Annotated in this window: 94 protein-coding genes and 1 pseudogene (2 of these 95 only partly in view); 44 read left to right on the forward strand and 51 right to left on the reverse strand. The window is 66.3% G+C overall.

Annotation, left to right across the window (positions count from 1 at the left end):
• From AC0Z35_RS02375 to AC0Z35_RS02385, 3 genes are all read left to right on the forward strand, one after another.
• Window positions 1-119, forward strand: partial view of a Bug family tripartite tricarboxylate transporter substrate binding protein gene (locus AC0Z35_RS02375; protein WP_485131459.1) — the final stretch only. It extends 850 nt beyond the left edge of the window; only the last 119 of its 969 coding nucleotides appear in the window; the start codon falls outside the window, past its left edge; it ends in the stop codon at window positions 117-119.
• A 144-nt stretch (window positions 120-263) separates the two neighbouring features.
• Complete coding sequence (locus AC0Z35_RS02380; RefSeq protein ID WP_120156875.1) at window positions 264-908, forward strand: hypothetical protein; 645 nt, start codon at window positions 264-266, stop codon at window positions 906-908.
• A gap of 129 nt (window positions 909-1,037) precedes the next feature.
• Window positions 1,038-2,246: a benzoate/H(+) symporter BenE family transporter gene (locus AC0Z35_RS02385; protein WP_104142150.1), complete on the forward strand. Its 1,209-nt coding sequence runs from the start codon at window positions 1,038-1,040 to the stop codon at window positions 2,244-2,246.
• A gap of 112 nt (window positions 2,247-2,358) precedes the next feature.
• Here the strand turns inward: AC0Z35_RS02385 and pdxR are convergent, their stop codons facing one another.
• The 4 genes from pdxR to AC0Z35_RS02405 all read right to left on the reverse strand — a co-directional run bounded on the left by pdxR (window position 2,359) and on the right by AC0Z35_RS02405 (window position 8,125).
• Window positions 2,359-3,924, reverse strand: a complete 1,566-nt coding sequence (pdxR, locus tag AC0Z35_RS02390; RefSeq protein ID WP_485131458.1) for a MocR-like pyridoxine biosynthesis transcription factor PdxR — start codon at window positions 3,922-3,924, stop codon at window positions 2,359-2,361.
• A 167-nt stretch (window positions 3,925-4,091) separates the two neighbouring features.
• Window positions 4,092-6,539 (reverse strand): TonB-dependent siderophore receptor, encoded by a 2,448-nt coding sequence (locus AC0Z35_RS02395; protein WP_485131457.1) that lies wholly within the window; start codon window positions 6,537-6,539, stop codon window positions 4,092-4,094.
• An 89-nt stretch (window positions 6,540-6,628) separates the two neighbouring features.
• Entirely contained in the window at window positions 6,629-7,591 is a 963-nt protein-coding gene (locus tag AC0Z35_RS02400; RefSeq protein ID WP_485131456.1) for a FecR domain-containing protein, read from the reverse strand.
• Between the two features lie 6 nt (window positions 7,592-7,597).
• Window positions 7,598-8,125 (reverse strand): sigma-70 family RNA polymerase sigma factor, encoded by a 528-nt coding sequence (locus tag AC0Z35_RS02405; protein WP_046803872.1) that lies wholly within the window; start codon window positions 8,123-8,125, stop codon window positions 7,598-7,600.
• Window positions 8,126-8,287: 162 nt separating this feature from the next.
• Here AC0Z35_RS02405 and AC0Z35_RS02410 point away from each other — a divergent pair, with 162 nt between their 5' ends.
• On the forward strand, window positions 8,288-8,845 hold the full coding sequence (locus AC0Z35_RS02410) for a cysteine hydrolase family protein (protein WP_485131455.1): 558 nt from the start codon (window positions 8,288-8,290) through the stop codon (window positions 8,843-8,845).
• On the opposite strand, the gene AC0Z35_RS02415 is transcribed toward AC0Z35_RS02410, so the two are convergent.
• The 5 genes from AC0Z35_RS02415 to AC0Z35_RS02435 are packed head-to-tail and all read right to left on the reverse strand — an operon-like array spanning window position 8,842 to window position 13,057.
• Window positions 8,842-9,507, reverse strand: a complete 666-nt coding sequence (locus tag AC0Z35_RS02415) for a tetratricopeptide repeat protein (protein ID WP_104142141.1) — start codon at window positions 9,505-9,507, stop codon at window positions 8,842-8,844. The two genes, AC0Z35_RS02410 and AC0Z35_RS02415, sit on opposite strands and share 4 nt — an antisense overlap.
• The gene (locus AC0Z35_RS02420; RefSeq protein ID WP_104142139.1) at window positions 9,504-10,319 is read right to left on the reverse strand and encodes an SDR family oxidoreductase; all 816 of its coding nucleotides are present in this window, start codon (window positions 10,317-10,319) and stop codon (window positions 9,504-9,506) included. The genes AC0Z35_RS02415 and AC0Z35_RS02420 overlap by 4 nt, the downstream gene beginning before the upstream one ends.
• On the reverse strand, window positions 10,316-10,987 hold the full coding sequence (locus tag AC0Z35_RS02425; RefSeq protein ID WP_120156882.1) for an iron-containing redox enzyme family protein: 672 nt from the start codon (window positions 10,985-10,987) through the stop codon (window positions 10,316-10,318). The genes AC0Z35_RS02420 and AC0Z35_RS02425 overlap by 4 nt, the downstream gene beginning before the upstream one ends.
• A gap of 7 nt (window positions 10,988-10,994) precedes the next feature.
• A complete protein-coding gene (locus AC0Z35_RS02430) occupies window positions 10,995-12,476 on the reverse strand; it encodes an AMP-binding protein (RefSeq protein ID WP_219991047.1) in 1,482 nt (493 codons plus the stop codon).
• The gene (locus AC0Z35_RS02435) at window positions 12,473-13,057 is read right to left on the reverse strand and encodes a thermostable hemolysin (protein WP_223264705.1); all 585 of its coding nucleotides are present in this window, start codon (window positions 13,055-13,057) and stop codon (window positions 12,473-12,475) included. The genes AC0Z35_RS02430 and AC0Z35_RS02435 overlap by 4 nt, the downstream gene beginning before the upstream one ends.
• A 164-nt stretch (window positions 13,058-13,221) precedes the next feature.
• On the opposite strand from AC0Z35_RS02435, the gene AC0Z35_RS02440 reads away from it, so the two are divergent.
• Both AC0Z35_RS02440 and AC0Z35_RS02445 read left to right on the forward strand, forming a co-directional pair.
• Window positions 13,222-13,893 carry a response regulator gene (locus AC0Z35_RS02440; RefSeq protein ID WP_104142133.1) on the forward strand — a complete coding sequence of 224 codons (672 nt, stop codon included), beginning with the start codon at window positions 13,222-13,224 and terminating at the stop codon, window positions 13,891-13,893.
• Window positions 13,890-15,248, forward strand: a complete 1,359-nt coding sequence (locus tag AC0Z35_RS02445) for an ATP-binding protein (protein WP_219991048.1) — start codon at window positions 13,890-13,892, stop codon at window positions 15,246-15,248. The genes AC0Z35_RS02440 and AC0Z35_RS02445 overlap by 4 nt, the downstream gene beginning before the upstream one ends.
• Before the next feature lie 17 nt (window positions 15,249-15,265).
• On the opposite strand, the gene AC0Z35_RS02450 is transcribed toward AC0Z35_RS02445, so the two are convergent.
• The 4 genes from AC0Z35_RS02450 to AC0Z35_RS02465 form a co-directional block, all read right to left on the reverse strand.
• A complete protein-coding gene (locus AC0Z35_RS02450; protein ID WP_485131454.1) occupies window positions 15,266-16,525 on the reverse strand; it encodes a putative Na+/H+ antiporter in 1,260 nt (419 codons plus the stop codon).
• Between the two features lie 53 nt (window positions 16,526-16,578).
• A complete protein-coding gene (locus tag AC0Z35_RS02455; RefSeq protein WP_485131453.1) occupies window positions 16,579-17,058 on the reverse strand; it encodes a hypothetical protein in 480 nt (159 codons plus the stop codon).
• Between the two features lie 76 nt (window positions 17,059-17,134).
• Entirely contained in the window at window positions 17,135-18,655 is a 1,521-nt protein-coding gene (locus AC0Z35_RS02460) for a tripartite tricarboxylate transporter permease (RefSeq protein ID WP_314362656.1), read from the reverse strand.
• 3 nt (window positions 18,656-18,658) lie between these two features.
• A complete protein-coding gene (locus AC0Z35_RS02465) occupies window positions 18,659-19,144 on the reverse strand; it encodes a tripartite tricarboxylate transporter TctB family protein (protein ID WP_046803867.1) in 486 nt (161 codons plus the stop codon).
• Between the two features lie 146 nt (window positions 19,145-19,290).
• Between AC0Z35_RS02465 and AC0Z35_RS02470 the strand changes: the two genes are divergently transcribed.
• Genes AC0Z35_RS02470 through AC0Z35_RS02480 form a run of 3 tightly spaced genes read left to right on the forward strand, consistent with a single transcriptional unit; the run spans window position 19,291 to window position 22,202 of the window.
• On the forward strand, window positions 19,291-19,458 hold the full coding sequence (locus AC0Z35_RS02470; protein ID WP_485131452.1) for a hypothetical protein: 168 nt from the start codon (window positions 19,291-19,293) through the stop codon (window positions 19,456-19,458).
• Window positions 19,459-19,500: 42 nt separating this feature from the next.
• A complete protein-coding gene (locus tag AC0Z35_RS02475) occupies window positions 19,501-20,904 on the forward strand; it encodes a sensor histidine kinase (protein WP_485131451.1) in 1,404 nt (467 codons plus the stop codon).
• On the forward strand, window positions 20,901-22,202 hold the full coding sequence (locus AC0Z35_RS02480) for a sigma-54-dependent transcriptional regulator (RefSeq protein WP_485131450.1): 1,302 nt from the start codon (window positions 20,901-20,903) through the stop codon (window positions 22,200-22,202). Before AC0Z35_RS02475 ends, AC0Z35_RS02480 begins: the two co-directional genes overlap by 4 nt.
• Before the next feature lie 109 nt (window positions 22,203-22,311).
• Here the strand turns inward: AC0Z35_RS02480 and AC0Z35_RS02485 are convergent, their stop codons facing one another.
• The 4 genes from AC0Z35_RS02485 to AC0Z35_RS02500 form a co-directional block, all read right to left on the reverse strand.
• The gene (locus AC0Z35_RS02485) at window positions 22,312-23,307 is read right to left on the reverse strand and encodes a Bug family tripartite tricarboxylate transporter substrate binding protein (RefSeq protein ID WP_485131449.1); all 996 of its coding nucleotides are present in this window, start codon (window positions 23,305-23,307) and stop codon (window positions 22,312-22,314) included.
• 36 nt (window positions 23,308-23,343) lie between these two features.
• Window positions 23,344-24,954 carry a GMC family oxidoreductase gene (locus AC0Z35_RS02490; protein ID WP_046803865.1) on the reverse strand — a complete coding sequence of 537 codons (1,611 nt, stop codon included), beginning with the start codon at window positions 24,952-24,954 and terminating at the stop codon, window positions 23,344-23,346.
• Window positions 24,951-25,484, reverse strand: a complete 534-nt coding sequence (locus AC0Z35_RS02495) for a thiamine pyrophosphate-dependent enzyme (RefSeq protein WP_485131448.1) — start codon at window positions 25,482-25,484, stop codon at window positions 24,951-24,953. Before AC0Z35_RS02495 ends, AC0Z35_RS02490 begins: the two co-directional genes overlap by 4 nt.
• Before the next feature lie 79 nt (window positions 25,485-25,563).
• Window positions 25,564-26,097: a thiamine pyrophosphate-binding protein gene (locus AC0Z35_RS02500; protein WP_319301367.1), complete on the reverse strand. Its 534-nt coding sequence runs from the start codon at window positions 26,095-26,097 to the stop codon at window positions 25,564-25,566.
• A 184-nt stretch (window positions 26,098-26,281) separates the two neighbouring features.
• Here AC0Z35_RS02500 and AC0Z35_RS02505 point away from each other — a divergent pair, with 184 nt between their 5' ends.
• A complete protein-coding gene (locus AC0Z35_RS02505; RefSeq protein WP_485131447.1) occupies window positions 26,282-27,238 on the forward strand; it encodes a LysR family transcriptional regulator in 957 nt (318 codons plus the stop codon).
• A gap of 9 nt (window positions 27,239-27,247) precedes the next feature.
• Here AC0Z35_RS02505 and AC0Z35_RS02510 read toward each other — a convergent pair whose 3' ends face one another.
• The 3 genes from AC0Z35_RS02510 to AC0Z35_RS02520 form a co-directional block, all read right to left on the reverse strand.
• Entirely contained in the window at window positions 27,248-29,683 is a 2,436-nt protein-coding gene (locus tag AC0Z35_RS02510) for a mechanosensitive ion channel domain-containing protein (RefSeq protein ID WP_485131655.1), read from the reverse strand.
• A gap of 182 nt (window positions 29,684-29,865) precedes the next feature.
• A complete protein-coding gene (locus tag AC0Z35_RS02515; RefSeq protein ID WP_219991053.1) occupies window positions 29,866-30,303 on the reverse strand; it encodes a GNAT family N-acetyltransferase in 438 nt (145 codons plus the stop codon).
• A gap of 102 nt (window positions 30,304-30,405) precedes the next feature.
• Window positions 30,406-30,855: a hypothetical protein gene (locus tag AC0Z35_RS02520; protein ID WP_485131446.1), complete on the reverse strand. Its 450-nt coding sequence runs from the start codon at window positions 30,853-30,855 to the stop codon at window positions 30,406-30,408.
• Between the two features lie 360 nt (window positions 30,856-31,215).
• On the opposite strand from AC0Z35_RS02520, the gene AC0Z35_RS02525 reads away from it, so the two are divergent.
• The 5 genes from AC0Z35_RS02525 to AC0Z35_RS02545 all read left to right on the forward strand — a co-directional run bounded on the left by AC0Z35_RS02525 (window position 31,216) and on the right by AC0Z35_RS02545 (window position 35,415).
• Window positions 31,216-31,605, forward strand: a complete 390-nt coding sequence (locus AC0Z35_RS02525) for a helix-turn-helix transcriptional regulator (RefSeq protein WP_104142122.1) — start codon at window positions 31,216-31,218, stop codon at window positions 31,603-31,605.
• Window positions 31,606-31,847: 242 nt separating this feature from the next.
• Entirely contained in the window at window positions 31,848-32,534 is a 687-nt protein-coding gene (locus tag AC0Z35_RS02530) for a hydrolase (protein ID WP_485131445.1), read from the forward strand.
• Window positions 32,535-32,558: 24 nt separating this feature from the next.
• Window positions 32,559-33,422, forward strand: a complete 864-nt coding sequence (locus tag AC0Z35_RS02535) for an alpha/beta fold hydrolase (RefSeq protein ID WP_104142119.1) — start codon at window positions 32,559-32,561, stop codon at window positions 33,420-33,422.
• Between the two features lie 111 nt (window positions 33,423-33,533).
• Window positions 33,534-34,616, forward strand: a complete 1,083-nt coding sequence (locus AC0Z35_RS02540; protein ID WP_485131444.1) for a porin — start codon at window positions 33,534-33,536, stop codon at window positions 34,614-34,616.
• Window positions 34,617-34,770: 154 nt separating this feature from the next.
• The gene (locus AC0Z35_RS02545; protein WP_485131443.1) at window positions 34,771-35,415 is read left to right on the forward strand and encodes a response regulator transcription factor; all 645 of its coding nucleotides are present in this window, start codon (window positions 34,771-34,773) and stop codon (window positions 35,413-35,415) included.
• Between the two features lie 49 nt (window positions 35,416-35,464).
• Here AC0Z35_RS02545 and AC0Z35_RS02550 read toward each other — a convergent pair whose 3' ends face one another.
• A complete protein-coding gene (locus tag AC0Z35_RS02550; RefSeq protein ID WP_219991055.1) occupies window positions 35,465-36,154 on the reverse strand; it encodes a response regulator transcription factor in 690 nt (229 codons plus the stop codon).
• 159 nt (window positions 36,155-36,313) lie between these two features.
• On the opposite strand from AC0Z35_RS02550, the gene AC0Z35_RS02555 reads away from it, so the two are divergent.
• The 3 genes from AC0Z35_RS02555 to AC0Z35_RS02565 all read left to right on the forward strand — a co-directional run bounded on the left by AC0Z35_RS02555 (window position 36,314) and on the right by AC0Z35_RS02565 (window position 42,153).
• Window positions 36,314-36,697 (forward strand): response regulator transcription factor, encoded by a 384-nt coding sequence (locus tag AC0Z35_RS02555; RefSeq protein ID WP_104142114.1) that lies wholly within the window; start codon window positions 36,314-36,316, stop codon window positions 36,695-36,697.
• 1 nt (window position 36,698) lies between these two features.
• Window positions 36,699-40,961 (forward strand): AAA family ATPase, encoded by a 4,263-nt coding sequence (locus AC0Z35_RS02560; RefSeq protein ID WP_485131442.1) that lies wholly within the window; start codon window positions 36,699-36,701, stop codon window positions 40,959-40,961.
• 106 nt (window positions 40,962-41,067) lie between these two features.
• Window positions 41,068-42,153, forward strand: coding sequence for a calcium:cation antiporter (locus tag AC0Z35_RS02565; RefSeq protein ID WP_485131441.1), 1,086 nt, complete (start codon window positions 41,068-41,070; stop codon window positions 42,151-42,153).
• A 4-nt stretch (window positions 42,154-42,157) separates the two neighbouring features.
• Here AC0Z35_RS02565 and AC0Z35_RS02570 read toward each other — a convergent pair whose 3' ends face one another.
• Complete coding sequence (locus AC0Z35_RS02570; protein ID WP_485131440.1) at window positions 42,158-42,424, reverse strand: hypothetical protein; 267 nt, start codon at window positions 42,422-42,424, stop codon at window positions 42,158-42,160.
• A 124-nt stretch (window positions 42,425-42,548) separates the two neighbouring features.
• Here AC0Z35_RS02570 and AC0Z35_RS02575 point away from each other — a divergent pair, with 124 nt between their 5' ends.
• Both AC0Z35_RS02575 and AC0Z35_RS02580 read left to right on the forward strand, forming a co-directional pair.
• Window positions 42,549-42,941 (forward strand): phage holin family protein, encoded by a 393-nt coding sequence (locus AC0Z35_RS02575; RefSeq protein ID WP_485131438.1) that lies wholly within the window; start codon window positions 42,549-42,551, stop codon window positions 42,939-42,941.
• The gene (locus AC0Z35_RS02580) at window positions 42,916-43,407 is read left to right on the forward strand and encodes a hypothetical protein (protein WP_485131437.1); all 492 of its coding nucleotides are present in this window, start codon (window positions 42,916-42,918) and stop codon (window positions 43,405-43,407) included. The genes AC0Z35_RS02575 and AC0Z35_RS02580 overlap by 26 nt, the downstream gene beginning before the upstream one ends.
• A 10-nt stretch (window positions 43,408-43,417) precedes the next feature.
• On the opposite strand, the gene AC0Z35_RS02585 is transcribed toward AC0Z35_RS02580, so the two are convergent.
• Window positions 43,418-44,197, reverse strand: a complete 780-nt coding sequence (locus tag AC0Z35_RS02585) for an AraC family transcriptional regulator (protein WP_319301350.1) — start codon at window positions 44,195-44,197, stop codon at window positions 43,418-43,420.
• A 98-nt stretch (window positions 44,198-44,295) separates the two neighbouring features.
• On the opposite strand from AC0Z35_RS02585, the gene AC0Z35_RS02590 reads away from it, so the two are divergent.
• Together AC0Z35_RS02590 and AC0Z35_RS02595 are read left to right on the forward strand one after the other, a co-directional pair.
• Window positions 44,296-45,261, forward strand: coding sequence for a DMT family transporter (locus AC0Z35_RS02590; protein WP_485131436.1), 966 nt, complete (start codon window positions 44,296-44,298; stop codon window positions 45,259-45,261).
• 68 nt (window positions 45,262-45,329) lie between these two features.
• Window positions 45,330-46,757, forward strand: a complete 1,428-nt coding sequence (locus AC0Z35_RS02595; protein ID WP_485131435.1) for a hydroxysqualene dehydroxylase — start codon at window positions 45,330-45,332, stop codon at window positions 46,755-46,757.
• A gap of 16 nt (window positions 46,758-46,773) precedes the next feature.
• Here AC0Z35_RS02595 and AC0Z35_RS02600 read toward each other — a convergent pair whose 3' ends face one another.
• Window positions 46,774-47,433, reverse strand: coding sequence for an acetoacetate decarboxylase family protein (locus AC0Z35_RS02600; RefSeq protein ID WP_485131434.1), 660 nt, complete (start codon window positions 47,431-47,433; stop codon window positions 46,774-46,776).
• Window positions 47,434-47,517: 84 nt separating this feature from the next.
• On the opposite strand from AC0Z35_RS02600, the gene AC0Z35_RS02605 reads away from it, so the two are divergent.
• Window positions 47,518-47,805, forward strand: coding sequence for a hypothetical protein (locus tag AC0Z35_RS02605; protein WP_485131433.1), 288 nt, complete (start codon window positions 47,518-47,520; stop codon window positions 47,803-47,805).
• 175 nt (window positions 47,806-47,980) lie between these two features.
• On the opposite strand, the gene AC0Z35_RS02610 is transcribed toward AC0Z35_RS02605, so the two are convergent.
• The 8 genes from AC0Z35_RS02610 to AC0Z35_RS02645 all read right to left on the reverse strand — a co-directional run bounded on the left by AC0Z35_RS02610 (window position 47,981) and on the right by AC0Z35_RS02645 (window position 56,886).
• Window positions 47,981-48,160 (reverse strand): hypothetical protein, encoded by a 180-nt coding sequence (locus tag AC0Z35_RS02610; RefSeq protein WP_046803852.1) that lies wholly within the window; start codon window positions 48,158-48,160, stop codon window positions 47,981-47,983.
• A 250-nt stretch (window positions 48,161-48,410) separates the two neighbouring features.
• The gene (locus tag AC0Z35_RS02615) at window positions 48,411-49,826 is read right to left on the reverse strand and encodes an amidase (RefSeq protein ID WP_485131432.1); all 1,416 of its coding nucleotides are present in this window, start codon (window positions 49,824-49,826) and stop codon (window positions 48,411-48,413) included.
• Complete coding sequence (locus AC0Z35_RS02620) at window positions 49,811-50,824, reverse strand: ABC transporter ATP-binding protein (protein ID WP_046803851.1); 1,014 nt, start codon at window positions 50,822-50,824, stop codon at window positions 49,811-49,813. The genes AC0Z35_RS02615 and AC0Z35_RS02620 overlap by 16 nt, the downstream gene beginning before the upstream one ends.
• Complete coding sequence (locus tag AC0Z35_RS02625; protein ID WP_120156901.1) at window positions 50,821-51,894, reverse strand: ABC transporter ATP-binding protein; 1,074 nt, start codon at window positions 51,892-51,894, stop codon at window positions 50,821-50,823. The genes AC0Z35_RS02620 and AC0Z35_RS02625 overlap by 4 nt, the downstream gene beginning before the upstream one ends.
• A gap of 9 nt (window positions 51,895-51,903) precedes the next feature.
• A complete protein-coding gene (locus tag AC0Z35_RS02630; RefSeq protein WP_046803849.1) occupies window positions 51,904-52,815 on the reverse strand; it encodes an ABC transporter permease in 912 nt (303 codons plus the stop codon).
• A 19-nt stretch (window positions 52,816-52,834) separates the two neighbouring features.
• Complete coding sequence (locus AC0Z35_RS02635) at window positions 52,835-53,770, reverse strand: ABC transporter permease (protein WP_046803848.1); 936 nt, start codon at window positions 53,768-53,770, stop codon at window positions 52,835-52,837.
• A 35-nt stretch (window positions 53,771-53,805) separates the two neighbouring features.
• Window positions 53,806-55,389, reverse strand: a complete 1,584-nt coding sequence (locus tag AC0Z35_RS02640) for an ABC transporter substrate-binding protein (protein WP_485131431.1) — start codon at window positions 55,387-55,389, stop codon at window positions 53,806-53,808.
• A 57-nt stretch (window positions 55,390-55,446) separates the two neighbouring features.
• Entirely contained in the window at window positions 55,447-56,886 is a 1,440-nt protein-coding gene (locus AC0Z35_RS02645) for a M81 family metallopeptidase (RefSeq protein WP_485131430.1), read from the reverse strand.
• 406 nt (window positions 56,887-57,292) lie between these two features.
• Here AC0Z35_RS02645 and AC0Z35_RS02650 point away from each other — a divergent pair, with 406 nt between their 5' ends.
• Entirely contained in the window at window positions 57,293-58,540 is a 1,248-nt protein-coding gene (locus AC0Z35_RS02650; RefSeq protein WP_485131429.1) for a D-amino acid dehydrogenase, read from the forward strand.
• A gap of 29 nt (window positions 58,541-58,569) precedes the next feature.
• Complete coding sequence (locus tag AC0Z35_RS02655; protein ID WP_485131428.1) at window positions 58,570-60,012, forward strand: M81 family metallopeptidase; 1,443 nt, start codon at window positions 58,570-58,572, stop codon at window positions 60,010-60,012.
• A gap of 51 nt (window positions 60,013-60,063) precedes the next feature.
• On the opposite strand, the gene AC0Z35_RS02660 is transcribed toward AC0Z35_RS02655, so the two are convergent.
• Complete coding sequence (locus AC0Z35_RS02660; protein ID WP_082134407.1) at window positions 60,064-60,729, reverse strand: IclR family transcriptional regulator; 666 nt, start codon at window positions 60,727-60,729, stop codon at window positions 60,064-60,066.
• A 233-nt stretch (window positions 60,730-60,962) separates the two neighbouring features.
• Between AC0Z35_RS02660 and AC0Z35_RS02665 the strand changes: the two genes are divergently transcribed.
• The 4 genes from AC0Z35_RS02665 to AC0Z35_RS02680 all read left to right on the forward strand — a co-directional run bounded on the left by AC0Z35_RS02665 (window position 60,963) and on the right by AC0Z35_RS02680 (window position 64,513).
• Window positions 60,963-61,931, forward strand: coding sequence for a Bug family tripartite tricarboxylate transporter substrate binding protein (locus tag AC0Z35_RS02665; RefSeq protein ID WP_319301335.1), 969 nt, complete (start codon window positions 60,963-60,965; stop codon window positions 61,929-61,931).
• A 73-nt stretch (window positions 61,932-62,004) separates the two neighbouring features.
• A complete protein-coding gene (locus AC0Z35_RS02670; RefSeq protein WP_219991064.1) occupies window positions 62,005-62,688 on the forward strand; it encodes an RraA family protein in 684 nt (227 codons plus the stop codon).
• Between the two features lie 2 nt (window positions 62,689-62,690).
• The gene (locus AC0Z35_RS02675; protein ID WP_485131654.1) at window positions 62,691-63,632 is read left to right on the forward strand and encodes an NAD(P)-dependent oxidoreductase; all 942 of its coding nucleotides are present in this window, start codon (window positions 62,691-62,693) and stop codon (window positions 63,630-63,632) included.
• A gap of 134 nt (window positions 63,633-63,766) precedes the next feature.
• Window positions 63,767-64,513 (forward strand): hypothetical protein, encoded by a 747-nt coding sequence (locus AC0Z35_RS02680; protein WP_485131427.1) that lies wholly within the window; start codon window positions 63,767-63,769, stop codon window positions 64,511-64,513.
• A 64-nt stretch (window positions 64,514-64,577) separates the two neighbouring features.
• On the opposite strand, the gene AC0Z35_RS02685 is transcribed toward AC0Z35_RS02680, so the two are convergent.
• A complete protein-coding gene (locus AC0Z35_RS02685; protein WP_046803840.1) occupies window positions 64,578-65,501 on the reverse strand; it encodes a LysR family transcriptional regulator in 924 nt (307 codons plus the stop codon).
• A gap of 134 nt (window positions 65,502-65,635) precedes the next feature.
• On the opposite strand from AC0Z35_RS02685, the gene dsdA reads away from it, so the two are divergent.
• The 3 genes from dsdA to AC0Z35_RS02700 are packed head-to-tail and all read left to right on the forward strand — an operon-like array spanning window position 65,636 to window position 69,635.
• Window positions 65,636-67,042, forward strand: coding sequence for a D-serine ammonia-lyase (dsdA, locus tag AC0Z35_RS02690; RefSeq protein ID WP_485131426.1), 1,407 nt, complete (start codon window positions 65,636-65,638; stop codon window positions 67,040-67,042).
• A 2-nt stretch (window positions 67,043-67,044) separates the two neighbouring features.
• A complete protein-coding gene (locus AC0Z35_RS02695) occupies window positions 67,045-68,031 on the forward strand; it encodes a Bug family tripartite tricarboxylate transporter substrate binding protein (protein WP_104142085.1) in 987 nt (328 codons plus the stop codon).
• Window positions 68,032-68,042: 11 nt separating this feature from the next.
• Window positions 68,043-69,635, forward strand: coding sequence for an amidase (locus AC0Z35_RS02700; protein ID WP_485131425.1), 1,593 nt, complete (start codon window positions 68,043-68,045; stop codon window positions 69,633-69,635).
• A 58-nt stretch (window positions 69,636-69,693) separates the two neighbouring features.
• Here AC0Z35_RS02700 and AC0Z35_RS02705 read toward each other — a convergent pair whose 3' ends face one another.
• Together AC0Z35_RS02705 and AC0Z35_RS02710 are read right to left on the reverse strand one after the other, a co-directional pair.
• Window positions 69,694-72,444 (reverse strand): hybrid sensor histidine kinase/response regulator, encoded by a 2,751-nt coding sequence (locus AC0Z35_RS02705; protein WP_223264699.1) that lies wholly within the window; start codon window positions 72,442-72,444, stop codon window positions 69,694-69,696.
• Window positions 72,437-73,276, reverse strand: coding sequence for a response regulator transcription factor (locus AC0Z35_RS02710; RefSeq protein ID WP_120156908.1), 840 nt, complete (start codon window positions 73,274-73,276; stop codon window positions 72,437-72,439). The genes AC0Z35_RS02705 and AC0Z35_RS02710 overlap by 8 nt, the downstream gene beginning before the upstream one ends.
• 466 nt (window positions 73,277-73,742) lie before the next feature.
• Here AC0Z35_RS02710 and AC0Z35_RS02715 point away from each other — a divergent pair, with 466 nt between their 5' ends.
• From AC0Z35_RS02715 to AC0Z35_RS02725, 3 genes are read left to right on the forward strand one after another with little or no spacing between them, the layout of a single operon-like run.
• Window positions 73,743-75,386, forward strand: coding sequence for a ShlB/FhaC/HecB family hemolysin secretion/activation protein (locus AC0Z35_RS02715; protein WP_223264698.1), 1,644 nt, complete (start codon window positions 73,743-73,745; stop codon window positions 75,384-75,386).
• A gap of 24 nt (window positions 75,387-75,410) precedes the next feature.
• Entirely contained in the window at window positions 75,411-90,086 is a 14,676-nt protein-coding gene (locus AC0Z35_RS02720; RefSeq protein WP_485131424.1) for a filamentous hemagglutinin N-terminal domain-containing protein, read from the forward strand.
• Window positions 90,087-90,095: 9 nt separating this feature from the next.
• Window positions 90,096-90,854, forward strand: a complete 759-nt coding sequence (locus AC0Z35_RS02725; RefSeq protein WP_104142081.1) for a SapC family protein — start codon at window positions 90,096-90,098, stop codon at window positions 90,852-90,854.
• Between the two features lie 235 nt (window positions 90,855-91,089).
• Here the strand turns inward: AC0Z35_RS02725 and AC0Z35_RS02730 are convergent.
• The 7 genes and pseudogenes from AC0Z35_RS02730 to AC0Z35_RS02760 all read right to left on the reverse strand — a co-directional run.
• A pseudogene (locus tag AC0Z35_RS02730) lies at window positions 91,090-91,578 on the reverse strand (MFS transporter); the annotation flags it as partial.
• Window positions 91,551-91,892, reverse strand: coding sequence for a glutathione S-transferase N-terminal domain-containing protein (locus tag AC0Z35_RS02735; RefSeq protein ID WP_104142320.1), 342 nt, complete (start codon window positions 91,890-91,892; stop codon window positions 91,551-91,553). The gene AC0Z35_RS02735 and the pseudogene AC0Z35_RS02730, both read right to left, overlap by 28 nt.
• A 267-nt stretch (window positions 91,893-92,159) precedes the next feature.
• A complete protein-coding gene (locus tag AC0Z35_RS02740; RefSeq protein ID WP_485131423.1) occupies window positions 92,160-94,142 on the reverse strand; it encodes an alpha/beta fold hydrolase in 1,983 nt (660 codons plus the stop codon).
• The gene (locus tag AC0Z35_RS02745; protein ID WP_314362729.1) at window positions 94,117-95,073 is read right to left on the reverse strand and encodes a glycosyltransferase family 9 protein; all 957 of its coding nucleotides are present in this window, start codon (window positions 95,071-95,073) and stop codon (window positions 94,117-94,119) included. The genes AC0Z35_RS02740 and AC0Z35_RS02745 overlap by 26 nt, the downstream gene beginning before the upstream one ends.
• A gap of 169 nt (window positions 95,074-95,242) precedes the next feature.
• The gene (locus tag AC0Z35_RS02750) at window positions 95,243-96,451 is read right to left on the reverse strand and encodes a serine hydrolase domain-containing protein (protein WP_485131422.1); all 1,209 of its coding nucleotides are present in this window, start codon (window positions 96,449-96,451) and stop codon (window positions 95,243-95,245) included.
• A 208-nt stretch (window positions 96,452-96,659) separates the two neighbouring features.
• Window positions 96,660-97,967, reverse strand: a complete 1,308-nt coding sequence (locus AC0Z35_RS02755; RefSeq protein ID WP_485131421.1) for an ATP-binding protein — start codon at window positions 97,965-97,967, stop codon at window positions 96,660-96,662.
• Window positions 97,960-98,661: a response regulator gene (locus AC0Z35_RS02760; protein ID WP_046803828.1), complete on the reverse strand. Its 702-nt coding sequence runs from the start codon at window positions 98,659-98,661 to the stop codon at window positions 97,960-97,962. The genes AC0Z35_RS02755 and AC0Z35_RS02760 overlap by 8 nt, the downstream gene beginning before the upstream one ends.
• A 305-nt stretch (window positions 98,662-98,966) precedes the next feature.
• Between AC0Z35_RS02760 and AC0Z35_RS02765 the strand changes: the two genes are divergently transcribed.
• Window positions 98,967-99,785, forward strand: coding sequence for a class I SAM-dependent methyltransferase (locus tag AC0Z35_RS02765; RefSeq protein ID WP_485131420.1), 819 nt, complete (start codon window positions 98,967-98,969; stop codon window positions 99,783-99,785).
• A gap of 38 nt (window positions 99,786-99,823) precedes the next feature.
• On the opposite strand, the gene AC0Z35_RS02770 is transcribed toward AC0Z35_RS02765, so the two are convergent.
• The 7 genes from AC0Z35_RS02770 to AC0Z35_RS02800 form a co-directional block, all read right to left on the reverse strand.
• Window positions 99,824-100,789, reverse strand: a complete 966-nt coding sequence (locus AC0Z35_RS02770) for a Bug family tripartite tricarboxylate transporter substrate binding protein (RefSeq protein WP_485131419.1) — start codon at window positions 100,787-100,789, stop codon at window positions 99,824-99,826.
• Between the two features lie 29 nt (window positions 100,790-100,818).
• Window positions 100,819-101,679: an alpha/beta hydrolase gene (locus AC0Z35_RS02775; protein WP_485131418.1), complete on the reverse strand. Its 861-nt coding sequence runs from the start codon at window positions 101,677-101,679 to the stop codon at window positions 100,819-100,821.
• 68 nt (window positions 101,680-101,747) lie between these two features.
• Window positions 101,748-102,611: an alpha/beta hydrolase gene (locus tag AC0Z35_RS02780; protein WP_120156925.1), complete on the reverse strand. Its 864-nt coding sequence runs from the start codon at window positions 102,609-102,611 to the stop codon at window positions 101,748-101,750.
• 14 nt (window positions 102,612-102,625) lie between these two features.
• Window positions 102,626-103,063 carry a RidA family protein gene (locus AC0Z35_RS02785; RefSeq protein WP_485131653.1) on the reverse strand — a complete coding sequence of 146 codons (438 nt, stop codon included), beginning with the start codon at window positions 103,061-103,063 and terminating at the stop codon, window positions 102,626-102,628.
• A 7-nt stretch (window positions 103,064-103,070) separates the two neighbouring features.
• Window positions 103,071-104,549, reverse strand: a complete 1,479-nt coding sequence (locus AC0Z35_RS02790) for a 2-hydroxymuconic semialdehyde dehydrogenase (protein WP_120156927.1) — start codon at window positions 104,547-104,549, stop codon at window positions 103,071-103,073.
• Window positions 104,550-104,600: 51 nt separating this feature from the next.
• Window positions 104,601-105,413, reverse strand: coding sequence for a DODA-type extradiol aromatic ring-opening family dioxygenase (locus AC0Z35_RS02795; protein ID WP_046803822.1), 813 nt, complete (start codon window positions 105,411-105,413; stop codon window positions 104,601-104,603).
• 33 nt (window positions 105,414-105,446) lie between these two features.
• A complete protein-coding gene (locus AC0Z35_RS02800; RefSeq protein WP_314363378.1) occupies window positions 105,447-106,370 on the reverse strand; it encodes a DODA-type extradiol aromatic ring-opening family dioxygenase in 924 nt (307 codons plus the stop codon).
• A gap of 251 nt (window positions 106,371-106,621) precedes the next feature.
• Between AC0Z35_RS02800 and AC0Z35_RS02805 the strand changes: the two genes are divergently transcribed.
• Both AC0Z35_RS02805 and AC0Z35_RS02810 read left to right on the forward strand, forming a co-directional pair.
• On the forward strand, window positions 106,622-107,179 hold the full coding sequence (locus AC0Z35_RS02805; protein ID WP_120156930.1) for a MarR family winged helix-turn-helix transcriptional regulator: 558 nt from the start codon (window positions 106,622-106,624) through the stop codon (window positions 107,177-107,179).
• Between the two features lie 249 nt (window positions 107,180-107,428).
• On the forward strand, window positions 107,429-108,610 hold the full coding sequence (locus AC0Z35_RS02810; protein ID WP_485131417.1) for an MFS transporter: 1,182 nt from the start codon (window positions 107,429-107,431) through the stop codon (window positions 108,608-108,610).
• Window positions 108,611-108,659: 49 nt separating this feature from the next.
• Here AC0Z35_RS02810 and AC0Z35_RS02815 read toward each other — a convergent pair whose 3' ends face one another.
• Window positions 108,660-109,664 carry a LysR family transcriptional regulator gene (locus AC0Z35_RS02815; RefSeq protein ID WP_485131416.1) on the reverse strand — a complete coding sequence of 335 codons (1,005 nt, stop codon included), beginning with the start codon at window positions 109,662-109,664 and terminating at the stop codon, window positions 108,660-108,662.
• A 142-nt stretch (window positions 109,665-109,806) separates the two neighbouring features.
• Between AC0Z35_RS02815 and AC0Z35_RS02820 the strand changes: the two genes are divergently transcribed.
• The 6 genes from AC0Z35_RS02820 to AC0Z35_RS02845 form a co-directional block, all read left to right on the forward strand.
• Entirely contained in the window at window positions 109,807-110,208 is a 402-nt protein-coding gene (locus tag AC0Z35_RS02820; protein WP_046803819.1) for a RidA family protein, read from the forward strand.
• 152 nt (window positions 110,209-110,360) lie between these two features.
• Window positions 110,361-111,260: a helix-turn-helix domain-containing protein gene (locus tag AC0Z35_RS02825; RefSeq protein ID WP_046803818.1), complete on the forward strand. Its 900-nt coding sequence runs from the start codon at window positions 110,361-110,363 to the stop codon at window positions 111,258-111,260.
• A gap of 128 nt (window positions 111,261-111,388) precedes the next feature.
• Window positions 111,389-113,074, forward strand: coding sequence for a thiamine pyrophosphate-binding protein (locus AC0Z35_RS02830; RefSeq protein ID WP_485131415.1), 1,686 nt, complete (start codon window positions 111,389-111,391; stop codon window positions 113,072-113,074).
• Between the two features lie 84 nt (window positions 113,075-113,158).
• Window positions 113,159-114,160, forward strand: coding sequence for a Bug family tripartite tricarboxylate transporter substrate binding protein (locus AC0Z35_RS02835; protein ID WP_046803816.1), 1,002 nt, complete (start codon window positions 113,159-113,161; stop codon window positions 114,158-114,160).
• Window positions 114,161-114,267: 107 nt separating this feature from the next.
• Window positions 114,268-114,585, forward strand: a complete 318-nt coding sequence (locus AC0Z35_RS02840) for an NIPSNAP family protein (RefSeq protein ID WP_046803815.1) — start codon at window positions 114,268-114,270, stop codon at window positions 114,583-114,585.
• 173 nt (window positions 114,586-114,758) lie between these two features.
• Window positions 114,759-115,343 carry the 5' portion of a LysR substrate-binding domain-containing protein gene (locus tag AC0Z35_RS02845; RefSeq protein WP_046803884.1) on the forward strand. Its footprint extends 312 nt past the window's final position, so only the first 585 of its 897 coding nucleotides appear in the window; its start codon is at window positions 114,759-114,761; the stop codon falls past the right edge of the window.

Here is a 115,343-nt window from a genome sequence, read left to right on the forward strand (position 1 = left end):
TGCAGGAACTGGGATGGGTCGTCGTCGGCAACACCCCGAGCGAGGCCCTGGCGCGCGCACGCAAGGACTACGACCTGCTCGGCCAGGTGGCCCGGGACATCTCGTTAAAGCCCAATTGACGCCCCGGCGGGCCCCCTCGGCCCGCCCGCCCGGCCCTTTTTCCTCACACGAAACACGCCGGTTTGTGGCAGGATGCGCGTGCATCCGCCTTTTGCGAGCCCGCCACGGGCTCGCGATGCCACCAACCACGGAGTGTCATTCGAATGAAGTTCAAAGCCTTGGCCCTGGGTATCCTGCTGGTCGGCGCAAGCGCCGCACAGGCGGCGACGGTAAAGGAAGTGTTCAACGGCGCCATGTTGGGCGCGAACCAGCGTTATCTGGAATCGGTTGCCGGCGTGCCTCGGGAATCCTTCGGCAATGACCACGTCTTCGTGGTGCAACAGTGTCAGGTCAGGGCCACCATCGGCAACGGCAAGGTGACGGCGCTGCGCCTGGAGCTGGCGCCGGGCTGCGAGGCCGACTTGAAGAGCTTCATCGGCGAAGACGCGCCCAAGGCCGGCCAGCCCATCACCCCCGGCATGTTCGGCCGGGGCCTGCGCTACACCGCGGATTGCCTCTCGCAGTGCGGCAACGCGGCGGACCCGTCCGTCTACGCGCTGTGGACGGCGCCGCGTTCGTCGGGCGCCGTGGAAGTGCTGATGGAGACGGTGTTGGTCAGCGGCAAGGCAATGGACGCCGCCGACGCCTGGGAAGCCCAGATCAAGAAGGCCGCCGGCGAGGACTACGTGATGGACACCAAGTTCAATTGCGAAACGCGCTTTGACGACGCGGCCCAGGCCGCCTTCAAGGACGTGCCCGTCACCGCCATTACCGTCGGCTACGGTCTGCCCACGCAGCGTTGCCAGTAAGTGGTCTGGTGGTATTCAGGAATGTGGCCTGATTGAACAGGCCGCCACAGCCCTACACTTTTGCTTTCCGCGCCGGCCGGCCATCGTCAAGATGCCGGCCGCGTTTTCTTCAAAGTGTGGAGTGATGTCATGAATCCATTGCCGGCCAGCCTGCGCGCCGCCGACTTCTTTTCCCCGACCGTTGCGGCGCTGATCTCCGTGCTGGTCAATTACGGCGGCACCTTCGTGCTGGTGTTCCAGGCCGCCGAGTTGGCCGGGCTGACACCGGCGCAGACCGCGTCGTGGGTGTGGGCGGTGTCCGTGGGCGTGGGCATCACGGGGGCAATGCTGAGTTTTCGCTACAAAGCGCCGATCATCACCGCGTGGTCCACCCCCGGCGTCGCGTTCCTGGCTACGGTAATGCCGTTCACGCCCTATGGCGAAGTGATCGGCGCGTATGTCATTTCAGCGCTGGGCTTCGTGGTGCTGGGCATGTCGGGCGCCTTTGAAAAGCTGGTGCGGTTGATACCGGGCGGCATCGCGGCAGGCCTGCTGGCGGGCATCCTGCTTCAGTTCGGGGTCAATGCCTTTGGCGGCGCCAGCGTCGAGCCGCTGCTGGTCATCGTCCTGGTGGTGTCGTACGCGCTGCTCAAGCGATTCACGTCGCGCTTTGCCGTGGTCGGCATCCTGGTCATCGGCCTGGCGATGCTGATCGCGCAAGGCCGCATTGATTTTTCCGCCGTGCACTTGAGCCTGGCCACGCCGGTATTCGAAATGCCGCGGTTTTCGCTGAACGCCTTGCTGGGCGTGGCCTTGCCCCTGTTCATCATCACGCTGACCGGCCAGTACATGCCCGGCATGCTGGTGCTGCGCAACGACGGGTTCAAGACCAGCGCCAACCCGATTCTGGTCACGACGGGGTTGGGCTCGTTGCTGATGGCCCCATTTGGCGCGCACGCGTTCAACGTGGCGGCAATCACGGCGGCCATCTGCACCGGCCCGGACGCGCATCCCGACCCGCGCAAGCGCTACCTGGCAGGCTTGGCGTGCGGACTGTTCTACGTTTTGGTCGGCACCTTCGGCGTGACGCTGGCCACGCTGTTCATGGTGCTGCCCAAGGCCTTCATCACCACGCTGGCCGGGCTGGCGCTGCTGGGCGCCATCGGCGGCAGCCTGGCCAATGCCATGGCCGACGCCCGCACGCGCGAAACCGCGCTGATCACCTTCCTGGCCACCGCCGCGAACGTCACGCTGCTGGGCGTGGGCGGCGCGTTCTGGGGCCTGGTGGCCGGCCTGACGGCGCACCTGCTGATCCATGGCGGCCATCGCACGCTGGTTGGCAGCGCGGCCAGACCGTAGGCGCACGGGGCCGCCAGGCAGGTCCCCATACCCAGCGGTCAGGCAGGCCCCACCAATACCCCAGCCGCCAGGCACGCCACCAATCGCCAAGCCGCGATGCACGCCATGAGCGCTACCGGCGTGGCGTGCGCACCAACGCATTACGCAGCCGCAGCATCGCGGCTTCGATCTCGTGTTCGGCCAACGACGCGTAGCCCAGCAGCCACCCTTCCAGGCGATCCGCCCCCGCGTACAGGCGGCTGATGCCCGGCAGCACGATACCGGCCGCGGCCGCTTGCCGGATGGTCTGTTCTTCGGACCATCCCGCTTGCAGCAGGCAAGGCACCTGCAAGCCGCCCGGCGGCCGGATGGCGGTGACAATGCCCGACAGGTGCCGCCCGATGGCATCCAGCATGCAGGCGCGGCGCGACGCATACAGCTTGCGCATGGCCCGCACGTGCGCGTTGTAGTGGCCGTCTTCCATGAAGCGCGCCAGCGTCAGTTGCAGCACCTGCGGCGTGTGCCCGTCCATGATGCTGCGGGCGCGGGCAAAGGCGTCGACCAGCTCAGGCGGCAACGCCATGTAGCCCATTCGCAAGCCGGGGAACAGCGTCTTGCTGAAGGTGCCCAGATACAAGGTCCGATCAAACTGGTCCACGCCCTGCACGCACGCGGTAGGCGGGCCGTCGTAATGGAATTCGCTGTCGTAATCGTCTTCGATGATCCAGCGGCGGTTCTCATGCGCCCAGCGCGTCAGCATGAGGCGCCGCTCCAGCGACAGGATGGCGCCCGTGGGGTATTGATGCGACGGCGTCACATAGACGCAGTTGGCGCCGCTGGGGTCCTGCCGCAGCAGGTCCATGCGGATGCCGTCCGCGTCCACATCGATCGGCACGATACGGGCCTGCGCAGCTTCAAACGCCTTGCGCGCGCCGAAGTAACCCGGGTTCTCCATCAGGAGCGGGCCGTCGGCATCCACCAGCAGTTGCGCGCACAGCGTCAGGGCCTGCCGCGTGCTGGACAACACCAGGATCTGGTCCGCCGACACCCGGGCGCCGCGCTCCAGGTTCAGGTAGTCGGCAATTGCACGGCGCAGCGGCTCGGCCCCTTGCGGGTCGCCATGCAGCAGCACGCTGCCGCGATGCGCTTTGAGCACTTGGCGTTGCAGGCGTTCCCAGACATCCACGGGAAAGGTGCGCGTTTCGGGCAGGCCGGTGGCGAACGCCCTGACCGCTTGCTGGTCGCTCACGCCGCCGCTGTCAAAGATCGCGGTACCGCGCCGGCTTAGGCCGGGGCTTGCCTTGAGCGGCGCCGCATTGCCGCCTTGCTCCGCCCTTGCACCCTGCCCCGCCCTTGCGCCCTGCCCAGCCTGCGCGCCACGCCGAGACTTGACGCGCCCGCCCGCCGCGCCGCGCAGGACGGCGCCCACGGTATCGGACACATAGCTACCCGAGCCTTCGCGCCGCACGATGTAGCCATCACGATGCAGCTGCACGTAGGCGTTTTCCACGGTGTCGCGCGCCACGCCCAGGGACAAGGCGAGCCCTCGCGTGGCGGGCAGCTTCACGCCCGCGCCCAGCGCACCGTCCAGAATCAACGCGCGTAGCGCGCGCTGGATGCGCTGATGCAGATCCAGGCGCGCAAACTCTGCGTCGCCCAGCCGCATTTTCAGCGTGTCGAGTTCGAACGTTTTCACCATGCAGCGGGAAGCCGATGCAGGTGGCGATGGCGATGCAAATGCAGACGCGAGTGCCGCGGCGCTCGTTCAGGGTGTTGCCGGGTCATGATCAGTCCTTGATGTGGACCGGCCACGGCTCGCGCGAGGCGGGCCGTGGCGCGTGGACGCCGTAATTTAACGGATCAAGATCAATACCGGTAATTCACGCCCAGCATCGCGCTGAACGGCGCGCCGTAGTAGTTGCTGTAGACGTTGGTGCTGGCGTAGTACTTCTTGTCAAAGACGTTGTTCAGGTTCAAGGTTGCCGACCATTGGCGGTTGACCTGGTAGCGCGCCATCAGGTCGACCAACGCATAGCCGCTTTGCGACGATTCAAACTGCTGGCCGCCGGGGCCACGGCTGGAATAGTCGCTGCCGCTTTCCCAACGCACACCGCCGCCCACGGTCAGCGCGCTCAGCTCGCCCGGCAGGCGATACGTGGTGTACAGCTTGGCGATGTGGCGCGGCAGCCCGACCTGCGTGATGAAGCCTTGCGGCAGGCGGCGGTCCACGTAGGCATACGACAGCTGCACCTGCCAGCCTGGGCTCAGCGCGCCGCTGAGCTCGGCTTCTACGCCGCGCATCACCGCGCCATCGGCAGCCACATACGCGCTGTCGCCATTGGGCGCCAGATTGTCGCCGTCGACCATCGCGTAGTTGTCCTGGCGGGTACGGAACAATGCCACCGAACCATTCAGGCGGCCATCCAGCCACGTCGACTTCAGGCCGACTTCATAGGTGTTGCCCTTGATGGGTTCCAGCACGCCGCCCGACACATTCTGCGCCTGCTGCGGTTGGAAAATGCTGGTGTAGCTGGCGTACGCGGACAGGGTCGGCGTCAGGTCGTAGACCAGCCCGGCGTAAGGCGTGTAAACGCCCTGCTCGCGCATATTGTCGGGATACGAGGTGCCGTCGTTGTAGTTGTAGGACGCCTGCTGGTCCCACCACGTCACGCGCGATCCCAGCACCACGGACAGGGCATCGGTGGGACGCAGGCGCAGCGCGCCGTAGATCGACGATTGCTTTTCGGTGTAGTCGCGCTTGCCGGTTGTCTGCCAGTCGGGCTCGGGCATGTTGCCGGACCAGCCGCGTATGTCCGGAATCTTTGCGTCGTAGCCCGGCGCGGTCCACAGCGGGTACATGTCGTAGTCGCCATTGGTGTGCGAGGCGCTGGCGCCGATCACCACATCGTGCTGGCGGCCGAACGCGTTGAAGGCGCCGGTCAGGCTGGCGTCCACGGCGTTCTGCGTTTTGGGAATAGGCCATTTCGCCACCCACAGGGACGCGCCGCGCCCCGAGTTCGGGTCCGCCCAGCCATTGCTGCTGAACCAGCCATAGGTGCGGTCGTTATCGTCGCCCGTATGCGACAGGGTGACCGACCCCTTCCACAGCGGCGCAAATTCGTGGTCCAGCGTGGCGAACACGTTGTAGCGCGTGCGTGTCTGGCGGCTCCAGTCGGTGGCCGAGTTGAAGCTCTGGCGGAAATCCGTCTTGGTGCCGTCCGCGTAGGCCGCCGGAAAGCCGAAGTACGAGCACGCCGTGCAATGCTTGCGCTGGTACTCGCCGCCCAAGGTCAGCATGGTGCGTTCGCCCAGATCGGCTTCGATCACGCCGTACAGCAACTGCGAATCCTGTTTGACGCGATCGATGAACGAGCCGCCCTCCTGCCATGCGCCCACGACGCGGCCGCGCAGCTTGCCGGCTTCATCCAACGGGCTGCCCAAGTCGAACTCCGTGCGCTTGTAGTCCCATGACCCCACGGCCGCGCCCACACTGGCCTGGAAGTCCGACGTGGGCCGCTTGCGCACCAGGTTGATGGACGCCGCCGGGTTGCCCGCGCCGTTCAACAAACCCGTGGACCCGCGCACCACTTCAATGCGGTCGTACAGCGCGGTGTCCAGCCCCAGTGCGTTGAAGTCCTTGTGCGTGGGCACGCCGTCCACCTGCATATTGGTGACTTCCATGCCGCGCGCGTACAGGCCTTTTTCGTTGTCATCGGCCGACCCTTTCTTCTTGAAGGTCAGGCCGGGCGTGTTGGCGATGGCGTCTTCCAGCGTATTCAAGCCCTGGTCCGACAGGCGTTGGCGCGTCATCACCGAGACCGACTGCGGCGTCTCGCGCAAGCTCATCGGCAGCTTGGTGGCGGTGGTGGTCAGGCCCACGGTGTACGAGTCGGTGCCTTCGCTGGGGCCCGGTTCACGCGAACCCAGCACCTCGACGGGCGCCAGCGTCTGCGCCGCCGCGCGCCGCACCCCATAGTTGTTGCCGCCCTGGCTGACGGCTTCCAGCCCCGTGCCCTCCAGCATGGTCGCCAGGCCCGAGGCGATGCCGTATTCCCCTTGCAGGCCCGCGCTTTGCTTGCCTTGCGTCAGCGACGCGTCGAAGGACAGCACCACGCCGGCCTGGGCGGCGAAGCGGCTCAAGGCCAGGCCCAGCGGGCCGGCCGGCACGTCGTAGCGCCGCGCGCTGGCGGCGGTGTCGGCAGCTTGCGCCCACGCGGGCGGGGCCGACGCCAGCGTCAACAACGCAGTGAAGACGGCGCGGGCAACAGGCGCCAAGGCGCCGGGATGGCGAGGTTTGGTCAAAAGGGAAGGCATGGGATGAAGGTTTCCGTGAATCAAATCCGACGTAATCCCTGCTAAGTCGGATGAGCGCGGAAAAAGGACAATGCCCGGCAAAAATAATGTCAGCCCCGGGCGGTGATCCGGGTGTAGTAGCGGGTGAAACGGGATACGCGCACGGGTAAAGCGCGCTCCACGGCGGCCAGCGCGCGGTCGGTGTCGTCAAGGGGAAACGCGCCCGACACGCGCAACTGGGCCACGGCATCGTCGCAGCGCAGGTGGCCGGGGCGGTAGCGGTCCAGCTGGGCCACGAAGTCGCCCAGCCGCATGCCGTCCACGATCAACAGGCCACGCGTCCAGGCGTCGGGCTCGCCGATGATCTGGCCTTCATGGCGGGCGGCGACGGCTTGCAGCGTGCCCTGTTCGCCCGCCTTGAGCAGCAGCGCCGCGCCGCCGTCGGCGGGCAGCAGTTCGACCGCATGACGCAGCACGGCCACCCGCGTCAGGTCGTCCAGGCGCTGGACGGTAAAGCGCGTGCCCAGTGGCCGCACAGTGCCGTGGGGCGTGGTCACGCGTAGCGGGGGCACGCCGGGTGCGGCGTGTTCGGTGTCGATCAGGATCTCGCCCGCATGCACGGTGATGTGGCGGCCGCGCGCGTCCAGCGACACGTCGACCGCGCTGGCGCTGTCCAGCCACAGCAAGGTGCCGTCCGCCAGCGTCAGTTCGCGCCGCTGGCCCGTGCCCATGCGGTAGTCGGCCAGATAGCCGGCCACCATCTGGTCGACCGGCAAGACGCGCCAGGCCAGCATGCCGCCCGCGCCCACCAGCGCCACCGCGCCCAAGCCGCTACGCAACACGGCGCGTCGGCGCGCAAAGTGGTGGTCCGCGCGGTTCAGCGTATCGGCGGCAAGCCGCGCGGGCGCCGCGCCCAGGGTGCCGCGCAGGCGTTCCACCTGGCGCCAGATGCGCGCGTGTTCAGGGTCGGCCGCCAGCCAGCGGCCATGCGCCGCCACATCGGCCGCGCTGACTTCGTCGGCGCACAGGCGCGCGTACCATTGCGCCGCCGCGGCAATCGTCTTGTCGGCCATCGGCGTCTACTGCCTTTCCAAGGCGTACACCAGGCAATGCTCGGTAGCACGCGCCATGTATTTCTTCACCGAACTGACGGTGACGCCCAATTGCGCGGCGATGTCCGCATAGCTGGCGCCTTCCAGCTGCGACATCAGGAAGGCGCGCCGCACCTTGTGCCCCAGGCCGTGCAGCATGGCGTCGATCTCGCGGATGGTCTCCAGCAGGATGGCTTGCGTCTCGGGGGACACGGCATGCGCTTCGGGCTGCTGCGCCAGCGTTTCCAGCCAAGCGCGTTCCAGCACCTGGCGCCGGATGTGATCCACCAGCGTGCGCTGCGCCACCGTCGCCAGAAAGCTGCGCGGTTGCCGCACGCCTTGCAATTGCGCCATCGACGCCGGCGACGAAAGCAGCCGCATGAACGTGTCCTGCGTCAGGTCGGCCGCCTCGGCGGGCACGTTCAGCCGCCTCAGCAACCAACCCCGCAACCACCCGTGATGGTCGCGGTAGAGCAAGCCCAGCGCTCGGTGCTCCAGAGATTCCAAGGACGACATGGCCGTGGCGACCGCTACCCCAATTTTTAAGAATGGGAATTGTAATCATTATTGATGGCGGTCGCCAAGCGGTCTGCAAGCGGCGGTAGACTGCAAGATTCGGGTGCGCGCCAAGCTGCCTTGTCCGCCCCCGCCACCGCCTCAGCCGCCCCCTCTATCCCCATGCCCAACGCCTTGATCATCATCGACGTGCAGCGCGCCTTGTTCGACACCACCGACACGCAGCCGGCGCCCGCCGACGCCCCCGACGTACTGGACCGCATCAACGCGTTGGCCGACCGCGCCCGCCAGGCTGGCGCCCCCGTCATCTACGTGCAGCACGAGGCCCCGGGCAGCGCCTTGGCGCACGCGGAGCCCGGCTGGGAACTGGACCCGCGCCTGCGCCCCGCGCCCAACGACATGCGCGTGCGCAAGACCACGCCCGATTCCTTCCTGCGCACCACGCTGGGTCAGACGCTGTCCGACCTGGGCGTGACGGCGGTGGCGGTCTGTGGCTACGCCACGGAATTCTGCGTGGACACCACGGTACGGCGCGCGGCGGCCTTGGGCTTTGCGGTGACGATAGCCGCCGACGCGCACACCACGCACGACAAAGCGCATGCATCCGGCGCCCAGATCCGCGCGCATCACAACGCCACCCTGCCCGCCATCACCAGCTTTGGCGTGAAGATCGTTGCGCTGCCCGCTGCCGATGTCGATTTCGGGCGGGCCGGGGTTTAACGGATCGAGTCCAACAACGTCTTCGCCTCGGCGCGGCGGCCGTCGTCGGCCGTCTCGCGGCCCGGGCGCGGCGGCGCCTTCAGCGCCTTTTCCAAGTACGGCACCGCTTCAGGCTTGCGATTGCGATAGACCAGGTAGTCGGCGTAGAAGTAATTGGTGTCGATGCCGTCCGGATTGATCGCCAGCGCCTGCTGGAGCAGGGCCTCGGCCTTTTTGTTGTCGCCAAATCCGACCGGCCAGCCCGGCACCTTGTAATAGAGCACGCCCAGGCTGTTCAACGCCGATCCGCCCAGCGCCTTGCTGTCGATCTGGATAGCCGTTTCGTATTCCGCCTTGGCCTGCTTGGCCAGGCTTAACGCACCCAAGCCGCCCTTGGCCCCGGCCCATGAACTGAGGATGATGCCTTCCCAGATGTGCGGCTCGGCGCTGCCTTTGTAACGCGCGGTCAGTTCGTGCGCCTGTTGCGACAGCGCTTCGAAGCGGGCCGCGCGTTGGTCCGCGGGCGTCTGATACTGGATCGTGGCCCAACCGGATTGCAGCGCGCGGATGCCTTGGTCCAGCTCGGCGGGCGCCGCCAAGGAAATCGTTGACAGGGAAAAGGTCAGCGCCACGCCGGCAAGCAGGTTTGCACAGGCGGCGCGCAGATAGGGACGTGAGTTCATGATGAGGATCCTGTAGGAAATTTGTTGGCCGTCAACGCGCGGCGGTGTTTGGAAAATGCGCCATCCAGCCATTCCGGACACAAGCCATTGAGCCGCGCGGCAATGGCCTCGACGCCGCCCTCGAAACCCTGGCGGCTTTCACGTTGCAGCATCCGCAGGACGCGTGCGGCGATCGCCTGCGGCGTATCGCTGGCCGAACCGGTCGCCTGGTTGAACGCCTGGACTTCCGGCGTGTTGAACGGCGTGTCGATGCCCCGTGGCGCGTAGTACTGCACGCGTATTCCGGTATCGGCCAGCTCGCGGCGCAGCGCCTCGGTGTAAAGCCGAAGTGCCGCCTTGCTTGCGCCATAGACGGAAAACCCCGGCACGCCCAGGCTGCCCAGCGTGGAGCCGATATTGAGCACCTGCGCGCGCGGGTGGGATCGCAGCACCGGCAGCATGCCCGCGATCAACATCATGGGCGCGACGACGTTGGTTTCCATCACGCGATGGGCCTCGTCGGCCTGCAACCGATCGGCCGGGCCGAATGCGGCCACCGCCGCGTTATTGATCAGCACGTTCGCGCCCCGCGCCGCCGCCGCGTCCACAATCGCCGCGCGACCACTGTCGGTGGTCACGTCCACGACCAGCGCGTCCACCCGCAGGCGATCTGTTGCCCCCGCGTTCAACGACTGCGCCAGCGCCAGCAGCGGTCCCGCCGTGCGACCCACCAACAGCAGGCGCGCACCTTCGTCAACCAGCCGGCGCGCGATGGCGCTGCCCAGCCCCCCCGCCGCGCCCGTCAACACCACCGAGGCGTCGCGCGGGCTCATGCGCCCGCCCCTTGCGATGCGGCACGTGGCAACGCCTGGAAGATCGCGCCGTACAGGTGATAGAACATATTGGCGGCATGGACGACCGCGGCCTGGTCGGCGGCGCTGTCGAGCCGATTCATCAGGTCGGCAAAGTGCGCGGTGTGCTCCTGGTCCAGCGTGCCATGGGAACGCAGGTAGCTAAAGGCAGTCGCCGGCAGCGCCAGCTTGCTTTGGATCTGGTCGGCGGCATTCAAGGCCAACGCCACGCTGGTGCCTTCCAGCACGTGCACCATGCCAAAGAAACTTATCGGGTTCTTGCGTGCAATCGTGTCGTACGCGTAGGCCACCATGATCTCGGTGGCCGCGCCCGGCCCGGCGGCATGGACGGCGTCCGCACTTATTCCCAACGCACGCAGGTCGTTCAGTATCCATTCGTCGTGTCCCGTTTCCTCTTCGATGTACTCGTCGACGGCGCTCTGCATCCAGCTCAGCCGCGCGGGCAGGCGCGCGCGCAACGCATGCATCAAGGGCACGGTGTGGGTGACGTGGTGGTAGGCCTCTTGCAGGAAAGCCTTGTACGCGGGCAGGGAAACATCGCCGCGCAGGCAGTCCTGAATGATGGGAGTGGCCACCAGGGCCTGCCGGCCTTGCCGCGTCTGATCCAGCAATTGTTCGAAGAATGTCATGATCGTTTCAAGCCAAGGGTTGTGCGGAGGTCCGCGAAAAAAGATCGGCGTGCAGGGCCGCCACGGCGGCGCGGCGCGCGCGTCCGTTCGGCGTGCTAAGGCCACTGGCCGCGCTGAATTCGGCACGCGCCCGCACCCAGCGGCCGATGCGCGCATAGTCAGGCAGCGTGGTGTTGACGCGGTCGATGGCGGCCTGCAAGGTGGCGTCGTCGACGTCGCCCAGCGGCCAGATCACGGCGCCCAATTCGGGCTGGCCTTCGCCCAACACGACAGCCTGCGCAATGCACGCCTGCCCGCCCAGTGCAAGCTCGATCCACTCCGGCGACACGTTGCGTCCGAAGCCGGTGATCAGCACGTTTTTCTTGCGCCCCTGTACATGCAGAAAGCCCGCTTCGTCCAGATGCCCCAGATCGCCGGTGGCCAGCCACTCCCGTGGCGCGGTCAGCTCGCCCAGGTAGCCCAGCGCGTGCGTGCCGGCGATTTCAATTTCGCCATCGGGCGCCACGCGTACCTTCGCGTGGGGCAGCGGCCGGCCACAAGAACCGTTGCGCTCGGCCCCGGGCAGATTCAAGGTCTGCACGGAGCACGCCTCGGACAGGCCATAGCCTTCGTATGCCGGCAAGCCCAGGGCGCGTGCGGCGTCCAGCAGCCCTTTGCCCACCGCCGCGCCGCCCACCGCCATCAGCCGCAATGCGGCAGGCGCGCGCGTGGCTGTCGCGTGCAACCAGCCCGCATACGCGCGCAGCATCTGCGGCAACACGATGACGCTTTGGGCGTCCGCATCCATCAGGGCGCGGTGAAACACGGCCGGGTCGAAGCGGGACGAACCCTGCAAGCCGACCTCGTTCAAGGGCCGCACGCACACGGCGGCGCCCTCGATCAGCGGTGAATACACGCCGGCAATATTCTCCAGCAGCACCGGCAACGGCAGCGCGGACAGGTGCCGTACGACTCCCAGCGGCCGGGTGGCCTCGGCCAGGCTGGCCGCCACGGCCAGCATCTCTTGCGCGCCCAGGCACACGCCTTTGGGGCTTCCGGTCGAACCTGACGTGAAGGTGATCTTCGCGGTCCGCGCGGGCAGCGCCACCGCCGCCACGGCACGCCGGAACAACACCGACGTGTCCGGCAGCGATTCCAAGGCCTCGAACCCGAAGGCCTGCAACAAGGGCTGAATGGACGCGGGACCCACGACGACGTTGACGCCCGCCGCGTTCAAGGTGTCGCGCCACTGACCGGGCGTGAAGAACAGCGGCAAAGGCACGTGGACCACGCCCGCCTTCAGGCAGGCCAGGTCATGCACGATCCAGTCGGCGCCGTTATCCATCAACGACGCGACGACTCGCGCGCCATGTGCCGCAAGCACCTGGGCGCGGGCTTCGATGCGGCTGAGCAGCGCGGCATGGTCCACCGCATGCGCGACCGTCCGCAAGGCGGGAAGCCGCGCCCGCGCGGGTTCGTTCAACAAGGAAAAAAAGTCATGCGGGTTCATGCGGCCTGCTCCGGAAAGCGCGCCAGGATGGCGTGCAGGCGTCCGGCAAACACTTGTGGGCCGTGCGCGTAATAGGTGCCCCAGTCGGCACGTTCGTGCTCGCTGAGATGGTCCGCCGTGGCGGTGCACAGCGGTTGATGCGCCAGGCCCATCCGCACGAACAGCTGATGCAGCTCGCGGGTCAGCGTGCTGACGGCCCAATCGAAACCTTGCTGATGCAGATGGCGAGCCAGCAGCGGCACGAGCAAGCGCCCCGCGCCCGGACGGACGGCGGCGAACTGGCCGGCTTCGACGATGCGCCCTCTTGCGACCAAAGCGCCCTCGTCAAGCAGGTATTTTTCTATCGGTGCGGCCAGATAGCGTTCCAGGAACAAGGGATCGGCGGCGCCGCGATAGCCCGCGGCGGCCAGGATTTCCCCGTCGCTCTGCACGCTGACCAGGGTGGGCAACCAATCATTGATCTGCGCCCCGAACCGTTGCTGATAACGTTGCCGGATATACGATTCAACGCGCGCCCGCATCGGATCTTCCGGCGCATGCACGTGCAAGGTGGCGACAGCGGACGCGGGGCGCGAGGCCATCGGCAATCCGGCAGGTAGGGCTAAGAGCTTGGTGTGCGACATACTGGCTTCCAGTCGAGCGGGGTTTCCTCAGACAACGGAGCGCAGCTTAGGCATCGAACCTTAATGACAAATTAACCGGCGGCCGGTGGTAATCTCGTCCCCATACGGTCAGCAGGCAATCCATGCGAATCCTCATCATTGAAGACGACCCGCTTATAGGCGACGGGCTGAAATCCGGACTACGGCTTCTGGGCTATGCCGTGGATTGGTTCACCAACAGCCGCGACGGCGACCACGCCATGGGCGTCGTGCATTACGACGCCGTGGTGCTGGATCTGGGACTGCCCGGCGAAGACGGGGTGGCGTTGCTGACCCGCTGGCGCCACGCCGGACGCACCCTGCCCGTGGTTATCCTGACCGCGCGCGAGGCCGTCGAAAGCCGCATCGCGGGGCTGGACGCCGGCGCTGACGACTACCTGATCAAACCCATTGCGCTGGACGAACTGGCCGCGCGCCTGCGGGCGGTGACACGACGCGTGGCGGGCAAGCCGGAACCCGTATGGCGCCATGGCGACCTGGACTACCACCCTGCCCTGCACGAAGTGCACTGGAAGGGCCAAAAGGTTGACCTGACCACGCGCGAAGCCCTGCTGCTGGAGCTTTTCCTGACGCACCCGAATCGTGTGCTGACGCGTGACTTCATCCGCGACAAGCTCTACGACTGGGAGGCCGAACTGGAAAGCAACGCGCTGGAAGTCTTCGTGCATCACCTGCGCAAGAAAATCCATCCGAAGATCGTGCGTACCGTACGCGGGTCGGGCTATGCGCTGGGCAAGGTGGACGCCGAATCATGACGCTGCAACGCAGGCTGATCGTCGCCGTGCTGCTGGCCGCTCCATTTGCGTGGCTGGTCACCATCGCCGGCTCCTACTGGCGTGCCTCGCATGAAATCAACGAGCTCTACGACACCGACATGCTGCGCCTGGCGCAGCAGACCATCGCCGTCGCCGGGTTGATCCCGGAGTCGGTCACCACGGTGCCGTTGCCCGCGCCCGCCCCATCGTCGGCCGACACCGGCGACGCAGGGCTGGGCGACCTGTCCGTGGCGATCTGGCGCGGCCCGCACGACGCCCTGGTGCTTGACCCCGACGCGCAGCAGTTTCCGCGCGAAGAACAGCGCGAGGGTTTCTTCAACAGCGTCGTCAACGGCGTGCCGTGGCGCCTGGTCTACCTGAGCGACGCCGCCAGCAACACGCGCGTGGCCGTAGGCCAGCGCATCGGCGAACGCGATGACCTGGCCATCGCCTACGTGGCCAGCCAGATCCTGCCCTGGCTGCTCGGGCTTCCCGTGCTCATCGCTCTGCTGATATTCGCCGTACGCAGGGCCATCCGGCCGGTGCGCGACCTGTCGGCGCAACTGGAGCGCCGCCGCCCGGACGACGCCAACCCCTTGCCCACCGCCAACGTCCCGGGCGAATTGAAGGTACTGGTCGACGCCATGAACGGATTGTTGGCGCGCGTGGGCAGCCTGATCGAACAAGAGCGCCGCCTGACCGCCGACGCTGCCCACGAGCTGCGCACCCCCTTGGCGGCCGTGCGCGCGCAATGGGATGTCGCGCAGCGCACCGAAGACCCGGCCGAGCGCAAGCAGGCGCAAGCCAGTGTCACGCGCGGCATCGAAAGGCTGGACCGGCTGGTATCGCAACTGCTGACGATGGCCCGGCTGGACAGCGCCAATCATGCGGACTTTGGCGGTTCGGTGGACTGGCGCATCGTGGCTGAACAAGCAGTGGGAGACTGCCTTTGGATCGCGGACCGGCGCGACGTCGAGATCGCCGTCGAATGGCCCGACGGTAACGTCCAGCCGCTACCCACCGCGGGCGACGAAGGCGCATTGACCATCATGCTGAAGAACCTTCTGGACAACGCCATTCGCTACGGCCCGCGCCAGTCGCGCGTGCGCTTGAGCTTCGGATCAGCCGACATCACCGTCGACGACGAAGGCACGGGCATCGCCCCTGACGTCCTGCCCCGGCTGGGCGACCGCTTCCTGCGGGCGGCGGGCCATGAAGAAGCCGGTAGCGGCCTGGGGGTGTCGATCGCCCGACGAATCGCCCACAACCATGGCCTGCGCATTGATTTTGCGATGCGCGAGGCTACCGACGGCTTCGGGCGCGGGCTACGCGTATCATTGCGGCGCGGGCAATAGCGCCCTGGCCGGGACCATCACAAAAAAAACAGAAACGACGCCGCCACCAGCGTAGGAATCAGCGCGCCAGCCAGCAAGCCCGGCATGCTGACCGCGCCGTTGGCGAAGCTGCCGCGCAGCAGCGCCACGCCCGCCGGGTTGGGCGCATTGGCGATGACGGTCAGCCCACCACCGGCCACCGCGCCGGCCACCAGCATGTACTGCGCCTGGCTGGAGATGCCGTCGATGAGCGACCCCAGGTAGGTCAACGCGGCGTTGTCGGTGATGGCCGTCAGCGCCAGGGCGCCGACGAACAGCACGTTTGGCTCCAGCCCGCTGACGATGGGTTGCAGCCACCACTGCTGCATGCCGCCCAGCACCACCAGGCCCGCAAGGAAGAAGCCGACCAACAGCGCCTCTTTGATGATCAACGGGCTTTGATGCGCCTTGTACGCCTGGGTGTAGCCGATGAAAAACAGGAACAGCGCCAGGAACAGGATGGGGTGATGCGCGCTGAGCACGACGGCGGCCAGGAAGAACAGGTGCACCATGATGACCACGGGCGACATCGGCACGGCCGAGTCCTTCATGGCCATCACGTCGCCCGAACGCAGGTACGGCCGCAGCAACACCGTCACCAGCGTGGCGTTGACCAGCACGGCCAGCGCCGCCTTCCAGCCGAACGTGCCGAACATGAAGGCGCTATCCCAACCCCAGGTGGACGCCACCATCAACACCGGCGGCGCGGCGTACGACGTCAGCGTGCCGCCGATGGAAATGTTGACGAACAAGACGCCCAGCGCCAGGTACTTCAACCGTTCCGGCATCTCGCGATGAAACACCTGCGGCGCCAGCATCATGGCGGCAATCGTCATGGCGGCCGGCTCGGTCACCAACGAGCCGGCCAGTGGCACCAGCGCCAGGCACAACCAGGCCTTGGCGGTTTGGTCGCGCACCGGCAACAGCCGCGCCACGCGTTCAACCAGACGCATCACCACCGTCAGCACCGGCAAGGATGCCGCGATGACCATCACCACAAAAACAAACGCGGGCTCGGTGTAGTTGCGCGATTCGGCATACGCCAGCGCCGTTTCGCCCGACGCGGCCAACGCCATCAAGACCAGCAATATCGCCGCCCAGAAACCGAACACCACTTCGACTTCACCCAGCAGATGCAGCAGCCCGCCATGGCGCTTGCTGCGATGCGCCAGGCGCAGGAACAGCGGCGCCGAAAAGGTGTGCACCAGGGCAAGGGCGAAAACAAGGGCGGCGATGATTTGCAGTGCGGACTCTGTCACGTGTCGGTTCCTGTACGTAAGCGGCGGTCTAGCCGAATTGAATTGCGCGGCGGCTACACCCGCGCCACCTCGACCCAAAGGCGCGTCATGACGACGTGCCTGACCAGTTCAAAAAGATGCGCCGGGGCGCTGGCGGGCACCAGCACCCGCCGTATCAAGGCCTGCAAGTCCACCCGGACGCAGGGCGTGGACGCGGCGCGGTCGCGTTGCTGAAACAGTGTACGCAGGCGCACGCGGCTTTGGCACGGCATGTCGATTTTCAGTTCGGCATCCTCGGGCGCCAGCACCGCGTCATGCAGCGCATCCAGCGTCGTGCAGACATACACCGATTCCGGCTGCGCGCAGTCGCCCTCGATCCGCCGGCGCCATTCCTGCGTGCCCACCAGCGCGGACGCGGCCCCTTGCGCGGGCGGGTCGAAACGCAGATGGCTGAATTCAAGCAGTTCAATGAATTCCACAAAGGGCAGTTCGCGCACCACGGTCAAATCACCGCACCGCATGTCGCCCCGCGCAGGCCAATCCGATTGCTTCATGACACGCTCCCATCAATGGAAAAGGGGGCCAGCCGACAGCCCCCTTTTCACCTTTCAGTACGACATCGGCACGCGATCAGGCACCGGCCTGAGCCCTTTCAAGCTCGCGGACCCGCTTGCGGTTGCGCACCGTCGAGAACACCAGCCAGGCGGCAAGCGCCAGGATGGCGTAGACAAAGCCGGCGCTGATCGGGCGATCGATAAACACGTTCATGCTGCCGCGCGACAGCAGCAGCGCACGCCGGAAGTTCTCTTCGACCATCGGCCCCAGCACGAAGCCCAGCAACAGCGGCGCGGGCGAAAAACGCAGCTTCAGGAACAGGTAGCCCACCAAGCCCAGCACCAGCACCATGCCCACATCGAACAGGTTGTTGTTGGTGCTGTAGACGCCGACACACACGAAGAACAGCGCGGACGGGAACAGGTACTTGTACGGCACCTTCAGCAGCCGTGCCCACATGCCGATCAGCGGCAGGTTCATGACCACCAGCATGACGTTGCCGATCCAGAAGCTGGCGATCAGCCCCCAGAACAGGTCGGCGTGTTCGGTCACCATCTGCGGACCCGGCTGGATACCGTGGATGATCAGCGCGCCCAGCATCAGGGCCATCACCGAGTCGCCGGGAATACCCAGGCTCATGGTCGGGATGAAGCTGGTTTGCGCCGCCGAGTTATTGGCCGCTTCCGGACCCGCCACGCCTTCGATGGCGCCGTTGCCAAAGCGCTTGGGCGTCTTGGACACGCGCTTTTCCACCGCATAGGACATGAACGACGCAATGGTCGCGCCCGTGCCCGGCAAGATGCCCAGGATTGCGCCAATGGCGCTGCCGCGCGCAATCGGCATGGCCGACTTCTTGATGTCGCCGGGTTCAGGCCGCACCGACATCTTGGGGCCCGCGCCCACCGTCGTGGCCTTGCCGATGCGGTTGACGTTGGCGAAGAAGTCCGCCAAGCCGAACAGGCCCATCGCCAGCGCCACCAGGGGCACGCCGTCGCTCAGCTCGATGACGCCGAAGCCGTAGCGGATGGTGCCCGTGTTGACGTCGGTACCCACCACGCCCAGCAGCAAGCCCAGGAACACCATGGCGATGCCCTTGATGGCCGAGCCCTTGGCCAGCGTGGCGCCGGCGAACAGGCCCAGCATCATCATCGAAAAATATTCCGCCGGTCCGAACTGGAAGGCCACTTCCACCAGCATCGGCGAGAACAGAATCATGATGATGATGCCCACGCTGGCGCCCACGAACGACGACATGACCAGCATGAACAGCGCCGACCCCGACTTGCCCTGGCGGGCCAGCGGGTTGCCGTCCAGGCAGGTCACCGCGTGTGACGGCGTGCCCGGCAGGTTCAGCAAAATGCAGGTGATGCCGCCGCCATACTGCGCGCCATAGTAGATGCCGGCCAGCATCATCAGCGCGGCCACCGGCGTCATTGCGTAGGTCAGCGGCAGCAGGATCGAAATGGCGGCCAGCACACCCATGCCCGGCAGCACGCCGATCATGTTGCCCATGAACACGCCGAACAGCGACCACAGCAGGTTCTCCCACTGCAACGCCACGGAAAAACCATGCAATACGTTGTCGAACAGATCCATTTCCTACCCCCAGCGCAGCATCGGAAACTGCAACTGCAGCGCCCAGGAAAACACCACCGCGCCGAACACCGTCATCGCAATGGCGAGAATGGCGGCGGACTTGACGGAGTTGGACGTATCGCCCAGCGCCGAGACGAACACCAGCGCAAACGTGGCGGGCAGGAATCCCAGGAAGCTGCCCAGGATGATGAAGAGCGCGATGCCGGCGGCGATGCACGCCATGCCGCGCACGCGATCGCGGCGCGTAGGCTGGGGCAGCTGTTCTTCCATCATTTCTTCCTGCACTTCATCGGGGTCCGGGCTGAGCGGCACCAGGATGCCCAGCGCGACCAGGAAGCAACCGATCATCAGCGGGAAATAGCCCGGGCCCATCCGCGCCAGCTCTCCGATGTTGTAGGACGTTGCTTCAAAAATAGTAAGCGCGCCGCACAGGGCGATGAACGCACCGCCCCACAGATCGCGCTTTCTGGAAAATATGGTGCTGCCCACGGCTTGCTCCCCTGTTTGTTGTCGACATGCTTCGGCGCGCGTGATGTCGCAAGCCGAAGGAGGGGGCACTTTAAGGACGACGCCTTGCAATCCGCTTTCAAGCTTTTGCCGGCTTCATCCGGGAAAACCAGCAGGATGAAAGACGCTTGTTCACATCGCTGAACAACGGTGAACATCGCAGCACCGGGGATGTTCACAAACGTGAACAACTCGGCAGCATTCCCGGGCTGCACGCGGGCTGGCATGGATTTTTCCCACGCGTCGCGCGCTTGCCAATTCTTGCAAATGCGGGCGCCGATTCCACGCAGGCATAATCCTCGTTTTCGTGGTTTCGATCGCATCGCCATGCTGCCCCCATGCACCACCTGCACCACCTGCCCCGCCTGCCCCTGACCGCTCGCATTCCGCTTGCGGTCTCACTGCTGTTCCTTGCGATTTCCGCCGCGCTGATTTCCCTGGCGCTGCATGGCGTGTCGCGCCAGTTCGACAGGCAGGTCGCCAACTTGGGCCAGGTGTATCTGGACGGTTTGTCCGCCGCGATCCTGCCTGCGGTGCGCGCCGACGACCGCGCACAGATGGTCGATGTGCTGAACCGCGCGCTGGATACGCATCTGGGCGTGGTTGATCGCACGTTGGCCGTCGTCGCGGCGGACCATCGCCTGCTGGCGCACGTGGCGCGCTACCCCGAAGTTGAGCCGATTCCGCTGGCATCCTTGGCGGACACCTCCGGCACGCTTGTCAGCGCAAGATCGGAAGGCGTGTGGACGTGGCGCTTGCTGGACGACGCGCGGCCCGCCCTGGGGACGCTGGTAGCCAATCTGGACGTCAGCGATTTTCATCGGCAGCGCCAGGAACTGGCCTGGGAACTGGGCCTGGTGGGATTGGCGATCAGCCTGATCGGCGCGGTGCTGTGCTTTGGCATGGCGCGCCGGCTTCAGCGCCCGATCATTTCGCTGACCGAAGCCCTGCGCGCCGGCCCGGAAGATCGCTTGCGCCCCATGCGCGTGGACACAACCGACCCTGAACTGAAGGAACTGCTGTCGGCCTACAACTGGATGGTGCAAAGCGCGCGGCAACGCGAAGCGCTGACCGAACGCAATGCGCGCATCGAACGCGAAGCGGTGTTGGGGCGGATGTCGGCCGCGCTGGCCCACGAAGTGCGCAACCCCCTGGGCGGGCTGCGCACCGCCGTGCAGACGCTACGGCAATTCGGCGAACGGGAGGATGTGCGCAGCGAATCCCTGGGCTTTATCGAACGCGGCGTCCAAGCGCTGCAAGCGGTGGTGGACGCCAGCCTGCGTACCTTTCGCCCCGGCGCCGCCCTGCTGCACGAGGAAGATATCGCCGACATCCGGCTGATGGTGGGCGCACAGGCCAACCGGGCGGGCGTGCGCGTGGAACTGCATTGCGAAGGCATGCAGGACCGCCGCCTGGCGTTGCCCGCGGGCGCGGTGCGGCAGGTGTTGCTGAACCTGGTGTTGAACGCCATCCAGGCCTCGCCGCGTGGCGAACTGGTGCAGGTGTTTGCGCGCGCGGGCCGCCAGGCACTGACCTTGCACGTGGCCGACGGGGGCAACGGCCTGCCGCCGGCCGCCAGGCGCGCGCTGCTGGGCGCAGCCACCGACGGCGACGGCATGGGCCTGGGCATCGTTGCCGACCTGACAACAACCATGCACGGCCGTTTGCGCGCAACCCGCATGGCAACCGGCACGCGCATTTCCGTGCGCCTGCCCTACGGTCCACAGGAAGATACGGCGTGAGCGACATCCAGGTTTTGCTGATCGAAGACGATGAACTGCTGGGCGGCGCGCTGCTTCAGCGCCTGCGGCTGGAGGGCATCACCACGCAATGGGTGCAAAGCTGCGCGCAGGCCGTCGAAGTGTTTCGCAGGACCCGCATGCGTCCGGCGTTCTTGTTGGCCGACATCCGGCTGCCGGACGGCTCCGGCGAAGATCTTTACCGACGCTTGATCCCGCATCTGTCCAACACCACCGTGGTGTTCGCCACCGCCTATGGCGACATTGCCCAGGCCGTGCGGCTGGTGTCGGCGGGCGCTAACGACTACCTGACCAAGCCGTACGACACCGATGCGCTGGTGGCCCGCATCCGATCGGTCATCGCCGCGCAGCCGGCCGGCCAGCAAGACGAGGTCTTGGAGAACCCCTACGCGCTGCACGATGAAACCTACCCTTTGGCGCAAGAGCTTGAACGGCTGGCCACCAGCGCCCTGCCCGTGTTGCTGGAAGGCGAAACGGGCTCGGGCAAAGACCGCGCCGCCCGCTATGTGCATGCGCGCTCGGCCTATGCGGCCGGCCGCTTCGTTGCCGTCAACTGCGCCACCTTGGCGTCGGACCTGATTGAAAGCCTGTTGTTCGGCCACGTGAAAGGCGCCTTCAGCGGCGCCGGGGCCGCGCGCGACGGGCTGTTCTCCCAGGCGGAGGGCGGCACGCTGTATCTGGACGAAGTGGCCGAGCTGACACCCCGGGCGCAAGCCGCGCTGTTGGGCGTGCTGGAAAACGGCCAGTATCGTCCGCTGGGCGACAGCACCGCGCGCCACACCCATTGCCGCATTCTGGCCAGCACCTGCACCGACCTGCCCGCCGCGATGGCGCAGGGTACGTTTCGCGCGGATCTTTTTTATCGGCTGGCGGTGGCAAGGGTCGCGGCGCCACCGCTGCGCGAGCGGCCCGGCGCGTTGCCCAGCCTGGCACGGTCGTTGCTGGCCGCGCAATCCACCACGGGCGCGACGCTATCGCCCGATGCCATCCAGGCGCTGCACGACCACCCCTGGCCAGGTAATGTGCGCGAACTGAAGAACCGTATCGCGCGCGCGGTCGTGATGGCGGACGGCGCACAGGTCCATGCCGAGGACCTCTTCCCGGAAAGCAAGCTGGCCGACAAGCCCGACCTGGCCACCACGCGGCTGGACGCCGAGCAGCGCGCCATCCAGCAAGCCATTGCAGAATCCGGCGGCCATATGGGCTTGGCGGCAAAGCGCCTGGGCATCTCGCGCACCACGCTGTGGAAGAAGCTGCGCGCGGCGCGGGATGGCGTGTAGAGGCGGGTAGAGGCGGGTAGAGGCGGGTAGAGGCGTGGAAAGCCGTGTCCAGGCATGTTGTTGTGGGCGGCGGCTGCGCCCACGGCCTACGGAAGCACGCTTGCCCGGGCTAGTTCTTTTCGATGCCTGCAATGTCCACGGCTTTGCCCCACAACGCGTAGTCGTCCCGAATGATGGTCGAGAAGCCCGCCGCGTCGGTGGGCGCCAGTTGCAGACCGATATTCTTCAGGCGGTCGGCCAGGCCCGGCGTGGCGGCGGCATCCTTGAGCGCCGCCTCCAGCTTTTTCACGACGGGCGCCGGCAGCCCGGCAGGCCCCACCAGCCCCACCCAGCCCTGCGTGGCCAGCGGCACGCCGGCCTCGGTAAAGGTGGGCGCATCCGGAAACAACACCGACCGGGACGCCTGCGGCACGGCCAGCACGCGCGCCTTGCCGTCCTGCACCAGCAACGCGGCCAGCCCGTCCCCCAGGATCGCCATGTCCACTTCCTTGCGCAGCAAGCCGACGCGCGCTTCGGACGTGCCCTTGTAAGGCACGTGGACGATGTTGGTCCCGGCCGCGGCGTTCAGCATTTCGCCGGCCAGGTGGCCACCGCTGCCGACGCCGAACGAGGCAAACGTCAGCTTGCCCGGCTCGGCCTTGGCCTTGGCAATCAATTGGTCAAAGGACTTGAGAGGCGAGTCGGCGGGAACCACCAGCGCAATCCCCAGGCTGCCGAAACGGCCAATCGGCGTGAAGTCGCGTTGCGGATCGTAGGGCGGCGTCCTGCGAATATGCGGCACCAGCGTCAAGGCCGCTTGAAACGGTGCGGCCAGGATATAGCCGTCCGGCTTGGCGCTGGCCACATACTTCATCGCGATCTGTCCGCCCGCGCCGACGCGGTTTTCGACCACGACCGGCTGCTTCAGGCTGTGCGACAGGCCGTCGGCCATCAGGCGGGCGATGGTGTCGGTGTCGCTGCCCGCCGGCAAGGGCACGACCAGCGTGATGGGGTGCGACGGATATTCCGATTCGGCCAGGGCCGGCGCGGCGCCGCCCACCAGACCGATGGCGATGCAACAGACGGCGGCGCGCCGCGAGACTAGGGACAACGAGGTCATCAGCATGGCGATTCTCCTTCGGTGAGTCAGGCTGTGCCTGAGTTAGTTTCCCGCCTGGATCAGGCGCGCCGCCTTTTCCCCGATCATCATGGAAGGCGCATTGGTATTGGCGGAACACAGGGTCGGCATGATCGACGCATCCGCCACCCGCAGCGACGTGACGCCCTTGACTCTCAAGCTGGCGTCGACCACGGCCTGATCGTCGTCGCCCATCCGGCATGTACCCACGGGGTGATAGGACGTTTGCCCGATGGTCCGCGCATAGTCCAGCAGCCCGGACGCGCTGCCTTGTTCGGCGCCGGGGCGCGTTTCCCGCACCACGAACCGGGCCAGCGCCGGCTGGGCCGCAACCTTGCGCGCCATCTCGATGGCCGCCACGGTCACGCGTCGGTCTTCATCGCTGGACAGGTAGTTGGCCTGGATGACGGGCGCGTCGCCGGGTTCGCGCGACTTGATGTGCACCGATCCGCGCGACGTCGGGCGCAGCGGAAAAGTGCCAATCGAGAAGCCGGGGAAATCGTCCAGCACCAGCCGCTTCGGGTCACGCGCGTCAGGGCTGGACAGCCAATGCAACTGCAACTTGATGTCCGGCTGCGCCAGCGCCGGGTCCGACTTTGCCAAGGCATGCGCCACGGCGCTTGCGCAGCTCATCATGCCGCGACCTCGCAGCGCGAAATCGGCCGCCATCCAGGCCTTGCGCAACGGATTGCGCATGATCTGGTTCAGCGTGGTGGCGTTGCGGCATTCATACGTGACCCGCGTATGCAGATGGTCTTGCAGGTTTTCGCCCACGGCGGGCGCATCGCGCAGGACCGGGATGCCAAGGTCTTGCAGCAGGCCCTGCCGCCCGATGCCGGATAGCTCCAGGATCTGGGGCGACTGGATCGCGCCCGCGCAGAGTATGACTTCACAGGTGGCGGTGGCCTCGCAACGCTGGCCATCCAGCTGGTACTGAACGCCGCTGGCCCGCTTGCCGTCGAATACGATCTTGGACACCAGCGCACCCGTTTGCAGCCGCAGATTCGTATTGGCAGCCAAGGGCCGCAGGAACGCCTCGCGGCTGCTCCAACGCCAGCCCTTGCGGATGTTGTGCTGCAAATAGCCCACGCCTTCATAAGAGGCGCCGTTGTAGTCCGGATTACGCGGGATGCCCGCGGTGACACAGGCGTCGATAAAGGCGTTCATGAGAGGGTGCCGCGAGCGGAACTCCGTGACCGACACCGGTCCGCGACGGCCACGGATGGCCGGATCACCGCCCGCATAGCCTTCGATATCGCGAAAGATCGGCTTCAGGTCGTCGTAGCCCCAGCCTTGTGCGCCGAACTCGTCGCGCCAACGATCGTATTCGCAAGGGTCGCCATGCACCCAGATCATGCCGTTGACCGAAGACGATCCTCCCACCACCTTGCCTCGTGGCCAGAAGATGCTGCGGCCATTCATCTGCGCCTCGGACTCGGTATGAAAGCGTCGCAATCCGCGCTCGCCGCGCAGGATGTACGCCACGCCGGCCGGGATGCGGATCCAGATCCAGCGGTCGTCATCGCCTGCCTCAAGCAGCAACACGGACCGACCGCCGGCCGCCAGCCGGGCGGCCAGCGCGCATCCCGCCGAGCCCGCGCCCACCACGATGAATTCGTACTTTGCCTGGGTCATGACGTTGCCTCCAACAGACGGCGCAGTTGCGCGGCTTCATTACCCATGCGCTGGAAACGCTTGTCGGGCTGCTCGGGAAAGGGGTTGCCCTTGCCCAGCACCGGCGCACACGGCGAGATGGTCAGCTCGACCAGCACCGGGCCGTTCGTCTGGATGATTCGCGGCAACATCGCCGCCAGCTCCGATTCATCGGCGAAGCGGAACGACGCGGCGTATCCGGCAGCCCTGGCGGCCGCGCAGAAATCAACCGCCCCATTTCCGGCCAGCCCCAGATTGGCGTTGCCATTGAACTGCACGCCATTGGCAAACACGAAATGGACGAAGCGTGCCGGCGCGGCGCCCGCCACGGTGGCCAGGACACCCAGCTCCATCAGCAGGCTGGCATCGCCGTCCAGCACCATGACGCGGCGCTCGGGTCGCGCCAGCGCGATGCCCAGCCCCAAACCGGCCGCGCCTCCCATCAGGGGAACCGAGGACAACGCAAGGGGCGCGCCCGGCGCGACCTCGTCCATGGCTTTCATGGCGCTCATGGTGCTTACCAAAACGGCGTCGCCGCGGGCCTCGTGAATGGCACGGCAAGCTTGCAATGTGGTCATCGACATATGCGGTTCAATCCCATTCCGTGTGGCGGCCGACGATGATGGCGGCGGGTGAGCGTTGCTGCTCGGCATGCGCGTGGGCGGCGGCAATTGCGCCCAGGTCCTGCGCGGTTTCAAGTCGCCAGCAGGCGATGCCAAGCGCGTCCAGCACCGGTTCCAGCAGGCTGACCATATGGCGTCTGGAAGCGCGCATGTCCTGGCCGTAGTTGCTGAACTCGCGGCCAAACTGGCCCACCATCAACAGCAGCGGAATGCCGGCATCCAGGCCACAGGCGCGCAGCGAATTGACGCAGTTGTAAAGGCCCTGGTTCTGCATCATGACGACCGGGCGGCGGCCACCGATGTACAGGCCCGTTGCAACGTGGATCGCCTGGTTCTCGTTGGCGCAATAGGTCACGCGAAGGCGGCCGCCGTTGGCGTCCAGGCATTGGTGGGTGGCGATCTGCACGAAGTCCGGCACGACGGTCGCGGAATCGATGCCGCAGTCGGCCAAGGCGTGCGCGATGGCACTGCCCTTCACGGCGGGCGGGGGGGAAGATGGCATGGCTAGTCTCCTGGTATTGCGCGGATGCCGGGTTGCGAAGGTCACCGCTGCCAAGGCGCGATGACCGCCTTGGCATAGCCCTCTTACTGGCGGCTATTCCCGATCTGTGCAGACAAGTGTAGGCTTGGCAACGATCCGGTATTAGTCATTTATTTTTATCAATCGATGCGTTTAAGGTATTGCCATGAACCCGCCCTCTGCCCTCGTCCGACGCCTGCGCGCCCGTCACCTTGAGCTGCTGCAAATTCTGGGCGAGGTGTCGACGGTGCACGCGGCGGCCAAGCGCATGAACCTGTCGCAACCCGCCACCACGCGCATGTTGCGCGAGGTGGAAGCCATGTTCGGCGGCCCCTTGTTCGACCGCAACGCGCGGGGCATCGCGCCTAACCGCTCGGGCACGGCGCTGATTGCGCGGGCGGCAATCCTGATGCGGGAATTGGGCACCATCGAAAACGAAATCGGCCTGGTGCGCCAGGGGCAACAGGGCCTGCTGCGTATCGGCGCGCTGTCCGGCAACCTGAACGCGACGGTGGCGGTGGCGCAGTTGCTCAAGAAGGCGCCCACGGTGCAGGTGTCCATCCGGGAAGGTCAGATCAACCTGCTGATCGCCTCGCTGTTGGGCGGTGAGCTGGACTGTGTAGTCGGCCCCATCACCGACGAGGAACTGCGCAATGTGCGCATCGACGAGCTGCGCCTGGAGCGCCTGGTCGAAGATTCGATGGCGGTCGTCGCGTCGCCCAACAGTGCATGGAGCCGCCGACGCCGCATCAAATGGGAAGACCTGAGCGAGGCGCGCTGGATACTGCCGCCAACCGAGTCGGTCTTGAGACGTGCATTCATGCGCGTCTATCTGGAATTGGGAATGCGCCCGCCCCAGCACACGGTCGAGGCGCTATCGCCCTTGACCACGCGGTCTCTGATCACGCTGGGCACGGTGGACCTGGGCTTGCTGCGCATGGCGCACGCGAAAGAAGAAGCCCGCCTGGGCGGGCTGAAAATCCTGTCGATGGTATCCACGCCCAAGCTGCCGGCGCTGGCGCTGCTTGCGCGCCGGGCGCCGAGCCTGCGCTCGGCCCCGTTGGACCTGTTCATCGAACTGCTGCGGGAATCGTCCGGCGCCATCCATGACGCCCGGGCGTAACCCCGCGTCCTACACGCGCGCGGTTGTGGAGTCGTGCAAAGTCGTTTCGGACTCGCGCGACTGCGCTTGCCCTTCCTCTCGCGCCTCAAGCTCGTTGCCCAGCACCTCCGCCGAATCGTCCTGACCGGTTTCCGGCTTGAAGCGGCGGCGGGTATGCCCAGCCGCGCGTGCGCCCTCGCCATCGTCCGGCCGCTCGGCTTGCAACGTGACGTTGGCCGCCGGCGCATAGCCGCGCTTGTCCTGCCCGAAGTACACCACCGTGTGCGGGTACGGCAGCTCGATACCGGCCGCATCGAAGTGCTTCTTCAACAGGCGGTTGTAGCCGCGCTGCACGGCCCACTGCATGCCCGGCGTGGTCTTGATGAGGATGCGGATGGTGACGCCCTTGTCGTTGACGGCGGTAACGCCCGCCACCGTCATTTCCTCCAGAATCTCGGGGCCGAGCACCGAGTCGGTCATCAATTCGGCAAACGCGGCGCGCAAATGTTCAATGGCGTCGTCCACGCTTTCACGATGCGCGATGGTGTATTCACCTAAGTGATACGAGAAGTCACGCATGTGATTGGCGACCACATCCACCGACGAGAACGGCACCAGGTGATAGCCGCCGTCCAGCGTGCGTATGCCGACCGAACGGATCGTCATCTTCTCCACGGTGCCGAACACGCCGGCAACCTGCACCACGTCGTTTTCGTTCATGCCATTTTCAAGCTGGATGAACACGCCGGTGATGATGTCCTGCACCAGCTTCTGCGCGCCGAAGCCGATGGCCAGGCCCACCACGCCGGCGCCCGCGATCAGCGGCCCGACATCGATGCCGATCTGCGACAACAGCACCATCAGCGTCATGGTCACGATGACGATCAACGCGGCATTGCGGAACAGCGACAGCAACGTGCGTTCGCGCGCGCTGGGCATGCCACGTCCTTCGCTTTGGCTCAGGCGGTGTTCGATGATGCTGGCGATAACCGTCCAGGCCAGCGCCGCGATCAGCAGCACGATGACCACGTTGACCACTATCTTGATGGCCGCCCCACCGGCGTCCGACGACAGCCAGCGCGACAGGTCGAAGGCGTGCCAGGCGTCCAGCACCAGCAACACGATGACGATGCGAATGATCCAGCCCACGCTTTTCAGCAGGGCGGGCACATAGGCGTTCACGCGCGCTTCCAGCATGGGCAGGCGCCGACGCAGGTCGTCGGACAGGCGGATGGGCTTGGCCAGTATCGTGTTCAGAAACAGGATCAGCAGGCTGCCCACGCCGATGACCAGCAGGGTCTGCGCGGTGGCGCGCGCCATGAAGGGCAGCGCGTTGGTCGGGTCGATCTGGCTGACGATGAGCAGCACGGTGAAGTAGCCGATGCCCAGCACGTGCCAGATGCGCGACAGGAAGTGCAGCCGCGACCCCATGAACGTGGCCGCGTTGGCGGCATGGCGGTTCATGCGATCACGCACCGAATGGCGGTTCTGCCAGATGATGCGCACGGCGTACACGTACACCACCAGCATGATGACCATGCTGGCCAGGCGACCCAGGGCGGGCGACAGCGCGGCCGAGATCACCGGGTCAACCAGCAGCGTGCCATAGCCCGCCGCCGCGACCACGCGCACCAGCCACGCGTTCCAGTACCGGGCCAGCTCGTCGGACATCGGCAGCAGGCGCAGGTGCGGATGCCGTACCGCGAACACCGTGCGGATCAGCACCTTGACGATTTCCACCGCCACGAAAGCGCGCAGGAACACCGCCGCCAGCGTGTCCAGCGTGCCGCGCTCGGGCGTGCCCCACAGGGCGGCCGCCCCACCCGCCATCGCGGCCAGCAGCACAACGCCGGCATCGATGGCAACCGCGCCCACGATGGCGCCCAAGCGTTGGTACAAGCCCCGCATCGATGCAGGCGCGCGGCGCGGAGTGCCGGGGTCGTGAACGGTCGCCGCCTCGGAAGGGCTGGCATGTTCAGCCACCCAGCGGTCGATGCGCGTGTAGATGCGCATGGCGATCATCCGCAGCAGCAGATAGGCAATGACGGTTGCTAAGCCGGCCAGCAGCAACGGCAGCAGCGCATTGCCGGCGGTGGCGCCGTCCATCCGCAGGCTGCGACCCGAGGCCAGCGCGCGCATATCGTCCACGCCCTGCCCCATGTCGGCGGCCACGCCGGTCAGGAACTGCTGCACGCCATCGGCCATGCGTTCCTGTAAACCGGGCTCGGTCGGGGCCTTGGGGGAAGTGGCCGCACCCGGCGCGGGGGACGCGGCGGGCGGCTTGCCCGCCGCTTGCGCTCGTAACGCATCGACCAGCGCCTTGCGTGCCTCGGGATTGTCCAGCAGGTCGGCCAACGCATCGGGCGTCAGCGCGGATGCCGATGCGGCGGGCGGCTGCGACGGGGGTTGTAGCGGCGACGCGGCGCCAGCCTGCCCCGGCCAGGTCAACAACACGCAACTGAGCATCACCACCAGCAGCCACACCGCCTGCCATGGCCTCGCGCGTCGGTGCCGCCAAAGGCGGGCGGACTCTTCGCGGGGCGGATAAAAAAGGGATGCTGTCGTTGCGAATCGAACCACTAATAAAACTCCTCTGCGATCAAGGCCAGGAACGCGGCGCGCGATCGCAGGGACAACGCCGCCAAGGGCTAAATGATAAAGCCCAGCCGCTTCATCAGATATTTAGGCGATTCTTCATACCCTTGGCGGTAGTAGAAGCGGTGCGCATCCACGCGGCGTTCGTGGCAATGCACTTCGATGCGGTCGCAGCCGCGCGCGCGGGCTTCTGCTTCGGCCGCCGCTTCGAGTTGACGGCCGACGCCCGCGCTGCGGGCCTGGTCGTCAACGCAGAAATACGCGATGCGGCAGAAGTCGCCGGGCAGCGCCAGCTGGATCATGAAATGCAGGTTGATAAAGCCCAGCAATTGTCCGGCATCGTCGTGAGCCACCAGCAACAGGGCATCGGGATGCGCCGATAGCAGGGCGATTTTTTCCGCCATGAAGGCGGTGGTGCCGGGATAGCCCAGTTGCGCCAGCAAGGTGGCGATGGCGGGGCCGTCCTGGGCGGTGGCGGGGCGTAGGTGCATGTCGGTTTCCGGGCTGCGTGTGCAAGACTGCGCGGAAATTTATGACGGCATCGTGTCCGCCTCATGACAAGCGCGCGGCCCCGCGCCCCCGGGCACCTTCAATCAGGGCGTGACCTGATAGCCGCGCTGCTGCATGCAGCTGGTGTATGCGGACGACGCCGCGCTGCTGGTCTTGGCCTGCTCGCGACGGTCCTGCCGCTGGCGCGACCCACCCACCACGGCGCCGGCCACCGCCGCGTCCTTCGCCTGGTTTTGACGGTATTCCTGCTTGACGTCGTCGTCCATGCGGTCATAGGCCTCTTCGTGCTTCTGGCCACGCGCGCCGGCCACTGCCGCGCCCGCGACAGCGCCCGTGGCGGCGCCGCGCGCACGACCGCCGGATTGCGTGGTGTCGGTGGTGCCGGTGCCCCCCGCCTGGGCCTGGCAGGCGGCGACGTCTTGTTGTGTGGTTTCAGGAGACTGCCCTTTCATCGGCGTAATGGTCTGTGCGGTAGCGGTCAGGCCGATGGTCGAGAGCAGCAAGGCAACGCAGGGAATGATGGACTTTTTCATAGAAAACTCCACGTGCGGTTAAGAACCCTGGACCTTGCAATGTAGTCCCGCATGCCGTGCTTCGGCCCGTGTCCGGAATACCCAATATTGGGTATGGCGCTATGGGGACAAAGAGATGGGGCCAACGAGATGGAGACAACGACAACCCGTATCCGGCGCGTGCTGACGTCCTGCCGCTAACACCAATGGCTGATTGATGGCGAGGGGGCCGACTCCTATTCTGCGCTTGCCTGCCAGACGAGCCAGAAGCCAGGGCCAGGCGCCAGGGCCAGCCCGCCCACGCGCTTGCCGCGCAGGCGTCGCGCGTCGATTCACCCAACAAGAGGGCGCGGTCCCTCGCTTTCTGCCCCGGAGGTTTACATGCGCCCATCCCACGTCCGCGCCGACAACAGCGGCCCGCCGCCGCTTGGCCCCGAGCCGGCAAAACGCAGCTTGCCGGTGTCGCTGGAGCAGCAGGCAAAGACCATGCTGTTAAGCGGCCAGAGCTCGGTGGCCGACGTCGCGCGCGCCTGCCGCTTGTCGCGCACGCATTTCACAGCCGTGTTTCGCGATGCCGCCGGCACGACGCCCCACCGTTGGGCGCTGCTGCAACGCATCGCCCAAGCCCGCGAACAGCTGCGGATACCGGACAAGACGCTGGCCGATATCGCACTGGATTGCGGGTTTGCCGACCAGGCGCACTTCACGCGCGTGTTCCACAACGTGGTCGGCCTGACGCCCGGCGCGTGGCGTCGCGCGGCCGACGCCTGACCAATTTCCTGACCGTTTTCCTGACCGATTCCTGACCGAGGCGCGGCGATCACAGGCGTGTTCCCCTCTTCGCCTTCGCGCCTATACGAAGGCGTTATTGTGCCGCCGATAGCGCCCCCATAAGCTTCGTTCCGTCCGCTGCCGGACAGGTTTTCATGCCACGGGATGCGCGCGCATCCCTTTCACAATCCGTCTGCTTGCGCCTTGCAATCACGCATCGACAGACCCTTCGAACATTCGCCATGACCCAATCCAAACTTGAAGTGCTGACCCCGCAAAACAGCCAACTGATCTTCATTGACCACCAGCCGCAGATGGCCTTTGGCGTGCAGTCCATTGACCGTCAGGTTCTGAAGAACAACACCGTCGGTCTGGCCAAGGCCGGCAAGATCTTCAACATCCCGACGACGATCACCACCGTGGAATCCGAGAGCTTCTCGGGCTACACCTACCCCGAATTGCTGGATGTGTTTCCGGACCAGAAGGTGCTGGAACGCACCTCGATGAATTCGTGGGACGACCAGAAGGTGCGCGATGCGCTGGCCGCCAACGGCCGCAAGAAGGTCGTTGTGGCCGGCCTGTGGACCGAAGTCTGCAACACCACGTTCTCGCTGTGCGCCATGCTTGAAGGCCAGTACGAAATCTACATGGTGTCGGACGCCTCGGGCGGCACCAGCAAGGAAGCGCACGACCAGGCCATGCAGCGCATGATCCAGGCGGGCGTCGTGCCGGTGACGTGGCAACAGGTGCTGCTGGAATGGCAGCGCGATTGGGCCCGCCGCGAAACCTATGACGCCGTGATGGCGCTGGTGAAAGAGCATTCGGGCGCCTACGGCATGGGCGTGGACTACGCCTACACGATGGTGCACAAGGCCCCGCAGCGCACGCGTACCACGCACGAAGCGATTGCCCCCATTGCCGCCCGTTGATCTGACGCTTACAGGACCCGCAACATGAATGTGCAATCGCAAAGTGCTTTCCCGGCCGACCCCGCCGGCCAGACCATCGTGACCGCCGACGGCACCCGCATCTACTACAAGGATTGGGGCGCCGGCCAGCCGGTCGTCTTCTCGCACGGATGGCCGTTGCACGCCGACGCCTGGGACGCGCAGATGCTGTTCCTGTCCGAGCGCGGCTTTCGTGTGATCGCCCATGACCGTCGCGGCCACGGCCGTTCGGGCCAGCCGTCGCAAGGCAACGACATGGACACCTATGCCGATGACCTGGCCGCGCTGCTGGACGCGCTGGACATCCAGGGCGCAACGCTGGTGGGCCATTCCACCGGAGGCGGGGAAGTTGCCCGCTACATCGGACGCCATGGCAGCAAGCGCGTGGCCCGTGTGGTGCTGATCGGCGCGGTGCCGCCGGTGATGGCCAAGACCGCGGCCTACCCTGACGGTTTGCCGATGGAAGTGTTTGATGGCATTCGCCAGGGCGTCATGCGGAACCGCTCGCAGTTCTACAAAGACCTGACCCAGCCGTTCTTTGGCTTTAACCGGCCGGGCGCCAAGATCGAACAAGGCACCATCGACGCCTTCTGGTTGCAGGGCATGGCAGGCGGCATCCGTGGCCAGTACGCGTGCATCAAGCAGTTTTCCGAGGTGGACTTCACCGAAGACCTGAAGAAGATCGACGTGCCCACCCTGATCCTGCATGGTTCGGACGACCAGATGGTGCCGATCGCCAACTCGGCGGAAAAGGCCGTGAAGCTGGTCAAGAACGCCACGCTGAAGGTCTACCCGGGCGCCTCGCACGGCATGTGCGTGCTGGACGCCGAAGAAGTCAACGCCGACCTGCTGGCCTTCATCCGGGGCTGACCGCCCGGCCCCAGGGCCACCTGCATAAAGGCGCCTTCCGGAGCGCCTTTTCCGGGGCGCCGGGCAAGCAAGCCCGGCGCCCTGCCTTTCTTTTTTTACCGGAAGTCTCTAGTGAAATGCTATGCAAAACCGCTAGCCGCGTGCCTGTTGACCGTGGCGGCGCCGGTCTGCGCTCAATCGTCGGTAACGCTATACGGCAGGTTGAACACCGCGCTGGAAAGCAGCTGGATCAGCGGCGGACCCGAGCCGGGCAGCGCCGCCCGGATGACCAATAACCGCTCGGTGTTCGGGCTACGCGGCACGGAATGGCTGGGCGACGGCACCAGCGCCATCTTCCAGATTGAAAGCGGCATCGCGCTGAACACCGGCCAGGGGCAGATCGCCAGCCGCAACACGCGCGTGGGGTTCGACGGCCCCTATGGCACGCTGTTCCTGGGCAACTGGCACACGCCCTATACCGAAGCCACGCTGGCCTACGACCCCTACTACGCGACCACGGCGGGCTACATGGCCTTGCTGGGCAACGGCTCGGCCGCCAGCACCGGCAACGTCGAGAACACCAGTTCGTTCGACCGCAGGCAAAACAATTCCCTGCAATACCGCACGCCGTCCTGGCAGGGCTTAAGCGGTGGATTCGCGTGGGGGTTGCCCCAGGAAAAAATGACAACGCCGCGCAATCCGCAGCTGTTTTCGTGGTCGGGCAGCTATGACCGGGGCGGTTTGAACCTGGCGCTGGCTTACGAACTGCACCGCAATTACCAGGCGGCGAACACGCACGATGACGCCTTCAAGATGGGCCTGTCGTATCAGTTTCCGACGACGCGAGTCGCAGTGGTGTATGAACGGCTGCGCTATCGGACGGCCAGCGGATCGTTGACCCGGGACGGCTATTACGTGTCGATCGTGCAGGCGCTGGGCCGGGGCAGCCTGCGCGCCGCGCTGGGCGTGGCAAGCAACGGCCGCGGGGCGTCGACGCAGACGGTGGGCTTTGTACGCAGCGGATCGGACACCGGCGCGGCGCAGTGGACGGTCGGGTACGACTACCCCTTGTCGCCCCGCACCGCCCTGTACGGCTATTACTCGCGGATCAGCAACCGGGCGCGCGCCGACTACGACTTTGCCATCAACAGCCTGGGCGTAACGCAGGGCACCAGCCCGCAAACGCTGGCCATCGGCCTGCGCCACAACTTCTAGCGGGGATCTGCCGCGCGCCGCAACCGGCTACGACTTTGGTGGTAGCGGATGCGTCCCCGGCGCGGGGCCGTGCCAGAATTCCGGACATGCAAGTTGCCCCAGCAGCGCAAGCCCCGCGCGCCGACTTGTGCGCACGCCCCCTCAGGAGTTCATCGTGAAGCCATGCGCCAGCCCCGGCATTTCCCACCCCGTGGACCCCGTGGTCTATATCGTCGATGACGAGCCCGCGATCACGCAGTCGTTGGTCGCGCTGTTTGCCTCCGTGGGCCTGGCCGCCAAGGCCTTTCACAGCGTGCGGGAATTTCGCGAGTTCGACAGGGGCGATCGCCCGGCATGCCTGCTGCTGGACGTGCGGCTGCGCGATGGCAACGGCCTGGCGCTACAACAATTGCTGCAAAGCGACGGCGATGCCCTGCCCGTCATCATCATGACGGGTCACGGCGATATCCCCATGACCGTGCGGGCCATGAAGGCCGGTGCACTGGACTTCCTGACCAAGCCCTTCAACGAACAGGACCTGCTGGATTGCGTGCGGCTGGCCTTGCAGCGCGACGGCGAGCGCCGCGCCTGCGAGCAGGCCATGCACGGCCTGGTGCAGCGCTATCAGAGCCTGAGCCCGCGCGAAAGGCAGGTCATGAAACACGCCACGGCGGGCTTGATGAACAAGCAGATTGCCGACCGGCTGGGCATCAGCGACATCACCGTGAAGATCCACCGGGGCAACGCCATGCGCAAGATGCAGGCGCGCAGCTTTGCGCAACTGGTGACGATGGCCGGGCAGATAGGCGCGGTCGCTTAGCCCGTGGCTAGTCGCCCACGGCTGGCCTCCCGCAGCTCGCCGCCCGCAGCTAATCCCCCGCTTCGAGAAGCCCCATGGACTGTGCCAGCAACACCAAATCCGCGAACGTGCGGGCCTGCATCTTGCGCATGGCGTTGCCACGATGAATTTTTACCGTGGCTTCGCTGATGTCGGCCTTGGCGGCGATCTGCTTGTTCAGCAGGCCGGCCGCCGCCAGCCGCATCACTTGCTGTTCACGCGGCGACAGCGTGGCGTAGCGTTCGCGCAGCGTCCGCGCGTGGCGGGCGGTTTCATGCCGCGCGCGCGCCTTGTCCAGCGCGGCGTGGACCGCGCCCAGCAGGTCTTCGTCAGTGAATGGCTTGGCAATGAAATCCACCGCACCAGCCTTCATGGCGGTGGCCGTCATGCGCACGTCGGCGTGGCCCGATATAAAGACGATGGAAAACGGCGCATCGCCCGGCGACAGCCGCGCCTGCAAGTCCAGCCCGCTCAGGCCGCGCAACCGCACGTCCAGGATGATGCAGGTGGGCACGGTGGGCAAGCCGCCTGCCAGCATCTCTTCGGCCGACCCGAAGGTGCGCGCATCCAGCCCCTCGGACCGCAGCAGATTGCTCAGCGCCTGGCGTATCGACGCGTCATCGTCCACCACCCAGACCACGGCCCTGGCCGCTGCGGTGGCGGTTGCGGCTGCGCCTGCGGTGGCGCAAGCGCCAGACGGGATGGCGGATTGATCTTGCATGGTGAAATCGGCGCGCGGAAACGGCAAGGAGCGGGGCGGGAAGAGAGGCAAAAAATTATACCTTTGTATGGCTTTTTTCCCGGGGCTTTCTGCGGGTATGCTTGGGAACTCGCGACGCGGCCATCCAGCCGCTCGTCGCCCTTGATACAGGAATGCACAGTGAATGCCGCCCCCCTCATTGCGGTCGTCGACGACGACGCTTCAGTGCGTAAGGCGCTTGGCAGCTTGCTGCGCTCCCTGGACCTGAACGTGGTGTTGTACGACGGCGCGGCGGGTTTGCTGGATGCCGAAGACCTGACGCGGCTGTCCTGCGTGGTCACCGATATCCAGATGCCCGGCATGACCGGCCTGGCCATGTGCGCGGCCCTGCGCGAACGTGGCCTTGGCGTGCCCGTCATCCTGATGACGGCATTCCCCGAAGAACGGTATCGCGAACAGGCACGGCAGCTGGGCGCATTCTGCTTTCTTTGCAAGCCCTTCGAAGACGCCGAAATCCTGCGCTGCATCGACCGCGCCATCCACCCGGAAGCGCCGGCTCCCTGACATGTCCGCCTTCGACCCAAGCGCCGGCCTGGCCGCCTCCCCCTTTGTCGGACGCGGCGCGGAACTGCGCATGCTGGACGACGCCCTGGCCCGCGTGACGGTGCAGGGCAACGCCGAACTCGTGCTGCTGGCTGGCCCCGCCGGTTCGGGCAAGTCAACCTTGGTGGACCGGCTGGCGCAACGGGCGGAACTGGCCGGCGCGAGCTTTGCCGGCGGGAAAAGCGACCAGCAACTGCGCGACATTCCCTACGCCCCCATCACCGATGCCTTGCGCACCCTGACCATGGCCGCGCTGGGCCGCGATGAAGACGCGCTGGCGCCGCTGCGCGCGCGGCTCGTCGAACGCCTGGCGGGCCAGGGCCGGACCGTTGCCGAGATCTTTCCCGAGATAGAACATCTGATCGGTCGCACCGCGCCTTTGTCCAGCGTGCCGGCCAAGCAGGCCCAGCAACGCGTGCACAACGCCTTGCTGCAAACGTTTTCCGCCTTTGCACAGGCCGGCTATCCGCTGGTGCTTTTCATCGACGACCTGCAATGGGCCGACGCCGATACGCTGGCCTGGTTGAAGGCGTACACCGTCAATCCCCCTGCGCACGTGCTGCTGCTGGGCGCGTATCGCGACCAGGACCGCCAAGCAAGCCAGGCGTTTGAATGGCTGATTCACGCCGACCGCTGGAACCCCATCCAGGTCACCCGCATGACGGTGGCGCCGCTGTCCGCACACGATGTCTGCGAACTGACCGCCGCCGTGCTGGGCGGCGACGTCGATGCGGTCAAGCCGCTGGGGCAGGCGTTGCACCAGGTCACGGCGGGCAACCCTTTTTTTGCCCGGCAGCTGTTGTTGACCCTGATGGACGACGGCGTCCTGTCGTTCGACGCAGCATCGAAAACCTGGCTGTGGAACCCGGCCGACGTGATGAATCCGCGCTATGCGGCCAGCGTCGTGGACCTGATGGTGACCCGGCTTGAACGCTTTCCCGAAGACGGAAGGCGCTTGTTGAGCCAGATGGCCTGCGTGGGCCTGCGCAGCGGCGACGCGCTGCTGGCCCGCATTGCCGATCTGCCCGTGGCCGATGTGGCGGCCCGGCTGCAACCACTGGTCGATGCGGGCCTGCTACGCCATGACGACGGCGTCTATGTGTTCGCGCATGATCGTGTGTTGGAATCCGCGTACGCCATGACGCCGCCCGCGCAGCGCCCGCAAGCGCATGCGCGCATCGCCACGCTGATGGCACAGCTATGGGCCGCCCAGCTTGGCGACTACGCATTCGAAATCGCCAACCAGATCGAGCTTGCCGAGGGCGTTGACCCCACGCTGGCGCAACGCGTGGCGTTCGTGCGCGTGCTGACGCTTGCCGGGCGCCGCGCCAAGGAGGCGGCGGCGGTGCAGCAGGCGGCCCGCTACGTGGGCGCGGCCTGCCGGCTGATGCAGCCGGACTGGTGGACGACGCAGTACGCGTTGGCCTACGACGCCAGCCTGCTGCGATGCGAGTGCCTGTTGGCGCAAGCCGAATTCGCCACGGCGGCGCAAGAGATCAGCGCCCTGCTGGCGCGCGAACTGCCGCCGATGGACGAGGCCGCGGTGCACCGGCTGAAGGCCGTGCTTCAAACGCTGCGGTCCGACTACGAAGGCGCAATCGGCGCGGCGCTGTCCGGTTTGGCGCTGCTGGACGTGCCCCTGACCCGCGCACCGTCCGCCGCCGCGCAGCGCGATGCGTATGACGTTGTCCGGCACAAGCTGGCCGGCCGCCCCATCGCCTCGCTGGGGCGCACGGCGATTACTCGCGACCGCCGCGTCCAGACCGTGATGGGCCTGCTGTCCACGCTGATCTCGTCTTTTTTCGTTGACGACGGCATCCGTTTCACGCATCTGGCCAAAATGGTGGAACTGACGCTGGACCACGGCGCCACGCCGGAATCCGCCTATGGGCTGTCGTGGTACGGCGTTTTCATCGCGGCGCAGTATGAGGACTATGAGGACGGCTTGGCCTACGGACTGGCGGGCATGGCGCTGGCCGAGCATCACGGCTTCGAGGCCGAGCGCATCGCCACGCTGGTGGCGGTGGACCAGGTCAGCCCCTGGACGCAACCGCTGAGCGTCGCGCTGGGGCACGTCCACACCGCCGTGTCGCTGGGCCGCGCGTCGGGCGACCTGGGCATGGCGTGCTACGCCAGCAACCACATCGTGTCCGACCTGCTGTTCATGGGCGAGCAGCTGCGCCTGGTCGAAGAGGAAATCGAACGCGGCCTGGCGCTCACGCGGTTGATCCAGTACATAGACATCGAGCTGCTGCTCAAGGCGCAGCACGGGTTCACGCGGCGGCTGTTGGGTACGCCCTTGTACGTGGGCGACGAGCCCGCCTCCGAGCAGGCGCGCCGCACGCGGTCGGAATCCACCCGGTTCTGGATCTGGCTGTACGACGGCATGGGAGCCTTTTACTTCCATGACTACGCGGCAGCGGTCGACAGCCTGTCGCGCGCGGCCGCGCTGAAGTCGTCCGTGATCAGCCACATCAATACGGCGGATTGTCACCTGTACCTGGCGCTGGCCATGGCGCGTGCACCGGGCGCGGCGGCCGACCCCGCCGCCACCATCGCGGCGTTGCAGCCGCATCGCGCGCGCTTTGTGACCTGGAGCCAACTGAACCCGGCAACCTTCCTCAGCAAGCTGCAACTGATTGACGCCGAACTGGCCCGCCTGCGCCAGCAGCCGCTGGTGGCGCTGCAAAGCCTGGAGGCATCGTCCGACGGCGCGGGCGCGGCGGGCTTCGTGCACGAGCAAGCCCTGGCCCACGAGATGGCGGCCGGCCTGTGCCAGGCCAACGGCCTGATGTCGGCGGCCCGTCAGCATGTGCGGCTGGCCCACGCCAGTTATCGCCGTTGGGGCGCCAGCAAAAAAGCCGACCAGGTGTTTGCCACGCACGCGGCCTTGTTGGCGTCGCGCGCGGACGCCCCTGAACCGATCGAGCGCGACGGTGCGGCCAATGCGGCGGACTGGACCATCGGCGTGCGCGCATCGCAGCTGATTTCCAGCGAGGTGGTGCTTGACCGCCTGGTTGAAACGCTGATGACCAACATGATGGATTATGCCGACGCGCAATACGGCCTGTTGCTGCTGGTGCGCGGCGGAGCGCCGCTGATCGAGGCGTCGGCGCGCCGCGTGGGCGATACCTGCGCGGTCACGCTGGGCAGCGCCACCCCCACGGCGGACACGCTGCCGCTGACGGTGCTGCACAGCGTGCTGCGCTCGCACCAGACGCTGGTGCTGGCCGACGCGGTGGTGGATGCGCCGTCGATCCACGCGGCAATGGCCGCGACGCGGCCGCTGCGCTCCGTACTGTGCCTGCCGCTGATCCGGGGCGGCATGCTGCTGGGCGTGCTGTACCTGGAAAACAACGACGCGCCAAATGTGTTTGACGCCGGCCGCACGGCGGCGCTGGAACTGCTGGCGCCGCACGCGGCGATCTCGCTGGAAATGGCCGGGCTGTACGCACAATTGGTTGACGAGAACCAGCGGCGCGCGCAAGCGGAAATGAATTTACGCATGGCGCGCGCCGACCTCGCACGCACGTCGCACCTGACGGTAATGGGGGGGCTGGCCGCCTCGATCGCGCACGAAGTCAATCAACCGCTGACGGCAATCGTGACGTCGGTCGGAGCCAGCCTGCGTTGGCTGAACCGGCCGGTGCCCGACATCGATGAAGCTCGCGAAAGTCTGAACCACATCAAGCGCAACGGCCTGCGCGCGGCCGAAATCATTCGTGCCCTGCGCTCGCTGGCCAAGCAAGCGCCCGCCGTGCTGGCGCCGGTGCGCGTGGACGATACCCTGGGCGACGTGCTGACGCTGACGCAGATGGAAATGGACGCGCAACAAGTGCGCCTGCTGACGCGCCTGGAATCCGACGCCGCGCTGGTCGAGGCAGACCGCACGCAACTACAGCAGGTGGTGCTTAACCTGGTCACCAACGCCATCGACGCCATGCACGCCACGCCGCAAGGACAGCGCCAGTTGATCGTGTCGTCGCGGCTGGAAGGTGACATGGTCGAGGTCAGCGTTGAAGACCGCGGGCCCGGCATCGCGGCAGAGGATCTGGGTCGCATCTTCGACCCCTTCTTCACCACCAAGGCGCAAGGCATGGGCATGGGCCTGGCGATCTGCCGATCAATCATCGAAGCGCATGGCGGCACCCTGCACGCGCAGCCGCTGACGCCGTGCGGCACCCGCTTCTCGTTCCAGCTCGCGCGCCTGCGCACGGCAAACTAACGTCCGCGGAAAGGACATGGGCCAGCAAGGCCCATGCCCAAAAGCGCGCACACGGGCAGGTCCGGCACATGCTAGGCTGGCACTATTTCCCGCCCGTCCTACCCAGATGAAATCCTTTCTCCAGTCCGAGAAGTTTCTACTCTTGGCGTGCGCCATCGCCGTTGCCGGATACGCCGTCGATTCACAGCTGCGCGACGTTGGCCGAATGGCCAGCCTGGCGGAAACCACCATCCTGATCGGGGCCATCCTGTGTGCGTCGTTAAGCGTGGCGCGCCATGCCGAGCGCATCGCGCAAAAACTTGGCGACCCTTACGGCAGCATGATCCTGACGCTGTCGGCGGTGCTGGTGGAAGTGATCGTGCTGGCCATCGTGTCGTCCAAGGGCGGCTCGCCCACGCTGGTGCGCGACAGCATCTACTCGGCCGTCATGCTGGACATCAACGGCATCCTGGGCGTGGCCGCGTTGATTGGCGGATTCAAGCATGGCGAACAGGCCTACAACGACGATTCCGCGCGCACGTACAGCGTAATGATCCTGACTGCCGTGACGGTGTCGATGATCGTTCCAGAATTCGTGCCGCAGGCCAGCTGGCGCGCGTACAGCGCCTTCACCATCGTGGCGATGTTGCTGCTGTACGGCGTATTCCTGCGCATGCAGACCGGTCCGCACAGCTACTTTTTCAGCTACAGCTATCCCGAAAAGAAAACGCGCCGCAACCTGCCCGCGGCGGCGCAGACCAGCTGGCGTCCGTCGGCCGCGATCATGGCGGCCGGCATCATCGCGGTGGGTTTCCTGGCGGAACTGATGTCGCATTCGCTGGACCGCAGCCTGGAAGGCGTTGATGTCCCGATCGGCCTGATTGCCTTGATCGTGGCGGGCATTTCCGCCGCGCCCGAGATGCTGACCGCGCTGCGCGCCGCCCTGGCCAACCGCATGCAATCCGTGGTGAACATCGCCTTGGGCGCGTCGCTGTCCACGGTGATCCTGACCGTGCCCGCCATGGAGGCCATGGCGTTGATCTCGGGCCAGCGCATCGTCATGGCAATGACGCCGCTACAGACGCTGATGATGCTGGTGACGCTGCTGGTCGCGGCCATCAACCTGAATGACGGCCAGACCAATGCCATTGAAGGCATGACGCACTTTGTGCTGTTCGGCGCCTTCCTGATGCTGCTGTGCCTGGGTTTGTAGGACTTTAAAACCGCTGATGCTGCCCAAAGGGCACCTCGGCGTCGGTCGGCTTTTCGAAGGTGGGCGCTTCGCCGTTCAGGTCCGCCGCGTGGATGCGCGCCAGCCGCGTCGCCTCGTCAATTGCCGTCTGCGCCGACGAGTACGTGCTTTCGATGGCGATGCGTTCGCGCGGCTGCGGTTCGCCAGCAAACGTCAGCGTATAGCCGATGCGCCATGCCCCGCCCTCTTCAACGGGCCGCTCGATCTGAAAATCCCACTTTGGCTTTTCCATGATTCCTCCTGTTGAAACGCCCCATGCTACCGCGATTGCGTGCGGCAAAAAATGGTCCCGGCAGCGCGGGCGACGGGCATGGCAATTGCTGCACAGCGGCTTTCACGGCCCCCGAGGAGACGCCATGATTTCCGAACGATTGCGCAGGTTGCGGCACATCGCGAAATTCGCTGCGGAACGTTCCGGCGATTACGTAGAGCTGGTGGGCATCGAGTTATCGCTGTACCGGGGCGCGTTGATCTCCACGCTGATCAGCGGGGTGGCGCTGGTGTTCTGCGCCCTGGGCACGTTGGGGTTCATCTCGGTTGCCGCCATCGTCACCTTCTGGGACACCGACTACCGCATGCTGGCCGCGTGGCTGGTTGCCGCCGCCTGGCTCATGGTGACCCTGATTGCGCTTGCCATCGCCCGCTACAACGCACCCAAGGGCTCGCCCTTTGCCGAGCTGAGCCACCAGGTCCGACTGGATACCGCCGCCGCACGGAGCCACTATGCCCAAGACCACCACCCAGGCTGATAAAGACGCGCTTTTGGCCAAGATGGAGCGCGACCGGCAGGTACTGCGCCGCGCCGGCATGGCAAGCGCGCGTTCGCCCTCGTTTGGCCAGGCGGGCGCGGCATGGGCCAAGACCACCGCCTTGGCCGCCGGCGCCGCGCTGGGCTGGCCACCATTCCTGAAGCAACCGCTGCGCGCCATGACGGTGGTGGCGTTGCGCGCCCGTGTCGCCGAACTGCTGGACCGCCGCAATACCCGCCGCGTCAGCGGCATCCTGCCGGCGCCCGAGGTTGAGCGATTGACGCGCTTGATCGCGGAGCTGCGCGCGTCGATGGCGCGGCTGGAAGCGCTGGGGCCGGAGGTGACGACGGGCGCGGATGCGATAGAAGCCGAGCGCCTGCGCATGCAGCTGGACGAGCACGTGCAGCGGCTGCGCGCGTTGCAAGACGGGATGTCGGCGGATGCCAGCAAACCCTTGCCACCTTGAACGGCTGCTGTCACCCCTGGCGGTAGAACGCTGCCGGTGACACGCCAAAGTGCTTCTTGAACATGGCCGCGAACGCACTTTGGCTGGTGTAGCCATGTTCCAGCGCCACATCCACCACGCGCGCCCCGCCGGCAAGATGCTCCAACGCCAAGAGCAGCCTCGCCTGTCGCCGCCACTGACCCAGGCGCATGCCCGTCTGTTGCAGAAACTGCCGATGCAAGGTGCGGGTGGACAGGTGCAGCCGGGCCGCCCATTCGTCCAACGTCAACGCCGCGTCCGGCTGGCGCATCAGCGCATCGCAAAACTTGCGCAGCCGCGCGTCCGCCGGCATGGGCAGATACAGCGGCAACACCGGCAGGCTGCGCAATTCCTGCAATAGCAGGTGCAACAAATGCCAATCGCGCGAACCGGCGCGCTTGGGCGCGGCGACATCCATGTCGACCGCCGCCACAATCAACTCCCGCAGCAAAGGTGAAATATCCAACACGCAACTACGCGCGGGTAGTTGCGCCGTGGCGCGGCTGTCGACGAACACGGTGCGCACACGCACCGCGCCGCTCATGCGCACCGAATGCGCCACGTCGGCCTCCAGCCAGACGCCGCGCGTGGGCGGCACCACCCACCTGCCGCCCTGCGCTTCAATGGTCATCACGCCCTGGATGGCATAGAGCAGTTGCGCCCGGTCATGGTGGTGGGGCGCGATGACATGGCCGTGCGGGTAATCCACCGCCAACGCGGCGGCGGGCGCGCCCGAGGCCACGAATGCGCTGTAGAAAGGGGAATCTTCCATACGTTCAGATTGGCAGTTTTGCGATAACTGGCGACATAGTAGCGCCAGACGGACGCGGCGGCGCCCGGCACCATGAATGGCTCGTTTCGGAGACCTTCATGTCCATCACTTCCCTGCTCTTTCCGTTCATGGCCATCGTGCTGTGGGCTGGCAACGTCATCGTTTCCAAGTTGGCCGCGTCGGCAATTTCGCCCACGGCCATCACCTTCTATCGCCTGATCCTGGCGCTGGCGCTGATGTCGCCCTTCGTGCTGCGGCCGCTGCTGCGCAACTGGGCGTCGGTGCGGCCGCACCTGGGCAAGATGGCAATCAGCGGCCTGCTGGCCATGGCGCTGTTCCAAAGCCTGTCGTACCGCGCCGCCGAAAGCACCACGGCCACCAACATGGCCATCGTGACCGCGCTGGTGCCCTTACTGACCGCCATCCTCAGCGTGATCGTGCTGGGCGAAGCGCTGACCGTCGGCATGGCCGTGGGCGGCGTGCTGTCTTTCGTGGGCCTGTTGTACCTGGTGGGCCAGGGCGACATCGCCGCCATCGCGCACAACGGCGTCCACGCGGGCGACCTGCTGATGCTGCTGGCCTCGTTGTCGTATGCGCTGTACGGCGTGCTGCTGCGCCGTTGGCGCCTGACGATTCCGGCGTGGCAGGCGGTGTACCTGCAAGCCATCGCGGCACTCGTGTTCATGCTGCCGTTCTTCTTGATGCTGCCGGCGGGCACCGCGTCGCTGGACGCCCGCACCCTGCCGCTGATCGCCTACGCCGGCATCGGCTCGTCCATCCTGCTGTCTTTCTGCTGGATCCAGGGCGTCAAGCACCTGGGCCCCAACCGTTGCAGCATCTTCATCAACCTGCTGCCGGTGCTGACCGCCGTGCTGGCCGTGGCCATGCTGGGCGAACAGATGCACGCGTATCACGTCATCGGCGGCAGCATGAGCCTGGTGGGCGTGCTGATCGCGCAGACGGTGCATCGGCCACTGCATGCGGGCGCGGCGCCCAGCAGGCTTGCCGCACAAGGCCTTGCGACGACGCCGGCTGCGCCCCGCCGGGCACGGCGCGCACGCTAGCGCTATTCGTTGCATGGCAGGTACGACGCTTGCGTGGGCGGCACATATCGCAAGAACCAAGGAAGCCCATGACGCCCAACCCCGACGGCTCGGCCCCATGCGCGGACGTGCTTATCGTGGGCGCGGGCATTGCCGGGCTTTCCTGCGCGACGTGGCTGGCGACGGCGGGCCTGCGCGTGGTGGTGCTGGAAGGCAGCCGCGTCGCGGGAGGCCGTGCGCGCAGCTGGGCGGACCCCACCACGGGGGACACCGTCGACATCGGCCCGCACGTATTGCTAAGCCGCTATGACAACTTCCTGGCCTTGCTCAAGCGGCTGGACACCGCCAACCACGTGGCGTGGCTGCCGCGCAAGCTGCTGACCGTGCAAGATGGCAGCCGTGCGTTTCCCGTCGTGACGGCGCCCTTGCCGGCACCGCTGCATTGGCTGCCCATCCTGCCCGCGGTGCTGCCCAGCGCAGGGTGGGCCGACCTGCTGTCCAACGCCAAGGTGGCGTGGCAGGCCATGCACGGCACCGAAGCAGATTTCCTGAAGCTGGACACGCTGCCCGCCCGCCGCTACCTGCTGTCGATGGGCGTGCGCCCCGCGTTTGTGCGCTGGTTCTGGGAATCGGCCGCGCTGGCGCTGCTTAACGTGCCCTTGGCGCATTGCTCGGCCGCATCGATCCTTCGACTTGCCGCGCATATGCTGGGCCACCGCGACGTGCGCTTCGGCATTGCCAAGGTAGGTTTAAGCGACTTGTACATCCCCGCCGGCAAACAGGTGATCGAAGCCGCCGGCGGGTCGCTGCGGCTGAACCACAACGTCCGCACGGTGACGCGCCATGACAGCGGCTGGATGCTGGCTCTGGACAATGGCCAGGCGTTAAGCGCGCGGCATTGCGTGCTGGCCGTGCCGCCCGACGCCTTGCGCGCCATGCTGGCCGCCGCGCCCCCTGCCGCAGCGCCGCAATGGCACGAGCCCAGCCCCTACATCAGCTGCTATCTGTGGTTTGACCGCCCGCTGACGGATGACGTGTTCTGGGCGCAGCCCTGGCCGCGCACGCAGTTGAATACTGACTTCTACGACTTGAGCAAAGTCAGGGACTTCAGCTTTTGCCGTGGCTCGGTCATCGCCAGCAACATTATCTGGAGCCACCGCGCGGCCGGCATGTCCGATGACGCCATCGTGGCGATCACGCTGCAGGAACTGGCCGCCCGATGCCACACGCCGCCGCACGGCCACCTGCTGGCACAGGCCGTCCACCGTATCCCGATGTCGGTGCCTGCACCCCGGCCTGGCGGCGAAGCGCGGCGGCCGGGCGCGGTGCTGGACGACGGCTTATATCTGGCCGGCGACTGGACCCGCACGGAACTTCCCGCCTGCATGGAAAGCGCCGCGCGATCGGGCGCACTGGCGGCCGAAGCCGTGCTGGCGCACATGGGCAAGCCGCATTCTGTCGCGCGCCCCCCACCCAAGATGGACGGTCTGGCGGGCTTGCTAAGGCGACGCCCCTAGCACGGCAACGGGCGCGCTAGAGGCCGAACCGGGCCGACAAGTGTTGCAGGCGCGCGCTGGCCAGCGGTTCACGACCCGCCAGGAATGACAGCGGACCGTCCGGCTCGAAAAACCATCGCGCGGCGCCGCGACTCATTCGGCCGCGCAACATGCACCGCGTGCGGATGGGGCCGGAGTCGCCGTCCTGTACTGTCCAGATCGGCAAGCGCACCGGCACCTGCAAGCGCGACGGCGGCTGATATTGCAGCGTTGCCACCCGCCGGCCATCCACCGTCATCGACGCCGTGGCGCCGTCAGCAAACCCGGACGACTGGCCGTTAGACGACCCGGCCTGGAACACCCCCATGCGTTTCGGAATTCCCCATAGCGTTCGGCCACCGGCCGCCGCCGCGTCGTCGTCCACCCAGATAGGCCCGACGGTACATGCCGGGGCCACGATGCCGGACGATTGCACCGCCACGGCAAAAAGCAGCTCGTTATAGGCCAGCGTGCCGCCGGGTTCGTAGCGCGCCCACACCGTCGCGCATAGCGCCTGGCGACCCAGCGACACAAGGCGCGCGCCGTTAGCCGCCGCCACGGGCAGCGCATCCAGCGGCACGCGCCAGACGCTGATCAGCGCCGAGCCCTGCAAGGACCACGGCGCGCGGGGAAACGGTGTTGCGGCTGGTGTAGACATGGGCGTTGCTCTCGGGTGTAACGGACGCAGCCCTGAGCCGGACAGCGGCACGTTGCATGGCAGGGATTTGCCGGTGCAAGGCGCTTGCAGCAAGCCGTGTGCCGGGCGATGCGCGGCGCGGGCGTCGGCCTGCTACGGCCCCGGCTACGGCTGCTGTGGAGCATCCCCGCAGCGCTGTCCAGCGCCCTGGCGTTGTTGACGGCCGCACCAGAACGGGCAGCATCCGTGGGGGCAGCGGCCCAGCGCCTGGTGGCGGGCGACGTTGCAGGCGCGATGACGCTACTGCCGTCAACGCCGCATGCGGCGCTGACCTTGGCATCGGGCAAGCGTTTGCCGCATTGCTATACGTGCTGCGCGCCGTCACCGTTGTAACGGCGGTGGCGCTTTACGGATTCATCGGCCGGGAAGATCGCAGCGGTGTCGCACCGATACCCGCGCGTGGCCAACGTTGCGCGGGCGCGGCGGGTGATTGAAGGGAAGGTGTTGAGGATCAAGGTGCCAGAGGGCGATCACCACGGCATCGCAGTCGCCCCTCCATGGCACGCCCTCACGACGGCGCATCCACCTCATTCTTTTCCTTCTCCTTCTTCTCCTTTTTTTCTCCATCGTAGTGAGACTTGATGGCGAGAAACATGCCCGTGCCCAACACCAGAAGCTTGAACGTACCGAAGACTACAGGGACCCAAAAGTTCATCATTTCCTCAAAACGCTGCTTCAGCAGCCTCATGTACTACTCGTGCCAGGCAAGTCGATCGGCAAAGCGTGCGACATCCGCGACGCGGATCATGATACGTGCGCCGGACGACCCATGCACTTTCAGAATTATCCCGTGATCCTGATCTACCGATCTGCACCGCATGAAAACGCTGCCAACTGCACCGGTTTTCGCGGCCGGCCCCGCTTGGCGGGCGTCTCGCGCATGATCGCCACGAACGCGTCGATGGATGGGTTGGGGTTGTCGGGGTGCCGGGCGGCGGCTAGGCCACCGCTTGAACGAAATCCCGCGCCGCGCGCAGCAGCCGCGCTTCGCTGCCCGCCGCGCCCAGCAGCTCCAGGCCAACCGGAATGCCGCTCGGCGTGAAGCCGATGGGCAGGCTCAATGCAGGCAAGCCGGTAACCGAAGCCAGCAGGCCGTTGCCGCCGGTCTGTGCTTCGCCCAGTTGCACCGGCCCGCCCCGCACGCTGGGATAGGCCAGCATATCGAAGTCGCCGGACGCCATGGCTGCGAGGGCCTCGGCGCGAATTGCGGCGGCACGGGCCAACGTTGCCTGACGGGCGCTGCCGTCCGGATCCTGCATCGCATTGCGTTCGCGCAAGACCGTCATGACTTCCGGATGCGGGTAGGCGCCGTCCAGGATGTCGCCCAGGCTGTGCACCGGCAAGCCGGCGTCACGCAGGCACTGCGCCAATGCGTCGCGAAATTCGTAGCCGGTGACGTTGGCGGCGGAAAGGCGCGTGTCGTCGATACCAAGCTGCGCCTGCCGCACCGACGCACCGGCCGCCTGCCAGCGCGCCAATGCCGCCTGCACGTGCGCGGAGACTTCCCGCTGCGCGGCACCGCTGCCGAACAAGGCATTGACGGTGCCGATGCGCCAGTCACTACGCTTCGGTTGCGACGCCGCATCGCCGTCGTCGCGGCCGGCCATGACCGACCAAAGAATCTCCAGGTCATCCACACAGCGCGCCATGGGGCCTACCGTGTCCAGCGTGGGCGACAGGGGCACCACGCCGGCCGTGCTGCATCGCCCTGCCGTGGGCCGCAACCCCAGCACCTGGTTGAACGCCGCTGGGATGCGGATGGAGCCGCTGGTGTCGCTGCCGATGGCGGCCGCCGCAAAGCTGGATGCCACGGCCACCGCGCTGCCGCCGCTGGACCCGCCCGGTACGCGCGTGGCGTGATACGCGTTGCGCGTGCGACCGGACATCGACGACACATTGGTGATGCCGCAGGCCAGTTCATGCAAGGTCGTTTTGCCCAGCACGATTGCGCCTGCCTCGCGCAAGCGCCGCACCACGTCGGCGTCCTGCCGGGGCAGCCGCCGCGCCAAGGCGCGCGAGCCGGCCGTGGCCGGCATGCCGATGGCGTCGATGTTGTCTTTGAACAGCAGCGGCACGCCGTGCAGCGGACCGCGTACCACCCCCGCGCGGCGCTCGGCATCGCGCCAGGCGGCCTCACCGGCCGCCTGGGGATTCAAGCAGATCAGCGCGTTAAGCGCCGGCCCGGCCTGGTCGTACGCCGCAATGCGCGCCTGATACGCGCGCACCAGGTCGACGGCCGTCAAGCGCCCCGCCGCCATCGCCGCCTGCAACGCAGCGATGGCTTGCCCGAATACCGCGTCATCGTCAGGCAGCGGCCCGGCCAGCAATTGCGGCGTGTTCATCGAAAATGGCACGCTACCCACTGCTGGCCGGTGGCGGAAGCCACGGGCCGTTCCGTCAGCGCGGGCTGTGTCTCGCGGCAGATGGGCTGCGCCAGCGGGCAGCGCGTGTGAAAGCGGCAGCCGCTGGGCGGGTTCGCGGGGCTGGGCGGATCGCCTTGCAACAGCTTGCGCTGCGCGGGCTTGTGCGGATTGGGCACCGGCACGGCCGACAGCAGGATCTCGGTGTACGGATGCCGGGGCTGCGAGAACAAGGTGTCGCGGTCGGCCACTTCAACGATGCGGCCCAGGTACATCACCGCCACGCGATGGCTGATGTGACGCACCACCGCCAGGTCATGCGCCACGAACAGATAGGCGATGCCCATCTCTTGTTGCAGGTCCATCAGCAGATTGATGACCTGCGCCTGCACCGATACGTCCAGCGCGGACACGGGCTCGTCGCAGACGATCAGCTTGGGCCGCAGCGCCAACGCGCGCGCAATGCCCAGGCGCTGGCGTTGCCCGCCCGAGAACTCGTGCGGAAATTTCTTCATGGCTTCGGGGCGCAGGCCGACCTTGTCGAACAGCCACGCCAGCTCGTCCACGCGCGCGCGGCCGCCCGACATCGGGTAGTTGCGCAGCGGCTCGCCCACGATATCGCCCGCCGTCATGCGCGGGTTCAAGGACGCATACGGGTCCTGGAAGATGATCTGCATATCGCGACGCCGGTTGCGCATCTGCTCCGGCGTCAGCGCCAGGATCTCTTCGCCTTCCAGTTTGACGGAGCCGGACGTGGGCTGGATCAACCGCAACACCGACTTGCCGGTGGTCGTCTTGCCGCAGCCCGACTCGCCCACCAGCGCCAGCGTTTCGCCACGGGCCACGCTGAACGACACGCCGTCTACCGCCTGCACGACTTTACGGCGCGGCGTGAACCAGCCGCCCGCGCCGGGATAGTGCATCTTCAGGTCGCGCACGTCTAGCAACGGCGCCGTCGATGCAACCACCGGCGGCTGAGGATGGGCGCTCATGCTTGAACTCCGGTCAGGGTGGCGCCGGGCGCCACGGAAGTCGCGGCCAGCAGGCCGGGTTGCGCCGCCACGCGCGCCACTTCATGGCACGCCACCACATGGTCGACGCCATGCGTGGATAGCTCGGGCGCTTCAACGTGGCAACGCGGCGTGGCGTACGTGCAGCGCGGTGCAAAGCGACAGCCATTGCCCAGTTCGCTGGGCGCGGGCACCATGCCGGGAATTTCGGCCAGGCGTTGCGTCGAGGCGTTCATGGACGGCATCGACCCCATCAGCGCGCGGGTGTACGGATGCAAGGGGCGGTCGAACAGTTCGGTGACCGGCGCTTCCTCGACCTTGCGGCCGGCGTACATCACCGCCACGCGGTCGCAGCATTCCGCCACCACGCCCAGGTCGTGCGTGATCAACACGATGCCCATGCCCAGCGTCTTTTGCAGGTTGCGCAGCAGGTCGACAATCTGCGCCTGGATCGTCACATCCAGCGCGGTGGTGGGCTCGTCCGCAATCAGCACTTCGGGGTTGCAGGCCAGCGCCAGCGCGATCATCACGCGCTGACGCATGCCGCCGGATAGTTGATACGGGTACTCGTGCACGCGGCGTTCGGGCTCGGCAATCTGCACCAGGCGCAACATCTCTTCGGCACGGCGGTACGCGTCGCGGCGGTTCAGCTTCTGATGCACCATGACCGTCTCGGCAATCTGCCGGCCCACGGTCAGCACCGGGTTCAGCGACGTCATCGGTTCTTGAAAAATCATCGAAATCCGGTTGCCGCGGATCTGGCGCATCTGCTTTTCCGTGAGGCTGAGCAGGTCGGTGCCGCGATAGCGGATCTGGCCGCCGGCAAAGCGCCCGGGTGGCGTCGGCACCAGGCGCAGGATGGACAGCGCCGTCACGCTCTTGCCGCAGCCGGATTCACCGACCACGCCCAGCGTGCGCCCGGCGCGCACCTGATACGACACGCCATCGACCGACCGGACGGTGCCCGAGACGGTGTCGAAATAGGTGCGCAGGTTGTCGACTTCAAGCAGCACGTCGCCAGGGGCAACGGCGTTGGCGGGGGATAGGGCCATGGCGTCCTCCTAGCGTTGGTTGGTCAGGCGCGGGTCCAGCGCATCGCGCAGCCCGTCGCCCATCAGGTTGATGGCCAGCACGGTGATGGCCAGCAGAATGCCGGGGTAAAGAATGGTGTAGAAAGCCACGGCCACGTAGTTGCGCGCGTCGGCCATCATGTTGCCCCAGCTGGGCACCTGGGCCGGCACGCCGACGCCCAGGAACGACAGCACGGCTTCCGTCAGCACGGCGGTAGCGGCGATGAAGGTTGCCTGCACCACCAGCGGCGTCACCATGTTGGGCAGCACATGCCGGCGCAGTATGACGGGCAGGCGCGTGCCGATGGCATGCGCCGCCTCGACGTACAGTTGCTCGCGCAAGGTCAGGGCCAGCGAGCGCACCAGCCGCACCACGCGCGGCACCTGCGGAATCGCGATGGCGATGATGACCGTGGTCAGGCTGGCGCGGATGACGGCCATCAGCGCAATGGCCAGCAGGATGTCGGGAATGGCCATCATGCCGTCCATGATGCGCATGATGATGGCGTCGGCCCAGCGCACGAAGCCGGCCAGCAGGCCCAGCACCACGCCGATCACGCTGGCCACCAGCGCCACCACGATGGCCACGACCAGCGACACGCGCCCGCCCCAGACCACGCGGCTGAACACGTCGCGGCCCATCGCGTCGGTGCCGAAGTAATGCTGGGCCGAAGGCGGCTTCAGGCGCTGCAAGGGGTTGATGGTGATGGGGTTGTGCGTGGCGATCCACGGCGCGGCAATCGACAGGCCGGCCACGATCAGCAGCAGCACCAGGCCGATGATCAGCGTGGGATGCTTGCGCACCCAGCGCCAGCGCCGGCCGCTGGCCGTGAGGGCCTCGTGCAGCAGGATGGGCGCAGCGGGCGCGGTGGGCACGCTGGGGGAAATCAAATTTTCTGACATGGTTCTTTCCCGCGACGGCTCAATAACGGATACGCGGATCGAACAGCCGGTAGCTGAGGTCGATCAACAGATTGATCAGCACGTAGGCGCCCGCCGAAATCAGCAGCACGCTCTGGATGACCGGGTAGTCATGGTGCTGGACGGCGTCGATCACCAGCCGGCCGATGCCCGGAATGGCGAACACGGTCTCGGTGACGACCACTCCGCCGATCAGCAAGGCGATGCCCACGCCCACCGTGGTGGCGATGGGAATGGCGGCGTTGCGCAACGCATGTTCCAGCACCGGCAACACCGCCAGGCCCTTGGCGCGCGCCGTGCGGATGTAGTCTTCGTGCAGCACTTCGACAACGGTGGCCCGCGTCATCCGCGTGATCAGCGCGATGTACACCAGCGCCAGGTTGATACACGGCAAGGTCAGGTTGCGCAGCCATGGCCCCACGCCGCTGGACAGGCTGACATAGCCCTGCACCGGCAGCCATTGCAGCTTGACCGCAAAGCCGTAGATCAGCAGATAGCCCACCAGGAACACCGGCAACGAAAACGCCAGCACCGAAAACAGCATGACCAGGCGATCGATCCAGGTGCCGGCGCGATATGCCGCCAACACGCCCAGCGGCACCGCCACCAGAATCGACACCAGCATGGTGATGGCGGCGATCGACAAGGTGGGCTCCACCCGCTGCGACAGCAACTGCGTCACGGGCACTTGCGTGAAGATCGACGTGCCCAGGTCGCCTTGCATCAGCTTGGCGGCCCACAGGCCGAACTGCCGCCACAAGGGCTCGTCCAGGCCCAGCGCCGTATGCAGCTTGGCGATGTCCTCGGCCGTGGCGAAGTCCCCGGCGATCAACGCCGCCGGGTCGCCGGGCGACAGGTGGATCAGCAGGAACACGATCACTGCCACCACCGCCATGACGGGCACGATGGCAAGCACGCGCCGAATGATGTAACCCATAGTTGTCTCGCGTATCGGTAACGGCGGGCGCTGGATTACTTGTCCAGCACCCAGAGGTTCGGCAGGCTCCAGATCTTGTCCGTGTTCTTCAGGCTGTTATGCGCGGCAAACGCCCGCGAATACTGGCCGATGGAAATGGCGGGAAAGACCTCGTAGGCGCGCTCCTGGAACAGATCGAGCACGCGCTTGCGCTCGTCCGAACTGGTGGCGGCAATCCACTGTTCGCGCAGTTCGTCCAGCTTCTTGTCGCACGGCCAGCCCGGCAGGCTGTTGCCGCACACGGCGCCCAGATACGTATTGCTGATGGGCGAGTCCACGTTGAACTCGGACGCGGCCGATAGGAAGATGTTCCAGCCGCCCTTGTCCAGCGTTTCCTTGCGCGCACGGCGTGCGGTCAGCGTGGCCCAATCCATCGACTGGATGTCCAGATTGACGCCGATATCCTGCAAGGCCTGGATGGCAACCAGCGTTGCGGAATTCAGATAGGCCAGGTCGGTCGGCAACAGGATGACCAGTTTTTCGCCCTTGTAGCCGGCTTCGGCCAACAGCTTCTTGGCCAGCGCCGGGTCCGGCTTGGCGTAAGACGCGGCGCCCGCCGTGCTGTCGTTGGGACCGCCGCAGATGAAGACCGTGGCGCAGTACTTCATGCGCAAGTCGTCCGGGTAGCCCATGGCAGCCGTGAACTTGTCCTGATCCACCAGATGCGCCACCGCCTGACGCGCCTTCGGGTTATCAAACGGCGGCATTGACTGGTTCAGGATGATGTAGCCCTGCGCGCGTTCCAGCACGCCGATCTTGACGTTCTTGTTGGCGCGCAGCGCGTCGATGTAGTCGGCGGGCGCTTGCTCGATCATGTCGACTTCGCCGTTGGTCAACGCGGCGGTGGCGCTGTTGGAGTCCGGCAGCACACGCCATTCCACGCGCGGAATATGCGGCGTCTTGTCGCCCGCCAGGCCGTCGGCCGCCATCTTCGGGCCCAGGTAGTGCGGGTTCTTTTCGAACACGATCTTGCTGCCCGGCACCCATTCATCGCGCTTGAACACGTAAGGGCCGGAGCCCACGACTTCGGTCAGCGGCTTGGTTGCCGGCTGCGACGCCAGCCGCTTGGGCAGGATGAAGGCGGGGTAGCTGGACACCTTGGCCAATCCGTCCAGCACCAGGTCAAACGGCTGGTTCAGCGTCAGCTTGAAGCGGCTGGCGTCCAGCGCTTCCCACTTGCCGCCAGCGCGTGTGATGGCTTGACCGATGTTGTCGCGCGCGGACCAGCGTTGCAGCGATGCAATCACATCGTCCGTCGTCACGGGCTGGCCGTCGCTGAATTTCAGGCCGGGCAAGAGCGTGAACGTCCACGTCTTCTTGTCGTCGCTGGCCTCGTATTTCTCGACCATCTGCGGCTGCGGCTTGCTGTGTGTGTCCATCGCAAACAGCGTGTCGTACACCATGTAGCCGAAGTTGCGCGTGATGTAGGCGGTGGTGAAGGTCGGGTCCAGCACCTTCAGGTCGGCGTGCGGCACAATGCGCAGGGTCTTGGCCGGCTGCGCGCTTGCGGGCACGGCGCCCAGGGTGCAGGCCAGGCCCAGCGTGGCGGTCGAGATCAGGCAAAGCAGGCGGTTTTTCATCGCACTAGGTTCCCGTCAAATAAGTGGATTCGCCAGCGGCCATGCGCCGGCAGGATCTTAAAGCGGCCACTTCGGCAGCCGGATGTTGCGATACGTCAGCGTCTTCCAATCCGGCGTCGCCACGCCCTTGCCACCCACATAGATGATGTGGCGCGCGACCTTTGAAAACGAGGCGTGGAAATGCTGCGCGGACTTGACCACCACGATCTTGCAGGCCGATAGATCACAGCCCAGCTGGGTGAACAGGTCCATGTTGATGGCCTGGTTACGCACGGAAGTCAGCACAATCTGTACGCCCTGGGCCTGCACCAATACGCAGTCGCCCATCGGCGCCGGTGCGCCGGACAGGCCGGTCATCACCAGGTCCGCCTTCACGGCAAGCACGGTGCAACGCAGGTCGATCGGGTCGCCTGACAAGGGGCCGACCTTGCCGCCGATACGCAGGTCAAGTTCGGCGCCCACGCCCGCATCGAAGGCGATGCGCGCGGCCACCGGGTCCCACATCGGGCCCAGCGCCACATTGCTTACGCCGCGCTCAAGCACGCGTTGCAGTACGAAGGTGGCGTCACCGGGCGCGCCGCTGCCGGGGTTGTCGGGGCGGTCGGCCAACACCACCGGGCCGCCGTCGAACGCCAAGGCTTCGTCCAGCGCTTCGTCCACGCTGCGGTACGGCACCATCAGTTGTTCGCGCATGCCGATCAGTTCATCGGCAAGCGCGCGTGCAAGCGTCTGCGCGGCGGCGGCGTCGCCATCGGCATAGACCAGCACCTTGGTGCCCATCTCGGGCACGTCGCCCGTGGCGAAGCCCTGCGCGGCCGATATCGACAGAATGCCGTCGCGCCCTTCCAGCGCCTTGATGCGGCTGACAAAGCCGCGCGCCGGCTCGCGCGTGGTGTGCATGGGCACGATCATGTGGCAATCGATCAGCGCCGCCACGGGACGCGTGCGGCCCGCGTGCGCGTCCAGGCACAGGGCCAGCAGGTCTTCGGCGCGTTCGCGGATATCGGTGTGCGGGTATTCCTTGAACAGCACCAGTACCGTGGCCTGTTCCACCATCAGCGGCGTCAGGTGCGCGTGCGGGTCCAGCTCGGCGCCCACCGTTACGTCGGGGCCGACCAGCTCCCGCACACGGCGCAGGATGTCGCCTTCGCAATCGTCATAGCCATCGGCCACCATCGCGCCGTGCAAGCCCAGCAGCACCATGTCCACCGGCATCGCGGCGCGCAGGTCGGCCAGGATCTGGTCGCGCAAGGTTTCGTAGGCGGCGCGCGTGGTGATGCCGCCGGGCTGCGCGGAAGCCACCAGGCCGTCCACCAGCGTCCAGCCTGCTTCGCGGCCTTGCAGGCGCGCCACGAAGAGCGGCGCACCGGCGAAGGTGACGGAATCGGGATGCGTGCCGGCCGGGTAGTAGTCGCGTTCCTGAAAGGCCGCAAGGCTGGTGGGCATGGGTGCGAAGGTGTTGGTCTCGGTGCCCAGACCGGCGCAGAAGACCTTCATGGCTGCGCTCCGGGACAGGCTGGCGCAGGCGCCACGGCTGCCGTGGCGTTCCGGTAAGACGTCATCATTTCCCCTTGTATAGGCCGGCTATGTCGTCAGCGCCTGCGTGTTCGGCATGGCGTTGCGTTCCGTAAGCGGATCATCGGCGGCACACCGGCGCGGCACAAATAGCTAACGTGGGCCTATGGATAACCCAAGGTTATGGTGTGGGCGCTTTTGCCCTGAAAACGCAGGGAAAACGCAGAAAAAGCGAGGTTGATGCGCACCACCGCTAGGGAAAACGATAGGGCGGCAACGCCGCGCCCGCACACATATCGCAAGGTTATGGATGGGACGCGATTTGGAATTTGCCCCACCCCGGTGCGCGGATCAGAATCGTGCCCTACCTGAACCTACGAGGCGAGTCATGCGGGTATGCGTAATTGGGGCGGGCGTGGTCGGCGTTACGACGGCGCACCTGTTGGCGCGGGCGGGACACGCGGTGGTTTTGGTGGACGAACGGGCAGAGCCCGCGCTGGGCAGCAGCTTCGCCAACGGCGGGCAGCTCAGCTATAGCTATGTGGCGCCGTTGGCGGGACCGGGCGCGTTGGCCGACATGCCGGGCTGGCTGTTCCGACGCGATTCGCCGCTGCGCCTGCGCTACCGCTTCGACGTTTCGCAATGGTTGTGGCTGGCGGGCTTTTTGCGCGCCTGTCGCGCCTCGGTGTCGCGCGCGTCCACCGCCCAATTGCTGTCCCTGTCCTACCTCAGCCGCGACACGCTGCACGCGATGCTGGCGGAGGCGCCCATGGATTTCGGCCTGTCAAAAACCGGAAAGCTGATTGTGTACCGCGATGCCGGGCAACTGGACAAGGCCGCGTCGCTGGTGCGTTACCAGGCGACTCACGGCACCGACCAGCGCGTGCTGTCACGCGACGAAACGCTGGCGGCGGAACCGGCGCTGGCCGGCATGGGCGCGCGCATCGCCGGCGCCGTCTACACGCCCAGCGAAGAAACCGCCGACTGCCATCGCTTTACCGACACCCTGTTTCAGCGGCTGCGGCGCAACGCCAACGTCAGCGTCCACATGAACACGCGCGTGCAACGGCTGCGGCGCGAAGGCGGGCGCATCGTCGCGGCGCAGACGGATGCCGGCGACCTGCAAGCGGATGCGTTCGTGGTGGCCTCGGGCATCGGCAGCCGACCGCTGCTGGCGGCATTGGGCCAACGCGTGCCCTTGTATCCCTTGAAGGGCTATAGCCTGAGCGTGCCGATTACGGCGGACACCGCCGATGTTCCCGCCATCAGCGTGACCGATTACGAACGGCGCATCGTCTACGCGCGCCTGGGCAATGTGCTGCGCATTGCGGCCATGGTCGACATCGGCGCCAAGCATGGCGAGGTTGACGCGTCGCGGATGGCGACGTTGCGGCATCAGGTCAAGGAAGCCTTTCCGCGCCTGGACCTGTCGCGCGCGCAGGCCTGGGCGGGCGTGCGGCCGGCCACGCCGACCAGCAAGCCGCTGATCGGAAAAAGCCGCGCGGCCGGCAACCTGTGGCTGAACATCGGCCAGGGCGCTTTAGGGTTCACGCTTGCCTGTGGCAGCGCCGCCTTGCTGACCGCGCAAATGAACGGCGAACCCTTGCCGATCAACGCCGCGCCCTTTCAACCGTAGGCGCCGCGCGCGCCCCCAGGAGCCGTCCCATGCGTATCTTCACCGGCGCTCTCGCCACCGAGACCAACACGTTTTCCCCGTTGCCCACCGGCCTGGCCGCGTTCACGTCGCGCGAGTATCTGCGCGCGGGCACGCACCCCGATCACATGACGTTTTACGGCGGGCCGCTGTGGGTTGCGCGACAGCGCGCGGCGCAACAGGGCTGGACGGTGATCGAGGGTTTGGTGGCCTCGGCGCAACCGGGCGGCACCACCACGCGAGCCGCCTACGAGACATTGCGCGACGAACTGCTGGCTGACCTGCGCGCGGCCTTGCCGGTGGACATGGTGCTGCTGGGCCTGCATGGCGCGATGGTGGCCGACGGCTATGACGATTGCGAAGGCGACATCCTGCGCCGTGTGCGGGAGCTGGTCGGCACCGACGTAACGGTGGGCGCCGAGCTGGACCCGCACGCGCACCTGACGCCGTTGATGGTGGAGCAGGCGACGGTGCTGGTGCTGTTCAAGGAATACCCACACATTGACGTCTACGAGCGCGCCTGTGAACTGGTGGACCTGTGCCACGCGGCCCACCAGCGGCGGCAGCGTCCCGTTGCCGCGCTGGTCGATTGCGACATGGTCGTGCCAATGCACACCACGCGCGAACCGGCGCGCGGTTTTGTCGCCCGCATCAAGGCGCTGGAAGGGCGCGACGGCATTCTGTCGGTGTCGGTCGCGCAAGGCTTCGCCACGGGCGACGTGCCCGAGATGGGCACCAAGGTGCTGGTCTATGCCGATGGCGACGCCGCCGCCGCGAAGACGCTGGCGCGCACGCTTGCCGATGAACTGATCGGCATGCGCGAACAACTGATGGTGCCGTACCGCGGCGTGGACGAAGCGCTGGACGAAGCCTTGGCGTTTGGCGAGGGTCCCGTTGTGCTGGCCGACCGGTCCGACAACCCGGGCAGCGGCGCGGCCGGAGACTCCACCTATCTGCTGGCGCGCATGCGGGAACGCGGCATCCGCAACGCGGCGCTGGGACCGATGTGGGACCCGGTGGCCGCCCGCATCGCCTTCGATGCGGGCGTGGGCGCCGAACTTGACCTGCGCATCGGCGGCAAGGTCGGCCCGCTGTCGGGCGCGCCCGTGGACGCGCGTTGCCGCGTTGTGGCAACCCACGCCGATATGTTCATGACGGGCAATTCCGGCACGCGCATCGCGCTGGGCGACTGCGCGCTGGTCGATGCCGACGGCATCCTGATTGCATTGGTGTCACTGCGCACGCAGGCCTATCACACGGACCTGTTCACGCAGTTGGGATGCGACCTGGCGGCGCAACGGCTGATCGTGGTGAAGTCGGCCCATCACTTCCATGCGCAGTACGCGCCCTTGGCGCGCGCCGTGGTGTACGTGGCCGCCCCCGGCTCGGCCAGCCCCGACTGGCGCAGCCTGCCGTACCGCAAGATACGGCTGCCCAAGTGGCCGATTGGGTAATCCGCTTGCCCCTCAGACGCTTGCCGCCACAGACATGCCCTAGCCCGTGCCCTAACCCGCGCCGCCTTGCCGCGCGCCCATCATCGACCGCGACAGCCGGCTGGCCGTTGAAAGAATGGCTTCTTTATGGCCCAGCAGCACCGCTTCGTTCAAGCGCGAGATGGGGCCAGAGATGCAGATCGCGCCCAGCAGGGTCCAGTTGATGCCGTAGACCGGCGCCGAAATGCTGGAGACTTCGGCGTCGCGCTCGCCCAGCGAAATCATGTAGCCGGCACGTCGTACGGCCTCGTACTCGTCGCCCGCTTCGCCTGAAAACGCCAGCAGCACGCGGCCCGGGCTGCCCAGATTCAAGGGCAGCGCCGCGCCGACCCGCACGTGGTGGCGGATGGACTTCGGGCCTTCGACGCGCGCCATGCAAATCCGCTGATTGCCTTCGCGCACATAGAACGTTGCGCTTTCCCCTGTGGCGCCGGACAGCTCGCGCAGCACGGGCTGCACCAATTCCTGCACGTTGAACGTGGCTTGGTAGCACGCGCCCAGCCAACCGGCCGCACGCGCCAGGCGCCACGTGCCGTCCGGCCGCTGGGCCAGGTAGTCGTCCATGGCCAGGGTGCGCGCCAGGCGCAGCACGGTGGACCGATGGCAGCCCGTGCGGCGGCTGAGTTCAGCCAGCGTCAGGTGGGCGTCGTCCACGCCGAAGGCCTCCAGGATGCGCATCGCGCGCCGGACGGCGACCACGCCGTCTTCGGCGCCGTCGGCGTCGTTTTCTGTTCCCGCGCTGCCGCCGCCTTCGCGGTCTTTGCCGTCATTGCCGTTGTCGTTCACGATTCGCCCCCAAGTCTTTTAAATCGACCGCTATACGAAACGTGTTTCGTACTGCGAACCTGGATTGTATTAGGCGGAACACGCTCGCACAATGCGCGGATCAAAACAACGACTGGAGACAAACCATGAAAGTGATTGCGCGCGTGTTGTCGGGCTTGGCCCTCGTTTGCGTGGCGGGCATCAGCGCCGCCCAGGGCTACCCCGACAAACCCATCCGCCTGATCGTGCCCTTCCCTCCGGGCGGCGGCACCGACGTGCTGGCCCGCGAAGCGGCGCTGAAGGTGGCAAAGAACACCGGCTGGAACATCGTCACGGAAAACCGCCCGGGGTCCGGCGGCAATATCGGCGTGGACGCGGTGGCGAAGTCGGCGGCGGACGGCTATTCGCTGGTGCTGGGGCAGACCAGCAACCTGGCCATCAACCCCACGCTGTACGCCAAGCTGCCCTACGACCCGGAAACCGACCTGTCCGCCATCGGCCTAATTGCCGACGCGCCACTCGTGCTGGTGGTGCCGGCCAATTCGCCGTTGAAATCGTTCAAGGACATGATCGCCGCGGCCCGCGCCAAACCCGAGGCGCTGAACTACGCCAGCTCGGGCAACGGCACCGTGGCCCACCTGGCCGCCGTGCAGTTGCAGAACGCCGCCGGCATCAAGCTTACGCACGTGCCGTACAAGGGCGCCGCCCAGGCGTCCAACGACCTGATCGGCGGTCAGATCGACATGTACCTGTCGTCGGTGCCCACGCTGATCGGCCACGTGCGCAACGGCAAGATGCGCGCGCTGGCGGTGACCTCGGCGCAACGCGTGCCCGACATGCCCGACGTGCCGACCATTGCCGAAAGCGGCTACCCCGGCTTCGAGGCCGTGACGTGGTTCGGCCTGGCCGCGCCGGCCGGCGTGCCGCAGGACATCGTGCAGCGTCTGAACGCGGAATTCAACAAGGCGCTGCAAGCGCAGGACCTTAGTACGAAGTACCAGGAACAAGGCGCGCGCGTGCTGACCAGCACGCCTGAACAATTCGCCAAGCTGATCCATGACGACCGCATCCGGTGGGGAAAGATCGTGAAGGACTCGGGCGCCCGCGTCGAATGAGACCCAGGCCGCGCAGGCACCGCCCGGCCAAAAAAACCGAACCCAACATCGTCTTCTTCAGACAGGAATTTCCATGGCAAACCCCGACATCATCAAAGACTTTCCCCGCGTCCCGGCCGACATCGTGCGCCGCGCCGCGTCGTTGCAGCCGGCCATCCTGGCCGATGTGGCGGGCCGGCGCGGCGCGCTCAGTGGCCGCATCCGGCCGCTGGACCCCGGCATGAAGCTGGCGGGCACCGCCTTCACCGTTGAGGTGCGGCCCGGCGACAACCTGATGATTCACGCGGCCATCTCGCTGGCCAAACCCGGCGACGTGCTGGTGATCGACGGCAAGGGCGACCTGAGCGCCGCGCTGATGGGCACCATCATGATGACCGCCTGCCGCCAGCTGGGCATCGCCGGCGTGGTCATCGACGGCGCGGCGCGCGACACCACCGAAATCATCGACATGGGGTACCCGGTATTCGCGGCGGGCGCCAACCCCAACGGCCCGACCAAGAACGTGCCCGGCCGCATCGGCCACCCCGTGTCGGTGGGCGGCGTGACGGTCCACCCCGGCGACTTCATCATTGGCGATGCCGACGGCGTGGTCGTCGTCGAGCGCGAAAAAATCGAAGGCTTGCTGCCCGCGGCGGAAAAGAAAGTGCGCGACGAAGCCGCCCGCATCGCCGCCATTCAGGCCGGCGACACCGCAGCCACCTGGCTGACGGCCGCGCTGCGCAGCGCCGGCGTGCTGAAGGAAGGAGAGGCGCTGTGACCATGCCTGCTGCGCCTAAACCGGCGTTGGTCGTTACCGCCGCCGACCTGGCCACCGAAGCCCTGGCGCTGCTGGACGGCTTCAACATCGTCTACGCGGGCAAGGCGCCGTCGGAAGACGACATCGTGGCGCTGTGCCGCCAGCACGATCCGGTGGCCATCATCGTGCGCTACAGCAAGGTGGGCGCCGCCGCGATGGACGCCGCGCCGTCCTTGCGCGTGATCTCCAAGCACGGCAGCGGCACCGACACCATCGACAAGGCTGCCGCCGCGCAACGCGGCATCGAGGTCGTGGCGGCGGCGGGCGCGAACGCGGCGGCCGTGGCCGAGCACGCGCTGGCGCTGCTGCTTGCCGTCGCCAAATCGGTGGTGCCGCTGGATGCGCGCATGCGGGCGGGCCATTGGGACAAGGCCACGCACAAAAGCGTGGAGCTGGACGGCAAGACGGTCGGCGTGGTTGGGCTGGGCGCCATCGGCCGGCGCTTTGCGGCGATGGCGCACGGCATGAACATGCGTGTCATTGGCCACGATCCCTATGCGCAAGACCTGCCGCCTTATATCCAGAGCGTGGCGTTGCCGCGCATCTGGCAGGAGTGCGATGCCGTGTCGTTGCACTGCCCGCTGACGGACGACAACCATCATCTGGTCAACGCCGACACGCTGGCGCAGTGCCGGCCGGGCGTGATCCTGGTGAACACCGCGCGGGGCGGCCTGGTGGACGAAGCGGCGCTGCTGGCCGCCGTGCGTAGTGGCCAGGTGATGGCCGCGGGCCTGGACAGCTTCGCCGTCGAACCCATGACGGCGGGACACCCGTTTCAACAGGAGCCCCGCATCCTGCTCAGCCCGCACATCGGCGGGGTGACCCGCGCGGCCTACGTGAGCATGGGCGTGGCGGCGGCGCGCAACGTGCTGGCGGGTTTGGCCCGCAGCGCGGCGGCGGTTTAAGCCACGGCGCCGTCCCACGACGGCGTCTTCAGACCCTCCGGACCGCTTCGTCCCGGGCGGTCTTGACGGCACGGCACCGCCCGCCCCCAGCTGCGGTATAAACGAACCCCCTTCGTTTCCAAGCAGGCGCCGCCTTGTCGCAAACATTCGGAGCACGTCGATACTTCTTTGCCACGGCCAGCGTCATCCGCCATCAAGGCCGGGCCATGCTGGCCGCCGCGCCGTGGTCGCTGGCGGCATTTCTGTTGTCGCTGCCATTCGCCATCCTGGCCGCGACGCTGGCCTGGACCGGTAGCGCGCTGTACATGCTGCTGGCGCTGATCAACCTGATCGCGTTCGCGCGCGTGACGTTCGCCTGGCATCGTGTCGTGGTGCTGGGCAGCGGCGCCAACCCCGATGCCGCGCGCGGCGGTTCGGCCGAGGCGCGGCACCTGATGGTATTCAGCGTGCTGGTGCTGATCGTGGCCGTGCTGGCGCGCGCGACGGGCGACCTGCCCTATGTGCTTTACATGCTGATGAACGGGCCGGACACCAACAAGTTCCTGGCGGCACTGGTGCCGGCCGTGCTGGTGGTGTGGCTGCCGGTGCTGGTTTGCGTGGCGGTGTTGGCCTTGAGCCTGCCGCGCACCGCCGTCACGGGCGACGCGAGCTTGCAAGGTATTCGCGCCGCCATGCCTTATCCGCGCTGGCCGCTGGTGTTGGCACTGGCCGTGCTGGTCAGCCTGGGCGGCTTTGCCCACAGCGGGCTGACGGAATATCTACACTACGCCACGAACGCAGGGCTGTTGTGGACCGCCGGGTATGTCGTGCTGTTCGCGGTGATGACGTTTGTGGTGGCGGCGATGGTGGCGGTGGCGTATCGGGATGGCGTGCGACGCTGATCCGCGCACTGATCACGGCGCACTGATCACGGCGCAGCGGTCACCGCACATCAATCACCGCACATCAATCCACCACCCCGCCCTCCGCTTCCAGCTGCGCTCGCAGGCTGGCGATGAACGCCTTGGCGGCCTCGGGCAGCACGCGTCCGGCCAGCGTCTGCACCTCGAAGTGGCGTTCGTTCATTTCGCGGTCGCGCAGCGGCACGGCCACCACCTGCTTGCCGCGCAACCGATAACGGATTGCCAGTTCCCCGCAGAACGCCACGCCGCCGCCCGCCCCCGCGAACGCCACCAGCGCATCGACGCTGCGGCTGGAAAACACGGGCTCGCACTGCAATTGCTGGCGGCTGCAACTGATGTCGATCAACTGCCGCAGCGTGGAATCGGCGTCGGGCAATGCCAGCGGATACGCCATCAATTGCGCCAGCGACACTTCAGATTGCGCAGCCAAGGGATGGTCCGCCGCCACCACCGCCCGCACCGGCGCGGGCATGCGCAATTCCACGCGCACGTCGCGGTGTGAGGTCAGGCTGAGCGTGATGCCGATATCGGCCGCGCCGTCGCGCACCCGGACGGGCACTTCACGCTGCGAGCACACGTCCAGGGTGAAGCGAATGCCTGCATATTGCTTGCGAAATTCCGCGATGGCGGCGGGCACCACGTCGTGCACGAAACCCTCGGTGCACACAACGCGCACCAGCCCCTGGCGCAGGCCGCGCAGGCTCATGATTTCGCCGGTCACGCGGTCCACATCCTGTTGCGCGCGCTTGGCGTGCGCGGCCAACAATTCGCCGGCCGCGTTCAGCGCCATGCCGCGCGAGCGGCGCTCGAACAGCAAGGTGCCCAGCTCGCGTTCCAGCCGGGCGATCTGGCGGCTGACGGCCGACGGCGCCACTTCCAGCCGCTCGGCCGCCACGCTGACGGAGCCGCAGCGCGCCACTTCCAGGAAGTAGCGCAGGGCCATTTCTTGCAGAATCTGGGGGTTCATCGGGTTTGCCCTTGGTTTGCGCAAAACGCAACGGACAATTCTATCAATTCATATTGCGGCAACGTTAAGGGCAAGCCTAGGATGTGACCGTTAGATGACGTCTTCTGGACGCCCCCCCTTAGGCAAGCGCAGTCATGATCCCGTCCCCCGCTTCTGTTTCGTCCCTTTCCTTGCAGGCGTTGCGCGCGGCGCGGCCCGTGTTGTGGACGCGTCCGGCTGTGGGGGTTGCCCCCGTTGCCGCACCCGTCGCCGCGCCCACCGTTGCCCCCTTCAGCCTGGCCGATGTGCAAGCCGCGCAGGACCGCTTCACGCGCTTCGCACCGTTGCTGGCGCAGCGCTTTCCAGAGCTGCAAGCCACCGCCGGCGTCATCGAATCGCCGTTGCTGGAAACCCCCGCCATGCAGGACGCGTTGGGCTTGCCCAAGGCGTCGGGACGGTTGTGGATCAAGGCGGATCACGCGTTGCCCGTGGCGGGGTCGATCAAGGCGCGCGGCGGCATCCACGAAGTGCTGGAATTCACCGAAAAGCTGGCCCTGGAACGCGGCCTGATCGCGCCCGGCGATAACTTCATCAAGCTGGCCTCGCGGGAGGCCCGCGCCTGTTTCGCGGAATACCAGGTAGCCGTGGGCTCAACCGGCAACCTGGGTTTGTCCATCGGCGTGATTGCATCGGCGCTGGGGTTTCGGGCCGCCGTGCACATGTCGGCGGACGCCAAGGAATGGAAAAAAACCCGGCTGCGCGCGCGCGGGGTCGAGGTGGTGGAACATCCCGGCGATTACGAAAAAGCCGTGGCAGCCGGACGCCGCCAGGTCGAGGCCGACCCCAAGGGTTACTTCGTTGACGACGAACGCTCGGCCTCGCTGTTCCTGGGTTATGCGGCAGCCGCGCTGGCGCTGCGCGAGCAGATGGCGCAAGCCGGCATCGTGGTCGACGCCGAGCATCCGCTATTTGTCTACCTGCCTTGCGGCGTGGGCGGCGCGCCCGGCGGCATCGCCTTTGGCTTGTCCTTGCTGTTCGGCGCGCACGTGCACTGCTTCTTTGCCGAGCCGGTCCAGTCGCCGTGCTTTCTGCTGCGCATGATGGCCGGCAATGGCCAACTGCCGGGCGTGCCGGTGCCGCCGTCGGTCTACGACATCGGCCTGACCAACCAGACCGAGGCCGACGGCCTGGCCGTGCCGCGCGCGTCGGACCTGGCGTATGCCGCCGTGGGCGACCTGCTGGCCGGCGTCTACACCGTGGCGGACGACACGCTTTACGGCGACCTGGCGCGCCTGCATGACAGCGAAGGCCTACGCATCGAGCCCTCGGCGGCAGCGGGCTTTTCTGGCCCGCGCCACTTGCTGGGCAGCGTCGCGGGCCAACAGTGGCTGCGCCAGCGCGGCTTGCTGCCGCACCTGCCGCGTGCCACGCATCTGGCCTGGACCACGGGCGGGCTGTTCGTGCCGGCCGACGAATATGAGCAATTCCTGAGCCGCGGGCAACGACTCGCGGCCGACCCTCAGGCGCCGACACAAGCGCCTTTCCTCCACCACTCTCGTTGAGCATGACCATGAAGACTGCCTTGATTGCCCTTGGTGTCACCCTGGCGGGCACCCTTGCCGCCTCAGCCCCGGCCGCCGCCCAGACCGGCTACCCCACGCGCCCCGTCACGCTGGTGGTGCCCTTTCCGCCCGGCGGCGCCACCGACGTGCTGGGCCGCGTCATCGCGCAAAAGCTGGGCCAGGAATTGGGCCAGACCGTGGTGGTGGAAAACCGCGCGGGCGCGGGCACCGCAATCGGCGCCGGCTTCGTCGCCAAGGCCGCGCCCGATGGCTACACGCTGCTGGTCAGCTCGGGCACCACCTTCACGGTCAACCCGGCCATCCAGAACAAGCTTCCGTACGATCCGGTCAAGAGCTTTGAACCGCTGGGCATCGTGGGCCGCACCGGCCTGGCGCTGCTGGCCAACCCGCAGGTGCCGGTCAAGGATCTGAAGGAACTGGTGGCCTACGCCAAGGCGCGCGACAAGGAGCCGCCGGCCTACGGTTCGTTCGGTGCGGGCACCACCGCGCATTTTGTCGGCGAAGCCTTCCTGTCGGCCGCCGGCATCAAGATGATTCACGTGCCCTACAAGGGCAGCGCCCCCGCCATGACCGACCTGATCGGCGGCCAGATCCCGTTCTCGGTCGACACCGTGGCGGCCGCGCTGCCGCAAAGCAAGCAGGGCAAGGTGCGCGTGCTGGCGGTGTCGGCCCCCACGCGTTCGGCCTTCCTGCCCGACGTGCCGACCTTTGCCGAACAGGGCTATCCGTCGGTGGCCATGGACACGTGGTTGATGTTCACCGCGCCGCGCGGGCTGCCCGCCGACGTGAAGACCAAGCTTGAGACCGCCTTGCGCGCCACGGTGGCATCGCCGGACGTGCGCAAGAGCCTGGAGGCGCAGGGCTTTGAAGCCGCGTTCTCCAGCGCGGCCGAAGGCGAAGCGCTGATCCAGAAGGAACTGCCGCAGATGCGCGACGTTGCGCAGCGCGCCAATATCAAAATCGATTGAAGGAAGTTTTCATGACCCTGGACGATTCCCTCGTCTCGCTGTCGGCCGTGGAGCTGCGGCGCCTGATCGGCGCGCGCCAGCTCTCGCCGGTGGAATTGCTGGACGCGTGCATCGCGCGTATCGAGGCGGTCAACCCGTACATCAACGCCGTCACCGCCACCGCGTTCGAACGCGCGCGCCTGGAAGCGCGCGCCGCCGAACAAGCGGTGATGGCAGGCGACGCGCTGGGCCTGCTGCACGGCCTGCCGCTGGGCGTGAAAGACCTGGAGCCCACCGCCGGCCTGTTGACCACCTTCGGGTCGCAGATTTATCGCGACCACATCCCCACCGAAGACGTGACGCTGGTGGCGCGCCTGCGCCGCGCCGGCGCCATCGTCACCGCCAAGACGAACGTGCCGGAAATGGGCGCGGGCGCCAATTCGCGCAACACCGTGTGGGGCGCAACCGGTAACCCGTTCAACCCCAACCTGAATGCCGGCGGATCGTCGGGCGGGTCGGCCGCCGCGCTGGCCAGCGACATGTTCCCGGTCTGCACGGGGTCGGACACGGGCGGCTCGCTGCGCATTCCGGCGTCCAAGTGCGGCGTGGTGGGCTTTCGCCCTTCGCCGGGCGTGGTGCCCAGCGTGCGCAAGCTGCTGGGCTGGACGCCGATCTCCGTCGTCGGCCCGATGGGCCGCACGGTGGCGGACGCGTGCTTGCAAATGGCGGCCAGCGCCGGCCCCGACGCCGGTGACCCGCTGAGCTATCCGCTGGACCCGCTGCAATTCTTGACGCCGGGCATGGCCGACCTGGGCCGCCTGCGCGTGGCCTACACCGAAGACTTCGGCCAGTGCGAGGTGGACGACGGCATCCGCGCCACCTTCCGCGCCAAGATCGCGGCCATGCGCCATCTGTTCGCGGCCTGCGACCCCATCGAGCTGGACTTCGGCGAGGCCCATCGCTGCTTTGACGTGCTGCGCGCCGAAGCCTTCGTGGCGGGCATGCGCGACGCCTACGAGAAAGACCCGAACAGCCTGGGCCCCAACAGCCGCGCCAACTTCGAGATGGGCGCCGCGATGAGCCTGAAGGACTGCGCCTGGGCGCAAGCCGAACAGACGCGCCTGATCAAGCGCTTCCAGCGTGCCTTTGACGACTACGACCTGATCCTGTCGCCCACCACGCCGGTGTCGCCGTTTCCGTGGACCCAGCTGTACGCTGAATCCATCAACGGCCGCCGCCAGGAAAACTACTATCGCTGGCTGGCGCTGACGTATGTGGTGACGTTGACCACGCACCCCGCCCTGACGCTGCCTTGCGGCCTGGACCACCAAGGCATGCCGTTTGGCATGCAGATCGTCGGGCGCTTTCGCGGCGACCGCGAGGTGCTGGCGGCAGCCCAAGGCATGGAGCAGGCCTTTGCCGGCAACGCCGAACTGCAACGTCCGCGTCCGGACCTGGCGGCATTGAAGCCCGCCAACCCGTCGCTGACATCGATCGTGACCGTGCCCCCGGATGTGGCGGCCGCCACAACGGCGGGCGAACCCGCGGCTGGCGAACCAGCGGCGGGCGAACCCGCGGCGGGCGAACCCGCGGGAAAATCCACGGGCAACGTGTCGGCGGTATAAGCCGACGCGTCACGCAGGGGCCGGGCAACCGGCCCCTTTGCGTTTCCGGCGCGGTCGTTCAGCCGGCGCGCATGGTTTCGCACAGCTTGCGAATCGCCCCGATGTCGCCCTGTTTAGCCAGGCGTTGCAGCGCCGCGCAAAAGTCCTTGAATGCCGCATCGCGCGCCTGCAACGCGCGCGACCAGTCGATCAGGTCAGAGATGGCGCCGCTATCCAGCAGCACTTGCACCTGCGCCAGCTCGGCGCCGGACAAACGCGGGGCAAGCGCGGGCAATGACGCAGGCCCGCCCTCGTCGCCGACGGCCTTGATCGTCAGGTTCAACAGCCTGCCCAACACATGCCGCAGCTCGACCAGGCTGATGGGCTTGAGCAGGCTGGCGTCATAGCGCGCGCCGCCCAAGGCCAGGGTGTCGTGCGGGGTGGCCGACACCGCCACCACGGGCAGGTCCGGCCAGCGCGCGCGCGCCGCCGCCAGCACCACCGAGCCATCCACGCCTTCCATCCGGTGGTCGGTCAGAATCAAATCGGGGCGCCGCGCGTCCTGCGCCTGGATGCGCGCCACCATGCCCCGGCCATCGGCTTCGCTGTCCACCTGAAAGCCCATGCTGGCCAGTTCCTCGACCAGGAATTCGCGGATCTCGGGCGTATCCTCGGCCAGCCACAGATGCTTGCCCGACCCGTCCAGCGTCGGCAGCACATGCGGCGCGGCGGCGATGTAGTGATGCGAGATGCGGGACTCGTCCATCTTCCTGACCGGCAACGTCACGCTGATCAAGGTGCCCAGGCCCACGTGGCTTTCCACACGGATATCGCCGTCCATGCGCTCCACCCACTGCTGGACGATGGCCAGGCCCAGCCCTACCCCCGGCTGGTTATCGGCGGCCGCGAGCCGGTGAAAGGGTTCGAAGATGCGCTGACGATCGCACGGCGCGATACCGCAGCCCGTATCGCGCACCGACAACACCAACTGCCCCGCAGCGTCGATAGCAGCAGGGGCAGACGCCGCGTAATCGGCCGTCAACGTCAGCACGCCACCCCGGGTGAACTTGGCCGCGTTGTCGATCAGGTTGGACAACACCTGCCGCACGCGCTTGCCGTCCATTTCCAACACGGCGGGTACCGAGTCCGACACGCGCAATACAAACTGGTTGTTATGACGGGCAGCAATGGGCGCCGATTCCTTGGCCACGGCATCCAGCAAGGCGTGCACGTATTCCGGCGATACGCGCAGCGCCTGGCCGCCGACGCCCGCCGCGTAATCGATCAGGTCGTTCACCATGCCCAGCATGTGATCGGCGCTGCGTCGAATGATGGCGCCGCGCGGCGCATCGTCACGCCCGCCCGCCTGGATCAGATCCGCGAAACCGATGATCGAGGTCAGCGGCGTGCGCAGGTCATGGCTGATGCGCGCCAGGAAGTCCTGGCGCACGCGGCCCGCTTCGTCGGCCTGGATCAACGCTTCCTGCAAGGCCTGCGTGCGTTCCCTGACGGCGTAATCCAGGCGCTGGTGCTCGCGTTCACGCGCCTGCGTGAGCTCGGCTTGGACCGCCAGCTTTTCCTGCCGATGCTGGCGCGTTCGTCCGTGTACCAGCACGGCCAGCATCAGCGACACCGACAACAGGTCCCACGCCACCTCGGGCCCGCCTTCCCACCGGCCGGGCAGCAGCCCGTTGATGAATGCCAGCCGCAGGAACAGGCAGGCGCAATACACCGCGAACGACAGCAGGAAGATGCGCGCGTTGGCATGCCCGCGCCGCCAGCCATCAGCCATGGAAACCGGCCAGACCAGCCCCCACAGGAAGATCAGGCCGACCAGCGCCTGCGCGCTGGCGCGATACTCGCCAAACGCCGCCCAGACCGAGCCCACTAGGCCCACGGCGATCAGCGCGCCGTACACCCAGCGCCACAACCGCACCCGATGCAGATCGGCGAACAGCATGACCGAGAACCCGAACACCGTGGCCGCCAGCGTGCCCAGCACACTGGGCGCGCGCAACACCACTTCGCCGCCGCCTGTCACCACATAGCGGTACAGCAGGCCTTGGTACGAAATGCTGTAGAGAATTTCGGTAATGATGGCGGCGGACAGCAGCAGGAACACCAGGTCGCGCTGGGCCACGCCCAGCACCCCCGTGTAGATCGTCACCATCAGCAGCGCGCCGATCAGCAGCGCCAGCACCAGCGTGCCGCGCTGCGCCGCGCCCACGAACGCGCCCGGCGTCCACAAGGTGGGTTCCATGCTGATGGCCGAGCGGCTTTGCACCCGCACCAGCACCGTCATGCGTTCACCCGGATTGAGCAGCAGCGCGGCCACCGACACCGACGACGGCACTTGTCGCGATGCGAGCGGCTCGCGGTTGCCTGCCAGGATGACTTGGGAAGGCTCCCGCTGTCCGGCGGGATACAGATAGAACCGCACGTCTTCCAGCCTGGGTACGCCGAACGACAACCAGCGTTCAACAAAGCCCTGCGTGGGGTTGCTGACGTCCAGCTTCAGCCAGTACACCGATTTCGAAAAGCCCCGATTCAGCCAGGCAGGCGCCACGGGCTGCCAGGGCCCGTCCAGGATCTGGCCGACGTCCTTGGACGCGGTCGTGTCTTCCTGCCCCAGCAATTCGTGGTTCAGGGGCAGCTTGCCGGTCACGGCGTTCAGGTCGACGACGGGCGTTGCAGGCGGTATGGGCTGTGCGTGCACGGGCGACATCACGCATGACAGGACCCCTAGCAACAGCAACAACAACGGCAACATCAACGGCAACATTACGTTCAACGGCAGCCTGCCCGGCAAGCCCAGGCGGCGATCATGCATAAGGATCATGCTCCTGGCGCAAGGCCGTGGGGGGCATGCCGAAGCGCTCGCGAAAAGCCGTAGAGAAATTACCCCGGTTGCCATAGCCCACCGCCTGCGAAATGGCCTGGATATCCAGGCTGGTTTCACACAGCAAGCGGCGCGCCTCGCGCATGCGCTCTTCGCGCAGGAATTCGAACACGGTCGTGCCGGCGCAGCGTCGGAACGCCTGGTTCAGCCGGCGCGCGTTCGTGTTCAGCGCCTGCGCCAGCGCCATCAATTCCGGTGTGTGGTCCAGCCGTTCGCGCAGCAGCTTGCGGGCGGCGCGAAACAGCACGCCGTCCAGCGTCGCACCGGCCGCGGCGGCCGAGGTGCCATCGTCCGCATGGGTTTCGGCCACGGTGGGGACAGGGGTCGGCGTGGCGCTGGGCGTGGCCCCTACGCGCAGATGAATCAGCAGGCGCAGGCGCACTTCCTCGAAGTCGAAGGGCTTGGCCACGTAATCCACCGCACCGGCCGACAGACCCGCCACCCGTTCGCCGGGCAGGCTTGCCGCCGTCAGGAAGATGACGGGGATGCCGCGCGTGGCCTGGTCGGCTTTCAGCAGGCGGCAGGCGGCCAGGCCGTCGCACACCGGCATGGTCACGTCCATCAGGATGATGTCCGGCTGCACCAGCTGCGCCTTGCGGTAGCCGTCATTGCCGTCCTCGGCCACATAGACGCGGCAGTCCTGGCTGGTCAGGAAATCGACCAGCAGCATGCGGTCTTCGGGGCGGTCCTCCACGACCAGTACGCGTAAGCCCGCGAGCTGGCCCGGAGCCATCGAAAAGAAGGCGTCGTTCATGCCGCGCATTCTTTCATGCTGGCCCGCTTTAGCGTTGGTAACACGAGACAAATCCGGGCCCTGGACTCGAATAATTTTCCTTGCGGCAAACCTGCCTGACATTCCAGCAAACCTCGGTAATGGAATATTTGCGTACTTACGATAATGTTTGTTACAGCGCGAAACTGGTCGGCGAAGGGATGTTTTCGTGTCGTTGTGGCGTTGCCGCCACAGACCCACGACACCGGGATTCCCCTGTATTTGCCCGCTCTACCGGTGACGGCGTCACGAGCGTAGGCATATCCCAAGGCTTGGAAGTTGCAAAAATTCTGTGTACCCAAGCGTGACAAATATGTCAAATAGCATCTATTAAATCCGAATGTAACAAGCCGCCGTCCGAGTACTCATGCGCCGTTTATCCCGATTTTGCCGCCCCGTTGTCCTCTGCCTCTCCCCCCTTTCCCTGCATGTCGGCCTGGCCCTAACGGCCCTGGCGTTGGCGACCAGCCCCGCCGCCGCGCAAAGCGTGCGCCCGCAGTTGCCGTCCGCCGCCGAACCCGGCCGCGCACTACCCCAGCCGGCCATGCCGGAAAGCATGACGACCGCTCCTGAAGTGACGGTGCAGCAGGGCAGCGCGTCCGAGGCCCCGGTGGGCGCCGACAAGCTGAGCTTCACGCTGGCCAACATGCGGGTGGAAGGCGTGACCCACTACGCGCCCGAGACCATCAGCGCGTTCTACCAGGGGCTGGTCGGCAAGACGATCACCGTGGCCGACGCCTTCAAGGTGGCCAACGACATCGAACTGCTCTACCGCAATGACGGCTACGTGACCACGCGCGTGATCGTGCCGGCGCAGACGGTGGACGGCGGCGTGTTCCGCATCGTGGTGGTCGAAGGCTATGTGTCGGACGTGAAGTACGACGGCGATATCGGCCCCGCCCAAGCGGCGGTGGAAAAGCTGGTGCAGCGCCTGCGTGGCGTGCGCCCGATCAACGTGGCCGAAGTCGAACGCCAGCTGCTGCTGGCCAATGACTTGAACGGCCTGGTGGTGCGCGCGTCGCTGGAGGCCTCGCCCAAGGAAGTGGGCGGCTCGGTGCTGGTGGTGCATAGCGAACGCAAGCCGGTCGATGCGCGCCTGGGCATTGATAACCGTGGCTCGCCCTACCTGGGCTGGAGCGAAATGACCGGCCAGGTCACGCTGAATTCGTTCGGCGCCCGCGCCGATACGTTCACGCTGAGCGGCCGCCTGGGCTTTCCGGCCTACCGCAGCCAGGCCGTTGCCGCCAACTACGACATGCTGGTCAGCGACAGCGGCATGACCTTCGGGCTGGCCGCCAGCTACGCCAAGAGCGAGCCGGGCCGCGACCTGGCCCCGCTGAACGTGGCCAGCGACGTGCAGGCCTACACGGCCACCGTCACCTATCCGCTGATCCGCTCGCGGCTGGAAAACCTGCGCGCCTTCGGCATGTTCGACGTGCGCAACGTGGCCACCGACATTACCGAGACGCCCTTTACGCGCGACCGGCTGCGCGTGCTGCGCGCTGGCCTGAGCTATGACCGCACCGACAGCTGGAACGGCATCACCGCCATTCGCGGCACGGTGCACCAGGGCCTGGACGCGATGGGCGCCACGCAAGAAGGCGCCGAGCTGGCCTCGCGCGCCAAGGGCCGGTCGGACTTCCTGAAGCTCACCGCCGAACTGACGCGCCTGCAACAGCTGACCGATCGCCTGTCGCTGGTGGCCACCTTTGCCGGCCAGTACAGCGCCAGCCCGCTACTGGCCAGCGAGGAATTCGCGCTGGGCGGCCCCAACTTCGGCCGGGGTTATGACGATGGCGAAATGTCCGCCGATTCCGGCCTGGCCGGCTCGCTGGAACTGCGCTACGCCGTGTCCACCGACAACTTCCTGCCGCACGGCGCGCACGTTTATTCGTTTGTTGACGGCGGCCGCATCTGGTCGCGCAGCGAAAGCGCGCCGCTGACGCGCGCCAACGTGTCGTCCATTGGCGCGGGCATGCGCGCCAACCTCAGCAAGACCCTGTACGCAACGTTTGAAGTGGCCAAGCCCACAAGCGGCGACGTCCTGACCCAGGGCAACAAGAACCCCCGCGTATTTTTCAGCATCTCGGCGCAGTACTAAGCAGCGAACGACAAGAGACCGACCATGAATCGCAAATCCCGCAGCCTGTCCCAATCCGCTCGCCGCATGCGCATAAAGAAAGACACCGCCCTGCCCGCGCTCAGCACGCTGGCCGTGCTGATCGGCTCGCTGGCCTCCGGCGGCGCGCACGCCAACCCCACCGGCGGCAACGTCGTGGGCGGCGCCGCCACCATCAATGACCGCGGCAACGGCACGCTGGACATCAACCAGTCCAGCGGCAAGGCGATCATCAACTGGAAAGATTTCAGCATCGGCGCCAACGAAACGGTCAACTTCCGCCAGCCCGGTGGCAAGAGCGTCACGCTGAACCGCGTGGTCGGCAACGACCCGTCGGCCATCTTCGGCAAGCTGAACGCCAACGGCACCGTGATGCTGGTCAACCCGAACGGCGTCGTGTTCGGCAAGGGCGCGCGCATCGACGTGGGCGGCCTGGTCGCCACCACGGCGAACATCAGCGACAAGGACTTCCTGGCCGGCAACTACAAGTTCAACCAGGCGTCCACCAAGGCCAATGCCCGGATCGTCAACGAAGGCACGATCACCATCAAGGACAGCGGCCTGGCCGCGCTGGTGGCGCCGTCGGTCAGCAACTCGGGCGTGATCCAGGCCAAGCTGGGCCGTGTGGCCCTGGCGGGCGCGAACACCGTCACGGTGGACTTCCAGGGCGACGGCCTGCTGTCGTTTGACGCCACCTCCACCGTGGGCGAACTGCCCAAGGACGCCAGCGGCAAGCCGGTATCGGCACTGGTCACCAACACCGGCGTCATCCGCGCGGACGGCGGCACGGTGCTGATGACGGCGCGCGCCGTCAAGGGCGTGATCGACAACGTCGTCAACACCGACGGCATCATCAGCGCCCAGTCGGTCGGCACGCAGAACGGCAAGATCGTGCTGTCCGGCGGCGACGCCGGCACCGTCAAGATCGCGGGCACGGTCGACGCCACCGGCGCCGGCGCGGGCCAGCAAGGCGGCAAGGTCGTGGTCACCGGTGAACACGTGGACGTGGCGCGCGGCGCCGCCATCGACGTGTCCGGCGCGGCGGGCGGCGGCGAGATCGCCCTGGGCAGCCTGGGCGTTGCCCCGGACGACGGCTCGGCCGCGTTCAGCGGCAAGTCGTCCACCGTCAAGGTGGCGGCGGGCGCCACGCTGAAGGCCGATGCGCGCGTCAACGGCAACGGCGGCAGCGTCACGATGTGGTCCAACGAGGCCACCGCCTTTGCCGGCAGCCTGTCGGCACGCGGCGGCGAGCAAGGCGGCGACGGCGGCTTTGCCGAAGTCTCCAGCAAGAAGAACATCGGCCTGACCGGCTCGGTGGACATGCGCGCGCCCAAGGGCAAGACCGGCCTGTTGCTGATCGATCCGACCGACCTGCGCATCGTCGATTCCGGCAACGGCTCGGGCGCGCTGGACGGCAGCGCGGGCGACGGCACGCTCAACAGCGGCGACGCCAACGCGGCCAACAACACCGTGTCGCGCGGCCTGTTGGAAAGCCTGGCCGGCACCACCAACATCAAACTGGAAGCCACCGGGCAGATCACGATTGCGGACATGGCCGCGATCAACCTGAAGACGACTTCGGGCAACAGCTTCACGCTGCGTTCGACGCAAACGGGCGGCATCCGCTTCGAGAATTCGAACACCGAAATCAGCACCCAGGGCGGCGCCATCACGCTGGAAGCGCTGGGCGTGGGCAGCACGCTGAGCAACATCGGCAAGCTGACCAGCCGGGGCGGCGCGATCACGCTGAACGCCACCGGCGACATCAACCTGGCCAACGTCATTGACGCCGGCAGCGGCGCGGCGCTGGTCCGCACCAGCGCGGGCAGCATCCGCAACGTGGGCGGCGCCAACCAGCTGGTGGCGGGCAACACCGTCACCCTGGACGCCAGCGGCGGCAACATCGGCGAGGCCGGCAACGCGGTCAATACCCAGACCGCGCGCCTGGCGCTTGCCACCGGCGGCAACCTGTTCGCGGCCAACCGCTCGGTACTGAGCACGCTGGACATCACCAGCCGCCACGCGCAACCGGGCGTGAACAACACGTACCAGCTCACCTCGGCGGGCGGGCTGGATTTCTCGCTGGCGGACAACGGCGGCTATCAGCTGAACTCGGTCGTGCAAGACGGCCTGGGCTTCTCGTTCACCGGCGACCGCACGATCAGCGTCGGCTCCATCGCACTGGGCAGCGGCGCGTTGGCGCTGACGTCCACGGCCGGCGACATCCTGGCGCGCAACGGCCTGGGCTCGCTCGCGGCCGGCAGCATCGCGCTGAAGGCCAGCGGCAGCAACGGCAACAACGGCGCCATCGGCAGCGCCGGCCAGGCCCTGAACACGCAGACCGCCACGCTGACGGCCGCCAGCGGCGTCGGCGGCGTATACCTGAACAACACCGGCGCGCTGAACCTGCGTTCCGTTGAAACCAGCGGCCCGCTGTCCGTGTGGAGCAGCGGCCACCTGACCGTGGGCGCCATCAAGGCGGGCGCCTCGACGTCGCTGACCTCGATCATGGGCAACATCGTGGACGACGGCGACGACGCCACCACGATCTCGACCAACACGCTGGCCTTGTCGGCGCAGAACGGCGCCATCGGCGCCGCGTCGCGCAGCCTGAAGACCAACGCCGGCAACGTGTCCGCCACGGCGGGTCCGGGCGGCGTGTATCTGGACAGCAGCAACACCAGCCTGACCATCACGCAGGCCCAGGCGGACAACGCCGCCATCGCGATCACCGGCGCGGGCAGCGTGTTGGCCAACAACGTCAGTTCCGGCGGCGGCGCCGTCAACCTGACGGGCAACAGCATTTCCGCCGGCCAGGTCAGCGCGGGTTCGGGCAACGTCACGCTGACCGCGCGGGCCGGCAACATCACGGGCACGTCGGCATCGCTCATCACCGGCAACGTCGTCACCCTGCTGGCGCCGGCATCGAACAGCAGCTACACCGTGGGCACGACGGGTACCTACCTGCGCACGGCGGCGGGTGAACTGCACGCCACGGGCGGCAGCATCTACATCAACCAGGCCCAGGGCTCGGTGCTGCTGGATGACCTGAAAGCCTACAACGGCATTTCCGTCATCGGCGTGGCGGACCTGACCGCGAACAAGGTGGACGCCGGCCTGGGCACCCTGTGGCTGAACGCCCAGGGCGGCAACATCCTGCGCGCCAATGCCAACAGCGAACTGCTGGGCAACGCCATCAACCTGCAAGCGCAGCAGCACATCGGCACGGCGGGCGACCACATCAAGACGGCCTCGACCAGCCTGACGCTGGGCAGCGGCGGCGACATCTACGTCGACAACCCGGGCAAGACGCTGACCTACTTGTCCGTCAGCAACACCCACGCCGACCCGCTGCGCAAGAACGTGCTGCAAGTCTCCGCGCCCTTCCTCGCGTTCGACGTCAACGACGAGGTGGGCAATGCGTATGAATTGAAGCAGGTCTATAGCTCGTTGCTGAACCAGTTCGTGTTCAGCGGCGACCAGACCCTGAAGCTGGGCAACATCCGCGCCGGCAGCGGCGTCACGCTGACGTCCACCCAAGGCAGCATCCTGGATGACGGCATCGCGGACACGCGCGTCACCGCCAGCTCGGTCAGCCTGACCGCCGCCCAGGACATCGGCACCAACGCCGATTTCGTCTCGGTCAACGCGCCGCTGCTGTCGCTGGACACGCGCGGCAACCTCTACGCGACCAACATCGCCGACCTGAACAGCTTGACGGTGACGGCTCGCCACAAGGGGCCGGACGATCACTACGTGCTGGACGTGCGCGCCCCGTCGCTGCTGTTCAACATCACCGACGATGCCACCGGCCACACCATTCACCAGGTGCGCGACAGCAACTCGGTGACCTTCAACTTCGCCAGCGACCGCGACATCACGGTGGGCAGCATCGACGCCGGCTACAGCGGCGCCATCACGCTGAACACCACGGGCTCCATTGCCGACGACGGCAACAAGAACACCCAGCTGCTGGCCAATCTGGTGAGCCTGTCGGCCGGCCAAGCCATCGGCGCCACCGGCACCGGCTATCTGGACATCCTGACCAGCAGCCTGTACGGCTCGGCCGGCAATGGCGGCTTCTACGTCCAGTTGCCCAAGCCCACGGGTTCGAGCAACACCACCGGCCTCATCACGCTGAACAACATCACGGCCACCGACGCGGTGCGGATCGACGCGCGCCAGGGCGACCTGCTGGTGTCCGGCACGGTGCGCAGCGCAAACGGCGACGTCACGATCAACGCGGCCAACGGCTCCATCCTGGGCAACGGCTCGGGCAATGTGTACGCGGGCGGTGGCGATATCTCGTTGACCGCAACCGGCTCCATCGGCGGCAACTACGGCGGCGGCGTGCGCTATGTGGGCGTGGGCGGAACCAGCCAGGTCAATGTCCTGGCCAACGCGGGCGGCGACCTCTATCTGAACGGCACCTACGGCAACATCAAGCTGGCGTCGGTAACGGCAGGCGGGCAGCTTGGCTACACGCAAGGGAACGGCACGACTCTGATCGGCAACGTGCAGGCCGCCGGCCCCGCGTCGCTGGCCAACAGCGCGGGTTCCATTCTTGACGATGGCGACGCCGCCACGAAGATCCAGGCCAGCAGCATCGCGCTGTCGGCCGCCGGATCGCTGGGTGCGGCCGGCGCCGCGCTGACCTTGCAGGCGCCGGACGTCAGCCTGACCAGCGGTGGCGACATCACCGTCAACAACGAGACCGGGCTGACGCGCCTGGCCGTCACGCGCAATGGCTACGTCTATGGCTCGTACGCGATCACCGCACCGAACCTGTCGGCCTTCACGCTGACGGACGACGCCAACGGCATCCACCTGAAGGACATCGCCAGTTCCACCGACCTGGATTTCGGGTTCTCGGCCAACGGCAAGAACCTGTGGGTTGGCAACATCGATGCCGGCGCGGGCGGCAAGGTCAGCCTGATCGCGGGCGGCAACATCGCCAACGACGACCTGGCCAACCCCGGCACGATCCGCGCGGCGAATGTCGCGTTGACGGCGGGCGCCAGCAGCTCGATCGGCTCGTCGGCCACGGGCGGCACGCTGGCCCTGGCCGGCACGTCCGCGTTGAGCCTGTCGGCGGGCATCGACTTCTTTGTCGCCAGCGACACCGTGCTGCGCAGCCTGGCGATCAACAGCCAGCGCGCGTCCGGCGCCACCAGCACCATCGCCATCGGCGGCGGCGCGGGCCAGACCATCCGCATCACCGACGACGGCACCACGCAGTACCTGGAACAGATCACGGGCGGGCTGACGGACTTCAGCTTCAGCGGCCGCAAGAACATCCAGGTGGGCGCCATTACCGCCAGCAACCTGGTCAGCCTGACCACGGCCTATGGCGGCGTCAATTCCAGCATCACCAGTGATGCCGGCTCCGGCCGCATCACGGCGGGCACGGTCAAGCTGTCGGCCACCGGCAGCGACAGCTACACCGCACGCGATGCAAACACCGGGGCCATCGGCGCCGCCGGCCGCGCGCTGCGCACCACGACCGCCAACCTGGCAATTACCAACAACGGCGACATCGTCCTGAACAACGGGAACCAGGCGCTAAGCAGCATCGACCTGAACCTGAGCCGCCGCGATGCGGGCAGCACCACCAACTTCGACACCAACGCCTATGCCTTCAGCGGGCTGGGCGGCCAGACGCTGTCGATCGCGGGTGGCACCAGCCTGACGATCGCGGCAGACATGAACGGCGCCGCACTGGCCGTCAACGCCGATTCCGCCATTGCCACCGGCACGATCAATACCGGCGCCGCGGGTTCCGTGACGCTGACCTCGCGCTACGCCAACACGTCGTTCCTGCCAACCATCAGCCGCGGCTCGGGCGTCATTACCGGCAACAACGTCAGCCTGAACGCGCTGGGCACGAACGGCAGCGTCGCCGCTTCGACCAGCACGAACAATCTGTCGATCGCGTCGGCGGGCAACGTGTCCGTCTTCAACGACAAGCAGCTCACGTCGCTGTCGCTGACCGCGAACCACGCCAGCTCGAGCGGCTCGCAGAACAATTCGTACAGCATCTCGGCCACCGGCCTGACGTTCTCGCTGATCGATTCGACCGGCACCTCGGGGCTGACGCTTAGCAACGTTTCCACCGCAGGCAACCTGGCGCTGTCGATCTCGTCCGACCGCGCGCTGACCGTCAACAATGTGGCCACCGGCGCGGGCGGCTCGGTCACGCTGGGCAGCAACAGCAACATCTACGGCAACAGCAGCAGCGCCAGCAGCCCCAACATCACTACGGGCGCGCTGACGCTCAATGCCAGCTCGGTCACGGGTACGTACAACACCAACCAGCCGCTGTACGTCAGCGTGGACAAGCTGTCCTCGAACCTGCGCGGCAGCCTGTGGATCTCGAACAACAAGACCCTGACCCTGGGCAACAACAACGTCGCCAGCTCCGCGCAGGTGAACGTCACCAACGGGTCGATTCTTCAAGGCGCGGGCAGCAGCTTCGTCGCCCCCTCGCTGACGTTGACCGCCACGCAGTCCATCGGCGCCGCCGGCAATGCGGTGCAGGCCGACACGCGGCAACTGACCACGCAGACCGGCAAGGATCTGTACCTGAACAACGCGTCGAACCTGTTCAGCCTGAACGTCACGGCCAATCACGCCAACCCGTCGGCGGACAACGTGGTGCAGGTCGCGGCGCAGGGCCTGACGTTCAACGTCACGGACACCGGCGGCTACAACCTGTTTGACGTGCGCGACACCACCGGCCTGAACTTCTCGTTCTCCGGCGACCGCACGGTGTACATCGGCAACATCGACACCGGCCCCGCGCATGCCGTCAGCCTGGCCGCCAACGGCGCGGGCAGCAACTTGCTCAACCTGTCGCCCACCTCGCACGTGACGGGCGATTCGGTGTCGCTCTTTGCCACCGGCCAGATCGGCTCGGGTCCGGCCGACAAGATCAACACCACCACCAGCGAGCTCTACCTGACGAGCGGCAGCCACGTCTACGTGAACAACGACGTCGACCTGGCCAGCCTGTCGTTGTATGCAACGGGTGTCGCGCCTTCGACCTACGACGTCACGTCGAACGAATTGCTGTTCGATGTGGTGCATGACGGCCGCCTGCAAGTCAACAATGTCCGCGACAACACCGGCTTGAACCTGATGCTGTCCAGCAACGTTGGCCAGGACATCGGCATCATCGACACGCAGTCCACCGGCACCGTACGCCTGTCCAGCAACAACAGCATCCTGGGCAGCGCCGATGACAGCCAGCGCATCACGGCCGCCCAGGTTTCGCTGACCACCCAGGGCTCGGGCGCCATCGGCGGCACGGGCCGCGAGATCAATCTGTCGGCCCCGCTGCTGAACATCCAGAACGCCGGCGACGTCTATATCGATTCCGACAAGCACATCGATGCGTTGTCGCTGTATTCGACGGGCAACGGCGCGCGTTCCTACAGCATCAATTCCCCGACCCGCGACGGCCAGGGCAGCATCGGCTTTACCGCCACCGACGGCGGCAGCGGCAGCACGGCCGGCCTGGTGCTGGGCAACATCACGGACGCGGGCGGCCTGAACCTGACCGTCAGCAGCGACCGCAACGTCACCGTGGGCACCATCAACGTCGGCTACGACAACGTGTCGCTGACCTCGCGCAACGCGTCGCTGCTGGGCGATGGCGATGCCAACACCAAGATCGATGCCGCGTCGCTGAACCTGACCGCCAACGCCGCCATCGGCGCAAGCGGCGTCGGCAACGCCATCGACACCCGCGTCAGCACGCTGAGCGGCCGCGCCGTCGGCGGCGGGGCGTTCATTACGGTGGAAGGCAACACCAGCCTGCCCAGCCTGACTTCGACCGGCGCCAGCTCGGTCAGCAACACCGTCGGCGACATCGAGCTGGGCTCGGTCAACACCAACGGCAACAGCTTCACCGTCAACAACTCGGGCGGCTCGATCCTGAGCGGCACGATCAGCAACGCCACCACCGTCACCCTGACGGCCAATGGCTCGATCGGCAACAAGAGCGCCATCCGCACCACCAACCTGAGCTCGGGCGGCACGACGATCGTCAACCTTAGCGCCAACCAGACGGCCACGGCGGACGGCAGCATCGCGCTGATCGAAACCTATGGCTTGCAGGCCGCCTCGGTCACCGGCGACGGCAACATCACGCTGACCGCCGATACCGCCCGCGGCGGCCGCGACCTGGTGGTGGGCACCATCAGCACCAGCAATGGCGCGGTCGCGTTGTCGACCAGCACGGGCAACATCGTCGGCGCAAACAACAGCAACCGCATCACCGGCAACAGCGTCACGCTGACGGCCGACTACGGCACATCGCGCAGCATTGGCTCGGGCAACGCCAATCGCATCCATCTGGACACGCCATCGCTGACGCTGAACACCCCGGGCAGCATCTACGTCGACAACCTGGCCGACCTGAGCGACCTGACCATCAACCGCAACAACGCGCAGGGCAACCAGTACGGCAGCTACGGGTTCCTGACCATCGACGCCCAGAACCTGACGTTCAGCGGGGCCGACACCAGCAACAACACCGCGCTGACCATCGTTCGTGACACCACCGGCCTGAACTTCACGTACCAGGCTATCGGCTCGATCACGCTGAACGACATCGACGTCACGGCCAATGGCTCGGTCAACCTGTCGACCAACCCCTACTACTACACCGGCGGCTCCATCCAGGGCATGACCGGCACGTCGAAGATCACGGCGGGCAACCTGACGTTGTCCACCGGGTCGGGCGACACGCCCAACGCGATTGGCTCGTCCACCCGCGCCCTGAACACGCAGGTCAAGAACATCGCGGCCACGGCCTCGGGCGGCATCTGGTTGAACCAGGCGGGCTCGATCAACCTGGGCAACCTCAACGCAGGCGAAGACCTGTCCGTCACGACGACCACGGGCGACATCCTGGTCGGCTCTGTTCGCTACGGCAGCAATAAGACGCTGACGCTGAACGCGCAGAACGGCAGCATCCTGGACGGCGGCGGCGCCATCTCCGGCTCGGGCACCGGCGCCATCACGCTGACCGCCAAGAACGGCATCGGCACCACCGACGCGGCGATCAAGATCGCGGCCTTGAACAACGCCGTGTCCGCCAGCGTCACCGGCGCCGGTTCGCTGTACCTGGACAGCGTCGGCAGCATGCAAGGCGGCCTGAGCACCTCGGTGGCCAACGGCGAAACGCGCATCACGTCGTCGGGCAGCCTGTTCCTGACCAGCATGACGTCGGGCACGGACGCAGCGGGCAACGGCATTTCGGTGAAGGCGACGGCGGGCAGCATCTTCGTCAAGAACGTGCAGGCCGGCGCCACTCAAGGCCAGGTCACGCTGAACGCCGAGAACGGCGCCATCCTGGCCGACGTGGGCGGCGCCAACATCAAGGCGTACGGCGTCGCGTTGAACGCGCGCAGCGGCATCGGCGTCGACACCGCCAACGGCCGCATCAACGCCAGCGGCCAGCGCGTCGAAGCGACCACGCTGGGCGGCATGTATCTGGCGGCGGACAACAACGCCGTGTACTCGTACCTGTCGGGCGGCATCATCGACATCGCGGCGGCCGGCAACCTGCAAATCGCCAACGCCGTCGCCAGCAACGGCAGCGGCACGATCAAGATCGTGGGCAACGGCACCAACAGCCAACTGGTGGCGGGCAACATCGACGCGGGCACGGGCACGGTCAACATCGACTACAGCAAGACCGGCAGCACCATCGTTGACGATCGCGAGGAATCCACGCGCATCATCGGCAACTCGGTCACGCTGAAGGCCGGCGCGGGCATCGGCGGCGCCGAAGGCTCGGCCGACAACGTGCAGACGACCGCCGCCTTCATCAACGCGGAAGTTACCGGCAACGGCTCGATCTTCCTGGACGACAACCGCGCGGCCGGCACCACGCTGAACGCCATCGCTACGCAGAACGGCGCCATCGGCATCAACACCGCCGGCCCCACGCTGGTGAACAGCGCCAGCACCAAGACGAACTCGGCGACCAACGACATCTCGATTGCGACGTCAAACGGCGACCTGTCGATCAACACGATCGACGCCCTGACCTTGGGCGACGTCACGCTGAAGGCCGCGGGTTCCATCCTGGGCGCGATTCCCGGCAACCTGGTCTTCGGCAACAGCCTGACGGCCACGGCGGGCGGCAGCATCGGCACGGTGGGCAACCTGGCGACCGGCCTGGGCGGCATCGCCCTGCGCACCAACGTTGCGTCGCTGGGCGACCTGACCACGGGCGCCGACGGCGCGGTCATCGCGCTGAACAACGTGGGCACGCGCGCTTTGACGCTGAACGGCGACGTGACACAAACGGGCGACAACAGCTCGGTCTACCTCCGTTCGTCGGGCGACCTGGACGCGCGTTCGGGCCTGTCCAATACCGCCGACAACGTGCTGCTGTCCTCGAACGGCACGCTGACCGTGGCCGGCACGGGCGTGCAGGCCAACGACACCATCACCCTGGTGGGCCTGCAAGACGTGGTGGCGGCGGGCGCCACGCCGCGCAACATCATCGCGCGCGGCGATACGCTGAACGTCACCAGTGGCGCGGCGGGCGGCAACACGGCGCTGACCACTGAGGTGGCCAACGCCAACGTCAACCTGACCGGCGTCACCACGCCGGCCAACCTGACGCTGAACAATACCGGCGCGTTGACCGCCTCGTTGTCCACCGCCAACGGCAACATCACCGCCAACGCCACCGGCACGCTGGACGTGTCGGCCACGGCCGCCGGCAACAACCGCGGCATCGACCTGAGCTCGCAGCATGGCGACGTGGTGGTCGGCACCATCAACGCCGGCGCTGCGAACGGCACGGTCGTGCTGGCCGCCGCCGAAGGCTCGTTGGTGGCCCTGGGCAGCGATGTCACGACCAACAGCCTGGACCTGACCAGCAAGAACGGCATCGGTGACGGCAACGCCGCCTTCACCACGTCGGCGCGCTATCTGAAGGCCAACGTGCTGGGCGCCGGCGACATCGTCGTCGAGGCCACCGGCCCGCTGACGCTGGGCAATATTGCGACGGCGGACGGCAGCATCCAGATCGCCGCCGACGGCGACCTGATCAGCAGCGTCGGCCTTACCGCCGGCAATCACGGCGACGTGTTGCTGGGATCGTCATCGGGCAACGTCGGCATCAACCACGCCATCACCAACAACCAGGTCAACAACCTGACGGTGATCGCCGCGCAGATCGGCACGGCCGCCGTCGACACCGCCGGCGCGCAAACCTACAACGGTAACGTCACGCTTGGCGGCGACCTGACCGGCGCGTCCATCGACATCTCGGGCAACGCCACGCTGACGGGCGGCAAGCGCACGCTGACCGCCAACGGCGACGGCGGCAATGTCAACATCTCGGGCGCGCTGAACGGTGGCAACCAGCAAGCGGTGATCGTCGCCAACGACGGCAACGTCACGCTGGGCGGCAACGCCATCAACCTGGCCGGCCTGAGCATCGACGGCGCCAACATCAGCCTGCAAAACGTCGCGACCAGCGGTGCCCAGCAGTACAACGGCGACACCACGCTGCGTGGCCTGTACACCACCGGCAACGGCGCTTTCGGCGTCGATGGCGACACCGTGTTGGCTGGCGGCGTCAACGTGTACACGGGCAACGGCGCGGTTGCGTTCACGGGCGACGTCTCGGGCGCGAACGCGCTGACCGTTCTGACGGCCGGCGCCACCACCTACGGCGGCGCGGTCAACACCGCATCGCTGAACCAGGTCGGCACCGGCGTCACTGCGCTTAACGGCGGCAGCGTCACAACGACCGGCATGCAGTCCTACAGCGCCGCTGTGGTGCTGGGCGCCGACACGACGTTGAGCGGCAGCGGCGTCACGCTGGCCGATGGCGTAGACGGCGCGTACGCGCTGACCGTCGACGGCCCGGCCACGCTGGCCGGCGCAATCGGCGCCAACACCAAGCTGGCCAGCCTGACCGTCAACGGCCCCGCCACGCTGACCACCGGCAGCATCGCCACCACCGGCAGCCAGCACTACCAGAACGACGTCACGCTGGGCAGCGACCAGTCGCTGTCCACCACCACCGGCAACGTCACGTTCGACGGCGCGCTGATCGGCGGCCGCAACGTCGTGATCGACTCCACAGCGGCGGGCGACATCAGCTTTAACGCCGTGGGCAGCGCGGGACAACGCCTGGGCAACCTGACGGCCAACACCGCCGGCGCGACCACGTTCAACGGCGCGGTATACGCCGCGTCCGCGCAGACGGACGCCCCCGGCACGGTCGCGATCAACGGCGGCCTGGTCGACACGACGGGCACGCAAACCTTCCGCGAACGGGTCACGCTAGGCGCGGATACGGTGTTGAAGGGCAGCAGCGTCAACCTCTTGGGTGGCGGCAACGGCCCTCACGACCTGACCATCGACGGCGACGCCGTGTTCAAGGGCGCGTTCGGTGCGCGGGACGCGCTGGCGAGCCTGACGGTGAACGGCACGTCCAGCCTGGACGGCAGCATCGGCACGAGCGGCAAGCAGTCGTACAACGGCGAGGTCACGCTAGACGGCGACGTGGCGTTGACGACCCAAGGCGGCAACATCACGTTCAACGACAAGGTGGCCAGCAGCCAGGGCGACGGGCACGATCTGTCGCTCTCGGCCAGTGCGGGCAATGTCACGTTTACGGACGCCGTCGGTGACGACGCGGGTGGGCGACTGGGTGACATCACCATCGCCAGCCAGGGTGCGACCGCGCTGAACGGCGCGGTGTATGCGGCGTCGGTCACATCGGACGTGGGCGGCACGATTGGCATCAACGGCGGGCTGGTCGACACGACCGGTGCGCAGTCCTACGGCGAACGCGTGGTGCTGGGCGGTGACACCGTCCTGAAGGGCAGCACGGTGGGCCTGTTGGGCGGCGCCGACGGCTCGCATGAGCTGACCATCGACGGCGACGCCGTGCTGAAGGGTCCGATCGGTGCACAGAATGCGCTGGCCGGCCTGACGGTGAACGGCAAGTCCACGCTGGGCCAAGGCAGCATCGCGACCACGGGCGACCAGTCGTACCAAGGCGCGGTCACGCTGGGCGGCGACGTCACCGTGGCCAGCCGCGACGGCGACATTCGCTTCAACGACGCCGTTGACGGCGGGCACGACATGACTGTGTCGGCGGACAAGGGCAACGTCGAGTTTGCCGGCCCGGTGGGCCAAGGTTCGCGCCTGGGCAACCTGACGATCAATGCGTCGGGCGACACCGTTCTGGACGGCCCGGTCCGCACCGCGTCGCTGCAAACCAGCGGCAACGGCGACCTGCTGATCAACGGCGGTTCGGTCGACACCACGGGTTCGCAGCAGTATGGCCAGCACGTGATCCTGTCCGGCGTGGACACCACGCTGACCGGCACCAACGTGCAACTGAAGGCCGGCGTGGACGGCACCGAGTCGGGCCAGCAAGGCCTGATCATTGCCGGCAACGCCGACATCCAGGGCGACATCGGCGCGACAACGCCGCTGCGCGGCCTGGCGATCGAAGGCACCACCACGATGGGCCCGGGCAAGGTCGTCACGACCGGCGACCAGGTCTACACCGGCGCGGTGACGTTGACCGGCGACCGCGACCTGACCAGCACCACGGGTTCGGTCGTGCTGGGCAGCAAGCTGGACGGCAACGGCAACAACCTCGCCATCAACGCGGGCAAGAACGTGCAGGTGGCGGGCGACGCCACCGGCCTGGGCTCGCTGACGTTGCGCGCCGTGGACACCATCGTGTTCAACGGCGACGTCAGCGCCTACCGCGTGCAGCAGCTGGAAGCCAAGTCCGCCAGCTACAACGGCAACGTGCGCGCCTCGGGTCCCGACGGCATCGATATCACGGGCGGCAAGGTCGCGTTCGGCAAGGACGTCACCGCCGACACGGGTCCGATCCGCATTACCAACACCGACCCGACCGGCACGACGACGTTCGCCGCCGGCTCGACGGTGAAGGCCGCCACGGGCTTCACGCAGACCGGCGGCGCCGGGCTGACGCTGCCCGCGCAACTGCTGGTGACCCAAGGCCCCATCAACCTGGGCGCACCCGCCACGCTGCAAGGCGCGAATGCCACCATCAGCACCAACGGCGACATCACCGCCGTTGGCCTGATGGGCCCGCAAACGGCGTTGACGCTGGCCGCCGGCCCGTTGGGCGCGCTGCGCATCGGCCTGAACGACGCCGATCTCAGCCACAAGCTGAACGTGGCCTCGTTGACCGTTCCGACCGCCGGTTCGGCCGACGTGTGGGGCACGCTAGGAGGCAAGACGGGCGCCGTGGCGGCCGCTTCCATCAAGAGCTCGCTGGTAGGCGCGCCGTACTACCTGAACGGCACCACGTGGGGTCCGACGGGCGTTATCGACCGCCTGTCCGCCATCACCGCGCCGCAGCCGGTCATCCCGACCACGCCTACCGCCTCATCTTTGTTCCGTGGTACGGTCCCGTCTGATAGTTTCGGCCCGGACCCGTTGGGCGCCTACGCCGATCCGCAGGTGCTGAAAGTGGCCTCGGCCACCTTCAACTGGCAACTGCCTTCCGGCGACAACGCCATGCTGAACGTTCCGAACGGCAACACGTCGGTACTGCAAGCCCCGGCCGCCAACCCGCAACAACCCGTCGCCGAAGGCAGCCCGTCTTCCGACGACGAGCGTCGCGACAACGACGCGCAATCCCGCACTCTTTGATTCGACACCATGACTACGCAGACTTCGCTTCCCCTGTTCTACGAACAACCCCGTCCCCTGGCTGCCGGCGTGCACGCCAACCTGTCGCTGGCCGGCAACACGGGCTTTGCCTATGCCGCCACCACCAACGCCGTGCCGTTGGTGGCCACCGAGCTGCCGACCGCCTGCCGCCACTTCCCCATCGTCTTCACTGACGGCGATCAGCCCACGCCCGTCGCGGTGCTGGGCGTGCGCGGCCAGGAAAACCTGTTCGTCGACGCCGACGGCCAATGGCGCGCCGGCACCTACATCCCGGCTTACGTGCGCCGCTATCCCTTCATCTTCATGGAGAACGAAGACCGCAGCCAGTTCACGCTGTGCGTCGACGAGAAGGCCGCCTCGGTGGTCGAAGGCCGCGACAATCCGTTCTTCGACGAAGCCGGTGAGCCCACGGACCTGGCCCGCAGCGCGCTGGAATTCTGCCGCGACTACCAGAACCAGCACGCCTACACGATGGAGTTCGCGCAGGCCCTGGCCGCCGCCGATCTGCTGATCGAGAACCGCGCCGACATCACCCTGCCCGATGGCCAGCGCCTGGCCATGTCCGGCTTCAAGGTGATCGACGAAGCCAAGTTCAACAAGCTGCCGGACGACGAGTTCCTGCGCTGGCGCGCCAATGGCTGGCTGCCGCTGGTGTACTGCCATCTGCTGTCGATCAACACTTGGCCCGCGCTGATTAACCAGGTGCAGCCGACGGCTGCGGTTGAGGAAAGCGCCGCCGACGCGTAAGCAGTGTCGTGGTGGATCAGACAGGCCGGCCCGCTCTTTGCGGCCGGCCTTTTTTGTTTTGGGGCGGCCCTTTGGTTTGGGGCCGTTTCGCTGCGGTCTTGTTGCGGTCTTGTTGCGGTCTTGTGGCTTTTCGCCGAAGGCTTTGCTTATGCCTGCGCAATGCCCTGCCGTTCGATACGACGCGCAAACATGGCAAAGCTGGCTCGTACGATGCTGGGCTGGAGCAGAAGGTCGTGCTGCCAAACAAGCCCTTCCATCGCGGTGGCGCGTGTTCCACCGCCATCAGCATGGCGCCGCCCAGTTCGCCACCAAACGACAGGCCTTGCCCGATGCGCAGCGCCACCAACAAGATCGGCGCCCACACACCAATTTGCTCGTAGGTGGGCAACAGCCCGATCAGCACCGTACAGATGCCCATCATGAGCAAGCTGAGCGTCAGCATGGACTTGCGCCCGATGCGGTCCCCAAAGTGCCCGAACAGGATCCCGCCGATGGGCCGCGCCAACATGCCGCTGGCAAAGGCCGCAAACGCCGCCAGCGTGCCGGTCAAGGGGTCGAACTGCGGGAAGAACAGCTTGTTGAATACCAGTGCGGCGGCGGTGCCGTACGCCAGAAAATCAAACGCTTCAACGGCTGTGCCCACTGCCGTGGCCACAGAGATTCGAAGCAGGTTCGGCTTTTTTCCAGCCCCTACGTTCACGTCAGGTCGAGAGATCGCTTCCATGTTTTTCCCCAGTGTGTTTTGTGTTGGTGTGTTGTGGCGCGACGTAACCCGGCATGAGGAAGCGGCGCCAGCCACTGCGGGGCGTGCTTCTGCGCCAGGTACATCAGGATGGCGTGGCTGTCCCAAACGGCCAGACCGTCGTCATCGATCGCCGGGACTTGTCTCCACGCGCTGATGCGTTCGAACGCCTCGGTCTGGTTCTTGCGCGCCAGCACATCCATGAACTCGCGCCGATAGGGCAATGCGATCAACGCCAGGAAGAGGCGCACCTTGTAGCAATTGCCGGATCGGGGATGGTCGTAGAGCGTAATCATGGGGAGCGGGGCCGGATGCCTGTCAGAGTGCCTGCACGGGGAGATGCAGGGAATCTTAGGGGCGCCCGCTCGGGGGGAATTGACAACGCGCGCACGCGGATTGACCGGGAGCGACAGGGGCACGCTTGCGGGCGCCGCTTTCTACGGCCGCCCCCTGGATCTCGTCGTGCATCTCATCATGCGCGACCAGAATCCTTCGAACCTCTCGCGGCTAAAACTGGAAAATCGGTCCGCCAATGCGTGCGTTGGTCAGCAACATAACGCCCGTCACGCCACATTGACGGCCTCCTGACCCGCCGGCGTTTCCACGATGTCGTTGACGAACGCGGCGACCCGCGTGATCACGTCGTTGCGTTTGAGGGCAAGCGGGGTCATTGCGTTGCGGCTGTCGTCCAGCAAATGCAGGGACACGTTTGCGTTGCAGGCGCGGTTCACAATGTCGAAGGCGTTCGAGACCGAGGCGATGTCATCGTTGCGCGCGTGCAAGACGAGGCACGGGGCGCGCAGTATATGCATCCGTCGCCATACCGACACCGCGAGTTTTCGCGCCTGGGCCAGCGACCGCCAGGGGATGCGGGGAAGCGACGCGTCGCGGTTCGCAATCACGCGATGGCGACCGATGCGCAGCGTATGCAAAAGCGTATGCAAAAGCGGCAACAGCAAGCCCAGCCTGGCGTAGCGCGGCAAGCCTGGGCCGTCGTGACGGAACGCGGGGGATAGCGCCAGTACGCCGGCCACGTGCAGCGGGCGTTCCTGCGCCAGGGCCAGTGCCAGCATGGCGCCGACCGACTGTCCGCCCACCACCAAGTGATCGACGCGGCTTGCCAGCAGGTCGGCACCGCGCCGCACGCTTGCAAGCCAATCCAGCCAGCTTGTGCGCACCAGTTCATCCAGCGTGCCGCAATGACCGGCCAGCTTGACGGCCAGCACGGTGTAGCCGCGACGGTGCAACCCCAGCGCCAGCGCACGCATGTCTTCCGGTGTGCCCGCCAGGCCATGAACCAGCAGGATGCCCGTGCGGCCGCGCGCGCCTGTGCCGGTCAACAGATATTCGTGCGCCTGTACCTCCAACGGTTCGATATAGGCCGGGACGGCGCACACGGCTGACGGCGAACGGTAAGCACCCGCGCGCAAGCCCGGCTCCATGGCGCGGCGGTACGCGTCCAGCGTGTGGAACATCTTTTCGCTCAGTCGGAAATTCGTCTCGGCGTACGTCCGGGCGCGGGTCACGACCGCCTGCGCATCGCCGGCGTTGTGTCGGATTTGCAGGATGCGGTCGACATAGCCCGCGATGTCACCCGGTGCGGCCAGCCAGCCGGTCTGGCCGGGCACGACGATTTCGGGCAGGCCGCCGACGTCGCTGGCGACAACGGGCCGGCCCATGGCGTAAGCCTCGGGCACCACGCGCGACCAGGCTTCCGTTGCCGAGGGCACCAGCACCACGTCCGCCGCCCGGATCATGTCGGGCACATCGCTGCGGTGTCCGGCGAACACCGCGTGGTCCGAGATGCCCAGCTCTATCGCCAAACGGTAAAGCTCGTACGCATAGGCGCGGGTGGCGGCGGTGGGCATGCCCACGACGAGCGCCACGGCAGGCACGCCCAGCGCGCGCAGTCGATGCACCACACGCAGCAGATCGGCCTGGCCTTTTTCCGGGCGCAACATGCCCACGGTGGCAATGACGTATGCCTCGTCCGGGGCCGGCATCTCCAGGCCTCGGCGGATGCGCAATGACGCGTCCGCGTCCTCGGCCTGGCGGAAGAACTCGTCGCCCGCCCATTCACCCACGACACTGATGCGGTCGTCGCGAAACAGCCGCGCCGCCAGCAGTTCCTGCTTGCCCACGTTGCTGGTGGCGATGACGTGATCGCAGCCGAAGCGCCATTCCAGCCGCCGGCGTGGCGACGTACGCATGGGTTTGGCGAAATGCCGGGTTCGAACCACCGCGCACAGGTCGCGGCACAGCGCGGCGGCTTTACCGTCGGCGCGACTGTGGCTGTCGATCAACTGGATATTCAATGCCTTCACCGCGCGGCGCAATGCCAGCACGGTCGACGGCGCGTACGCCGGCTTGAAGTCGATGTCCACGGTTGTCAGGTTGCGCTCGCGCGCCGCGCCACTGACGGCGCTGCCCGAGGGTGCTGCGATGGCTACGTCGTAGCCATGCCTTTGCAGCCAACTTGCCTGTTCCAACGTGCGAAATTCCAGCCCGCCAAGACTGGGTTCAGCCAGCGTGTGCAGGATGCGCATGATGCTCCAGTACATTGCGGCAGGCAGCCAGGACCTCGTCGGGCGTGATGGCGTTGATGCCGTCCTGAGGACGGCGCGGCACCACAGCGGCCGAGCCGGGCCGCTGCCAGAACCACTCAGGATTCGTTTCGTTGAAAATGCCCACGTAGGGCACACAGGCGCCTTGCGCGATATGCGAGGGCCCGCAGTCGTTGGCGACCACCAGGCGCGCGTGCAGCATGATGGCGCTTAGCTCTGGAATCGAGCGGCAATACGCAACCGCAAACTCCGGCCGCTGCATCGCCTGCAAGGCGTCTCGTTCAGCGGCCTCTTGCTGGCCCAGCACGAAGAGGAAGCGGGCGCCCTCGCCCATCACGCGCTTCAGGCCGTCTGCCAACTGCACATAGTTGGCCAGGCTCCATCGCTTGAACGCGCCCGAACCGCCACCGGGAATCATCACCACATCGGCACTTTGCGCGGTGCGCAAATGCGAGCCCGCCAGCGCTTCGAAACAGGCGCGCGGCACGCGTTCAACGTCAAAGGGACGATAGGAAGCCAGCATGTTCAAGTTGGCCTGGCCGATATATTCGGCGATGTTCTTGCGGTGCCAATGCGTCCACACGATGTCGGTCAGCCGTCCGTGGCGAAAGCCCAGGCGGATGGGCGGCAAGCGCAGCAGATTGACCAGGCCGAAACGTTCGCTGCTGTGATGCAGGCTGACGGACACCTGCGTCTCTTTTTTCAGGCAGCGCAGATAGCCGCCAAGTGTCGAGGTGCGCACGAATTCATCCACCCACGGCAGCGCCTGGTAGAACGCGCCCACATCGTCACGCGCAACCACGCTGATTCGTCGAGACGGCCACCATTCTTTCAGCTGATATAGCGTTGGCATGGCAACGATCTGGTCGCCCAGCTTTTGCTGGCTTCTGACATACACCACGATTTCCGACATCGGCGTCCTCCATGCTTGTCAAAGCGGCCGATTGGCCGCAGGCGGCAATGTATCGAGACGAGAGCGGAAAAGTTCTCGGATCTCATTAACCTTTGTAAAGAAAGGTACGAGGGCACTTAAAACGTCTGCACAATTTATCAGACGCTCCGCGTGCCCACACGTACGTTTTTCATCCCTGACCGGCGCCCTGCCGGGCCTGGCGCATCATGCGCATCGCCAGAGTGGCCACCGCCGCCACAAGCGCCTCGCTGGAATCCGAATTGCCCATGACCAGCACCGCCAGCTTGTCCTGCGGCGCCAGCACCCAGCGCGAATGAAACGCTTCCGTCGCCCCGCTGTGTTCGCGCAGGGACGTGGCGGTGACCACGTTGTCGTCACAGGGCGCGGCCAGCCACGACAAGGCGAATCGGCAATCCAGGTCCAGCCCGTCGCCCGCCACTGTTTGCAGCCCCAACAGGGTTTGTGCGGATTGCGCCGTCAGCACGCGCCGGGCGTCGGCGCTGACTTTGGCGCTGACTTTGGCGCTGACATCGGCGCTGACGGCGGCGCTGACGTCGACATTGACCTCCGCCCTGCCTCCGGGATTTCCCGCAGCCCGGCTTCCGTAAGCGCCGCCCGCGAACAACATGCTGCTAAAGCGCGCCATCTCGGATGCGCTGACCCATAACCCGTCCGCCGCCTCGTTGGGCTGTGGCGCCTCTGCCCAGGGCCGGCCGCGCCGGTAGCCCACCGCGCGTTGCTCCAGCATGCGCTCGTGCGGTCGAAACCCGGCGCGCGGCATGTTCAAGGGTTGAAGAATTGTGCGGCGCACATAGGCGTCGAACGGTTCTTCGGACACGTGCGCCACCATGTCGCCCAACAAGGCGTAAGCCATGTCGGCGCGGGCGCGGCCCATCGTGTCCTCCAGCGTGCCGGGATGCAGATTCAGCAAATTTCGTGCCGTGTAAGGCGCGGCGCCCATCCACTGCATGGCGTTGCGGCGCGGCTCGACGTGCCAATCGGGCAAGGCGCCCGCGGCCGGCGCGTCCAGCGACAGCCGGCCATCGTCGGCGGCATGCAGCACACCGGCCGCCGTGACGATTTTGCTGATGGCGCCCACGCGATACAGCGTGTCCCCGGTGGCGCGGCGGTGCCGCGACGCATCCGCCACCCCAAAGCCCGTGCTCCAGACTATGCGCTGGTCCTCAACGATGGCGATCGACACGCCGGGCACCTTGGCCAGGGCCATGTCGTAGGGAATGCGCTGGGTCAGGTAGCTCACGACCGCCGCGTAATCGCCTTTGGCGATCGTGGCGGGCGCGGCGGGCGGCAGCGTCTGGCAACCGCCGCCGGCAAGCAACAGCGATCCGATGGCGACCAGGCGGCTTAGCGAAAACATGGAGGACGCATACCCTGCGAAAGAGGAATGCCGTGATGCTATCCATGCCGCGTCGCGGGATCTTTCCCGCTTTGTATGGAGTTTGTGAAGATCTTTGTCGTGACGCGCGCGACCTCGTCGGCGGCGCGTTCGGTCGGGCCGCGTTCGGTCGGGGCGCGTTCGGTCGGGCCGCGTTCGGTCGGGCCGCGCTCGGCCAGACAGCGCCAGGTCAGGCGGCGTTCCAGCTGATCACGAAGCGGGCGCCGCCCAGGGGGCTGTCGGCCACCTGCGCGGCGCCGTTGTGCCAGTGCGCCACGCGGCTGACGATGGCCAGCCCCAGCCCCGTGCCGCCCGTGTCGCGCGCCCGGCTTTCGTCCAGCCGGATAAACGGTTCAAAGATTCGTTCGCGGTCGGCGGGCGGCACGCCGGGTCCGTCGTCGTCCACCGTCAGCACATAGTGCTGCGGGGCCGGGCTGGTCAGCCCGACCTGTACCCGTTCGCCCGCGTGCCGGATCGCGTTTTGCAGCAGGTTGAGCAAGGCGCGCGTCATGTAGCGCGCGTGCAGGTGGACGTCATCCGAGTCGCACCGCGTCACCTCGCAATGCACGCCCAGCAGCTCGGCCTCGAACGCGGCATGCTGCACCACGGCATCCAGCCAGCCGCGCGCGTCCTGCGCTTGTAACGGTACGTCTGCACTCTTGTGCTGCAAGCGCGCATACATCAGCAGTTCCGAAGCCATGCTGTCCAGCTCGGCCACGTCGCTTTTCATGTCCTCGACCAAGCGCTTGCGCGCCTCCGGGTCCGCCTCGCGGTCGATCATGTCCAGCTCGAACGACAGCCGCGCAATGGGCGTGCGCAGTTCGTGCGACACCGCGTTGGTCAGTTCGCGCTGATTGCTGATCAGCGCGGCAATGCGATCCGACATCTGGTTGAACGTATCGCCCAGCCCACGGATGCTGGAATAGCGCGACAGGCGGGCGCGCGCCTGCAAATCACCCTGCCCCATGCGGTGCGCGGCGGTTTTCAGCGCTTCCAGATCGCGCCAGATCGGCAGCGCCCACACCAGCATGAAGCCGCACAGCAGCAAGCCCAGCGCGGTGTAGATAGCCACGATCACCCAGGTGCCGACAAGCGGCTCGGGCGGCATCTTGACCATCAACCACTGCGCGCCCGGCCCGGGCAGCGCGGACACGAAGCTCATCTGCTTGTCACGCAGAAAGAAGCCGCCCGCCTCGATGATGCGCCGCTCGTCGTCAGTCAGCGCGAAGTCGGGCGAGTTGTAGTCGGCGGGGTCCATCACCCGCAAGGCCAGACCGTAATGCGGGGCCAGGGTATCGCGCACATAGTCGCGGCGCGCGTCGGGCGGCACATTGGCCAATTCCAGCTTCAGGCTGTGCAGCTGCCCGCGCACTGCTTCGCGTGTGTAGTTCGCGGTCTCGGGCTCGAAAAGGTAATTGGCCACCCGATCGACCACTTCGTTCGACAGCACAAAACCGATCGCCAGCACCACGAAGATGCGCAGAACGAACTTAAGCATCGCCGAGCTCGTGCGCCTTCGGAGAAAACAGGTAGCCCTTGCCCCAGACGGTCTTGATACGTGCCGGGTCGCGCGGGTCATCGTCCAGCTTGCGGCGCAGTTTGCTGACGCACACGTCCACACTGCGGTCCAGGCCATTGAATTCAATGCCGCGCACCGCGTTCAGCAGATCGTCGCGCGTCAGCACCTGCCCGGCCTGGCTGGCCAATGCCCACAGCATTTCGAATTCCATGGTCGTCAGATCGACTTCCACCCCGGCAAGGGCGACCGAACGCGTCTGGCGGTCAATCGACAGCGGACCGAACGCCAGTTGATCCGGCTGCGCGTCCGTCTGGTTGCGGCGGCGCATCAAGGCGCGAATGCGGGCCAGCAGCACGCGCGGCTCCACGGGCTTGATGACGTAATCGTCCGCGCCGGACTCCAGCCCCAGAATCTGGTCCAGATCGTCTTCACGCGCGGTCAGCATCAAGATGGGCGCGGAAGAAAAAGCGCGCAGGTCGCGGCAAACCTGCAAGCCGTCGCGGCCCGGCAGCATCAGGTCCAAGATGGTGATGGCCGGGTCATGGCGCCGAAACGCTTCCACCGCCTGGTCACCGCGATAGGCCTGGGCGACCTTGAAACCGTGTTGCTCCAGAAACTGCGCAATCAGGCGCGAGAGCTTCGGATCGTCTTCAACTAACAAGGCCTTGATCATGGTGTCGGGACAAGAGGAGATCGGAAGATAACGGACCGGATGGCAATGGCTACCGGCATTTTTGCCCGGCAAGCATACACCGAATAAAACGGCGCCTCGGCGCCCCCTTCTTGAGGGTGGCAACGCCATGAAAGTGGCCCACGCCGCATCGGAAATGGGGTTTTCAGGCGTACTATCGTTGGTGTTCATGCATGCGCGTAAAGCCATCACTACAAGGCGGGCGGCATGACGTCGTCGCACACAGCGGCAACCGCGCCGCCCACAACTTCGGGCGGCCTTATCGACCTATTGTGGAGTCGATCATCATGAACACGTCCAGTGGCGAACGCGCCTTTGCCGGACCCATTCCCCAGCTATACGAGCGGTATCTGGTGCCGATGATTTTCGACGGATATGCGCGGGACATAACGCGGCGAGTCGCCGCCCTGGCCCCGTCATCCGTGCTGGAAATCGCCGCGGGCACCGGGGCGGTCACACGCCATCTGGCGGCCCAACTGCCCGCCGGCACCTCCATCGTATCGACCGATCTTAGCCAGCCGATGCTGGAACATGCCATGAGCCTGGGCACGACCCGCCCCGTCACGTGGCGCCAGGCCGATGCCATGAAGCTGCCCTTTGCCGATGGCGCTTTCGATGCGGTGGTATGCCAGTTCGGCGCCATGTTCTTTCCGGATAAGGCGGTGGCTTTTTCCGAAGCGTACCGGGTGCTGCGGCCAGGTGGCACATTCCTGTTCAACGTTTGGGATCGCATAGAAGACAACGAATTCGCCGACTGCGTCACGCAGGCAATGGCAACGCTGTTCCCGGCAGACCCGCCCCGGTTCATGGTGAAAGTGCCGCACGGCTATTACGACCAGACGCAGATCCGCGGCGCGCTGGCGGCGGGCGGGTTCACCAGGGCCATCACCTTCGATACGATTGCCATGCAAAGCCTGGGCGAGTCACCCCGCAGCGTCGCCGTCGCCTATTGCCAGGGCACGCCGATGCGTGCCGAACTGGAAGCGCGCGACGCCGGCATTCTGGAGAAGGCAACGGACGTTGCCGCTTCGGCGATTGAAGACCGCTTTGGCCCGGGTGGCATCACGGGCAAGATCCAGGCGCACGTTGTTGTGGCGACGCGATAGGCAGTCCCCCGGCGTGTTCGCTCCCCGCGTTCGCACCCCTACTCTGCCCTGGCCCCCGACACCTTGACCGTCTCGGCCCACCGTTTGGTCTCGGCCGCGATGAATGCCGTAAATGCTTCCGGCGTCGAGCTGATCGGGTTCAGCGACATCGCGGCGTTGGCTTGCACAACTTCGGGCGTCTTCAACGCCTGGCCGATCGCCTCGTTCATGCGAGCGATGATGGACTGCGGCGTGCCCTTGGGCGCCACGATGCCGCCCCAGGCCACCGCTTCAAAGTTGGGGAACCCGGATTCGGCCATCGTCGGCACGTTGGGCATGGTGGGCAGACGCTTGGGGCTGGTGACGGCAAACGCTTTCAACGTTCCGTTGTTGATGAACTGCTGGACACCGTTCACGTTATCGAACATCACGTCGACCCGGCCGCTGACCACGTCGGACAGCGCCATCGACCCGCTTTTGTACGGTACGTGCGTGATATCCAGGCCGCCGACCGCTTTCATCATTTCGCCGGTCAGGTGGCTGCCCGAGCCCACCCCGGTTCCCGAGGCGAAGTTCACCTTGCCGGGGTTCTGCTTCACATAGGCCATGAACTCTTGAATTGAATTCGGCTTGAAGTCCTTGCCGGCGACAAGAATATAAGGATTGTCGAACAGCAAACCGACGGGTGCGAAGTCTTTGATCGGGTCATAGGGCAGGCTGCGATAGAAGCTGGCATTGACGGCCAAGGTGATGTTGTTGCCAAAGCCGAACGTGTACCCATCCGGTGCCGCCTTGGCCACCGTGCGGGTGCCCACGATGCCGCCCGCGCTGGCCAGGTTTTCCACGATTACCGGCTGCTTGAGTATTCGCCCGATCTGTTCGGCGACGGGACGCGTCGCCACGTCGGGGCCGGACCCCGCAGCATACGGAATGATGAGCTTGATGGGCTTGTTCGGCCAGGACTGCGCCTGCACGGCCGTCGACAAGGTAAGGGCCAACAGCGCCAAGCATTGGGAAATTTTCATCGGATTCTCCGGGTCTTCCTAAACAGGGCTCATCCCTGCATGATTTGAATCAGGCGCTTCATCCAGGGCGAGTCCGCCTGCCCTGCCGCGATCGCCGGCGCAAAATGATCTCCCGCTAACACCATGGTTTCAACGGGCCGACCCAGCCGACGCAGCTCGGCTTCCATCGTTTGATTGCCCTTGATGATGCGAGGCAGGTCTTCCCGGGCGTATGCCAGCAACATCGGCGGCGTGTCCTGATCCACCCGACACACGGGGCTTGCCGATTCGGCTTCCGATACGTCATCCAGCAGGTTCTGATGCGTGCGCTCTTCGCCGCTGCCCGGCGTGCGTTCGGGATACCGGATATCAAGCGGCGCACACAGGGGCAAGCACGCAACGATCGACGACGCGGGAATGCCGTGGCGGTGCAGGCCTTGCGCGCTTAATGCGGCAAGCGTCATCAGATGACCACCGGCGGAATGGCCTCCCACCGCGATGCGAGCGGGGTCTGCGCCATACTCGTGAATGTTCCGAACCACCCACGACAGCGCGGCATGGCAGTCGTCCAATAGCGCCTGCCATTTGAAGCCTGGTGCGAGGCGATACGATATCGAGACAAACGTAATGCCCGCGGCGACCAAGGCAGGAGCCATCAACGCCACCCATTCCTTGTAGCCATTCGTCCACGCGCCGCCATGGGCGAAGACCAGGACCGGGCTGGGTTGCCCCGCTTGTTTTCGGCTTGGGTACACGTCAAGTTTGTGCGCGGCGGTGTCGCCGTATTGAATGTCGGCGATGCGTTCGCAGCGCTGTACCGCCGCAGCCGAAAGCGCCAACGCCGCGCGGGCGTAGTCCTCGGCTTCGGCGGGATACAGCGGGGGTTGTGGGGCAAGATTGGTAAAGCTCATGGCGATCCGCGTTGATTAGCGTGTTTCTACTGCGTGGAGGAATATTCGATGACGCGAACCGCTGCGGTTCAGCGTGTCACTACATTTGCTATCCATTCCGTTAACGGATGGTTGGGATCTTCGAAACCGTAGATTGCGTCAAAGTGATTTCTGCCGTCCTGCATCAGGGTCTGTGCCTGGTTTCCCGCCTGCGTCCACACGCGCGCGAAATCCTGCGACTGCCTGGCGAATTCCGATGGTTCGTCACTACCCCACGAGATGAGAACGGGCGTGGCGCAGGCGCGCACACGATGCTGCGGCGAGTTTCTGCGTATGACGCCATCGTCGATCTGAAGCATCGGCTGAATCGACGACCAGCGAAACGGCTCGATCTCGAACACGCCGCTGACCATGACCGCACCCGCCAGCGGGTCCCGAGGCAGCCCGTACTCGTGTTCCCAATCCGTTTGCAGGCACATCGCGGTCAGATGGCCACCGGCGGAATGCCCCCCCAGCACGACGCGTTTGGGGTCCCCGCCAAAACGTCCGATGTTGCGGATCACCCAAGCCACCGCCGCCCGTGATTGCCGCGTTATCTCGTCGATGCTGACCTTGGGGCAAAGCGAGTAGTTGACGACGACGGTGGTGAAACCTTGTGCACTCAGGCCGCTGGCCACCGTCGAAAACTCCTTGCTGCTCAGGATGCGCCATGCGCCGCCGTGGATGAAGACGAACACAGGGGCGCCGGCCTGCGCAGCCGGAAAAATGTCCACGGTCTCGTCAAGCGTCGGCCCGTAAGGGACATCAAGGTGCGCAGGCAGGCGCTGTCGTACGTGCTCGCTTTCCGCGACGTAGTGCTTGGCATAGATCATGAAATCAGGAACGGATTTCTCGACGTCGTACTGAGCGTCTATCTCGTCCTGCGTCTTGAAATCGCGATACAAGGTCGGCATATTTCCCCCGGCGCCTATGCGTTGGAATCCATCGGCTTGTACGCCACGGCTTTGATTTCGATGCGCAGCAGCGGATGCGGCAGCTGGTGCACGGCGACGGTGGTTCGGGCGGGGCCGTCGTAGTCGAAGTACTCGGCGTAGACCTCGTTGTAGCCCTTGAAGTCGCCCATATCGACCAGGTACGTAGAGACTTCGACCAAGTCTTTCAGGCTGGCGCCCGCGCTTTCAAGAATCGCCTTGATGTTCTCGATGACAGCGCGCGTCTGCGCGCGGATATCGGCGTCCAGCACGCCCATGGCGTCGGCGTCGGCGCCTGCAAAGCTGTTGTCGGGGCGGCGCGAACTGGTGCCCGATACAAAGAGAAAGTCTCCGGCACGCTTGATGTGCGGGAACTTGCCGCGTGGCTGCGCGCGCCCTTGGACGACGGCGGATGACAGCTTGCTTTGGGCCATGGGTTTCTCAGTCATTGACGGCGTCCGGTGCATCCACGTGAATGCAAACGTTGGTGAGTTCGGAGTAGAAGTTCAGGGAATGCAGCCCGCCTTCGCGGCCGATTCCCGACAGGCCGCTGCCGCCAAAGGGCGTGCGCAGGTCCCGCAGGAACCAGGCGTTGACCCAGGCGACGCCCACATTCATGGACTGCGCGACGCGGTGCGCCTTGTTGACGTTGCTGGTCCAGATGGTGGCCGCCAACCCATACGGCGTCGCGTTGGCGCGACGGATGACTTCTGCTTCCGAATCAAACGGCGTGACGTGGCCGATGGGGCCGAATATTTCTTCCGACACGCATCTGGCGTCATCGGCCAACCCGGCGATCAAGGTGGGCTCGACCCAGAAGCCGCCGTCCAGCGCATTGCCGAAGCTTGGCGTGCCGCCGCCCACGATGAATTGTGCGCCCTCTTGCCGCGCCAGCGCGTAGTAGCTCAGCACCTTGTCGCGATGGGCCGCCGAAATCACCGGCCCCATGTCGGTTGACGCGTCCGTGGGATCGCCCAGCTTGATGCGCCGTGCGCGTTCCGCAAGCGCGCCCACGAAGCGGTCGTAGATGGGCCGCTCGACGAAGATGCGCTCGGAGCACAGGCACACCTGGCCGCTGTTCAGAAATGCCGCGCGCGCCATGCCTTCCACGGTTTTCTCGAAGTCGCAGTCGGCGAAGATGATGGCCGCGTTCTTGCCGCCCAGCTCGAATGACACCGGCTTCACGCCGGCGGCGGCGGCGTGCATGATGGCCGTGCCGGTTTTTGATTCACCGGTAAAAGTGATGGCACTGATGTCCGGATGCCGGGTGATGAATTCCCCCGCCGAGTTCGGGCCAAAGCCGTGCACCAGGTTGAACACGCCGTCGGGCAAGCCCACCGACTGCATCACTTCGGCAAGCAGCGTCGCGGTGCCCGGTGTTTCTTCGGAGGGCTTGGCCACTACCGCATTGCCGCACGCAAGCGCCGGCGCGACTTTCCAGCTGAACAAAAGCAGCGGCAGGTTCCACGGCGAAATGATGCCCACCACGCCCAGCGGCTTTCTGACGGCGTAGTTGATGGCGTGGGCGCCGCCCGCCAGTTCGGTGCGAAACGTCTCCAGCGGGGCTGTCTTCAGGATGTCCGCAAAAATACGGAAATTGGCCGCGCCACGCGGGATATCAAGCTTGGACGCCAGCGACACCGGCTTGCCCGTATCGCTGACCTCGGCGTCCAGGAAGTCGTCCGCGCGGCGATCGATCTCGTCGGCGATGCGGTAAAGCATGTCGGCACGATCGGCAACCGACGTGGCGCCCCAGCTGCGTACCGCCCGGTGGCCCGCCGCGACCGCCTCGTCGACCATCGCTTGCGTGGCCTCGTGCACGTCGGCAAAGCGAACGCCCGTTGCCGGGTTGATGCCGGCAAACCGCTTCTGGCTGTCTTGGAACCGGCCATCAATGAAATTTCTGTACTGCTTGAACACGACTGCTCCTTGGCAAATAAGGGCTGGCCTGGCCGGCCCTTCGAAAACACGCTACTGGAGCTTGAACTCCACGACAGCGCCGCCGCTGCCGTATAGCGGTGCATACCCATGCACGATTGCCTGCTTGAAAGTTCCGCCCATCGCGCCCAGCAGCCAATGGAACTGCTTGAGGCCCATGTCCGGATGCGCTTCTTTGGCATAGTCGGGCAGGCTTGCGCGCAGGGCTTGGACGTCGCCGCTTTCCATCAGGGCAAGCAGGCGCCGGTTCCACGTGTCATCGGCGTCGGAAAGAATGTGGTCTTCCTGAAGGTCGATGGTTTCGCGGAACATGCTGTTGGACAGGCCCCCGATTCCCACCACCGCCACACGCTTGTCCTGCAAGGCGGACGCGGCGATGGCGCCCAGCTGCTCGGTCTGCTCGGGGCTGTGATAAAGATTGTTGGCGGCGATGACGACGGGAAGCGCCGGCGTACCGAAGTTCATCAGCGTGGTCACGGTGATCGTGCCCGTGTCGATCGGAAACTGGTCATAGTCGACGCCGCGTGTCTTGATGCCGGCGTCATTGCAAGCCTGCACGCAGCGGTGCGCCAGGGCGGCATCCGAATAGATGTCAAACGCCTGCTCGCCGAACTCGTGCCAGTTTTCATCGACATGCAGGCCGGTACTGCGCGCCCGGGTGATCCATAGCTGGTCCAGCACGGCGAACCATTGCGTCGAATAGACCAGCACGCAATCGGGTTTGGATTCGGCCAGCGATTTGCCTGCTTGCGCCAAGGCGTCTCGAAGGCGGCCCCACGGCGCCACGTCGGGGCGCAACTGCGGCAGCGGACTGCCCGGTACAAGAAACGCGGATACGATGCTCATGTCATTCCCCTTTTTCTTATGCAGACGGTGCAATCAGGCGGCCTGGGCAGCCGGCGCCAGGCGTGAAAGGCCCGCGTCCTGAAGGTTCCATTCGATCACCGCGTTGCCGGTGCCGATGACGGTGCCGTAGCCATGCAACTTGCCGGCCAGCTCGGGATAGCCCATTGCGGCATGCATCCAGGTGAAGGCGCCGGACTTCACTTCGGCAAACGCTTCATCGATAAACTGCGGCAACAGCTGGAAGGTCTCTTGCATGCGGCCTTGCCGCATCAGGTTGATCATGCGCACGTCCCACTTGTAGCCGTCATAGCGTTCGGGGTGCTCTTTGGTCATGTCTTCGGGCAGCTCCGGCTCTTCATGAAAATGCCAGTGGGACAAGGTGTTGCTGGCCAGCAGGACGGCGCGGCGTCCGGTTTTGCGGATGGCCTCGCGCGTGGCCCGGCCCAGCAAGTCCATCTCGCCCTGCCCTTCCTTGGTGTTCAGGAAATACGGCGTGTTGTTGGCGGATATCCCCACTACGGGAATGTCCCATTGCGGCCGCACCATGTGCAGCGTGGTGATCGTGCCGTAGTCCGGACGGAACTTCGGGTTGCGCATCATCTTGCTGACCAGCCCCAGGTTGGCGGCCTCTGCACAGCAGGCCTCGGCCAGTTCGACATCCACGTCCATGCCGAAGTCGTAGCGGAAGATGTTGGGAAAGATGGGGTCGACGGATCGCCCCGCCAGTCTGGGCACGCCAAGAAAGTGGTGCCCTACCTGCGTGATCCAGTGCGGGGAATGGACCAGCAGCACGTCCGGCTTCAGGCGTTCGATGCTTTCGCGTGCGTGCTCATACGCCCAGCGCAGCGGCTCCCAGCCGCCTTCAGAGCGCGGCTCGTTCTGGGGCGGGTTTTCGCCATAGACCAGATGAGGCGGATGGGGCGCCAGGAAGCCGGAAAGAATTTGACCTTCGCTCATGGTGAAGCTCCTTACCTTGACAGTTGAAGCCCACCTCGGTCGCGGCATCCGGCGGGGTGGCTTTATAAGACGTATGCGTACTATCGTAGGGCGGAGCGACACGGCAAGAAACGCGTAATTACCCTATATTCATTGCCTGAAAATGATCAGATGAGTGTTTGAGACATGCTTATCTTGTACGTGTACGTGTTATTGTAACTACGCAGGGACCCATCCTAATCGCGACAACGACCGTAGAAAACTCCATCACAATGGCCCGATCACCTACCTCCAAGACAGCCCAACTCACGTCCGCCCGCACGTCAGCGCCGGCGGGCGTTTCGCTATCGGCCGCCGAAGCGCAAGTCGAATCCCTGCTGCGAAATTTCCGCCTTGAAGAGGTGCCGTCGCATCTGCTGCGGCGCGCGCACTTCAAGGCCGAGGAAATCTTCGCGGCTACGTTTGCGGGCGAAGGGGTAACGCCCCGGCAAAAGGCCGCCTTGGTGCTGCTTTACCAAGAGCCCGGCCTTAGCCAGAATTCCCTGGCGGAGCGCTTGGCCATGGACCGCAACACCGTTGCTGAAATGGTCAGGCGCATGCATGGCGGCGGGCTGATAGAACGCCGGCCGTCACCCACGGATGCCCGCGCTTACCAGCTGTATGTCGCGCCGGCCGGCTTGGAGCTGCTGTGCAGGGTGATGCCGCGCGATGTGGTGGTGGAAGACCAATTGCTGGCTCGGCTGCCCGAGGAATACCGTGGCCTGTTCGTCAAATGCCTGCGCATGATTGCCGAGTCCGGTACCGAGACAGAGGCGTCAAAGCCCGATTGATGGGAGCGCCGTTGGGCGTGACCGGCGCGCGTCTGTGTCTGCCGGTCGTCAGCACGATTGTCGGCCGGCTTTTCAGCCCGATTTTCAGCCCGGCTTTCCGCCCATTTTTCAGCCCCACTGTCAGCCGCCTGACAGGCAGCCGCGCAGGGCTACCGCTACACTCTCGGAATCCCGCATCCATGGTCGCCGGGCCAGCCCCGCGCCAGTGGCAAGGCGGTCGGCAGACGGCCAAGTTCCCACCGTTCCTTCATGTCGCACTCTGATTCGTTCAATCTGAAGCGCATCGCCGTTCCGGCGTTCGGCCCGTCGCTGCTCTACGGCATCAGCAACGGCGCCATCCTTCCCGTTATCGCACTGACCGCGCGCGACCACGGCGCTTCGGTGGCCACTGCCGGCCTGATCGCCGCGTTGATCGGGGTGGGTTCTCTGCTGTCCAACATTCCGTCCGCCCTGATCACCGAACGCTTCGGCGAGAAGCGGGCAATGGCGGGCGCGGCACTGTTGAGCGTGGTTGGCCTGGCGCTGGTGATCGGCGTCCCGCACCTGTGGGTGCTGGCGGTGGCCATGCTGATGCAGGGCTGCGCGCAGTCGGTGTTTCAGCTGGCGCGCCAGAGCTACATGATTGAAGTCGTGCCGCTGGCCTATCGCGCGCGGGCGTTGTCCACGCTGGGCGGCACCACGCGGATCGGCACCTTTATCGGCCCCTTCGCGGGCGCGGCGCTTATCCATTTCGTGGGGCTGGACGGCGCCTATTGGATTGCCATCTGCGCCATGCTGGGCGCGGGGCTGATCGCGATCAAGGCGCCCGACATCGAACCCTCGGGCAGCGCGCACAAGGGCGGCCCGCGAGCCCGCATCGGCGAGGTGGCGCGCGACCATCGCGGCGTGTATGCCACGTTGGGCGTGGGCGTGATGCTGATCAGCGCGCTGCGCGCGTCGCGCCAGGTGGTGATCCCGCTATGGGCCGATCATCTGGGCCTGGACGCCGCCACCACGTCGCTGGTGTACGGCTTGGTGGCCGCGGTGGATATGTCGGTGTTCTATCCGGCGGGCAAGGTGATGGACCAGCGCGGCCGCCTGTGGGTGGCGCTGCCCTGCACGTTGCTGATGGGGTTGAGTCTGATGGCAATCCCGCTGACCGGCGGCGTGGCCAGCTTCATCCTGGTGTCGGCGCTGCTGGGCTTTGGCAACGGCATCGGGTCCGGCATTGTGATGACGCTGGGCGCCGACGCCGCGCCGCCCGGCGCGCGCACGCAGTTCCTGGGCATCTGGCGCTTCATGGCGGACCTGGGCGCCAGCGGCGGGCCGGTGGCACTGTCGGTGCTGACCGCCTTGGTATCGCTGGGCGGCGCATCGTTCGGCGTGGGCACGCTGGGGCTGGTGGCGGCCGGGGTGTTCTGGCGCTGGCTGCCCCGGCGCGCGCAGGGTTGAGCTTGTTCGCGCCCTGAAGCGGGGATGCAGGCTTGTCATGCCGGGGCGATCAAGTCGGCCGATCGGCCCTATTCTGCGTCTCTGATCGCGTCGCTGCCTGCGCTTTTGCCTTCGTTGCCGCCTGTGCCCCTGCCGCCGGTGCGCCGGCCGCCGGTGCGTACTGCCCCATCAGCGCCACCACCCAATCGATGAACACCCGTAGCTTCGTGCTGACGTGCCGGTTGGGCGGAAATGCAATGGTCAACGGCATCGGGTCCAGCCGCCAGTCCGGAAACAGCGGCGTCAATTCGCCCGTCGCCACATGCGGCTCGGCCATGTATTGGGGCAGCCACAATACCCCCATCCCCGCCAGCCCCGCCGCCAGGTACGCGTTGCCGTCATCCACCGCCAACACATAGCGCCCATGCACCCGCACATGCTCGTCGCCGCGATGCATGGCGTAGGGAAACGCCTTGCCCAGCCGCTGCCACAGGTAGCCGACCACGCGGTGATGCGTGTTTTCCAAGTCGTGCGGATGCGTGGGGTGGCCGGCGCGCTCCAGGTAGCTGGGCGCGGCGTATACCGCCAATTGCAGATCGCCCACGCGGCGCGCCGTCAGCGACAGGTCGGTCAGCTCGCCGCCCCGAACCACGCAGTCCACGTTGTCGGCGATGATGTCGACGATGCGGTCGCTGACGCCCATGTCCAATTGAATGTCGGGGTATTGCGCGTGAAACGACGGCAGCGCGGGGATCAGCACCATGCGGGCCAGCGGGCTGGGCACGTCGACTCGCAAGCGCCCCCGGGGCAAGGCCGAGGCCACCGACAGGCTGGTCTCGGCATCATCCATGTCAGCCAGCAGCTTGATGACGCGCTCGTAATAGGCCGCGCCGTCGGCGGTCACGTTCACCCGTCGCGTGGTGCGGTTGAACAGCCGCACACGCAGGCGCGCCTCAAGCTGCTGCACCAGTTGCGTCACGGTGGTCTTGCTGATGTGCAGCGTTTCGGCCGCCTTGGTGAAGCTGCCGGCCTCCACCACGCGGGCAAACGCCTGCATTGCATCGAAACGGTCCATCGTCGGCCCCCGCCGGTTGAAGAATGTTTGGATTCTACAAACAGTGATGGACAAGCTTGCGCGTTTATCGGCCGTGGGCGCGTCGTTACAGTGAACCCATCGCTAACGACGGGCCATGCCGGCCCGATTCAAGGAGCTTTCTATGACGACGCGAGACCCCGTTTTTCCGCCTGACCGCCACGCGCTGTACGCGCGCCACCGGTATTCGCCCGCCATCCGGTCCGATGGCTTTCTCTTCGTATCCGGGCAGGTGGGCAGCCGTGCGGACGGCACGCCAGAGCCCGAGCTGGATGCGCAGGTGCGGCTGGCGTTTGACAACCTGAACGCCATCCTCAAAGCGGCGGGCTGCACGTTCGACGATGTGGTGGATGTGACCGTCTTCATGGTCGACCCGCAATCGCACTTCGAACGGATCTGGACCGACGTGGTGCCGCAATACTGGGGCCAGGCGCCGTATCCCACCGCGACGGCCGTGGGCGTAACGTGGTTAAGCGGCTTTGACTTCGAGATCAAGGTGATCGCGAAACTGCCCGAAGGGTCGTAAGGCAACCCCGGGCAGCCTCGGGCGGCGCCGGCCCGCCGCCGAAACCCCAGGGCGGGCAATACCGGGTTTACGGCAACCGCGGCTGGGCACGTTTGGCGATATCATGGCAAAAAAATCGAGCCGCCTCGCGCGCCGCCAAGGAGACTTCCCGCTTGTCCGCAGGCCCGCACACGCCCAACGCGCAACCCTTCCCCACCTTTGAAACTTCCGATTTCTCGGGCGAGGGTTCGTTCTACTTCGATCTTGTCCGCCTGCAGGACCGCGACGATATCCCGCGCGGCTTCCTGCATCGGCACAACTACTACCACTTGCTCTGGATGAGCCAGGCCAGCGGCACCCACATGCTGGACTTCGAGCAGCACGAGGTGCGCGACCACTCGGTATTTTTCCTGTCGCCCGGCCAGATCCACGCCTGGACCTCGTCCGTCAAGCCGCGCGGCTACGTGTTGAATATCAGCACGGACTTCTTCGCCCACATGTTCCCGCGCGCGGACGACATCGCCAAGTTTCCCTTTTTTCACCTGGCGGGCGGCTCGCCGGCCATCTATCTGTCGCGCGAACAGCACGACGGCATGCTGCCGCTGCTCAATGAAATCGAACGCGAAACGCGCGACCGCCAGACCGGGCGCTTTGACGTGGTGCGTTCGTACCTGCTGATCCTGCTGACGCAGCTGCGCCGCCTGTACCCGGCCGACGAGCGCGAGACCACCGCCGGCCCCAGTTATTCGCTGGCCAAGCGGTTCACCATGCTGATCGAAGAACACTATCTGGACTTCGACGCCATCCGCCAGTACGCCGACGCGCTGTGCGTCAGCGAACGCCAGCTTAACGATGCCGTCAAGCGCAGCGTGGGGCGCACCGCCAGCCAGCTGGTGCAAGAGCGCGTTGCGCTTGAGGCCAAGCGCCTGCTTAGCAATACGGGCCTTGGCATCGCCGAAATTGCGTTTCAGCTGAACTTCGAAGACCCCTCGTACTTCGCCCGCTTCTTCAAGAAACACACCGGCAGCACCGCGGGCGATTTCCGCAAGAAGTACGACCGTCCCATCGGCTGACGGCCGCGCGGGCAGAGGCGCGAAAAAGTGCAATACAAGCTCTGATCTGTCCTAACGCGCCCGCCGCCGGGCTGCGTACAGTTCATCCAGACCCAAACCCGCCGCCTTGCGGCCTGATTGAAACTGCGATGAACGACACCCCAACATTGATGACGGGCGGCCAGCATGTGGTGCGCGCGCTGCTGCAACACGGCGTGGACACGGTATTCGGCGTGCCCGGCGAAAGCTATCTGGACGTGCTGGACGCGTTGTATACGGAACGCGAGCGGATACGCCTGGTGTCTTGCCGGCACGAAGGCGCGGCCTCGTTCATGGCCGAGGCGCACGGCAAGCTGACCGGCCGACCGGGCATCTGCATGGTCACGCGCGGTCCCGGCGCGACCAACGCCAGCATCGGCGTGCAGACGGCGTTTCAGGACTCCACGCCGCTTATCGTGCTGGTGGGCCAGGTGGGCAACGACATGGTCGAGCGCGAGGCGTTCCAGGAAATCGATTACCGGCGCATGTTCGGCCAGTTCACCAAATGGGTGGCGCAGATCGACAGCGCCGCGCGCGTCACCGAATACCTGAACCGCGCGTTCACGGTTGCGGTGTCTGGCCGGCCCGGCCCCGTGGTGTTGGCGTTGCCCGAGGACATGCTCACCGAACTGGCCGCGCCGCAGGACTGCGGCACGATCCAGTTTCCGCAGGCGCATCCGGCGCCCGACGCGCTGGCCGACATGCGCGCCCTGCTGGCCCGCGCGCAGCGGCCACTGATGATAGTGGGCGGGTCCGGGTGGACCGACGCCGGCCTGGATGCCCTGGCCCGCTACGCCGGCCGCAATGGCCTGCCGGTGGCGTGCTCTTTTCGCCGGCAGGATCTGTACGACAACCACCACCGGCAATACGTGGGCGAGGTGGGCATAGGCGTCAGTCCGGAACTGGCTGACGCCGTGCGCAACGCCGACGTGATCCTGGCGGTGGGCGCGCGCCTGGGTGAAATGGTGACGGGCGGCTATACGCTGCTGCAAGCTCCCGTGCCCAGGCAGACGCTGATCCATGTGCTGGCCAGCCCCGAAGAGCTGGGGCGGGTGTATCAGCCCACCCTGAAGATACCGTCAGGCCTGGACGCCTTCGCCCACGCAGCCGCCGCACTGGAGCCGGTGGACGCCGCCCCGTGGCGCGGCTGGCTGGAGGGGCTGCGCCAGAGCTACCAGCGCTATACGGAACCGCCCGCCACCGATCTGCCCATGGACCCGGCGCGTGTCATCGTTGCCCTGCGCGAAGGGCTGGACGCGCGCGCCATCCTGACCAACGGCGCGGGCAACTACAGCGCCTGGGCGCATCGCTATTACCGTTTCAGCCACCCGCGCACCCAGCTTGCGCCCACCAGCGGCGCGATGGGCTACGGCGTGCCCGCCGCCATTGCAGCCAAGCTGCGCCACCCCGAACGGCAGGTTGTCTGCCTGGCGGGCGACGGCTGCTTTCTGATGACCTCGCAGGAGCTTGCGACCGTCAAGCAGCACCGCCTGGCCATCGTCTTCATCGTGTTCAACAACGGCATGTACGGAACGATCCGCATGCATCAGGAAAAGAACTACCCGGGCCGGACCATCGGCACGGACCTTTGCAACCCCGACTTCGTGGCCTACGCGGAATCGTTCGGCGTGCCGGCCGAACGCGTGGACAGCCACGAAGGCTTCGCGCCCGCCTTGACGCGGGCGCTGGACAGCGGGTCGCCCTATCTGATCGAACTTTGTCTGGACCCCGAGGTGATCACGCCCCGGGCCACCCTGACGAGCCTGCGCAAACAAGCGCAGCTTGCCGCTTCCTGACGTTCAGGATCGGATTGCCGCGCAGCAGTCGCAAGAACGGCGCGCGGCGACCCCATAAAAAATATCCCCACCTGGAGAGAGACTATGAATACCCCCCTGCCCGCCCTGCGGCGGCTGGCCGTGGCCGCGATGCTGGCCGCCTCGACCCTTGGCGCTGCATCGTTCGCGGCATCCTCCGACACCGCCTCTGCCTACCCCGAGCGGCCCTTGCGCATCATCGTGCCCTTCGCCGCCGGCGGCGCCACCGATGTGATTGCGCGCACCGTGGCGCAGTCCATGTCCACCCGCCTGGGCCAGCCGGTGGTGGTGGAAAACAAAGCGGGCGCCAACGGCAACATTGGCGCCGTCATGGCCGCGCGCGCCGAGCCGGACGGCTATACGCTGCTGATGGCCACGTCCAGCCATGCCATCAATTCCACGCTGTATCACAAGCTGGACTACAGCTTGACGGGCGACTTCGCGGGCCTGTCGAACCTGGCATCGGTGCCCTTGCTGCTGGTGGTGAACCCGTCGGTGCCGGCCAAGACGCCGGAAGAACTGGCCGCCTACGCCAAGGCGAGCGGCAACCGCGTGAACTACGCCTCGGGCGGCACGGGCACGGCATCGCACCTGGCGGGCGCCCAGTTCAATTCACTGGCCGGCGCGCAGATGACGCATGTGCCCTACAAGGGCGGCTCGCAGGCGCTGAATGACCTGATGGGCGGCCAGGTCCAGATCATGTTCGCGAATCTGCCCGAAGTGCTGTCGCAGGTGCAGGCCGGCCGCTTGCGGCCCATCGCCGTCACCGGCAAGCAGCGCCATGCGGCGTTGCCGGACGTGCCGGCGTTTTCTGAAACGTCCTACCCCGCCATGAACGCCCGGTCCTGGTTTGGCCTGTTCGTGCCGGCAGCCACGCCCGCGCCCGTGGTGGAAAAGTTGTCGCAGGCCATCACCCAGGGCGTGGCCGACCCCGCCGTGCAGGACAAGCTGAAAGGGCTGGGCGCCGACCCGGTCGGCGACGGCCATGCCGCGTTCCAGCAGTACGTGAACCAGGAAGTCGATCGCTGGAGCGTGCTGGTGAAACAGTCCGGCGCCACGGCGGACTGACGACCGATCAGGTCCTGCAATGCGCGTTGCAACGCGCGTTGCAGCCCGCGTTGCCCCCTTCGCAATCCCCTTCGCAATCCCCATCGCAACCCCTCAAAGGAAACACCATGCTTTACGACGTACGGACCTACACCTGCCGCGCCGGCACCATCAAGAAGCACCTGGCGCTTTATGCAGAGCACGGCTATGCGGTGCAAAGCCGCCACCTGGGCAAGCCGCTGGCCTACATGCAGACCGAGACGGGCGACGTCAACAGCTACATGCACATCTGGGTCTATGACAGCGCCGCCGACCGCGAAGCCAAGCGCCTGGCGCTGCAAAAAGACCCCGCCTGGGCCGGCTACCTGACCAAGAGCGCCGAGGCCGGCTATCTGATCCGCCAGGAAAACCGGCTGATGACGCCCACGGCGTTCTTCCAGCCTTGATGGCCCAAGGCCCAGGCCAAGGGCCCAGGGCCGAGGACCGTCCTCGGCGGCGCAACGCGCGGTTGAGCCGCAACGGGCGGGAAGAAAAAATTCGGACATAATTATTGCCCTGGCACCCCGGCAGTCGCCTTGCGCCCGCCGCCCGCCCTGGCCTATCCGTGCCCGATTTTTCCATGAACCTTGCCCGCATCGACCTCGTCACCCTTGCCTTGTTTGTTGCCGTTGCGCGCCAGGGCAGCATCTCGGCCGGCGCGCGCCAGTCCCATCTGGCGGTTGGGGCGGCCAGCAAACGCATTTCCGACCTGGAGGCCGCCCTGGGCACCGCGCTGCTGTACCGCAACGCCGCCGGGGTAGAGCTGACCGACGCGGGCCAGGCCTGCCTGGTCCACGCGCTTCGTGTGTTGCAGGAAGTCGAGCAGATGACGGGCGCGCTGTCGGACTTTGCCCAAGGCGTGCGCGGGCAGGTTCGGATTGCCGCCAATACCTCGTCGCTGACGCAGTTTCTGCCCGAAGACCTGGCCGCCTTCATGGACGGACACCCGGCCGTGCGCATCGACCTGGAAGAGCAGAACAGCAGCGACATCGTCACCGCCGTGCTGGAGAACCGCGCCGATATCGGCGTATTCGCCGACCGGACGGCGGCCGAGGGGCTGTCGACCTTTCCGTATCGGCTGGATGAACTGGTGCTGATCGTGCCGCAGCGCCATCCGCTGGCCGCCGAGGTGCAGGTGGCGTTTGCCGACACCTTGGCCTACGAC

It is taken from the genome of Achromobacter sp. 1L-A-4-B-C2, from assembly GCF_057291955.1.

What these genes read in the sequence shown, in the direction of transcription:
- AC0Z35_RS02380 (WP_120156875.1), top strand. Translation starts at nt 264, where the DNA reads ATGAAGTTCAAAGCCTTGGCCCTGGGTATCCTGCTGGTCGGCGCAAGC.
- AC0Z35_RS02385 (WP_104142150.1), top strand. Translation starts at nt 1,038, where the DNA reads ATGAATCCATTGCCGGCCAGCCTGCGCGCCGCCGACTTCTTTTCCCCG.
- pdxR (WP_485131458.1), bottom strand. Translation starts at nt 3,924, where the DNA reads ATGGTGAAAACGTTCGAACTCGACACGCTGAAAATGCGGCTGGGCGAC.
- AC0Z35_RS02395 (WP_485131457.1), bottom strand. Translation starts at nt 6,539, where the DNA reads ATGCCTTCCCTTTTGACCAAACCTCGCCATCCCGGCGCCTTGGCGCCT.
- AC0Z35_RS02400 (WP_485131456.1), bottom strand. Translation starts at nt 7,591, where the DNA reads ATGGCCGACAAGACGATTGCCGCGGCGGCGCAATGGTACGCGCGCCTG.
- AC0Z35_RS02405 (WP_046803872.1), bottom strand. Translation starts at nt 8,125, where the DNA reads ATGTCGTCCTTGGAATCTCTGGAGCACCGAGCGCTGGGCTTGCTCTAC.
- AC0Z35_RS02410 (WP_485131455.1), top strand. Translation starts at nt 8,288, where the DNA reads ATGCCCAACGCCTTGATCATCATCGACGTGCAGCGCGCCTTGTTCGAC.
- AC0Z35_RS02415 (WP_104142141.1), bottom strand. Translation starts at nt 9,507, where the DNA reads ATGAACTCACGTCCCTATCTGCGCGCCGCCTGTGCAAACCTGCTTGCC.
- AC0Z35_RS02420 (WP_104142139.1), bottom strand. Translation starts at nt 10,319, where the DNA reads ATGAGCCCGCGCGACGCCTCGGTGGTGTTGACGGGCGCGGCGGGGGGG.
- AC0Z35_RS02425 (WP_120156882.1), bottom strand. Translation starts at nt 10,987, where the DNA reads ATGACATTCTTCGAACAATTGCTGGATCAGACGCGGCAAGGCCGGCAG.
- AC0Z35_RS02430 (WP_219991047.1), bottom strand. Translation starts at nt 12,476, where the DNA reads ATGAACCCGCATGACTTTTTTTCCTTGTTGAACGAACCCGCGCGGGCG.
- AC0Z35_RS02435 (WP_223264705.1), bottom strand. Translation starts at nt 13,057, where the DNA reads ATGGCCTCGCGCCCCGCGTCCGCTGTCGCCACCTTGCACGTGCATGCG.
- AC0Z35_RS02440 (WP_104142133.1), top strand. Translation starts at nt 13,222, where the DNA reads ATGCGAATCCTCATCATTGAAGACGACCCGCTTATAGGCGACGGGCTG.
- AC0Z35_RS02445 (WP_219991048.1), top strand. Translation starts at nt 13,890, where the DNA reads ATGACGCTGCAACGCAGGCTGATCGTCGCCGTGCTGCTGGCCGCTCCA.
- AC0Z35_RS02455 (WP_485131453.1), bottom strand. Translation starts at nt 17,058, where the DNA reads ATGAAGCAATCGGATTGGCCTGCGCGGGGCGACATGCGGTGCGGTGAT.
- AC0Z35_RS02460 (WP_314362656.1), bottom strand. Translation starts at nt 18,655, where the DNA reads ATGGATCTGTTCGACAACGTATTGCATGGTTTTTCCGTGGCGTTGCAG.
- AC0Z35_RS02475 (WP_485131451.1), top strand. Translation starts at nt 19,501, where the DNA reads ATGCACCACCTGCACCACCTGCCCCGCCTGCCCCTGACCGCTCGCATT.
- AC0Z35_RS02485 (WP_485131449.1), bottom strand. Translation starts at nt 23,307, where the DNA reads ATGCTGATGACCTCGTTGTCCCTAGTCTCGCGGCGCGCCGCCGTCTGT.
- AC0Z35_RS02490 (WP_046803865.1), bottom strand. Translation starts at nt 24,954, where the DNA reads ATGACCCAGGCAAAGTACGAATTCATCGTGGTGGGCGCGGGCTCGGCG.
- AC0Z35_RS02495 (WP_485131448.1), bottom strand. Translation starts at nt 25,484, where the DNA reads ATGAGCGCCATGAAAGCCATGGACGAGGTCGCGCCGGGCGCGCCCCTT.
- AC0Z35_RS02500 (WP_319301367.1), bottom strand. Translation starts at nt 26,097, where the DNA reads ATGCCATCTTCCCCCCCGCCCGCCGTGAAGGGCAGTGCCATCGCGCAC.
- AC0Z35_RS02505 (WP_485131447.1), top strand. Translation starts at nt 26,282, where the DNA reads ATGAACCCGCCCTCTGCCCTCGTCCGACGCCTGCGCGCCCGTCACCTT.
- AC0Z35_RS02510 (WP_485131655.1), bottom strand. Translation starts at nt 29,683, where the DNA reads ATGCTCAGTTGCGTGTTGTTGACCTGGCCGGGGCAGGCTGGCGCCGCG.
- AC0Z35_RS02515 (WP_219991053.1), bottom strand. Translation starts at nt 30,303, where the DNA reads ATGCACCTACGCCCCGCCACCGCCCAGGACGGCCCCGCCATCGCCACC.
- AC0Z35_RS02520 (WP_485131446.1), bottom strand. Translation starts at nt 30,855, where the DNA reads ATGAAAAAGTCCATCATTCCCTGCGTTGCCTTGCTGCTCTCGACCATC.
- AC0Z35_RS02525 (WP_104142122.1), top strand. Translation starts at nt 31,216, where the DNA reads ATGCGCCCATCCCACGTCCGCGCCGACAACAGCGGCCCGCCGCCGCTT.
- AC0Z35_RS02530 (WP_485131445.1), top strand. Translation starts at nt 31,848, where the DNA reads ATGACCCAATCCAAACTTGAAGTGCTGACCCCGCAAAACAGCCAACTG.
- AC0Z35_RS02535 (WP_104142119.1), top strand. Translation starts at nt 32,559, where the DNA reads ATGAATGTGCAATCGCAAAGTGCTTTCCCGGCCGACCCCGCCGGCCAG.
- AC0Z35_RS02550 (WP_219991055.1), bottom strand. Translation starts at nt 36,154, where the DNA reads ATGCAAGATCAATCCGCCATCCCGTCTGGCGCTTGCGCCACCGCAGGC.
- AC0Z35_RS02560 (WP_485131442.1), top strand. Translation starts at nt 36,699, where the DNA reads ATGTCCGCCTTCGACCCAAGCGCCGGCCTGGCCGCCTCCCCCTTTGTC.
- AC0Z35_RS02565 (WP_485131441.1), top strand. Translation starts at nt 41,068, where the DNA reads ATGAAATCCTTTCTCCAGTCCGAGAAGTTTCTACTCTTGGCGTGCGCC.
- AC0Z35_RS02570 (WP_485131440.1), bottom strand. Translation starts at nt 42,424, where the DNA reads ATGGAAAAGCCAAAGTGGGATTTTCAGATCGAGCGGCCCGTTGAAGAG.
- AC0Z35_RS02575 (WP_485131438.1), top strand. Translation starts at nt 42,549, where the DNA reads ATGATTTCCGAACGATTGCGCAGGTTGCGGCACATCGCGAAATTCGCT.
- AC0Z35_RS02580 (WP_485131437.1), top strand. Translation starts at nt 42,916, where the DNA reads ATGCCCAAGACCACCACCCAGGCTGATAAAGACGCGCTTTTGGCCAAG.
- AC0Z35_RS02585 (WP_319301350.1), bottom strand. Translation starts at nt 44,197, where the DNA reads ATGGAAGATTCCCCTTTCTACAGCGCATTCGTGGCCTCGGGCGCGCCC.
- AC0Z35_RS02590 (WP_485131436.1), top strand. Translation starts at nt 44,296, where the DNA reads ATGTCCATCACTTCCCTGCTCTTTCCGTTCATGGCCATCGTGCTGTGG.
- AC0Z35_RS02595 (WP_485131435.1), top strand. Translation starts at nt 45,330, where the DNA reads ATGACGCCCAACCCCGACGGCTCGGCCCCATGCGCGGACGTGCTTATC.
- AC0Z35_RS02600 (WP_485131434.1), bottom strand. Translation starts at nt 47,433, where the DNA reads ATGTCTACACCAGCCGCAACACCGTTTCCCCGCGCGCCGTGGTCCTTG.
- AC0Z35_RS02610 (WP_046803852.1), bottom strand. Translation starts at nt 48,160, where the DNA reads ATGAGGCTGCTGAAGCAGCGTTTTGAGGAAATGATGAACTTTTGGGTC.
- AC0Z35_RS02620 (WP_046803851.1), bottom strand. Translation starts at nt 50,824, where the DNA reads ATGAGCGCCCATCCTCAGCCGCCGGTGGTTGCATCGACGGCGCCGTTG.
- AC0Z35_RS02625 (WP_120156901.1), bottom strand. Translation starts at nt 51,894, where the DNA reads ATGGCCCTATCCCCCGCCAACGCCGTTGCCCCTGGCGACGTGCTGCTT.
- AC0Z35_RS02630 (WP_046803849.1), bottom strand. Translation starts at nt 52,815, where the DNA reads ATGTCAGAAAATTTGATTTCCCCCAGCGTGCCCACCGCGCCCGCTGCG.
- AC0Z35_RS02635 (WP_046803848.1), bottom strand. Translation starts at nt 53,770, where the DNA reads ATGGGTTACATCATTCGGCGCGTGCTTGCCATCGTGCCCGTCATGGCG.
- AC0Z35_RS02640 (WP_485131431.1), bottom strand. Translation starts at nt 55,389, where the DNA reads ATGAAAAACCGCCTGCTTTGCCTGATCTCGACCGCCACGCTGGGCCTG.
- AC0Z35_RS02645 (WP_485131430.1), bottom strand. Translation starts at nt 56,886, where the DNA reads ATGAAGGTCTTCTGCGCCGGTCTGGGCACCGAGACCAACACCTTCGCA.
- AC0Z35_RS02650 (WP_485131429.1), top strand. Translation starts at nt 57,293, where the DNA reads ATGCGGGTATGCGTAATTGGGGCGGGCGTGGTCGGCGTTACGACGGCG.
- AC0Z35_RS02655 (WP_485131428.1), top strand. Translation starts at nt 58,570, where the DNA reads ATGCGTATCTTCACCGGCGCTCTCGCCACCGAGACCAACACGTTTTCC.
- AC0Z35_RS02660 (WP_082134407.1), bottom strand. Translation starts at nt 60,729, where the DNA reads ATGCGCATCCTGGAGGCCTTCGGCGTGGACGACGCCCACCTGACGCTG.
- AC0Z35_RS02665 (WP_319301335.1), top strand. Translation starts at nt 60,963, where the DNA reads ATGAAAGTGATTGCGCGCGTGTTGTCGGGCTTGGCCCTCGTTTGCGTG.
- AC0Z35_RS02670 (WP_219991064.1), top strand. Translation starts at nt 62,005, where the DNA reads ATGGCAAACCCCGACATCATCAAAGACTTTCCCCGCGTCCCGGCCGAC.
- AC0Z35_RS02675 (WP_485131654.1), top strand. Translation starts at nt 62,691, where the DNA reads ATGCCTGCTGCGCCTAAACCGGCGTTGGTCGTTACCGCCGCCGACCTG.
- AC0Z35_RS02685 (WP_046803840.1), bottom strand. Translation starts at nt 65,501, where the DNA reads ATGAACCCCCAGATTCTGCAAGAAATGGCCCTGCGCTACTTCCTGGAA.
- dsdA (WP_485131426.1), top strand. Translation starts at nt 65,636, where the DNA reads ATGATCCCGTCCCCCGCTTCTGTTTCGTCCCTTTCCTTGCAGGCGTTG.
- AC0Z35_RS02695 (WP_104142085.1), top strand. Translation starts at nt 67,045, where the DNA reads ATGACCATGAAGACTGCCTTGATTGCCCTTGGTGTCACCCTGGCGGGC.
- AC0Z35_RS02700 (WP_485131425.1), top strand. Translation starts at nt 68,043, where the DNA reads ATGACCCTGGACGATTCCCTCGTCTCGCTGTCGGCCGTGGAGCTGCGG.
- AC0Z35_RS02705 (WP_223264699.1), bottom strand. Translation starts at nt 72,444, where the DNA reads ATGCATGATCGCCGCCTGGGCTTGCCGGGCAGGCTGCCGTTGAACGTA.
- AC0Z35_RS02710 (WP_120156908.1), bottom strand. Translation starts at nt 73,276, where the DNA reads ATGCGCGGCATGAACGACGCCTTCTTTTCGATGGCTCCGGGCCAGCTC.
- AC0Z35_RS02720 (WP_485131424.1), top strand. Translation starts at nt 75,411, where the DNA reads ATGAATCGCAAATCCCGCAGCCTGTCCCAATCCGCTCGCCGCATGCGC.
- AC0Z35_RS02725 (WP_104142081.1), top strand. Translation starts at nt 90,096, where the DNA reads ATGACTACGCAGACTTCGCTTCCCCTGTTCTACGAACAACCCCGTCCC.
- AC0Z35_RS02735 (WP_104142320.1), bottom strand. Translation starts at nt 91,892, where the DNA reads ATGATTACGCTCTACGACCATCCCCGATCCGGCAATTGCTACAAGGTG.
- AC0Z35_RS02740 (WP_485131423.1), bottom strand. Translation starts at nt 94,142, where the DNA reads ATGCGCATCCTGCACACGCTGGCTGAACCCAGTCTTGGCGGGCTGGAA.
- AC0Z35_RS02745 (WP_314362729.1), bottom strand. Translation starts at nt 95,073, where the DNA reads ATGTCGGAAATCGTGGTGTATGTCAGAAGCCAGCAAAAGCTGGGCGAC.
- AC0Z35_RS02750 (WP_485131422.1), bottom strand. Translation starts at nt 96,451, where the DNA reads ATGTTTTCGCTAAGCCGCCTGGTCGCCATCGGATCGCTGTTGCTTGCC.
- AC0Z35_RS02755 (WP_485131421.1), bottom strand. Translation starts at nt 97,967, where the DNA reads ATGCTTAAGTTCGTTCTGCGCATCTTCGTGGTGCTGGCGATCGGTTTT.
- AC0Z35_RS02760 (WP_046803828.1), bottom strand. Translation starts at nt 98,661, where the DNA reads ATGATCAAGGCCTTGTTAGTTGAAGACGATCCGAAGCTCTCGCGCCTG.
- AC0Z35_RS02765 (WP_485131420.1), top strand. Translation starts at nt 98,967, where the DNA reads ATGAACACGTCCAGTGGCGAACGCGCCTTTGCCGGACCCATTCCCCAG.
- AC0Z35_RS02770 (WP_485131419.1), bottom strand. Translation starts at nt 100,789, where the DNA reads ATGAAAATTTCCCAATGCTTGGCGCTGTTGGCCCTTACCTTGTCGACG.
- AC0Z35_RS02775 (WP_485131418.1), bottom strand. Translation starts at nt 101,679, where the DNA reads ATGAGCTTTACCAATCTTGCCCCACAACCCCCGCTGTATCCCGCCGAA.
- AC0Z35_RS02780 (WP_120156925.1), bottom strand. Translation starts at nt 102,611, where the DNA reads ATGCCGACCTTGTATCGCGATTTCAAGACGCAGGACGAGATAGACGCT.
- AC0Z35_RS02785 (WP_485131653.1), bottom strand. Translation starts at nt 103,063, where the DNA reads ATGGCCCAAAGCAAGCTGTCATCCGCCGTCGTCCAAGGGCGCGCGCAG.
- AC0Z35_RS02795 (WP_046803822.1), bottom strand. Translation starts at nt 105,413, where the DNA reads ATGAGCATCGTATCCGCGTTTCTTGTACCGGGCAGTCCGCTGCCGCAG.
- AC0Z35_RS02800 (WP_314363378.1), bottom strand. Translation starts at nt 106,370, where the DNA reads ATGAGCGAAGGTCAAATTCTTTCCGGCTTCCTGGCGCCCCATCCGCCT.
- AC0Z35_RS02805 (WP_120156930.1), top strand. Translation starts at nt 106,622, where the DNA reads ATGGCCCGATCACCTACCTCCAAGACAGCCCAACTCACGTCCGCCCGC.
- AC0Z35_RS02810 (WP_485131417.1), top strand. Translation starts at nt 107,429, where the DNA reads ATGTCGCACTCTGATTCGTTCAATCTGAAGCGCATCGCCGTTCCGGCG.
- AC0Z35_RS02815 (WP_485131416.1), bottom strand. Translation starts at nt 109,664, where the DNA reads ATGGACCGTTTCGATGCAATGCAGGCGTTTGCCCGCGTGGTGGAGGCC.
- AC0Z35_RS02820 (WP_046803819.1), top strand. Translation starts at nt 109,807, where the DNA reads ATGACGACGCGAGACCCCGTTTTTCCGCCTGACCGCCACGCGCTGTAC.
- AC0Z35_RS02830 (WP_485131415.1), top strand. Translation starts at nt 111,389, where the DNA reads ATGAACGACACCCCAACATTGATGACGGGCGGCCAGCATGTGGTGCGC.
- AC0Z35_RS02835 (WP_046803816.1), top strand. Translation starts at nt 113,159, where the DNA reads ATGAATACCCCCCTGCCCGCCCTGCGGCGGCTGGCCGTGGCCGCGATG.
- AC0Z35_RS02840 (WP_046803815.1), top strand. Translation starts at nt 114,268, where the DNA reads ATGCTTTACGACGTACGGACCTACACCTGCCGCGCCGGCACCATCAAG.